96 protein-coding genes, 1 tRNA gene and 4 pseudogenes (1 of these 101 running past the window's edge) are annotated in these 113,621 nt (G+C 70.3%); 38 read left to right on the top strand and 63 right to left on the bottom strand.

The features are described from left to right. On the top strand, positions 1–801 hold the 3' portion of the coding sequence (locus ACIBW9_RS16345) for a creatininase family protein (RefSeq protein ID WP_398955441.1). The gene continues 6 nt to the left of window position 1, outside the view; the window shows 801 of its 807 coding nt (coding positions 7–807); the start codon falls outside the window, past its left edge; it ends in the stop codon at positions 799–801. 152 nt (positions 802–953) lie between these two features. Here the strand turns inward: ACIBW9_RS16345 and ACIBW9_RS16340 are convergent. From ACIBW9_RS16340 to ACIBW9_RS16320, 5 genes and pseudogenes are all read right to left on the bottom strand, one after another. Beyond that, a pseudogene (locus ACIBW9_RS16340) lies at positions 954–2,147 on the bottom strand (YbhN family protein); the annotation flags it as partial. Further along, a complete protein-coding gene (locus ACIBW9_RS16335) occupies positions 2,144–3,127 on the bottom strand; it encodes a methyltransferase domain-containing protein (protein WP_398955439.1) in 984 nt (327 codons plus the stop codon). The gene ACIBW9_RS16335 and the pseudogene ACIBW9_RS16340, both read right to left, overlap by 4 nt. After that, positions 3,124–4,335: a glycosyltransferase family 4 protein gene (locus ACIBW9_RS16330; RefSeq protein WP_398955437.1), complete on the bottom strand. Its 1,212-nt coding sequence runs from the start codon at positions 4,333–4,335 to the stop codon at positions 3,124–3,126. Before ACIBW9_RS16330 ends, ACIBW9_RS16335 begins: the two co-directional genes overlap by 4 nt. Beyond that, positions 4,332–4,730, bottom strand: a complete 399-nt coding sequence (locus ACIBW9_RS16325) for a 6-pyruvoyl trahydropterin synthase family protein (RefSeq protein WP_398955435.1) — start codon at positions 4,728–4,730, stop codon at positions 4,332–4,334. Before ACIBW9_RS16325 ends, ACIBW9_RS16330 begins: the two co-directional genes overlap by 4 nt. A gap of 116 nt (positions 4,731–4,846) precedes the next feature. Further along, positions 4,847–5,827, bottom strand: coding sequence for a dehydrogenase (locus tag ACIBW9_RS16320; protein ID WP_398955433.1), 981 nt, complete (start codon positions 5,825–5,827; stop codon positions 4,847–4,849). 108 nt (positions 5,828–5,935) lie between these two features. Here ACIBW9_RS16320 and ACIBW9_RS16315 point away from each other — a divergent pair, with 108 nt between their 5' ends. From ACIBW9_RS16315 to ACIBW9_RS16305, 3 genes are all read left to right on the top strand, one after another. Then, positions 5,936–6,718, top strand: a complete 783-nt coding sequence (locus ACIBW9_RS16315; RefSeq protein ID WP_398955431.1) for a CDP-alcohol phosphatidyltransferase family protein — start codon at positions 5,936–5,938, stop codon at positions 6,716–6,718. 405 nt (positions 6,719–7,123) lie between these two features. After that, positions 7,124–8,080 carry an AAA family ATPase gene (locus ACIBW9_RS16310; RefSeq protein WP_398955429.1) on the top strand — a complete coding sequence of 319 codons (957 nt, stop codon included), beginning with the start codon at positions 7,124–7,126 and terminating at the stop codon, positions 8,078–8,080. A gap of 50 nt (positions 8,081–8,130) precedes the next feature. Beyond that, entirely contained in the window at positions 8,131–8,523 is a 393-nt protein-coding gene (locus ACIBW9_RS16305) for an SCO5389 family protein (protein WP_398955427.1), read from the top strand. A gap of 42 nt (positions 8,524–8,565) precedes the next feature. On the opposite strand, the gene ACIBW9_RS16300 is transcribed toward ACIBW9_RS16305, so the two are convergent. From ACIBW9_RS16300 to ACIBW9_RS16280, 5 genes are all read right to left on the bottom strand, one after another. Further along, positions 8,566–10,209 carry an APC family permease gene (locus tag ACIBW9_RS16300; RefSeq protein ID WP_398955425.1) on the bottom strand — a complete coding sequence of 548 codons (1,644 nt, stop codon included), beginning with the start codon at positions 10,207–10,209 and terminating at the stop codon, positions 8,566–8,568. 166 nt (positions 10,210–10,375) lie between these two features. Beyond that, positions 10,376–11,740: a GH1 family beta-glucosidase gene (locus ACIBW9_RS16295; protein WP_398955422.1), complete on the bottom strand. Its 1,365-nt coding sequence runs from the start codon at positions 11,738–11,740 to the stop codon at positions 10,376–10,378. Between the two features lie 41 nt (positions 11,741–11,781). Next, the gene (locus tag ACIBW9_RS16290; RefSeq protein WP_398956452.1) at positions 11,782–12,621 is read right to left on the bottom strand and encodes a carbohydrate ABC transporter permease; all 840 of its coding nucleotides are present in this window, start codon (positions 12,619–12,621) and stop codon (positions 11,782–11,784) included. A 22-nt stretch (positions 12,622–12,643) separates the two neighbouring features. Beyond that, positions 12,644–13,639: a carbohydrate ABC transporter permease gene (locus ACIBW9_RS16285; RefSeq protein ID WP_398955420.1), complete on the bottom strand. Its 996-nt coding sequence runs from the start codon at positions 13,637–13,639 to the stop codon at positions 12,644–12,646. 5 nt (positions 13,640–13,644) lie between these two features. Beyond that, positions 13,645–14,961, bottom strand: coding sequence for an ABC transporter substrate-binding protein (locus ACIBW9_RS16280; protein WP_398955418.1), 1,317 nt, complete (start codon positions 14,959–14,961; stop codon positions 13,645–13,647). Between the two features lie 212 nt (positions 14,962–15,173). Between ACIBW9_RS16280 and ACIBW9_RS16275 the strand changes: the two genes are divergently transcribed. Continuing rightward, a complete protein-coding gene (locus tag ACIBW9_RS16275; protein ID WP_398955416.1) occupies positions 15,174–16,961 on the top strand; it encodes a coagulation factor 5/8 type domain-containing protein in 1,788 nt (595 codons plus the stop codon). A gap of 448 nt (positions 16,962–17,409) precedes the next feature. Here the strand turns inward: ACIBW9_RS16275 and fusA are convergent, their stop codons facing one another. Further along, positions 17,410–19,473, bottom strand: a complete 2,064-nt coding sequence (gene fusA / locus ACIBW9_RS16270) for an elongation factor G (RefSeq protein ID WP_398955414.1) — start codon at positions 19,471–19,473, stop codon at positions 17,410–17,412. A 399-nt stretch (positions 19,474–19,872) separates the two neighbouring features. Between fusA and ACIBW9_RS16265 the strand changes: the two genes are divergently transcribed. From ACIBW9_RS16265 to ACIBW9_RS16255, 3 genes are all read left to right on the top strand, one after another. After that, positions 19,873–20,328 carry a tellurite resistance TerB family protein gene (locus tag ACIBW9_RS16265; RefSeq protein WP_266962873.1) on the top strand — a complete coding sequence of 152 codons (456 nt, stop codon included), beginning with the start codon at positions 19,873–19,875 and terminating at the stop codon, positions 20,326–20,328. A gap of 78 nt (positions 20,329–20,406) precedes the next feature. Then, a complete protein-coding gene (locus ACIBW9_RS16260) occupies positions 20,407–21,540 on the top strand; it encodes an acyltransferase family protein (protein WP_398955411.1) in 1,134 nt (377 codons plus the stop codon). Positions 21,541–21,753: 213 nt separating this feature from the next. Continuing rightward, complete coding sequence (locus ACIBW9_RS16255) at positions 21,754–22,263, top strand: MarR family winged helix-turn-helix transcriptional regulator (RefSeq protein ID WP_398955409.1); 510 nt, start codon at positions 21,754–21,756, stop codon at positions 22,261–22,263. 49 nt (positions 22,264–22,312) lie between these two features. Here the strand turns inward: ACIBW9_RS16255 and ACIBW9_RS16250 are convergent, their stop codons facing one another. From ACIBW9_RS16250 to ACIBW9_RS16225, 6 genes are all read right to left on the bottom strand, one after another. After that, complete coding sequence (locus ACIBW9_RS16250) at positions 22,313–24,064, bottom strand: PP2C family protein-serine/threonine phosphatase (RefSeq protein WP_398955407.1); 1,752 nt, start codon at positions 24,062–24,064, stop codon at positions 22,313–22,315. Then, a complete protein-coding gene (locus ACIBW9_RS16245) occupies positions 24,051–25,109 on the bottom strand; it encodes a SpoIIE family protein phosphatase (RefSeq protein ID WP_398955405.1) in 1,059 nt (352 codons plus the stop codon). Before ACIBW9_RS16245 ends, ACIBW9_RS16250 begins: the two co-directional genes overlap by 14 nt. After that, complete coding sequence (locus ACIBW9_RS16240; RefSeq protein ID WP_398955403.1) at positions 25,109–25,552, bottom strand: anti-sigma regulatory factor; 444 nt, start codon at positions 25,550–25,552, stop codon at positions 25,109–25,111. The genes ACIBW9_RS16245 and ACIBW9_RS16240 overlap by 1 nt, the downstream gene beginning before the upstream one ends. Next, positions 25,552–25,917 (bottom strand): STAS domain-containing protein, encoded by a 366-nt coding sequence (locus ACIBW9_RS16235; protein WP_398956450.1) that lies wholly within the window; start codon positions 25,915–25,917, stop codon positions 25,552–25,554. The genes ACIBW9_RS16240 and ACIBW9_RS16235 overlap by 1 nt, the downstream gene beginning before the upstream one ends. Before the next feature lie 44 nt (positions 25,918–25,961). Further along, a complete protein-coding gene (locus ACIBW9_RS16230; protein WP_398955401.1) occupies positions 25,962–26,846 on the bottom strand; it encodes an STAS domain-containing protein in 885 nt (294 codons plus the stop codon). 142 nt (positions 26,847–26,988) lie between these two features. Then, positions 26,989–28,149: a PP2C family protein-serine/threonine phosphatase gene (locus tag ACIBW9_RS16225; RefSeq protein WP_398955399.1), complete on the bottom strand. Its 1,161-nt coding sequence runs from the start codon at positions 28,147–28,149 to the stop codon at positions 26,989–26,991. A gap of 146 nt (positions 28,150–28,295) precedes the next feature. Between ACIBW9_RS16225 and ACIBW9_RS16220 the strand changes: the two genes are divergently transcribed. From ACIBW9_RS16220 to ACIBW9_RS16210, 3 genes and pseudogenes are all read left to right on the top strand, one after another. Beyond that, positions 28,296–28,781, top strand: a complete 486-nt coding sequence (locus tag ACIBW9_RS16220; RefSeq protein ID WP_398955397.1) for a MarR family winged helix-turn-helix transcriptional regulator — start codon at positions 28,296–28,298, stop codon at positions 28,779–28,781. A gap of 500 nt (positions 28,782–29,281) precedes the next feature. Then, positions 29,282–29,572: pseudogene (locus tag ACIBW9_RS16215) on the top strand (FMN-binding glutamate synthase family protein); the annotation flags it as partial. Positions 29,573–29,650: 78 nt separating this feature from the next. Then, complete coding sequence (locus ACIBW9_RS16210; protein ID WP_398955395.1) at positions 29,651–30,550, top strand: YihY/virulence factor BrkB family protein; 900 nt, start codon at positions 29,651–29,653, stop codon at positions 30,548–30,550. Positions 30,551–30,686: 136 nt separating this feature from the next. Here ACIBW9_RS16210 and ACIBW9_RS16205 read toward each other — a convergent pair. Both ACIBW9_RS16205 and ACIBW9_RS16200 read right to left on the bottom strand, forming a co-directional pair. After that, positions 30,687–30,774, bottom strand: a tRNA-Leu gene (locus ACIBW9_RS16205). Positions 30,775–30,969: 195 nt separating this feature from the next. Further along, positions 30,970–31,287 (bottom strand): ANTAR domain-containing response regulator, encoded by a 318-nt coding sequence (locus ACIBW9_RS16200; protein WP_398955393.1) that lies wholly within the window; start codon positions 31,285–31,287, stop codon positions 30,970–30,972. Positions 31,288–31,725: 438 nt separating this feature from the next. On the opposite strand from ACIBW9_RS16200, the gene ACIBW9_RS16195 reads away from it, so the two are divergent. Genes ACIBW9_RS16195 through ACIBW9_RS16170 form a run of 6 tightly spaced genes read left to right on the top strand, consistent with a single transcriptional unit; the run spans position 31,726 to position 40,471 of the window. Continuing rightward, positions 31,726–34,134 (top strand): glycosyltransferase, encoded by a 2,409-nt coding sequence (locus ACIBW9_RS16195; protein WP_398955391.1) that lies wholly within the window; start codon positions 31,726–31,728, stop codon positions 34,132–34,134. Further along, positions 34,131–35,654, top strand: coding sequence for an ArnT family glycosyltransferase (locus tag ACIBW9_RS16190; protein WP_398955389.1), 1,524 nt, complete (start codon positions 34,131–34,133; stop codon positions 35,652–35,654). The genes ACIBW9_RS16195 and ACIBW9_RS16190 overlap by 4 nt, the downstream gene beginning before the upstream one ends. Then, positions 35,651–36,907: an alkaline phosphatase family protein gene (locus tag ACIBW9_RS16185; RefSeq protein WP_398955387.1), complete on the top strand. Its 1,257-nt coding sequence runs from the start codon at positions 35,651–35,653 to the stop codon at positions 36,905–36,907. Before ACIBW9_RS16190 ends, ACIBW9_RS16185 begins: the two co-directional genes overlap by 4 nt. Next, the gene (locus tag ACIBW9_RS16180) at positions 36,904–37,893 is read left to right on the top strand and encodes a hypothetical protein (protein ID WP_398955385.1); all 990 of its coding nucleotides are present in this window, start codon (positions 36,904–36,906) and stop codon (positions 37,891–37,893) included. Before ACIBW9_RS16185 ends, ACIBW9_RS16180 begins: the two co-directional genes overlap by 4 nt. Beyond that, positions 37,890–38,984, top strand: coding sequence for an endo-1,3-alpha-glucanase family glycosylhydrolase (locus tag ACIBW9_RS16175; protein WP_398955383.1), 1,095 nt, complete (start codon positions 37,890–37,892; stop codon positions 38,982–38,984). The genes ACIBW9_RS16180 and ACIBW9_RS16175 overlap by 4 nt, the downstream gene beginning before the upstream one ends. Next, a complete protein-coding gene (locus ACIBW9_RS16170; protein ID WP_398955381.1) occupies positions 38,981–40,471 on the top strand; it encodes a fibronectin type III domain-containing protein in 1,491 nt (496 codons plus the stop codon). The genes ACIBW9_RS16175 and ACIBW9_RS16170 overlap by 4 nt, the downstream gene beginning before the upstream one ends. A 70-nt stretch (positions 40,472–40,541) precedes the next feature. On the opposite strand, the pseudogene ACIBW9_RS16165 reads toward ACIBW9_RS16170, so the two are convergent. The 19 genes and pseudogenes from ACIBW9_RS16165 to ACIBW9_RS16075 form a co-directional block, all read right to left on the bottom strand. Further along, positions 40,542–41,196 (bottom strand): annotated as a pseudogene (locus tag ACIBW9_RS16165) (aldehyde dehydrogenase family protein); the annotation flags it as partial. A gap of 157 nt (positions 41,197–41,353) precedes the next feature. Continuing rightward, positions 41,354–42,385, bottom strand: a complete 1,032-nt coding sequence (locus ACIBW9_RS16160) for a sugar phosphate isomerase/epimerase family protein (protein WP_398955379.1) — start codon at positions 42,383–42,385, stop codon at positions 41,354–41,356. 60 nt (positions 42,386–42,445) lie between these two features. Then, on the bottom strand, positions 42,446–43,843 hold the full coding sequence (locus tag ACIBW9_RS16155; protein WP_398955377.1) for a nucleotide pyrophosphatase/phosphodiesterase family protein: 1,398 nt from the start codon (positions 43,841–43,843) through the stop codon (positions 42,446–42,448). Beyond that, on the bottom strand, positions 43,840–45,009 hold the full coding sequence (eboE, locus tag ACIBW9_RS16150; RefSeq protein ID WP_398955375.1) for a metabolite traffic protein EboE: 1,170 nt from the start codon (positions 45,007–45,009) through the stop codon (positions 43,840–43,842). The genes ACIBW9_RS16155 and eboE overlap by 4 nt, the downstream gene beginning before the upstream one ends. A gap of 3 nt (positions 45,010–45,012) precedes the next feature. Next, positions 45,013–45,861, bottom strand: a complete 849-nt coding sequence (locus tag ACIBW9_RS16145; protein WP_398955373.1) for a TatD family hydrolase — start codon at positions 45,859–45,861, stop codon at positions 45,013–45,015. After that, the gene (locus ACIBW9_RS16140; RefSeq protein ID WP_398955371.1) at positions 45,861–46,586 is read right to left on the bottom strand and encodes an EboA domain-containing protein; all 726 of its coding nucleotides are present in this window, start codon (positions 46,584–46,586) and stop codon (positions 45,861–45,863) included. Before ACIBW9_RS16140 ends, ACIBW9_RS16145 begins: the two co-directional genes overlap by 1 nt. Next, positions 46,583–47,527, bottom strand: a complete 945-nt coding sequence (locus ACIBW9_RS16135; protein WP_398955370.1) for a sugar phosphate isomerase/epimerase family protein — start codon at positions 47,525–47,527, stop codon at positions 46,583–46,585. The genes ACIBW9_RS16140 and ACIBW9_RS16135 overlap by 4 nt, the downstream gene beginning before the upstream one ends. After that, positions 47,524–47,700 (bottom strand): hypothetical protein, encoded by a 177-nt coding sequence (locus ACIBW9_RS16130; protein ID WP_398955368.1) that lies wholly within the window; start codon positions 47,698–47,700, stop codon positions 47,524–47,526. Before ACIBW9_RS16130 ends, ACIBW9_RS16135 begins: the two co-directional genes overlap by 4 nt. After that, positions 47,697–47,873 carry a hypothetical protein gene (locus ACIBW9_RS16125; protein WP_398955366.1) on the bottom strand — a complete coding sequence of 59 codons (177 nt, stop codon included), beginning with the start codon at positions 47,871–47,873 and terminating at the stop codon, positions 47,697–47,699. Before ACIBW9_RS16125 ends, ACIBW9_RS16130 begins: the two co-directional genes overlap by 4 nt. Beyond that, a complete protein-coding gene (locus tag ACIBW9_RS16120) occupies positions 47,870–49,240 on the bottom strand; it encodes an SCO3242 family prenyltransferase (protein ID WP_398955364.1) in 1,371 nt (456 codons plus the stop codon). The genes ACIBW9_RS16125 and ACIBW9_RS16120 overlap by 4 nt, the downstream gene beginning before the upstream one ends. Further along, a complete protein-coding gene (locus ACIBW9_RS16115) occupies positions 49,237–50,535 on the bottom strand; it encodes an inositol-3-phosphate synthase (protein ID WP_398955361.1) in 1,299 nt (432 codons plus the stop codon). The genes ACIBW9_RS16120 and ACIBW9_RS16115 overlap by 4 nt, the downstream gene beginning before the upstream one ends. 94 nt (positions 50,536–50,629) lie before the next feature. Beyond that, positions 50,630–51,976: a ThuA domain-containing protein gene (locus tag ACIBW9_RS16110; RefSeq protein ID WP_398955358.1), complete on the bottom strand. Its 1,347-nt coding sequence runs from the start codon at positions 51,974–51,976 to the stop codon at positions 50,630–50,632. A 14-nt stretch (positions 51,977–51,990) separates the two neighbouring features. Continuing rightward, the gene (locus ACIBW9_RS16105; RefSeq protein ID WP_398955356.1) at positions 51,991–54,495 is read right to left on the bottom strand and encodes a PQQ-dependent sugar dehydrogenase; all 2,505 of its coding nucleotides are present in this window, start codon (positions 54,493–54,495) and stop codon (positions 51,991–51,993) included. A 95-nt stretch (positions 54,496–54,590) separates the two neighbouring features. Continuing rightward, entirely contained in the window at positions 54,591–55,595 is a 1,005-nt protein-coding gene (locus tag ACIBW9_RS16100; RefSeq protein WP_398955354.1) for a sugar phosphate isomerase/epimerase family protein, read from the bottom strand. A 14-nt stretch (positions 55,596–55,609) separates the two neighbouring features. Continuing rightward, positions 55,610–56,818 carry a Gfo/Idh/MocA family protein gene (locus ACIBW9_RS16095; RefSeq protein WP_398955352.1) on the bottom strand — a complete coding sequence of 403 codons (1,209 nt, stop codon included), beginning with the start codon at positions 56,816–56,818 and terminating at the stop codon, positions 55,610–55,612. Between the two features lie 375 nt (positions 56,819–57,193). Beyond that, entirely contained in the window at positions 57,194–58,234 is a 1,041-nt protein-coding gene (locus ACIBW9_RS16090) for a substrate-binding domain-containing protein (protein WP_398955350.1), read from the bottom strand. Positions 58,235–58,251: 17 nt separating this feature from the next. After that, on the bottom strand, positions 58,252–59,271 hold the full coding sequence (locus ACIBW9_RS16085; protein WP_398955348.1) for an ABC transporter permease: 1,020 nt from the start codon (positions 59,269–59,271) through the stop codon (positions 58,252–58,254). After that, positions 59,268–60,785: a sugar ABC transporter ATP-binding protein gene (locus tag ACIBW9_RS16080; RefSeq protein WP_398955346.1), complete on the bottom strand. Its 1,518-nt coding sequence runs from the start codon at positions 60,783–60,785 to the stop codon at positions 59,268–59,270. Before ACIBW9_RS16080 ends, ACIBW9_RS16085 begins: the two co-directional genes overlap by 4 nt. A 109-nt stretch (positions 60,786–60,894) precedes the next feature. After that, entirely contained in the window at positions 60,895–62,076 is a 1,182-nt protein-coding gene (locus ACIBW9_RS16075) for an ROK family transcriptional regulator (protein WP_398955344.1), read from the bottom strand. A gap of 221 nt (positions 62,077–62,297) precedes the next feature. Between ACIBW9_RS16075 and ACIBW9_RS16070 the strand changes: the two genes are divergently transcribed. Continuing rightward, a complete protein-coding gene (locus ACIBW9_RS16070; protein ID WP_398955342.1) occupies positions 62,298–63,467 on the top strand; it encodes a low temperature requirement protein A in 1,170 nt (389 codons plus the stop codon). 72 nt (positions 63,468–63,539) lie between these two features. Here the strand turns inward: ACIBW9_RS16070 and ACIBW9_RS16065 are convergent, their stop codons facing one another. From ACIBW9_RS16065 to ACIBW9_RS16050, 4 genes are all read right to left on the bottom strand, one after another. Further along, positions 63,540–64,214 (bottom strand): GntR family transcriptional regulator, encoded by a 675-nt coding sequence (locus ACIBW9_RS16065; RefSeq protein ID WP_398955340.1) that lies wholly within the window; start codon positions 64,212–64,214, stop codon positions 63,540–63,542. A 138-nt stretch (positions 64,215–64,352) separates the two neighbouring features. Further along, positions 64,353–65,291, bottom strand: coding sequence for a beta-ketoacyl-ACP synthase III (locus ACIBW9_RS16060; protein WP_398955338.1), 939 nt, complete (start codon positions 65,289–65,291; stop codon positions 64,353–64,355). 150 nt (positions 65,292–65,441) lie between these two features. Continuing rightward, positions 65,442–65,576, bottom strand: coding sequence for a hypothetical protein (locus tag ACIBW9_RS16055; RefSeq protein WP_266962832.1), 135 nt, complete (start codon positions 65,574–65,576; stop codon positions 65,442–65,444). After that, complete coding sequence (locus ACIBW9_RS16050; RefSeq protein WP_398955336.1) at positions 65,545–66,879, bottom strand: OFA family MFS transporter; 1,335 nt, start codon at positions 66,877–66,879, stop codon at positions 65,545–65,547. The genes ACIBW9_RS16055 and ACIBW9_RS16050 overlap by 32 nt, the downstream gene beginning before the upstream one ends. Before the next feature lie 125 nt (positions 66,880–67,004). Between ACIBW9_RS16050 and ACIBW9_RS16045 the strand changes: the two are divergent. Further along, a pseudogene (locus ACIBW9_RS16045) lies at positions 67,005–67,560 on the top strand (Fe-S-binding domain-containing protein); the annotation flags it as partial. An 8-nt stretch (positions 67,561–67,568) separates the two neighbouring features. Continuing rightward, complete coding sequence (gene fdhD, locus ACIBW9_RS16040; RefSeq protein WP_398955334.1) at positions 67,569–68,417, top strand: formate dehydrogenase accessory sulfurtransferase FdhD; 849 nt, start codon at positions 67,569–67,571, stop codon at positions 68,415–68,417. Positions 68,418–68,708: 291 nt separating this feature from the next. On the opposite strand, the gene ACIBW9_RS16035 is transcribed toward fdhD, so the two are convergent. Next, positions 68,709–69,233 carry an isochorismatase family protein gene (locus ACIBW9_RS16035; protein ID WP_398955331.1) on the bottom strand — a complete coding sequence of 175 codons (525 nt, stop codon included), beginning with the start codon at positions 69,231–69,233 and terminating at the stop codon, positions 68,709–68,711. A 19-nt stretch (positions 69,234–69,252) separates the two neighbouring features. Continuing rightward, positions 69,253–69,690, bottom strand: coding sequence for a MarR family winged helix-turn-helix transcriptional regulator (locus ACIBW9_RS16030; protein WP_398955329.1), 438 nt, complete (start codon positions 69,688–69,690; stop codon positions 69,253–69,255). 104 nt (positions 69,691–69,794) lie between these two features. On the opposite strand from ACIBW9_RS16030, the gene ACIBW9_RS16025 reads away from it, so the two are divergent. After that, on the top strand, positions 69,795–70,712 hold the full coding sequence (locus ACIBW9_RS16025; RefSeq protein WP_398955326.1) for a zinc-binding alcohol dehydrogenase family protein: 918 nt from the start codon (positions 69,795–69,797) through the stop codon (positions 70,710–70,712). An 81-nt stretch (positions 70,713–70,793) separates the two neighbouring features. Further along, positions 70,794–72,005 carry a DUF4185 domain-containing protein gene (locus tag ACIBW9_RS16020; protein ID WP_398955324.1) on the top strand — a complete coding sequence of 404 codons (1,212 nt, stop codon included), beginning with the start codon at positions 70,794–70,796 and terminating at the stop codon, positions 72,003–72,005. Here the strand turns inward: ACIBW9_RS16020 and ACIBW9_RS16015 are convergent. Further along, a complete protein-coding gene (locus ACIBW9_RS16015) occupies positions 71,941–72,990 on the bottom strand; it encodes a bile acid:sodium symporter family protein (protein WP_398955322.1) in 1,050 nt (349 codons plus the stop codon). The genes ACIBW9_RS16020 and ACIBW9_RS16015 overlap by 65 nt on opposite strands. A 166-nt stretch (positions 72,991–73,156) precedes the next feature. Here ACIBW9_RS16015 and ACIBW9_RS16010 point away from each other — a divergent pair, with 166 nt between their 5' ends. Next, positions 73,157–74,029: a LysR substrate-binding domain-containing protein gene (locus tag ACIBW9_RS16010; protein ID WP_398955320.1), complete on the top strand. Its 873-nt coding sequence runs from the start codon at positions 73,157–73,159 to the stop codon at positions 74,027–74,029. Between the two features lie 3 nt (positions 74,030–74,032). Here ACIBW9_RS16010 and ACIBW9_RS16005 read toward each other — a convergent pair whose 3' ends face one another. Then, positions 74,033–75,013 carry an Lrp/AsnC family transcriptional regulator gene (locus ACIBW9_RS16005; protein ID WP_398955318.1) on the bottom strand — a complete coding sequence of 327 codons (981 nt, stop codon included), beginning with the start codon at positions 75,011–75,013 and terminating at the stop codon, positions 74,033–74,035. Between the two features lie 118 nt (positions 75,014–75,131). Between ACIBW9_RS16005 and ACIBW9_RS16000 the strand changes: the two genes are divergently transcribed. Both ACIBW9_RS16000 and ACIBW9_RS15995 read left to right on the top strand, forming a co-directional pair. Then, a complete protein-coding gene (locus ACIBW9_RS16000; RefSeq protein ID WP_398955316.1) occupies positions 75,132–76,640 on the top strand; it encodes an MFS transporter in 1,509 nt (502 codons plus the stop codon). Positions 76,641–76,881: 241 nt separating this feature from the next. Further along, on the top strand, positions 76,882–78,708 hold the full coding sequence (locus ACIBW9_RS15995; RefSeq protein ID WP_398955314.1) for an AMP-dependent synthetase/ligase: 1,827 nt from the start codon (positions 76,882–76,884) through the stop codon (positions 78,706–78,708). On the opposite strand, the gene ACIBW9_RS15990 is transcribed toward ACIBW9_RS15995, so the two are convergent. The 9 genes from ACIBW9_RS15990 to ACIBW9_RS15950 form a co-directional block, all read right to left on the bottom strand. Further along, positions 78,705–80,735 (bottom strand): PQQ-dependent sugar dehydrogenase, encoded by a 2,031-nt coding sequence (locus tag ACIBW9_RS15990; protein WP_398955312.1) that lies wholly within the window; start codon positions 80,733–80,735, stop codon positions 78,705–78,707. The two genes, ACIBW9_RS15995 and ACIBW9_RS15990, sit on opposite strands and share 4 nt — an antisense overlap. 11 nt (positions 80,736–80,746) lie before the next feature. After that, positions 80,747–82,996, bottom strand: coding sequence for an alpha-galactosidase (locus ACIBW9_RS15985; RefSeq protein WP_398955310.1), 2,250 nt, complete (start codon positions 82,994–82,996; stop codon positions 80,747–80,749). Next, positions 82,993–86,220, bottom strand: a complete 3,228-nt coding sequence (locus ACIBW9_RS15980; RefSeq protein WP_398955308.1) for a glycosyl hydrolase family 28 protein — start codon at positions 86,218–86,220, stop codon at positions 82,993–82,995. The genes ACIBW9_RS15985 and ACIBW9_RS15980 overlap by 4 nt, the downstream gene beginning before the upstream one ends. Positions 86,221–86,231: 11 nt before the next feature. Beyond that, on the bottom strand, positions 86,232–87,020 hold the full coding sequence (locus tag ACIBW9_RS15975; RefSeq protein ID WP_398956448.1) for a Tat pathway signal sequence domain protein: 789 nt from the start codon (positions 87,018–87,020) through the stop codon (positions 86,232–86,234). A gap of 19 nt (positions 87,021–87,039) precedes the next feature. Further along, entirely contained in the window at positions 87,040–88,227 is a 1,188-nt protein-coding gene (locus ACIBW9_RS15970) for a glycoside hydrolase family 105 protein (RefSeq protein WP_398955306.1), read from the bottom strand. Between the two features lie 257 nt (positions 88,228–88,484). Next, the gene (pqqE, locus tag ACIBW9_RS15965) at positions 88,485–89,561 is read right to left on the bottom strand and encodes a pyrroloquinoline quinone biosynthesis protein PqqE (RefSeq protein WP_398955304.1); all 1,077 of its coding nucleotides are present in this window, start codon (positions 89,559–89,561) and stop codon (positions 88,485–88,487) included. Beyond that, positions 89,558–89,812 carry a pyrroloquinoline quinone biosynthesis peptide chaperone PqqD gene (gene pqqD / locus ACIBW9_RS15960; RefSeq protein ID WP_398955302.1) on the bottom strand — a complete coding sequence of 85 codons (255 nt, stop codon included), beginning with the start codon at positions 89,810–89,812 and terminating at the stop codon, positions 89,558–89,560. The genes pqqE and pqqD overlap by 4 nt, the downstream gene beginning before the upstream one ends. After that, on the bottom strand, positions 89,809–90,525 hold the full coding sequence (gene pqqC / locus ACIBW9_RS15955; RefSeq protein ID WP_398955300.1) for a pyrroloquinoline-quinone synthase PqqC: 717 nt from the start codon (positions 90,523–90,525) through the stop codon (positions 89,809–89,811). Before pqqC ends, pqqD begins: the two co-directional genes overlap by 4 nt. Positions 90,526–90,547: 22 nt before the next feature. Then, positions 90,548–90,697, bottom strand: a complete 150-nt coding sequence (locus tag ACIBW9_RS15950; RefSeq protein WP_398955298.1) for a pyrroloquinoline quinone precursor peptide PqqA — start codon at positions 90,695–90,697, stop codon at positions 90,548–90,550. Positions 90,698–90,998: 301 nt separating this feature from the next. Between ACIBW9_RS15950 and ACIBW9_RS15945 the strand changes: the two genes are divergently transcribed. Further along, positions 90,999–91,835, top strand: a complete 837-nt coding sequence (locus ACIBW9_RS15945; RefSeq protein WP_398955296.1) for an aldo/keto reductase — start codon at positions 90,999–91,001, stop codon at positions 91,833–91,835. A 93-nt stretch (positions 91,836–91,928) separates the two neighbouring features. On the opposite strand, the gene ACIBW9_RS15940 is transcribed toward ACIBW9_RS15945, so the two are convergent. Further along, the gene (locus ACIBW9_RS15940) at positions 91,929–92,540 is read right to left on the bottom strand and encodes a hypothetical protein (protein ID WP_398955294.1); all 612 of its coding nucleotides are present in this window, start codon (positions 92,538–92,540) and stop codon (positions 91,929–91,931) included. Between the two features lie 202 nt (positions 92,541–92,742). Here ACIBW9_RS15940 and ACIBW9_RS15935 point away from each other — a divergent pair, with 202 nt between their 5' ends. Then, entirely contained in the window at positions 92,743–93,438 is a 696-nt protein-coding gene (locus ACIBW9_RS15935) for a glycoside hydrolase family 75 protein (protein WP_398955292.1), read from the top strand. A gap of 59 nt (positions 93,439–93,497) precedes the next feature. Here ACIBW9_RS15935 and ACIBW9_RS15930 read toward each other — a convergent pair whose 3' ends face one another. Then, a complete protein-coding gene (locus ACIBW9_RS15930; RefSeq protein ID WP_398956446.1) occupies positions 93,498–94,424 on the bottom strand; it encodes a class I SAM-dependent methyltransferase in 927 nt (308 codons plus the stop codon). A 136-nt stretch (positions 94,425–94,560) separates the two neighbouring features. Here ACIBW9_RS15930 and ACIBW9_RS15925 point away from each other — a divergent pair, with 136 nt between their 5' ends. Beyond that, a complete protein-coding gene (locus ACIBW9_RS15925) occupies positions 94,561–95,331 on the top strand; it encodes a phytanoyl-CoA dioxygenase family protein (protein WP_398955290.1) in 771 nt (256 codons plus the stop codon). A 72-nt stretch (positions 95,332–95,403) separates the two neighbouring features. Here ACIBW9_RS15925 and ACIBW9_RS15920 read toward each other — a convergent pair whose 3' ends face one another. Further along, positions 95,404–97,116: a glycoside hydrolase family 6 protein gene (locus ACIBW9_RS15920; protein WP_398955288.1), complete on the bottom strand. Its 1,713-nt coding sequence runs from the start codon at positions 97,114–97,116 to the stop codon at positions 95,404–95,406. A gap of 45 nt (positions 97,117–97,161) precedes the next feature. After that, the gene (locus tag ACIBW9_RS15915) at positions 97,162–98,631 is read right to left on the bottom strand and encodes a cellulase family glycosylhydrolase (RefSeq protein WP_398955286.1); all 1,470 of its coding nucleotides are present in this window, start codon (positions 98,629–98,631) and stop codon (positions 97,162–97,164) included. Between the two features lie 281 nt (positions 98,632–98,912). Here ACIBW9_RS15915 and ACIBW9_RS15910 point away from each other — a divergent pair, with 281 nt between their 5' ends. From ACIBW9_RS15910 to ACIBW9_RS15900, 3 genes are all read left to right on the top strand, one after another. Then, positions 98,913–101,831 (top strand): glycoside hydrolase family 48 protein, encoded by a 2,919-nt coding sequence (locus ACIBW9_RS15910; protein WP_398955284.1) that lies wholly within the window; start codon positions 98,913–98,915, stop codon positions 101,829–101,831. A 184-nt stretch (positions 101,832–102,015) separates the two neighbouring features. Further along, the gene (locus ACIBW9_RS15905; RefSeq protein WP_398955282.1) at positions 102,016–104,682 is read left to right on the top strand and encodes a cellulose binding domain-containing protein; all 2,667 of its coding nucleotides are present in this window, start codon (positions 102,016–102,018) and stop codon (positions 104,680–104,682) included. 117 nt (positions 104,683–104,799) lie between these two features. Next, positions 104,800–105,069, top strand: a complete 270-nt coding sequence (locus ACIBW9_RS15900) for a hypothetical protein (protein ID WP_398955280.1) — start codon at positions 104,800–104,802, stop codon at positions 105,067–105,069. A gap of 180 nt (positions 105,070–105,249) precedes the next feature. Here ACIBW9_RS15900 and ACIBW9_RS15895 read toward each other — a convergent pair whose 3' ends face one another. After that, the gene (locus ACIBW9_RS15895) at positions 105,250–106,200 is read right to left on the bottom strand and encodes a helix-turn-helix transcriptional regulator (protein WP_398955278.1); all 951 of its coding nucleotides are present in this window, start codon (positions 106,198–106,200) and stop codon (positions 105,250–105,252) included. A 40-nt stretch (positions 106,201–106,240) separates the two neighbouring features. On the opposite strand from ACIBW9_RS15895, the gene ACIBW9_RS15890 reads away from it, so the two are divergent. After that, positions 106,241–106,720, top strand: coding sequence for a hypothetical protein (locus ACIBW9_RS15890; RefSeq protein WP_398955277.1), 480 nt, complete (start codon positions 106,241–106,243; stop codon positions 106,718–106,720). After that, positions 106,717–107,184 carry a hypothetical protein gene (locus ACIBW9_RS15885; RefSeq protein ID WP_398955275.1) on the top strand — a complete coding sequence of 156 codons (468 nt, stop codon included), beginning with the start codon at positions 106,717–106,719 and terminating at the stop codon, positions 107,182–107,184. Before ACIBW9_RS15890 ends, ACIBW9_RS15885 begins: the two co-directional genes overlap by 4 nt. On the opposite strand, the gene ACIBW9_RS15880 is transcribed toward ACIBW9_RS15885, so the two are convergent. The 3 genes from ACIBW9_RS15880 to ACIBW9_RS15870 all read right to left on the bottom strand — a co-directional run bounded on the left by ACIBW9_RS15880 (position 107,162) and on the right by ACIBW9_RS15870 (position 109,430). Then, positions 107,162–107,911 (bottom strand): class I SAM-dependent methyltransferase, encoded by a 750-nt coding sequence (locus ACIBW9_RS15880; RefSeq protein WP_398955273.1) that lies wholly within the window; start codon positions 107,909–107,911, stop codon positions 107,162–107,164. The genes ACIBW9_RS15885 and ACIBW9_RS15880 overlap by 23 nt on opposite strands. A 5-nt stretch (positions 107,912–107,916) precedes the next feature. Further along, a complete protein-coding gene (locus tag ACIBW9_RS15875; RefSeq protein ID WP_398955271.1) occupies positions 107,917–108,222 on the bottom strand; it encodes a 4a-hydroxytetrahydrobiopterin dehydratase in 306 nt (101 codons plus the stop codon). A 128-nt stretch (positions 108,223–108,350) separates the two neighbouring features. Further along, entirely contained in the window at positions 108,351–109,430 is a 1,080-nt protein-coding gene (locus tag ACIBW9_RS15870) for an ADP-ribosylglycohydrolase family protein (RefSeq protein ID WP_398955269.1), read from the bottom strand. A gap of 30 nt (positions 109,431–109,460) precedes the next feature. On the opposite strand from ACIBW9_RS15870, the gene ACIBW9_RS15865 reads away from it, so the two are divergent. From ACIBW9_RS15865 to narI, 5 genes are all read left to right on the top strand, one after another. After that, positions 109,461–110,297, top strand: a complete 837-nt coding sequence (locus tag ACIBW9_RS15865) for a helix-turn-helix domain-containing protein (protein WP_398955267.1) — start codon at positions 109,461–109,463, stop codon at positions 110,295–110,297. A gap of 115 nt (positions 110,298–110,412) precedes the next feature. After that, positions 110,413–111,276: a helix-turn-helix domain-containing protein gene (locus ACIBW9_RS15860; RefSeq protein ID WP_398955265.1), complete on the top strand. Its 864-nt coding sequence runs from the start codon at positions 110,413–110,415 to the stop codon at positions 111,274–111,276. Positions 111,277–111,316: 40 nt separating this feature from the next. Next, complete coding sequence (locus tag ACIBW9_RS15855) at positions 111,317–112,114, top strand: SAM-dependent methyltransferase (protein ID WP_398955263.1); 798 nt, start codon at positions 111,317–111,319, stop codon at positions 112,112–112,114. Between the two features lie 155 nt (positions 112,115–112,269). Next, positions 112,270–112,764, top strand: a complete 495-nt coding sequence (gene narJ / locus ACIBW9_RS15850; RefSeq protein ID WP_398955261.1) for a nitrate reductase molybdenum cofactor assembly chaperone — start codon at positions 112,270–112,272, stop codon at positions 112,762–112,764. Beyond that, positions 112,761–113,483: a respiratory nitrate reductase subunit gamma gene (gene narI, locus ACIBW9_RS15845; protein WP_398955259.1), complete on the top strand. Its 723-nt coding sequence runs from the start codon at positions 112,761–112,763 to the stop codon at positions 113,481–113,483. The genes narJ and narI overlap by 4 nt, the downstream gene beginning before the upstream one ends. The last annotated feature ends 138 nt before the right edge of the window (positions 113,484–113,621 follow it).

The following is a 113,621-nucleotide window of genomic DNA, read 5'->3' as shown; positions in this document are numbered from 1 at the left end:
GGTTCGGGCGCGCGTACGGCGGCATACGGGCTGGTGCCGGCGGACACTACGGAAGAGGTACGGACCAGGGCGGCGGGTGTCTCAACGCAGGTCGCCGTCCTTCCGGTCGGGAGCTTCGAGCAGCACGGTCCGTTCCTTCCGCTGGCGACCGACACGCTCGTCGCCTGTGCCGTGGCCCGGGAGATCGCGGCGGCGTACCCGGTGCACCTCCTTCCGCCGGTGACGATCTCCTGCTCGCACGAGCACGCGGCCTGGCCCGGGACCGTCAGCATCTCCTCCGTGACCCTTCACTCGGTGGTGAGTGACATCGCACAGTCGCTGCGCCGCTCCGGCGTCGACGTCCTGGTGGTGGTCAACGGGCACGGCGGAAACTACGTACTGGGCAACGTCGTTCAGGAATCCTCCGCCCGCGGCGAGCGCATGGCGCTGTTTCCGGCCGCCGAGGACTGGGAAGCGGCGCGGCAGCGGGCGGGGGTGACCACCTCGCTGCTGACCGACATGCACGCGGGAGAAATCGAGACCTCCATCCTTCTGCACGCTCACCCGGAATTGCTCCGCCCCGGTTATGAGACCTCCGATTTCGTCGCGGACGACCGGCGTCATCTGCTCACCCTCGGGATGTCCGGCTATACCGATTCGGGCGTCATCGGACGCCCTTCGCTCGGTTCCGCGGAAAAGGGGAAGGAACTGCTCGCCGCCTTGGCGGATTCCTTCGGAGCGTATTTCTCACTCCTCACCTCGGCGGACGATTCCGGCACGGAAACCGGAAAGACGGGGGAAGCCGGCAGCGCGCGCGGGTAGTCGGGTTCGCGTGCGGGTTCCGGGGCTGCCTCAGCGGCCGTTCCGGAGCCTGCGCGCAGGCCCGTGTACCAGCGGGCGACGAGGACGGCGAGGCCGGGCAGGGCCGCCACGAAGCTGAGCACCCCGTAGACCACGGAGACGGCCACCCCGCTGCTCGCGCCGAGCCCCGCCGCTCCGAACGCCCAGGCGGCGACGCCCTCGCGGGGACCGAAGCCGCCGACGTTCAGCGGCAGGCCCATCGCGATCAGCGCGAGGACCGCCAGCGGCAGCAGCGCGGCGACCGAGGCTCCGGATCCGGCGACCCGTGCGGCCAGCACGAACATCGCGACGTGGCCGGCCAGGATCAGCACCGACGAGACGACGACACCCGGCCAGTTCCGGCGCGACAGCAGCCCCTCGCGCGCCTCGGCGAGCGTCGCGCGCAGCGCCCGACCGCGGCGGGAGGGCGTCCCGTTCATCCGCAGCGCCACCAGGACGGCGAGCGCGCCCACCGCCGCGAGCCCCACCAGCGGCGCGAAGTGCCTGGTCTGCGCCAGCACGGGCGACGGCATCGTCAGCAGCACGGCACCGCCGAGGACGGTCAGCGCGACCTGCCCGGCGACCCGTTCCAGGACCACCGAGCGCACGCCGCGGCCCATGTCACCGGCGCTCTGCCCGTGCCGTACCGCACGGTGCACATCGCCGAGGACACCGCCGGGCAGGGCCGCGTTCAGGAACAGTGCCCGGTAGTAGTCGGCGACGGCCTCCCCCAGCGGCAGCCGGATCTTCAGGCCCCGGGCCACCAGGGCCCAGCGCCAGGCGCTGAGCACGGTGGTGGCCACACCGATCAGGAGGGCCAGCACCAGCGTCGTCGTGTCGATCCGCCGCAGCCCGTCCAGGAGGACGCCGGTACCGAGGCGCCACAGCAGCGCCCCGAGGATGACGGCACCGGCGACCGTACCGAAGTGGGTCCGTACGGCACGGGAGTTGAGCCGGGACACGATGGCACGCCACCGGGGCGTCCGCGCGGCGGCCGACTCGGGCCGGGCCGCGGAGACGATCACGCCGATACGGGCCTCGGAGACGGCGGGACCCACGGGTGGGGCGGACGCGAGTACATCCACCCGCGTCCGCAGCGCCGCGTCCCGCGCGGCGAGGCAGGGCGCGCCGTCCGCCCATATCTCGACCGCGACGGAGGCGGCACCGCCGGCCGCACCCGCTGCTGCCGGGCGGACGGCGCATTCGGTTCGCGTCTCCGGGCCGACGCCGGTCGGCGCCCCGGACACGACGTCCACACCCCGCCCGGCCGCCACGACGCCGCGCAGGTCGGCTCGCACCACGTGTGCCCGTACCGTCTCGATGCTCATGCCGCGCCGCCCGTCGGCCGGGACAGTGCCAGCAGGTCGCTGTGGTGGACCACGACGTGGAGTTCGCCCGCCCCGCAGGCGGCCAGGCGGTCCTGCAGATACCGTTCTGCGCGGGCCTTCAGCTCGGGGCGTTCCTCGACGGCCGCGCCCACCCAGCCCCGCAGCCACTGGGCCGTCAGCGCGGCCTCGTCGGGGCCGAGGCGCCAGGGGCTGGGGTTGACCCGTACCGTCGCGCCCCGTTCCGAGAAGGCCTCGCAGGCCACCGTGATCGCGTCCGGGCCGAGCAGGTCGCCGCGGCGCTGGTGTGCGTTGAACGCCTCGGTGATCTCCTCGTCCATCGGGTCGGACGGGGTGAGTTCGACACGTCCGGCCACCGAGAGCGTCAGCAGGGCGGGGCAGCCGGCCCCGGTGCAGGCGGCGGCGAGGGTCTCGATCTCCTCGCGGGTGAGGACGTCGAGCAGCGCGGACGCCGTCACCAGCGAGGCACCGGCGAGCGCGTCCGGGGTGAGCCGGGCGACGTCGCCGCGGCGCGTCTCCACGCTGACCCGGCTGCCGTCGGCGGCGGACCGCGGGGAGGCGACGGCCGCGAAGTGCAGCAGGTACGGGTCGCGGTCGTGCAGGACCCAGTGCTGGGCGCCGTCCAGACGGGGTGCGAGCCAGCGGCCCATCGAGCCGGTGCCGCAGCCCAGGTCGTGGATGACCAGCCCGGCCTTGCCCGGCAGGTTGGCCAGCCGTATCCGCAGCGGGTCGAGCAGCTCGTGCGCCCGCGCGGCGGCGTCAGCGGGTTCCCGCAGCTCCAGCCACTCGGGCGCGTAACGCGGCGGTTCCTCGGGCCCGGTGTCCCGCAGCCGCACGGTGGGGCGCTCGCCGGGGCGCGGGGCGGGGCCGGCGCCGGGGATCACGGAGTCGTCCGTCTCGGAGTCGCCCCGCGGTCCGGGCTGCGCCGGGATCTTCTCGCTGATCTGTACCGTCCTGTTCATGCCGCCCTCCTGGGTTCGCTCGGCAGCCGGCCCAGTACTCCGGCAAGGCTTCGGGCCGTGGTCGCCCATCCGTCCAGGGCGGCCCGCCGGCCCCGGGCGGCGGCCTTCAGCCGGCGTCGTACGTCGGCCTCGCCGAACCAGCCGCGCAGTTCGGCGGCGAGGGCGGCGGGGTCCTCCGGCGGCACGAGGATGCCGGGAACACCGCCGTCGGGGGCGCGTCCGACCGCCTCGGGCAGACCGCCGACATCCGTGGCCAGCACGGGGATGCCGCGCGCGAGGGCCTCCGTCACCGCCATGCCGTACGTCTCCGCGTACGAGGTGAGGACCATGAGGTCGGCGGCGTTGTAGCTGGCGTCGAGCTCGGCACCGGCCTGCGGGCCGGCCAGGTGGATGCGGTCCTCCAGACCGTGCTCCTTGATCAGCAGCCGCAGGTGTGCGACGTACGCGGGGTCGTGCCCGAGCCCTCCGACGCACACACAGCTCCACGGCAGGTCGGCCGCCGCGGCCAGCGCCTGCACCAGCCGGTGCTGCCCCTTGCGCGGGGTCACCGACGCCACGCACAGCAGCCGGGAGACGCCGTCGGTGCCGGAGGCGAGCGGCGCGATGTCGGCGCCGGGGGCGGCGACGTGCACCCGCTCGGGGGCGAGGCCGTGGTGGGCGACGAGGCGGCGGACCGCCCAGTCGCTGGTGGCGATCACGGCGGGCACGGCCCGCAGCACGTCACGCTCCTTGGCGTCCAACTCGGCGGCCACGGCGGGCTCCAGGCCCCGCTCGTCGCCGAGCGGAAGGTGCACGAGGACGGCGAGGTTCAGGCGCTCCGTCTCCGGTACGACGATCTCGGGGACCCCGCAGGCGACGATCCCGTCCAGCAGGACGACCGTCCCGTCCGGCAACTCCCGCAGCGTCCGTGCGAGTTCCGCACGGGCCGCCGCCCCCGGCCGGGGCCACTCGCCTGCCACGGCGTGCTTGTGCACCTGCCAGCCGAAGCCGGGCAGGTCCAGGCTGATGCGCCGGTCATAGGCGTTGCCGCCGCTCGGCGCGGCCGGGTCGTCGACGCCGCCCGGCATGACGAAGTGCACGGAGCGCAGGGACATGGGGATGATCTCGGCGTTCTTCAGGGCGGAGTGCTGCACGGGCACATAGCTGAGCGACGTGGTCTCCGCCTCCCCCGGGGCGTTCTCCACCTTCTCCAAGGTCACGTCGGTCACAGGGCACGCTCGTAACTGGCCCAGGCGATGTGCGACTCGTGCAGGGTCACCGAGATGCCCACGATGCCCTTGGCGCCCTCGCCCAGCGCGCCCTTCTCGATCCGCTCGGCGAGCCGGTCGGCGATGACCTTCGCCAGGAACTCCGTGGAGGTGTTGACGCCGGCGAACTCGGGCTCGTTGTCGAGGTTGCGGTAGTTCAGCTCGCTGACGACGGCACCGAGTTCCTGGGTGGCGAGTCCGATGTCGACGACGATGTTGTCGTCGTCCAGCTGCTCGCGCCGGAACGTGGCGTCCACCAGGAACGTCGCTCCGTGCAGGCGCTGCGCGGGTCCGAAGACCTCGCCGCGGAAGCTGTGGGCGATCATGATGTGATCGCGGACGGTGACACTGAACAACGGACGACCCTCCAGGTGCGGCGCGTCTGGTCCTCCGGCCATTGGCCACCGGAGGATGCCGTGTAGTACGGCTCTTCGCTTCCCCCCGTTCAGCCGACTCTCACTCTTTTCTCAGGTCAGACCGTTTCGGGGTACCTCACACGGTGACACAGCGCGGGAATCTCGCCGTTGGCCAGCCGGGGCATCACCTCCGGCAGCTCCTCGAACGCGCTTTCCCCTGTGATGAGTGCGTCGAGTGCCGGGTCGGCGAGCAGGTCGAGGGCCAGGGCGAGCCGGTCGGCGTAGCTGCGGTTCGCGCGGGCCGGGGAGACGGTGCCGACCTGGCTGCTGCGGATCGTCAGCCGCCGGGAGTGGAAGGCCTCGCCGAGCGGGAGGCTCACCTTCCGGTCGCCGTACCAGCTCAGTTCGACGACGGTGCCTTCGGCGGCCAGGAGTTCCAGGGCCCGGGCGAGACCCTGTTCGGTGGCGCTGGCGTGCACGACGAGGTCCCGTTCCCCGAGCGCGTCCTCGGGCAGCGCGAAGTCGACTCCGAGGGCCTCGGCGGTCTTGGCGCGGGCCGGGTCGGCGTCGACGAGTTGCACCCGTACGCCCGGGAAGCGGGCCAGCAGGGCCGCCACCGAGCAGCCGACCATGCCGCCGCCGACCACCGCGATCCGGTCGCCGACCAGCGGGGCCGCGTCCCACAGGGCGTTCACGGCGGTCTCCACGGTCCCGGCGAGGACGGCCCGCTCGGCAGGAATGGTGTCCGATACGACCGTAACGGCCGAAACCGGCACCACATACCGCGTCTGGTGCGGATACAGACAGAAGACCGTACGCCCGACCAGCTCCTCGGGCCCCTCCTCCACCCTCCCGACACTGAGGTAGCCATACTTCACGGGTGCGGGGAACTCGCCCTCCTGGAAAGGCGCTCGCATGGCCGCGTGCTGACTCTCCGGAACGCCGCCGCGGAAGACGAGCGTCTCCGTGCCGCGGCTGACCCCGGAGAAGAGCGAGCGCACCAGCACCTCGCCCTCGGCGGGTTCGGGCAGGTCGACGGTCCGGATCTCGCCGAGACCCGGACGACTCAGCCAGAACGCGCGTGCGATGCGGGTCATCCGGCCTCCTCCTGAACGATCGGGAAGTTGTTCACGTACCGAGGTGTGCACAGGCCGCGCACAGTACGCGGCGTTGATCGACTTTGTCATTCGGCCGGAGGGTGTGCGGTGGCCCTGAACAACACTTACGACGCAAGGCTGGTCCAGCAGGAGACCGCTGTGGGAGCGGGCGTTCAGATCCTGTTGCTGGCCCTGCTCGGCACGGCGATCGGCATGGGGCCGGCGGGCTGGCTGACCGGCCTCGTCTTCGCCGTCGCCATGTGGGCGGTGCTCTCACGGGCACTGCACCGCACCCGGCCGCGCTCGTTCGGCCCGGCCAACCGCGTGACGCTCGGCCGGGCGACCCTGGTGGGCGGTGTCACGGCCCTGGTCGCGGACTCCTTCGAGAGCTCCCCGCCGGTCACCGCCCTCGTCGGCCTCACGGCGGTCGCCCTCATCCTGGACGGCGTCGACGGCAAGGTCGCCCGCGCCACCGGCACCTCCACCCCTCTGGGCGCCCGCTTCGACATGGAGGTCGACGCGTTCCTCATCCTGGTGCTCAGCGTCTACGTCTCCATGCAACTCGGTCCGTGGGTCCTGCTCATCGGCGGCATGCGCTACGCCTTCGTCGCCGCGGCCCGCGTCTGGCCGTGGCTGAACGCCTCCCTGCCGCCGAGCACGGCCCGCAAGACGGTCGCCGCGATGCAGGGCGTCTGCCTTCTCCTGGCCGCCTCGGGCTACCTCCCCTCCATGGCTTCCCTCGCGGTCGTCGTACTGGCCCTGGCCTCCCTGATCTGGTCCTTCGGCCGGGACGTCCTGTGGCTGCGGCGCACGTCCCGGGTCCGGGACGGCGAGGTGGAGGAGATGCTGGACCTGGAGTCGGAGCGCGAGCCGGTGACGTCGACGTCCTGAACAACGCCGGTTCGCGGCCTCATGGGCGGGCCGCGGCGCACATGTCAGGAAGCAGCCCGGCAGCGCCCCCGCAAGGGGCGCGGGGAACTGCGCGACCAGCCACAACGGGCCGGCAGACAACCGACAACGCATCCCGGCTCTCACGGCAGAGCGCTGACACGCTCGGCAACAACCAGCCCCACCGCAGCCGCGCTGACGGCACGGTGTGCAGGTAGACGACGCGGCAGCCGCCGCCCGCGGCAGCGAACGCGAGCAACTCGGCGAGGTTGCATTGAGCACGCCTTCTTGATCACCGCCCGATCGCCGCCCGATCACCATCCGGCCCCCGTCGATTTGACAGACCGTCGGGAGCTGCCTAAAACCTAGCCACATGACATTCATTTTCAAAATGAGGTCGGCCCGGTAATGCGGGTCGCGTTCGTCGGCAAGGGCGGCAGCGGCAAGACCACCCTCTCAGCGCTCTTCGCCCGTCATCTGGCCCGCTCCGGCGCCCCGGTACTCGCCATCGACGGCGACATCAACCAGCACCTGGCCGAGGCGCTGGGACACGACCAGGACCCTCTGGACACCCCGCCCCTGGGCGCCCATCTGCCCGAGATCAAGGACTGGCTGCGGGGCTCCAACCCGCGCATCGCCTCCCGCGAGGCGATGATCAAGACGACCCCGCCCGGCCGCGGCTCCCGCCTCCTGCGCCTACTCGGCGACGACGAACTCCACGCGCGCCACGTCCGGCGCGTGGGCGACGTGCCGCTGATGGTGACGGGCGAGTTCGACGAGAGCGACCTCGGGGTGGCCTGCTACCACTCCAAGCTCGGCGGCGTCGAGCTCTATCTCAACCACCTGGTCGACGGACCAGGCGAGTACGTGGTGGTCGACATGACGGCGGGCGCGGACGCCTTCGCCTCCGGCCTGTTCACCCGGTTCGACATCACGTTCCTGGTGGCGGAACCGACCCGCAAGGGCGTCTCGGTCTACCGCCAGTACCGCGATCACGCCCGCGAGTTCGGGATCCGTGTCGCCGTGATCGGCAACAAGGTGACGGGCGAGGACGACCTGCTGTTCCTCAAGGAGCAGGTGGGCGACGACCTCCTCACCCACCTGGTCCACTCCCCCTGGGTACGGGCGGCCGAACAGGGCCGCGCGGAGGGCGGTCTGGACACCCTGGAGCCGCACAACCGCCACGCCCTGACCATCCTGCGCGAGACCGTCGACGCCCACCCCAGGGACTGGCCCGCCCTCCACCGCCACGCCGTCGAGTTCCACCTGCGCAATGCCCGCGCATGGGCGAACGAGGCGACCGGCCTGGACCTGGCCGCCCAGGTGGACCCGGAGTTCGTACCGGGCCCGTCGGCGCTCACCTGACCGCTCCCCCCCAGACCATCCACCAACTCATAGAACGGACGCCTGTTTCCATGTCTCTCGACGTCTCCCCGAAGCTCCTCGCCGAAGCCGAGTCCGGTGACATCCGCGAGGAGGACTTCGTGGACACGGTCCGCACGTCCCTCCCGTACGCCTACGACCTGATCGCTTCCCTCGCCGGCGAACTCAAGGGCGGAACGGCCGAGTTCACCGACAACCAGACCCCTCCCCCCTCCGAGCAGGAGCGCGGCCAGCTTCTGCGCGCCCTCGCCAGCGACGCCATCCGCGGCAGCCTGGAACGCCACTTCGGCGTGGAACTGGCCTTCCAGAACTGCCACCGGGTGGCGGCGTTCCGGCCGGGGGCACGGCACGGCGAGACGTACGGGCGCTTCACGTCGCTGCGGTCGCAGGTGCTGAACCAGTCGCCGGAGTTCCGGGACTGCTGACGCGCCTCGCGCCCTGCCGGCCGGCTCGGCCCGAGGCCCCGGTCAGAGGACCTCTTCCTCCTCGGGGACGACGACCTGGTCGATCATGTACTGGATCTTCTCGGCCGGCAGGGCGACCGCCATGGCCCAGTAGTAGATGACGAGGCTGAAGACAGCCGTGGCGAGCATGTCCCACCACAGCGGGAACCACGGGTGCTTCAGGGGCCCGAAGTCGCTGAGGTAGACGATCAGGCCCATGCCGATCAGGTAGGCGGGCAGCCACTGCGCGGCCCGCAGGTCCAGCTGTGGGGTGATCGGGTTCATCTTGAACACCCGGTTGGCGATCAGGATGACGTAACCGATGAGGATGGCGACGCCGAGCTTCCAGTCGGTCGTCCAGCCCGACCAGAGGATCAGCAGGTTGGCGACGATGAAGGCGAGCGGCGACATCCAGCTGCCGCCGGGCAGCCGGTAGGGGCGGTGGGCGTCGGGCAGCCGGTTGCGGAACACGCCGAAGGACAGCGGGGCGCCCGCGTACATCAGCACGCTCGCACTGGTGATCAGTCCGACCAGGGAACGCCAGCTCGGGAAGGGCAGGAAGCAGATGCAGCCGATCACGAAGGCGGTGATCAGACCGACCCAGGGGACACCGCGCTCGTTGGTCTTCTCGAATGCCGAGGGCACGTAGCCGTTGCGGCTCAGGCCGTACGAGACCCGGGAGGAGCCGGTGATGTAGATCAGGCCGGTGCCGGCGGGGGAGACCACCGCGTCGAGATAGAGGATCGTGGCCAGCCAGCCGAGGCTGATGAGCGTGGCCACCTGGGCGAACGGTCCGCTCAGGGCGTTGAACGCGGAGTCGGCCCAGGTGTGGCCGATCTGGTTCGCGGGGAGCGCGGCGAGGAAGGCGACCTGCAGGAGGACGTAGATGATGATGCCCAGGATGATCGATCCGATGACCGCCCGCGGGATGTCCCGCTTGGGATGCGCGCTTTCACCGGCCAGCTGGTCGGCCTGCTCGAAGCCCAGCAGGGCGAAGATGATGCCGCTGGTCGAGACGGCGGACAGGATGCCCTTGGCGCCGTAGGGGTTGAATCCGTCGGCCGCGGTGAAGTTGCCCGTGTGGAACGTGGCGATGGCGAAGACGAAGATCGTCAGCAGGGGGACGCCGACCTTCCACCAGGTCGCCGCGCTGTTGGTGCGGGCCAGCAAGCGGATACTGAGGAAGTTGATCGCCGTGATGACCGCCATCAGTCCGACCGCGACGGCGATGCCGGACCCGGTCAGGACGTGCTCCCCGCCCTTGATCTTCTCCCAGCCGTGCGCCCAGGAGTAGTGCTGGCCGTAGGTGATCATGGCCAGGACCTCGATGGGGGCCACCGTGGCCGCCTGCAGCCAGGAGAACCAGCCGAAGGAGGCGCCGGCGGCGCCGCCGTAGGCGTAGTGCGGGAAGCGGGCGGTCCCGCCGGAGACCGGATACATTCCGCCGAGCTCCGCGTGCACCAGGGCCAGGATGAGGATCGCCAGGCCGCCGATGGCCCAGGAGATGATCGCCGCCGGGCCGGCCGCGGCCAGGGCGCCCTGGGCGCCGAACAGCCATCCGGATCCGATGATCGATCCCTCCGAGGCCCAGATGAGGCCGACGAAGCCGATCTCGCGCTTCAGTCCCGGTTTGGTTCCCGCGCCGGGCGCCTTCTCCGATACGGCCATGACGCACACCACCTCACAGGGTGATCCTCGTCACATTATCGTGCCACGTCGGCGCGCCCACGACAGCGGCTCATGCGTACATGACTCGGCAAAATGCCCATGATCGGGCAATCCGCACCTGTGCCGGACCCGGCTCCCGCGCCCGGTCCGGCACAGGGGTCCCGCCTCAGGCCGCTCTGCGGTGACGGCCCCGGTGGGCGCGGACGATCTCGGCGTAGCGGTGTCCGCTCCCCTTGATCGTCCGTAGCTGCGTCCGGTAGTCCACATGCACCAGCCCGAACCGCTTGTCATAGCCGTACGCCCATTCGAAGTTGTCCAGCAGCGACCAGGCGAAGTAACCGGCCACCGGGGCGCCCTTGCGCACCGCGGATGCGCAGGCCGCGAGGTGGCGTTCCAGGTAGTCCTGGCGCTCGGGGTCCTCGACGGTCCCGTCCGGGCGTACGACGTCCGGGTAGGCGGAGCCGTTCTCGGTGACGTACAGGCGCCGGGCGCCGTACTCCTCGGTGAGCCGGAGCAGCAGCGTCTCGATGCCGTTCGCGTCGATCTCCCAGTCCATGCCGGTGCGCGGGACGCCGAGCCGGCGGACCGTACGCACATGGGGTGCCGGGGCCGAGGGGTCGTCGGCGACGGTCGCCGGCATGTAGTAGTTCAGGCCGTGCCAGTCGAGCGGGGCTGCGATCGTCGCCAAGTCGCCCTCCCGCTCCGGGAGTTCGACGCCGTACACCTCGCGCATGTCGGCCGGGAACCCGCGGCCGTACACCGGGTCCAGCCACCAGCGGTTGACGTGGCCGTCCTGCCGGCGGGCGGCCCGCACGTCCTCCTCGCGGTCGGTGGCGGCGTGCACCGTGGAGAGGTTGGTGACGAGGCCGACCTGCGCGGACGGGGCCGCCGCGCGGATCGCTTCGGTGGCGAGGCCGTGGCCCAGGAGCAGGTGGTAGGAGGCACGGACGGCGGCCGTCAGATCGGTCAGGCCGGGGGCCATCCGGCCTTCCAGGTGGCCGATCCAGGCCGAGCACAGCGGTTCGTTGAGCGTGGCCCAGTGCGACACGCGGTCGCCGAGGCGTCCCGCCACGACCGAGGCGTACGAGGCGAAGGCCTGCGCGGTGTCCCGCTCGGGCCAGCCGCCGCGGTCCTGGAGGGTCTGCGGCAGGTCCCAGTGGTAGAGGGTGACGAACGGCGTGATGCCCACCGCCAGCAGCCCGTCGATCAACCTGTCGTAGAAGGCCAGGCCCTTGGGGTTCACCGGTCCGTCCCCGCCCGGCAGCACCCTCGGCCATGCGATCGACAACCGGTAGGCGTTCGTGCCCAGTCGGCGCATCAGACCGATGTCCTCGCGCCAGCGGTGGTAGTGGTCGCACGCTACGTCGCCGTTGTCGTTGCCCGCGACCTTGCCGGGGGTGTGGGAGAAGGTGTCCCAGATCGACGGGGAGCGGCCGTCCTCCGCGACGGCGCCCTCGATCTGGTACGCCGCTGTGGCCGTGCCCCACAGGAAGTCGGGCGGGAAGGCGGCGAGGTCGATGCGGTCGGACACGGAAGTCCCTTCGGAATCGGTGGAGTTGGCTTGCGGACGGTTCACTTGACGGCTCCCGCCGTGAGACCGGCGACGAGATAGCGCTGCAGCAGCAGGAACCCGGCCACCACGGGCACGCTGACGACCAGCGAGGCGGCCATGATCTGGTTCCAGTAGACGTCGTTGAGGGTGGAGTAGCCCTGGAGGCCGACGGCGAGCGTGCGGGTGGTGTCGTTGGTCATGACGGAGGCGAAGAGCACCTCGCCCCAGGCGGTCATGAAGGCGTAGACGGCGACGGCGACGATCCCGGGGATCGCGGCCGGAACGACGATCCGCAGCAGCGAGCCGAGCGGCCCGCAGCCGTCCACCAGCGCCGCCTCGTCCAGGTCGCGCGGCACCGAGTCGAAGTATCCGATCAGCATCCAGATGGAGAACGGGAGGGAGAAGGTGAGGTACGTGAGGATCAGACCGCCGCGGGAACCGAACAGGGCGATGCCGGTGGCGTTGCCGATGTTGACGTAGAGGAGGAACAGCGGAAGCAGGAAGAGGATGCCGGGGAACATCTGCGTGGACAGGACGGTGACCGTGAAGACGCGTTTGCCGCGGAAGTCGTAGCGGCTGACGGCGTAGGCGGCGAACACCGCGATCACCACCGAGCAGACGGTCGCCGTGCCCGCCACGATCAGCGAGTTCACGAAGTAGCGCGCCAGCGGGACCGTCGACCAGATGTCGATGTACGGGCGGATCGTCAGACCGCTGGGGAGCCAGCGGAACGCGCCCGTGACATCGGCGAGGGGCTTCAGCGAGCTGGAGACCATGACGTACACCGGCACCAGGACGAAGCCGGTGAGCAGGATGAGGAAGATCCGCCGGGACCAGAGGAAGGAACTCGGTGGTGCCATCGGGGACTTGATCCTCTGGGCGTCAGACATCGGCCGTCCTCCGTCCGCGTGAGGTGAGTGCCAGATACACGCCCGTCACCACCAGCAGGAAGAGCAGCAGCAGTACGGACATCGCGGAGCCGGTGCCGAAGTTCCAGGTGACGAAGGACGCCTGGTAGATGTGGACCGAGATGAGGTCCGCGGCCTCCGGCGCGGCCTTCCCGAACAGGACGTACGGCGTGTTGAAGTCGTTGAAGGTCCACAGGAAGAGCACCAGGACCAGAACCTGGTTCACGGGCCGCAGGGACGGCAGCGTGATGCGGCGGAGCTGCTGCCACATCCCGGCACCGTCCAGCGCGGCCGCCTCGTAGAGCTCGCGTGGGATGTTCTGCAGGCCGGCCATGACGATCAGGAAGGCGAACGGCCAGCCCTTCCACACCGACACGGTCAGCAGCGCGTAGAAGCTGTTGTCGCCGATCAGCCAGAAGGACGGCTTGTCGGTGAGGTGCAGCTGGTCGTGCAGGACGTGGTTCACCAGGCCGTTGTCGTGCTGGAACATGAACACCCAGGTGATCACGGCCGCGTACACCGGCAGGGCGTACGGCACCAGGAACAGCGCCCGCAGCAGACCGCGGCCGCGGAAGGTGTCCTGCATGAACACCGCGGCCGCCGTGCCGGTCAGCCAGCACAGGCCGACCGACAGCAGGGTGAAGCCGACCGTCACGAAGAAGGAGTGCAGCAGTGCCTCGCCGACGGGGGCGTCGAAGTCCACCGACACCCTGTAGTTGCCGAGGCCGGACCAGGGCGCGGTGCCCCAGTCGCGGATGTAGAACTGCGTGAGTTCCTTGAAGCTCATCACGATGCCGATGACCATCGGCACGAGGTGGACGAGGAGTTCGAGGATCAGCGCGGGCAGCAGGAGCAGGTACGGGAGGCCGGTGCGGCGGATCCGGCCGGGACGGCGGCCACGCTGTTCGCGTGCCGCCGTCCCGGCGGAACTCCCGCTCACCGAGGGCTCCTTGAGGGCGGTGGTCGTCATCGGGCTCACTTCGCCGGCATCTGCTGCTGGGCCTTTTCGAGCGCCGCCTTCACCGAGTCGGCGGTCACCGCGCGCCCGGCCGCCGCGTCCGCGAACAGGTCCTTGACGGCCGTACCGACCGCCGTCTCGAACTGCGACTCGTCGGCGACCTGCGGCAGCGCGACGGCACTCGTCGCGAGCGTCTGCTTCAGCACGGAATTGGACGCGCTGTTGAACGCGGCATCCGACTGGGCGGTCTTCACGGGCGGGATCGAGCTGTACGCCGTGTTGAGGATCTTCTGCTCGGCGTCGCTCGTCATGAACTTCACGAACTTCGTGGCGCCGTCGAGGTTGTCGGTGTTCTTGAAGACGGCGAGGTTGATGCCCGCGACCATCGAGTTGACCCGGGTGCCGGTGCCGGGGGTGCCGGACTGCACGGGCACGGGCGCGATGCCGTACGCACTCTCGCTCATGCCCTGGGACTTGAGGTTGGCGGCGGCGGACTGCCACAGCAGCATGGCCTGCTTGCCCTTGGCGAAGTCGCTCACGGACTGGTTCTGCGCGTACTCGGCGTCGCCGGTCGGGATGACCTTGTCCTTGGCCATCAGGTCGACGTACTGCTTGACCGCGGTGACCACGCCGTCGCTGGTGAAGTCGGGTTTGCCGTCCACGGTGAAGAAGTCGGCGCCGTGCTGCTTGGCGAAGACGAACACGTGGTGGATGTTCTCCGAGAGGTTCGCCCCCTCGGCACCGAGCGGCGACTTGCCCTTCGCCTTGATCTTCTTGCCGTCGGCGACGAGTTCGTCCCAGGTGGCCGGGGGCTTGGAGATGCCGGCGTCGGCGAAGATCTGCTTGTTGTAGTAGAGGGCGTAGGCCATCGAGTAGAGCGGTACGGCCGCCGGGTCCTTGCCCTGCGCGCCGGTCGAGCCGAGCGCCGAGTCGACGAAGCGGTCCTTGCCGCCGATCTTCGCGAAGTTCCCGGCGTCCCAGGGCAGCAGGGCGCCGGTGGCCTGCAGGGAGGCGCTCCAGGTGTTGCCGATGTTGAGGACGTCGGGGCCCTGGCCGGAGGTGGTCGCGGTGAGGATCCGGTTCAGCAGATCCGACCAGGGGACGACCTCCAGCTCCACCTTGATGCCCGTCTGCTTCTCGAACTTGTCGAGCTCGGGCTGCAGGACCTTCTTGTCCACGGCGATGCTCGCGCCCTGGTTGGAGGCCCAGTACGTGAGCGTCTTCGGCGAGTCGTTGGACCCTCCGCCCGTCGACGAACCGCCTCCGCAGGCCGAGGCGGCAAGGGCGAGTGACATGGTGACGGCGCCTACGGCCGCGGCTCGGATGCTGCGCATGGCTCCCGGTGTCCCTTCGGGGGATTGCACTCATGGCTTAATTTAGGACGTGAGTTAAACCGCGGAGGATGGCCGCGTCAAGGGGTGCGGCAACCCTTGTGGAACTCCCGTCGCACCTCTTGACGCACCCGTTCGGGTAGTTGAAGCATTCACCGGCGAGAGAGCGCTCCCAAACCCCACCTCGTTCACTTCCTGAACAGGAGAGCCGCCCCATGCCCCTGCCTGACTCCGGCCTGCCCGCCGTGGGCCGCAGAACCGTCCTCGGCGCGGCCGCCGCATCCGCCCCGGCGGTGCTCGGTCTGTCCGCCCGCGCGTCCGCCGCCCCGTCGCCGCCGGGGAAGCCGAAGCTCCTCCCCGGCGGCGGCGACCTCGGCCAGAACGTCCTGGTCTTCGACCCGTCCGCCCCGGGCATCCAGGCCAAGCTGGACGAGGTGTTCGCACAGCAGGAGTCGGCCCAGTTCGGCACCGGCCGCTATGCGCTGCTGTTCAAGCCGGGCACCTACAACGGCCTCAACGCCCAACTCGGCTTCTACACCTCGATCATGGGGTTGGGCCTCTCCCCCGACGACACCACGATCAACGGGGACGTCACGGTCGACGCGGGCTGGTTCAACGGCAACGCGACGCAGAACTTCTGGCGTTCGGCGGAGAACCTGGCCCTCGTTCCGGCGAACGGCACCAACCGGTGGGCGGTCGCGCAGGCGGCCCCCTTCCGCCGTATGCACGTGCGCGGCGGCCTCAACCTCTCACCCACGGGCTACGGCTGGGCGAGCGGCGGCTACATCGCGGACAGCCGTGTCGACGGCCAGGTCGGACCGTACTCGCAACAGCAGTGGTACACCCGGGACAGCGCGATCGGCAGCTGGCTCAACGGCGTCTGGAACATGGTGTTCTCCGGCGTCGAGGGCGCCCCCGCGCAGAGCTTCCCGAACCCGCCGTACACCACGCTGGACACCACCCCGGTCTCCCGTGAGAAGCCCTTCCTGTACGTCGACGGCGCCGCCGGCCTCCGGGTGTTCCTGCCGGAGAAGCGGACGAACGCCCGTGGTGTGACCTGGGGCAACGGCACCCCGCGAGGCACCTCGCTCCCGCTGACGCAGTTCTACGTCGCCAAGCCGGGCGTCTTGGCGGCCACCCTCAACCAGGCGCTGAGGCAGGGGCTTCACCTGCTCCTCACACCGGGCATCTACCACCTCGACCAGCCGATCCAGGTGGACCGCGCCAACACGGTCGTGCTGGGTCTGGGCTACGCAACTCTCGTACCCACCAACGGAGTCACCGCCCTGCGGGTGGCCGACGTGGACGGCGTGCGCCTGGCGGGCTTCCTGATCGACGCGGGACCGGTCAACTCCCCCACGCTGCTGGAGATCGGGCCCCGCGGCGCCTGGCGGGACCACTCCGCCAACCCGACCACCGTGCAGGACGTGTTCGTCCGCATCGGCGGCGCGGGCGCCGGTAGGGCCACCACCAGCATGGTCATCAACAGCCGGCACACCATCGTCGACCACACCTGGATCTGGCGCGCCGACCACGGCGACGGGGTCGGCTGGGACACCAACCGCGCCGACTACGGGATCGTCGTGAACGGCGACGACGTGCTGTGCACGGGCCTGTTCGTCGAGCACTTCAACAAGTACGACGTGCAGTGGTACGGCCAGCGGGGCCGCACGATCTTCTTCCAGAACGAGAAGGCCTACGACGCCCCGAACCAGGCCGCGATCCAGAACGGCTCGGTGAAGGGCTACGCGGCCTACAAGGTCGGCGACCGCGTCACCACGCACGAGGGCTGGGGCCTGGGCAGCTACTGCTACTACAACGTCGACCCGACGATCGTGCAGCACAACGGCTTCACCGCCCCGAACCGGCCCGGAGTGCGCTTCCACGACCTGCTGGTGGTCTCCCTGGGCGGAAAGGGCCAGTACGAACACGTCATCAACGAAACGGGCACCCCTACGTCGGGAACCTCGACGGTGCCGTCCACGGTGGTGTCCTATCCGTGAACGAGGACCGGCTCCGCCCACCCACGGGGGCCGCCGCGCTCGCCGCGGCATCGACGCATGGCCCACGGGACCCGGCACGACAACGACCGTAGGGACTCACCGCTGACACGATCGGTGCCCTGACGTTGGCGTCGGCATCCGCCGGGGCACGCCGGGCGTCGACCATCCACGGGCGGCACCCCATCCCGGAGCCGGGGCGCCCCCCACCCGCGCACGCCAGAGCCCGTCGGACAGGCCGTAAGTCTGTCCCTGCCCGAGCCTGCGGGCAGTCGTGCCGCCTGGAGCGGCACGGGTGGGCACAGGCGGCACCCGTAACGCCGAGCACGCGGCCCACGCAGCCCCGCGAACGGCGCCCGATGTCAGGGCGTCGACCGCACCGGCCACGGCTGTGCCGTATCCCGGAGCCGGGGCGGCTCCCGCCAACGTACGGCAGGGGCCGCCTTCTCGGTTACCGGGCCGGTGCCGGTGCGTAGCCCGTGGGGCGGGTCGTGAAGGTGCCGCGGCCCTGGGTTCGGCTGCGCAAGCGGGTTGCGTAGCCGAAGAGTTCGGCCAGGGGCACGGTGGCCGTGACGACCGCCGCGCCGCCGCGTGCGGTCGAGCCCGAGACGCGGCCGCGGCGGGCGGCCAGGTCGCCGAGTACGCCGCCGACGGCGTCCTCGGGGACGGTGACCGTGACCTCGACGACCGGTTCGAGGAGAACCAGCGTGCAGGCCCGCAGGGCCTCCCGCAGACCGAGCCTGCCCGCCGTGCGGAAGGCGGTCTCCGAGGAGTCCTTCACATGGGTCGCCCCGTCGGTGAGGGTCACCCGCAGACCGGTCACCGGGTGACCGCCGAGCGGTCCCTCGGCGAGGGCGTCCCGGCAGCCGGCCTCGACCGCACGGACGTACTCCTGCGGCACCCGCCCGCCGACCACGGCCGAGCGGAACTCGAACCCGGCTTCCAGGGGCTCGACGCCGAGGACCACGTGCGCGAACTGGCCCGCTCCGCCGTCCTGTTTGACGTGCCGGAAGACCAACCCGGACACCCCGTGCCCGACCGTCTCGCGGTAACTCACCCTCGGACGGCCGACGTTGACCTCCACCCCGTGGGCGCGCCGGAGTTTCTCCGCCGCGACCTCCAGGTGCAGCTCGCCCATCCCGGACAGCACCGTCTGGCCGGTCTCGGGGACCGTCCGCACGACCAGCGAGGGGTCCTCCTCGGCCAGCCGTGCCAGCGCCGCTGCCAGCTTGTCGGCGTCGGCGGAACTGCGGGCCTCGACGGCCACGGAGACCACCGGCTCGGCGACACCCGGCGGTTCGAGCACGATCGGCGCGCCGGGGGCGCACAGGGTCGAGCCGGCGCGGGCCGACTTCAGCCCGACCACGGCGACGATGTCCCCGGCGACCGCACGGTCCACCTGCGCATGCCGGTCGGCCTGCACCCGCAGGATCCGCCCGATCCGCTCGGTGCGGCGCGCGCCCGCGTCCCACACGGCGTCTCCCTTCTCGATCGTTCCCGAATACACGCGTACGTACGTCAGCCGCCCCGTCGGGGTGGCATTCACCTTGAACGCCAGCGCCGCGAACGGCGCCGCCGGATCCGCCACCCGCTCCTGCTCCGTACCGTCGAACGTGCCTTGTACGGCGGGCACGTCGAGCGGCGAGGGCAGATACGAGACCACGGCGTCGAGCAGCGGTTCGATGCCGCGGTTGCGGTACGCCGAGCCGCACAGGACGACGACGCCCTCGCCGCTGCGGGTCAGGTCGCGCAGGGCGGCGGCGAGGGTCTCCGGCGCGAGGGCCCCGTCCAGACAGAACTCCTCCAGCGCACCGGCGTGCAACTCGGCCACCGCCTCCTCCAGCAGCCGCCGACGCCGCGCCGCCTCGGCCAGCAGTTCCTCCGGCACCGGACCTTCTACGGCCGTGTCGGCGCCGTCGGCCCAGACCAGCGCCCGCATGCGGACGAGGTCCACGACACCGCGGAACCCGTCCTCCGCACCGATCGGCAACTGCACGCCCAGCGGTGCCGGATGCAGCCGCTCGCGGATCGACGCGACGGCCGCGTCGAGGTCGGCGCCCGCACGGTCCAGCTTGTTGACGAACGCGATCCTCGGCACACCGTGCCGGTCGGCCTGCCGCCACACGGACTCGCTCTGCGGCTCGACCCCGGCGACGGCGTCGAACACCGCGATCGCCCCGTCGAGCACCCGCAGCGAGCGCTCCACCTCGTCGGCGAAGTCCACATGCCCGGGGGTGTCCATGAGGTTGACCCGATGGCCGTCCCAGGCGCAGCTGACCGCCGCGGCGAAGATGGTGATCCCGCGGTCGCGCTCCTGCGGATCGAAGTCGGTGACGGTGGTCCCGTCGTGGACCTCACCGCGCCGGTGCGTGGTTCCGCTGGCGTACAGGATCCGCTCGGTGACGGTGGTCTTGCCCGCGTCGACGTGGGCGAGGATGCCGAGGTTGCGGACGACGGCGAGGGAGTCGAGGTTGGTGCGCACGGCCCGTTGGCCTTTCTGGTGATCGCTGATCATCGGCGATGATCGGAACAGGGCAGCGCAATTCCCGGGCGAACGGTCCCGACCACGGGCGCCGGTGAATACGGCAGGCCGCGTCAGACGTTCGTCACGGGCATCCGGTACCGGCCGCGCAGCGGGCACCGGACGGACGAGGACACGAGGATCACCTCGAACTGCGAGCAGGGGACGACGACATCGGTGCGGTAGCGCACGGCCGTCCTCCTCACTCGTTCCGCGCGTCACGGCGACGCACGGTGCCTGGCGAGTGTAGGGAACGCGAAGCGGGCGGGGCACCGGATTTTTCCGGTGACACTCAGCAGGTGAACTCTCCTGGAACGGATGGAACTTATCCTCCGCACCACGAGTTTCCACGGTGCTGTAGATCTCTTACGACACCGAACACATGGAGTTCTCATGGCCCTGTGGGACCGCATCAAGGAATCCGCGTCGACGATGCAGACCCAGCTCGTGGCGAAGAAGAACGACCTGAAGAGCGGAGCGTTCCGCGACGCCAGCATGGCGATGTGCGCCCTGGTCGCCGCCGCCGACGGCACCATCGACCCGGCCGAGCGGCAGCGCGTGGCCCAGTTGATCGCCACCAACGAGGTCCTGCAGAACTTCCCCGCCGACGATCTGCGCCGCCGCTTCGAGGAGAACCTGAACAAGCTGACCACGGACTTCGCCTTCGGCAAGGTCAGCGTGCTGCAGGAGATCGCCAAGGCGAAGAAGAAGCCCGCCGAGGCCCGCGCCGTCATCCAGATCGGCATCGTCATCGGGGGCGCCGACGGCGACTTCGACAAGACGGAGCAGGCCGTGGTGCGGGAGGCCTGCTTCACGCTCGACCTGCCGCCGCACGAGTTCGACCTCTGAGCCGGTGTCTGTCTGAGCTGTGACGCCCGCCTCTCCCGGTGGGGGTTTACCTCGCGCAGAACCGGTGAGGCGCGTGGGATGTCCCACCCCCAGACCACAGCCGTAACTCAGGCAAGACACGCATCAGAAGGCGCAGGTTCCCCACGCGGTGTGCAGCAAGGGCGGCTGAAGCAGCGTGATGCCTACTTCGACAACGCGAAGTATCTGGCGATCGTGCTGGTGGCGATGGGCCACGCGTGGGAGCCGCTGCGGGACGGCAGCCGGACCGTCACCGCGCTGTATGACTTCGTCTACGCCTTTCACATGCCGGCCTTCATCGTGATCTCCGGCTACTTCTCCCGCGGTTTCGACGCAAGCCCGGCGAAGATCAGACGACTCGTGACCGGAGTCGCCGTTCCGTATGTCGTCTTCGAGACGGCATACACCCTTTTCACCCGCTGGACCGACGGCGTCCCGGACCGGCCGATCACCCTCCTGGACCCCCTGTATCTGACGTGGTTCCTGGTGGCCCTATTCATCTGGCGGCTGACGACTCCGATCTGGCAGAGGGTGCGCCGGCCGCTGCCGTTGGCACTCGTCGTCGCGATGCTGGCGACCGTCTCGCCGTCCATCGGCAACGACCTCGATCTCCAGCGGGTGCTGCAGTTCCTGCCGTACTTCGTGGTCGGTCTGTGCCTGCGCCCGGAGCACTTCCGGCTGGTACGCCGCTGGAAGGTGCGCGTCCTGGCCGTGCCGGTGTTCCTCTGTGCGCTCGCCGCGGCGTACTGGGCGGTGCCGCGGATGACCGGCGCCTGGTTCTTCCACCGCGACAGCGCCCAGGAGCTCGGCGCGCCCGCCTGGTACGGGCCGGTGATGACACTGGCCACGTTCGGCTGCTCGATGGTCCTGGTCGGCTGCTTCCTCGCCTGGGTGCCGGGTCGCCGCCTGTGGTTCACCGCACTGGGCGCGGGCACGCTGTACGGCTACCTGCTGCACGGCTTCATCGCCCAGGGGTCGAAGTTCTGGGGCTGGTACTCCCCTGCCTGGATCCACGGTCCGCTCGGCGAGATCACCGTCACGCTCGCCGCTGCCGCGATCGTGACCGTGCTGTGCACACCGCCCGTCCGGCGGATCTTCCGCTTCGCGGTGGAGCCGACCATGCAGTGGGCGTTCCGACGGGACCCGGCCGGGGTCGTGCCGGCCTGGCCTGCAGAGCCGAGGAGGACGGAATGAGTCCGGCGACGAGCAGGAAGATCCCGTTCGCTGATGCCTGACAGGTCGTCAGAGGTGTCCTGGCTACCGAAATCCTGATTCAGGCCGATTCCCGACGCTGTCCGGGCGACGTCCGTCCGGCCCCGGAGCGGCTTGCCCCCCTTGCCTTCGGGTACAGCGGTTGAATGAGGTTTGTGTCTGCAGCGTCCGGAACCCAGTGAAAGCGATGTGTTCGTGACCCGTCTCGACGGCCCAGGCGACGACCGTGTGGAGAGGCCGGGCGACGACCCGGACGCCGTCGCGTCGGAGATCGCCGACGCCGTGGAGACTCTCACGAACCTGTGGTCGCTGGCTGCTCAGGAGGCGGCCGTGCGCCTGTCCCTGCACCAACTGCGGGCGCTGCGGACGCTGGAGACGTCACCTGGCCTGAACCTCACCACGCTGGCGGAGCGCCTTGACATAGGGGTTCCCACGGCCAGCCGGCTGTGCGACCGGCTGGAGGCGGCGGGGATGCTGGAACGGACTCTGCACCCGCAGAAGCGCCGCGAGGTCCGGCTGAGCCTCACCATGCAGGGACGCCGGGTGCTGGACGACGTGGCGTCGCGCCGGGCAGACGTACTGACGTTCACTTTGGCGGCCATGGAACCGGCGGAGCGGTCGGCTCTGAGCCGCGGGATGAGGGCCTTCCTCGCCGCTCGGAGCGAGATGCCGCCCGCTCCGCAGGAGCGACCTGGGGAGCGGTGACAAGACCGAGCGCGGCGGGACGCAGGACCGCTGCCGCCGGGAAGCGGCCTCAATCCATGTCTGTCGCTGCCGACCCCCCGGAACTCACGAACGGAGCGGTACGGCACAGCAGCAGGCAGACGTCGTCGTCGCGTTCGGACTCGTGAACCAGGGGCTTGAGGAGGGACTCGGAGCACGCGTCCAGGTCTTCGAGGTCGGGTTCGTGCAGTGCTGCCAGGGTCTCGGAGAGCAACTCGATCCCGGCGTCTATGCCCTGCGCACGCCGCTCGATCAGACCATCGGTGTAGAGGACCAGAGTCGAACCCGGTTCGATCTCGGTCGTGTGGTCCATGTACTCGAACGGGATCGGTACACCCAGCATGACCCCTGGCCTCTCGTCCAGCACACGCACGGCGCCGCCGGGAGCACGCAGCACGGCCGGCGGGTGGCCGGCGGCGGCCCAGGTCACCTGGAGGTCGTCGGGTCTGAAGCGCGCGATCATGGCGGTGGCGTACAGGTTGGGCTGCTGGTGGCAGAGCATGCGGTGCAGCCGTGTGAGGATCTGGGCGGGGCTGGTCTCCTCGATCGCGTACGCGCGCAGTGCCGTGCGCAGCTGGCCCATGATGACGGCGGCGCGCAGTCCGTGTCCGGTGACGTCTCCTATGACGGTCAGCAGGCTGCCGTCGGGTTGGAAGAAGGCGTCGTACCAGTCGCCGCCGATGTTGAGGCCGCGGGTGGCGGGCAGGTACCGGGCGGCCAGGTGCAGGCCGTCGGCGGCGGGGAGGTCGGTGAGCTGGGCGCGCTGCAGTTCCTCGGCGGTGTCCCGGTGCTGTTCGTAGCGCAGGGCGTTGTCCAGGCCGATGGCGACACGACGAGCCAGTTCGAACAGCATGAGGCTGGTGTCCGCGTCGAAACGGTCCCCGGGTGCCGCGAGCGTCAGGACGCCGAGGGATCGCCGCACGGTGAGGGGGATGCACAGCAGAGGACGATCCGGCGACAGAGCAGAGGGCGGGAGGTCGTCGGTGCCGGGCAGGTCACCGGGGTGCGGTCCGGCGTGCTGCGGGCGGTCGGTGCGGGCGGCGGCCACTGCGGCGGCGGAGTGGCGGCCCTTTCCGGCTGCCTGCTCCTCCTTGTCGAAGAGCCAGACGTCGACCTCGCTCGCGTACTCCGGAACGAGCAGTTCGGGCAGCCGGCGCACGATGGTTTCGTGATCGAGCGACGCGGTGACGACCGCGCTGGCGTTGGCGAGGAAGGTCAGCAGGCGTCGCGCCTTCTCGGCCTCGCCCCGCGCGGCCCGTTCCGCGTCGAGCAGTTTCTGCTGGGTCAGTGCGGCGGCGTCCAGTTCGGCGTGCAGGGCCAGCACGCCCTGGTTGGTCTGGTGCAGTTCCTCACGGTGGAGACGGAGCAGGTTCTCCGACTCGTCCAGCCGCTGCAGGACCTCCGCCGTCTCCTCGTCCGCCGCCAGCAGGGCTTCGGCCAACGCGGTGTCGTCCCGCTGATCAGGCAGAGACCGGCTCAGTGCCCTCGGGTCGGGGCAGGACAGGGCGAGCTGCCACGACGAGGCAGGTTCCGGGGACAGCGTGGCCGGCTGTACGACAGCCCGTACCTGAACGCCCCCGTCCGGGCCTGGTTCCTGGACGGTGAGGGTGAGTTCTGCGCCGCCTTGCCCGAGAGACTGCCGCAACTGTGCGGTGAGCGCGGTGAGGAACCGCGCCCGCTCGAGCTCGGACGCGCCCAGGGAGGTTGCGAGGTCCGCCACGAAGGCCCGGGCTCGGGCGGCCTCCGTGGCTGTGGTGATCTTCCGGACGTCAGGCGAGTTCATGGTGTCGGTCCACGGGGTCGGAGGCCAGGACGGCCACGCTGGTGTCGTCGCGCACCGGGCTGGCAGCGCTGCTGGCATCACGCAGGAAGGTCGCCGCGATCACCGCCGGATCATGGGTGAAGAGGTCGGCGTCGTCGGACGGCACCCATCGACTGGGCAACCCGTCACTGTGCATGACGAGCAGGTTCCCGGGCCGCCAGGGCAGGCGGCGTACGGGCACGGTCGCCGGGAACTGGGCGCCGACGATTCCCGGGTGGGAGATCAAGTGCTCCCAGGAGGCGCCGACATGCAGGCGGGCACCGATGTTGCCGACACCGGCGAACGCCAGTTCTCCGCTGTCGGTGTCGATTTGTGCCACGGCGACCGCGGCACCTCGGGTGGGCCGGAGCGCCGGGTGCATGTGGCGCAGGATCTGCTCCGGTGGCAGGTGTGCCGAGCGGTGCAGCTCGGCAACGGCGGCGCCGGACGCGTGCGCCGCCCTGGCGCCGTGGCCGAGGCCGTCGGCGAGCATCAGGGTCAGCCGGCTGCCCGACCGGGCGAAGCTCCAGGCGTCTCCCGAGTGCTCGGCCCGGTCGAGCGGTACGTTGATCCCTCCCGCCCTCGGGCCCTGTTCCCGCCGTTCCCCACGCCTTGCGGGCTCCTGGTGGAAACGGGCGACCGCGACGGTGCCGCGGGGGGTGCTGTGCAAGTCGAATTCGCTGGATATGCGCAGACAGGTACCCAGGCCGGCACCCAATGACGCCTCGCTGGTGGTGTACCCGTCACGCATGGCCGCGGTGATGTCCCGGATGCCCGGACCGTAGTCGATGGCCGTCACCTGCACCCCGGAGGTGCCGGTGACGCCGGGCTGGTCGACGAGGTCGACCAGGAAGCGACCGCCGTTGGCGTGCTTGACCAGGTTGGTGGCCAGCTCGGTGGCGACCAGGGCAGCGACCGCGGTGCGGTGAGGGCCGAGACGTACGTGGGTGCTGGCCGCCTCGACGGCCACCCGGACGTCCCGTACTCGGGTGGAGTCGTGCACCGGGATGTCCCAGACCCGCGCCATCACGCCCCCGGCCGTGCCGCGGGTACGCCCGTGGTCCAGGAGATGACGGTGACGGTCGTGCCGCGACCGGGTTCGGTGTCGATCTCGAACTCGTCGACGAGGCGTTTGGCACCGCTGAGACCGAGTCCCAGACCACCACCACTGGTGTATCCGTCGGTCATGGCCAGCTCGACGTCGCGGATGCCGGGACCTCGGTCGACGAAGGACAGCCGCAGCCCCTTGGCCACACCTGGAGCCAAGGGCACGATCTCCACGTGCCCGCCGCCTCCGTGGACCAGGGTGTTGCGGGCGAGCTCGCTGGCGGCGGTGACCAGCTTCGTCTGCTGCACCAGCCCGAATCCGAGTTCGGCCGCGCTCTGGCGTACCTGCTGACGGACCCACGCGAGGTCCACGTCCGAGCGGATCGGCAGACTGGTTCGGACGGTGGGGTCGGAGGCCGGCATCACGTCGCCCCCTCGTGTCCGTCAGGGGCGCTCGGTGTGGACGTCCGGGCGAGGAGTTCCAGTGCGCGGTCGATGTCGAGCGCGGTGGTCAGCCCGGGCAGGGTGAGACCCAGCTCGACCAGAGTGATCGCCACAGCCGGCCGCATGCCGACGACGACCGTGCGGGCCGCCAGCAAGGCGGCGCTCGCCGCGATCTCGGCAAGGATCCGTCCCAGGAAGGAGTCGACGGTCTCCACACCGGAGATGTCGATGATCACACCGTTCGCCCCGCTGCCGGCGATTCGGTGGCTGATGTCCTGCTGGAGTTGCTCGGCCGTGCCGTCGTGCAGTTCCCCCTGAAGGGTGACCAGCAGAGTCTCCCCCATCACCAGGACCGGCACCACGGTCGCGTGGCCCGGGAAGGGAGCGGTCACCGCATGCTCGCACGGGGAGACACCTCGATGCCCAGTCGGCTGAGGGCGTAGGCCAGGGCGTCGGCGAGTGAGGCGCGGGTGAGGACCGAGCCGAGATCGATGCCGAGTTGGACGATGGTCTGTGCGATGGCGGGACGGATGCCGGAGACGATGCACTCGGCGCCCATCAGTCGTGCCGCGGCCACCGTCTTCATCAGGTGCTGAGCGACGAGCGAGTCGACCGTGGGTACACCGGTGATGTCGAGGATCGCGTACCGGGCACGCTGTTCCACGATCCCCTCCAGCAGGGACTCCATCACGACCTGGCTGCGGGCGCTGTCCAACGTACCGATGAGCGGTACGGCGACGACGCCCTCCCACAGGCTGATGACCGGCGTGGCGACTTCGAGCAGTTGCTGCCGCTGCCGTGCGATCAGCTCCTCGCCCGAGCTCAGCGCCGCCTGCATCACCACCAGCCGCAGCGTCCCCATCAGGACGGTCAGCGCCAGCAGGCCCTCGGCCGCCTCTGGCGAGGAGGGGTCGGAGAACTCGGCCCTCAGCAACTCGGCGACCGGCTCCCGCAGGGCGGCCACCTCGTCCGCGATCCGAGCGGGGCTCGAACCCGCCCGGGTCCGTGTACCGGACATGCCTCCCAGCTGGTCGCGCACGCTGTCGAAGCCGGGCGAGGCGATGTCCTCCAGGCGTCCGGACGAGGCGACGTCGGACAGCGCGTCCACGACGGCCTTACACGCGTCGACCGCCTCCTCCCGCGATACGGTGAACACAGTCCGGAAGAGCGGCGCATCGGCCCAGCGCTGAGCGATCTGCTCTCGGCGGCGCTCCAGGAAAGCTCCCAGTCGGCGCGCCGTCGACCCGACCGCCTCTTGCTCCGACACCTTCATCGTCTCCTCCGTACAGGGTCATCGATCGACCGTATCCGAGACGCAATTATTGCCTCATGGCAAACGTTAGCGTCGCCGGTCCGGCGCAAACAACACGGAATCGCCACACCGATGCGAACGCCCCGGCGATTCCGGATTTCGGTCAGTTTCCGTGCCAGTCGAGGCAGACGACGAGTGCGTCGTCGTCGGCGACCGAACGACCGCGGTGACCGGTCAATTCCCGGAGAATTGCGCGCGGGACCTCGGCAGCCGGCAGCAACCGGGTGGACTGGATGGCCCGGGCGAGCGCGGCATCGCCGTACGCCTCACCCTTGGGGTCGGCGACCGCGTACACCCCGTCGCTGACGAAGACGAGCCGGTCACCGGCCTCCACCCGGAACTCCTGGACCACGTAGTCGGTCTCTTCGAACATGCCCAGCGGGAGCTGCGCCTCGAAGGTGACGCGTTCCACAGCGCCGCCACGCAGCCGCAGCAGGCGCGGTGAGCCCGCGTCCACGACCTTGGCGCGTCCCGTGGCGAGGTCGAAGTCGAACATCAGCACCGACAGATAGCAGCGGCCCCGGTAGTGGGCGTACACCGCCTGGTCGGCCAGGGCGGCCTGGTCGTCGATGGCGAGCCCGGCGCGCCGGGCGTTGCGCAGGGCGTTGATGGCCAGGTTCGTCAGCAGGGAGGCCTCTATCCCCTCACCCATGCCGTTGGTGACGTACAGCATCAGATGGTCGGCCGTGGCGGACCAGTCGAAGTTGTCGCCGAAGATCCCGTACGCCGGCTCCAGCTGCGCGGCCAGATCGTATTCCGGGCGGGAGCAGGAGCGCCCCGGAAGCAGTTGCCACTGCATCTCGGCGGCCAGCGTGAGCCGGTCCTTGCGCCGGGCCTGGAGGTAGATGTCGGTGTCCCGCTCCGCGACGACCACCTCGTGGCCGAGCACCTCCGCGATGTCGGAGAGCTCACCGAGCAGGTCCTGGACCCCGCTGTCGGGCGGCAGGGTCACGGACAGCACACCCAGCCGGTCCCCGCGCACACTGACCGGAAGGTGCACCCGCGCACGGCCGTCGCCCTCTGCTTCGACGACCGGCTCCTGGGCACCGAAAGCACGGCCCGGCACGCTGTTGTGCACGGACACCGGCTTCGCGGTCTGCGGCAGCACCGCCACCGGTTGAAGCACCGTAAGACCGTAGTCGGCCATCAGGAGGTCGACCGACTCCGCCGCGTACTGCTCGACCAGCACACGACGGACGGCGTCGAGCAACTCGTGGGGTGCCGCTGCACGCAAAGCCCGCTCAGCGATCACATATCTGTTCACGGTGGTAAACACACCAATCCTTCGGCAGCACTTACGGGCCTCGCCTCGCGACGAGGCCGCTCGATAGCCGCGTCAAGCCGTCCGAACCATCTGTTGCCCCTACGGGCGCCTAGTACGCTGGCGACCGTCCCAGTGCCTGCGAGAGTGTGACAGTGGCCGCCTTCCGCCCCCGCCAGAAACCCGTCGAGGTCGCCCGAGTGACCGCGACGGCTGGAGAATTGCTGGAAGTCCTGTGGGGCCGAGCGTCCACCGCGCCGGCGTCGGCGTCGCAGATGCGGGTGCTGCTGACCCTGGAGCACCAGGACGGCATCAACCTGCGCACGCTCTGCGACGCACTCGCCTCCACGCCCCCCGCCACCAGCCGGCTCTGCGACCGGCTGGTCGCAGCCGGCTTCGTCGAGCGCGTGATCAGCCAGGCCGACCGGCGCGAGGTCCGGTTGCACCTCAGCAACCGGGGTCGCACCTTCCTCGACGAGCTGCGCGCGCGCAGGGAACACGAACTGCAGGCGGTGCTGCAGCTCATGCCCGTCGCCAAACGAGCGGCGCTACTGGAGGGGTTGGAGGCGTTCTGCGACGCGGCGGCACTGCAGATACACGTGAACGGGGCACAGCCCGGAGACCGCACGGCCTGAACGCCGGGTGGTGCAACCGAACTCCCCGACACCGCGGGGCTTCGGTGGCCAGCACGCGGAGCGGTCTCCGCCCACCGGAACATTCCACATCCTTCCCCCTGCGGTACGACACGGCTACTTTGTTGTCCTAGGGTCATTGTTGTCAAATGGCAATGAACGTCTTGAGGGCTTGCTTTCATCACTCCGGATACCCGCGGACCGCCTCGGTCGACTGTGGGCCTTACCTCGACGTAGAACGCGTCTGATCTCGGCGCTTCCGGGTAAGCGGCCAAGAGTGCCCCTCGAGATCGGAGATGAGTGATCGTGCCCCCGCCGGGCTCATCAAGGGGCCTGCGCTCCGCCGGAGGAGTTCGAGTTCTGCGTGGTTGATGTGAGGCGTGTTCCCGGGATGCGCGGTGTGGGCCGCGTAGGAGAGTGAAGAGTGCGGGCGTTGTTCTCGGGCTTGGCCCGGTTGCTGTTCTTCGCGGTGGTGACTTGCGGCGCCAGCGTCTTCGTGGTTGACGCAGGATCCCCGCCGGGCCTGCGCCCTGGACGTCGCCGACAAGGCCGAGCGGGTGCGCCGCTTCCAGGAGGCGACCGTGCGCAGCGCGCTGCAGATCATGGCCTCCATGGGCGTCACCGACCCCACCGAGCTCCGCCCGAACATGCTGCGACGGCGCGTGAACCCGACCACCGTCGTGCCCGGTGAGCAGCTGTACGGCCTGCTCGAGCCGGGGCAGTTGCTCGCCGAACCGCCGCCGGACTGGGCGGCGGACTGGGCCGCGGCCGACCCCGACCACTTCGCCGTCTAGCCCGTCCGAGGACGGGGCTTCGCCCTCGCAAGGAGCGCGGGCCGAGGAGGACCGATTCGATGCACAGGGCGGACGATCATGGATGACACCGACGGTCGTAAGCAAGGGTGGCGGGCGGCGCTGTGCCGCACACCCGTGGCGATCTGGAACGATGACGTCACCGACTGGGCCGCCGCTCTGACCTACTACGCCGTCCTCGCCCTGTTCCCCGTCCTGTTGGTGATTCTCTCGGTTCTGGGGCTGACCATGCCCGCGACGACGCCTGACGTGATCGACCGGGTGACGGAGGTCGTCCCGCTCACCTCCCGCGGTCTGCTGCGCGATGCTCTTCTGCAGATGGCCGGACAGTCGTCCGCGGCGTGGATGCTGGTCTTCTTCGGCCTCGCGGGTGCCTTGTGGTCGGGCTGCAGCTATCTGAGTGTCTTCCGCAGGGCCCTGCACGCGATCCACCACGCCGACGCACACCGGCCGGCATGGCGCACCGCCCCGCGTATCGTCAGCACTGCGATCGTGCTGATCAGCCTCCTGCTCACCACGACTCTCGCGCTGTTGGTGAGCGGGAGCCTGGCCAGGCGCCTGGGCCGGGCCTTCGACCTGGGCACCGTGCCCCAGACCGCGTGGGACGCGCTGCGCTGGCCCGCTCTGGCCGCGGTGGCGGTCGCCCTGGTCCTGGTGCTCTACCGGTCAGGTCCCGCTCCCTCGCGACAGGTGCGGAAGATGGCGCCGGGTGGTGGGCTGGCGATCGCGCTGCTGCTGACCATCTCTTACGGCTTCACCCTCTACGCCTCGCAGGTAAGCACCTACCACCGTCTGTACGGTTCGCTGGCGGGCGTGGTGGTCTTTCTCATCTGGCTATGGCTGTCCAATCTGGCCCTCTTGATCGGCGCCCAGTTCAACGCAGAGCTGGCCAAAGCCGCCCCGCATCGGTCGGCGGCGATTACTGCCTCAGCGTCGCCGAGCCCACAATCTCCCGGCTGATCATCTACTTCTGACTCCGGGCGCGGCGCGGAGCCCTACCACTGGAGAAGGCCCCAGAAACGACGAAATACCGGTGAGTCACATGACTCGACCGGTAATTCGTGAACGCTTCGGGACGATCTCGTGAACGTCCCACTGGTGTCCGAGGGGGGACTTGAACCCCCACGCCCGATAAAGGGCACTAGCACCTCAAGCTAGCGCGTCTGCCATTCCGCCACCCGGACCAGGTGTCTGCCGCCTGGCCGGGGGGTTCCCCGCGGCGACATGGACAACAATACCAAGCTTTCGGAGTGCCCTTCACCTGCATATCCGCCCCTCAGGCAGCGGCTGCACAGGGCCCGTCGCGGGCAGCGGGACGCGTCACCGGATGTGACGGCACGACTACGGCCGTCGGCCCGGGTCGCGCCACCTCGCGCGCTTCACGTGAGTGGCTGGATCCCGTCGCTGGCCGCGAAGTCCGCCGCCACCGCCCGCACCTTGCGGCGCTGCTCACGGGAGAGGGTCACGAGCATCTCGAAGGCGGTGGCCTCGTCGCAGCCGCGGCGGGCCATGAGCATGCCCTTGGCGCGCTCGATCAGGGCGCGCCCCTCCAGGGCCTCTCTGAGCTGGCGGTTTTCGACTCTGAGCGCCTCCACGTCGTCGATCAGGGCGAGCGCCGCGCGCATGGCGTCCATGAGGGTGGCCGCATGGTCCCGGTCCTCTCGGGGCGAGGGACCCGGTGGTCCGTCGTAAGACATGCGGGTCATGCTTGTCGCGGAATCACAGGTTCAGCAGGGGGTCTGTGAAGAATGCGACGACTTTCACCTCCGCGTAATCAAGGGGTGGGTCTGACTGCGTTTGACCGTGACGGGCGGGGCCGCAGTGCACGTCTGAGACGCAATGCGATCGAACCAAGTAAACAGCAGGATAATTACCGGCGGATACAGGCCAAACGCCCGGCCAACGCGTCAACTCCGCTGCTAGCCTCTGGCATCCGCTCCTGACCGTGGAGCCCGGTGCGCGTTCGCCGTTGCACTGCGCACCTCCGGTACGTCCCGCACCTCCCCGCGCCGCGTCGAGACCGTACGCCCGCGAGGGTCACCGCTCATTCCTCCGCCCGTGTTCACGGGCGGTCGTCGGTGTCCGTCGCGCCGCTCGGCCGGCGGCACGCGTTCTGGGGGGACTCCATGGCGCACATGATCGATTCCCTTTCGGCTGCCCATGACGGGGTGCCGGCAGGTGTCCGGGAACTCGGCGGCGGAGGCGACGGCGACGCTGCCACGCCCCGGCTGACCGTCCTGATACCCACCCGCAACGAGCAGGAGAGCGTTCCGCTGCTGCTCGACCGGCTCGGGCCGGCGCTCGCCCCGCTCGGGGCCGAGATCCTCTTCGTGGACGACAGTGATGACGCGACCGTCCAGGAGATCGCCGCCCTCGCGCCGGACTGTCCTGTCCCGGTCCGCGCCCTGCACCGGCCCTCCGGCCTGCGCACCGGCGGTCTGTCGGGGGCCGTGGTGGCCGGGATCCGGGCCGCGCGCGGCGCCTGGGTGCTGGTCATGGACGCGGATCTGCAGCATCCGCCGCAGGCCGCCGCGCTGCTGGCCAGGACCGCGATGCGGGAGGGCGTCGACATCGCCGTCGGCACCCGGTACGCCGGGACCGGCCAGTCCGACGGGCTCGCGGGCGCGGGCCGGCAGGCCACCTCGTCCTCCGCGACCCGCCTGGTCAAGGCGGCCTTCCCGCGCCGACTGGCCACTGTCAGCGATCCGCTCAGCGGGCTGTTCGCGTTCCGCCGGGACGCGATCGACACCGAGCGGCTGCGGCCGGTCGGCTTCAAGATCCTGCTGGAGATCCTGGTTCGGCATCCGGCCGCCCGGGTCGCCGAGGTGGCGTACACCTTCGCGCCCCGCGAGGCGGGCCGGTCCAAGGCGTCCTTCAGGGAGGGCCTGGCCTTCGTACGGCATGTGGTGCGGCTGCGCCGCGGAGTGGCCGGCGGGCAGCGGCAGCTGATGCGGATGCTCGCGTTCGGACTGGTGGGCCTGTCCGGGGTCGCGGTCAACACGGCCGCCCTGTGGCTGTTCTTCGACGTCCTCGGGGTGCACCACCTGGTGGGGGCGGCGCTCGCGACCCAGTTCTCCACGGCCTGGAACTTCCTCCTCACCGACGCCGCCGTCTACCGGAACGGGCAGCGCAAGGGCAGCTGGCCCGGGCGGGCCGGCCGCTTCTTCGCGATGAACAACCTGCTTCTGATCGCCCGGCTCCCGCTGCTGCAGTGGCTCGTCGTCGCCGGGGTGGGTGTCCTCACGGCCAACGCCCTCACCCTCGTCCTGCTCTTCGTCCTGCGGTTCCTGATCAGCGACCGCATGATCTACAGCGGCGGCGAGAAGAAGGTCACGCGGCGCGATCCCGTGAAGATGCTCGTCGACGCCGATGCTCCGGCCGCGCCGGTGAGCAGGAAGCGGTCCGTGTACCTGCCCTACCGCTACGACGTCGCAGGGACCGTCACCATCGGCTCCCAGATACGGCTGCCCGAGCTGGAGTTCTTCCGGGCGCAGTGGATCCCGGACGCGGACGTCGACATCGCCGTGCGCGTCGGGGACGTCGGGCGGCGCAGGCCACGCGGACGGGCGGCACTGACCGAGGACCACAGCGACACGGCGGCACTGCGCTACGAGGAGCACCTGGGCCGCTTCGGCGCGAACTTCCGGGTGCGGCTGGGTCCGCCGATCACGGTGGAGGTGGGCCCGTTGCTGGCCCGTTCACCGCACGTCGTCTACACGAACGTCGTCGAGGCGCTGCTGCGTTTCGTGCTGATCTCCCGTGGCCGCATGCTGCTGCACTCCGCCTGCGTGGAGCTCGACGGGCGCGGCGTGATGCTGTCAGCGCTGACCGACACCGGCAAGACCGCGACCGTTCTCAGGCTGCTGCGCGAGCACGGCGGGCGGTTCCTGTCGGACGACATGACCGTCGTGGACGCCACCGGGCAGGCCGTGTGCTTCCCGAAGCCGCTCACCATCAGCGCGCACACGCTGCGGGCCGTGCAGGCCGAGGACCTGACGAAGAAGGAGTGGCGCCGGCTGAATCTGCAGTCGCGGCTGCACTCCAAGGGCGGTCGCTCGATCGCGCTGATGCTGTCCCGCTTCAACCTGCCGATCATGGGCATCAACGCGGTCACGCAGATCCTGGTGCCGCCGCCGAAGTACAGCGTCGACCGGCTGGTGCCCTGCCGGCTGGGGTCGAGCACCGAGGTGCGGGACCTGTTCGTCATCGAGCGCGGTGCGCCCGACCTGTACGACCTCGACGGGGACGTGGCGCTGGAGCGGATGCTGGTCAACACCGAGGACGCGTACGGCTTCCCGCCCTACCGTTATCTCGCGCCGGCGCTGCGCATCGACGGCCTCGACCATGCCGAACTGCGTGCCCGGGAGCGGGAGATCCTCGCCGGGTTCCTGTCGGGTGTCCGTACCCGGGTGCTCGCCTCGGACTGCTTCGGCTGGGCGGACGAGATACCGCGGCTGCTGGCGGGCGAGGAGCATCGTCCGGCAGCGCGTACCGCCGCCGAGGCCTGGCCACGGTGGGAACTGCAGGCCGGCTCGGCCGCATGACCGACCGGTTCGTGCTCCCCAGGGGAGCACCCCGCACCGCCCCGGCGCCGGCCCCCTCCGGCGCCGGGGTGCGGGCTGCCGCGCCCCTGACCGCCGTACTGCTGCTGGCGGCCTTCCTGCGCATGTGGCAGCTCACCGCGGCCGGGTTCAACAGCGACGAGGCGGTGTACACGGGTACGGCGGCCTCGCTCGCGGGGGACGATCGACTCGGTTCGCTCTTCCCGGTGTTCCGGGCGCATCCGGTGCTGTTCCAGTCGCTGGTGTCGCTGGCGCTGCGCGTCCACGAGAGCGACTGGGCGGCGCGCGCGGTGCCGGCGCTGCTGGGTGTGGCGACGGTGGCGGTGACGTACGGGCTGGGGCGGCGGCTGTACGGGCGGAGGGCCGCGCTGGTCGGGGCGCTGCTGCTGGCGGTGATGCCGTACCACGTGGTGGTCAGCCGCCAGGTGCTGCTGGACGCGCCGATGACGCTGTGCGCGACCGGTGCCCTGTACTGCGTGGTGCGGTACGCCGAATCGCCGTCCCCGCGCTGGCTGCTGGCCGCCGGCGGGATGCTCGGGTTCACGGTGCTGGCGAAGGAGACGTCGGTCGTCTTCCTGGGCTCGCTGTACGCGTTCTTCGCGCTGACCCCGGCCGTGCGCACCCGCTGGCGGCATCTGCTGCCCGCGCTGGGCGTGATCGGGGTGGTGGCGGTGGCCCATCCGCTGTCCCAGCTGCTGGCCGGGCATGCGCGGGCGGGCGGCAACTACCTGCTGTGGCAGATGTTCCGCCGCGCCAATCACCCCTATTCCTTCTACGGCCTTGAAGTGCCCTGGGCGCTCGGCCCGTTGGTGGTCGTGGCGGCCCTGGCGGGGCTGGTGTGGCTGCGGCGCGAGAACACCTGGCGGGAGCGGCTGCTGGTGTGCTGGGTCGTGGTGCCCGCGCTGTTCTTCACGGTGTGGCCGGTGAAGGGCTTCCAGTATCTGCTGCCCGTGGCACCGGTGTTCGCGGTGCTGGCGGGGAGGACGCTCACCTCGTTCCCGCGGGTGGTGCGGAGCCGGCGCTTCGCGGCGGCCGCGGCCATCTGGCTGGTCGTGGCCTCCGTGGCGGTGCCGTGCTGGATGCGGATCCAGCCGCAGACGAGCACCCGCTTCCTGGCCGGGACGGGCGGGCTGCCGGGAGGCCGGGAGGCGGGACTGTGGGTACGCGAGCATGCCCCGGAAGGCTCGCGGCTGCTGGCCATCGGCCCGTCCATGGCCAACGTGGTGCAGTACTACGGCTTCTGTCCGGTCTCCGCACTCTCCGTCTCGCCCGACCCGGCCCGCCGCAACCCCAGCTACCGGGCGGTCCCGAACCCGGACCGGGCGCTCAGGGACGGCGACTTCCAGTACCTGGTGTGGGACGCGTACACGGCCCGCCGTACGCGGTTCTTCACCGCCAAGTTGCAGGGGCTGGTGGGGCGTCACCACGGGACGGCGGTGTTCACGGCGCGCAACGGAGCCGGGGTGAAGGTGGTCGTGATCTACCGGGTGAGGGTGTCATGAGGGTGCTGCTGATGGCACTGGTCCTGCTGCTGACCGGCAGCGGCACGGCGGCGGCATCAACTTCCCGCCCGCACACGCCCGTTCAGCACTTCGTCTATCTCATGCAGGGTGACCGCACCTTCGACCACTACTTCGGCACCTACCCGGGAGCCGACGGCCTGACCGCGGGCACCGGTCAGCCGCGCGACCCCGCGCATCCGCGCGCGGGCACGGTGGCGCCGTACCCGCTGCACGGCTCGCCGCCCCTGTCCCCCGGCGCCGGGCCTCGCCTGGTGCGGCAGCAGTACGACGGCGGGCGAATGGACGGCTTCGTCGGCGCCTTCGAGCGGCAGGGCCGGGACGGACGCGTGGCCATGGGCCACTACGACCGCCGTGACCTGCCCTTCTACTGGAACGCAGCCGACCGCTACGAGCTCTTCGACCACTTCTTCGCATCCTCGCTCGACGGCACCCGCGCCAACCGCGCCCACTGGGTTGCGGGCACGCCGGACCTGACCGGACCCACCGTCTTCGACCGGCTCGAAGAGGCAGGCGTGAGCTGGAAGTTCTACGTCCAGAACTACGACCCGAAGCAGACCTACCGCTCCCGCGACGACCTGACCACCCAGACCGTCCGCGTCCCGCTCCTGGACATCCCGCGCTTCGTCGACAGCAGGCGGCTGAGCGCGCACATCGTCGATCTCGGCGAGTACTACCGGGACCTGGACCGCGGGACACTGCCCGCGGTGGCGTTCGTCGCGTCGTCGGGTGCGGGCGAGCGTTCGGCGCGCTCCGTGCCGGCCGGACAGCGGCTCGTGCGGGAGCTCACCTCGCAACTGATGGTCAGTCAGTACTGGACCTCTTCAGCGCTGTTGTGGTCCTACGACGGCTCCGGGGGCTGGTACGACCATGTGAAGCCGCCGGCCGGGCGAGGGCTGCGGGTGCCGGCACTGCTGGTCAGCCCGTATGTGACGCGGGGGAAGGTGCAGCACGGGCAGTTCGAGGCCGCGAGTGCGCTGCGGTTCGTGGTGGACAACTGGCGGCTGCGGCCGCTGGGCGGCCGCACCACGCAGGCGCGGAGTCTCGCCGCCGCCTTCGACTTCTCGGCGGCGCCGCGGCGGGCCGAGCTGATTCCGGCGGGGTTGCGGGAGGCGGCGCTTCCGGTGGCGCGGCCGCCCTCGCCGGTGCCCGTGTACGCGGTGTACGGCGCCGCGTCGTTGCTGGTGGCGGGGTTGCTGTGGGGGGCGGTGCGGCCGAAGTGGCGTATGTCATGAGGTGGTTGGTGCTGGTCGGGGTGGTGCTGGTGGGGCTGGCGCCGAGTTCTGCGGTGGCCGTCACGATGGTCACCGTCACCGTGCGGACGACCCCACAGCTCGCCGGCGTGCCGTTCGCCTTCGACGGACAGACGGCGGTCACCGGGCCGGACGGGGCGGTGCGCTTCACCGGTGCGCACGACTTCGCGGGGCACAGGCTGGCCGTCGATGACCATGGACTGGCCTCGGAGGGACGGCAGTTCACGTTCTCCCGGTGGGCCGGGCAGCGCGATCCCGACCAGGCGTTCCGGCGCACGGTGCAGGGGCTGCCGCTGCGCCGGGACTACACGGTGACAGCGGCGTTCACGGCCCGGTTCCGGGTGACGGTGCGCTGCGTCGACCAGGAGGGTCGCGCCGTACCCCGCGGGCGGGTGCCGTATGTGACCGTGCGCAGCGACACCGGGCACACCCAGCGGCTGCCGGTGGGGCAATCGGTCTGGCTGGACGGGCTGTTGCCCGTGTACCGCAAGAGCGTGCTCACCTCGCGGAAGGTCGGATACGCACTGCTGTCCGCAGACGCGTACGGAACGAACACGGTGGACGCCGGGCGGCAGCGGTTCCGACCGGCGTCGCATCAGGAGGTCGTCTTCACCACGCCGTTCCACGATCTGACGGTCTCGGCGCGGGACGCCGTCTTCGGGTCGTCGGCCGGGCGGGCGGCGCGGGTCACGCTGCCGGACGGGTCGGTGCGCGAGGTGACATTCGGTGCAGGCCGGCAGGCGACGCTGCGGGATCTGCCGCACGGGCAGTACGAGGTGGAGGTGACCGGCGGCCAGGGGCTGCGGGCCGTGCAGCAGGTCCGGCTGTCGCGCACGCAGAGCATGCAGCTGAGGGTGGTCAGCCGGGCCGATCTGGCGCTGGCGGCGGGCACGGTGGGTGTGCTGGCGGCCGGACTGCTGCTGGTCGGGCGGTGGATGCGGCGACGCCGGGGTGGTGAGCACGGATGAGAAGACCGGAGCTCATGGCCGTGCTGGTACTGGTTCTGGCCGGGCTTTTCCCGGCGTCCGCGAGCTCGGCCGAGGGGCGTCGGGTGCCGCTGCTGGCGTACTACTACCAGTGGTTCGAGCCGTCGTCGTGGCAGCGCGCGAAGACCGACTACCCGCGTCTGGGCCACTACTCCAGCGACGACGCCTCCGTGATCCGCACGCATGTCGACTGGGCGAAGTCCGCGGGCGTCGACGGTTTCGTGGTGAGCTGGAAGTCCTCGGCCGTCAACGACCGACGGCTGCGGCTGTTGCTGGACGTGGCGCGGGCGCGTGACTTCAAGGTGGCCGTCATCTATCAGGGGCTCGACTTCCGCCGCCGGCCGCTCGCAACGGACCGGGTCGCCGCCGACTTCCGTCTGCTGTACGGGCGTTACGCCCGCGACCCGGCCTTCTTCCGTCTCGACGGCAAGCCGCTGACGGTGCTCAGCGGCACCTGGCAGTACTCGACAGCGGACATCGCGCGCATCACCGGGCCGGTGCGGAAGGGGATGCTGGTGCTCGGCACCGAGAAGAGCCCGCAGGGCATCCGCAGGCTGGCGCATGTCACCGACGGGGACGCCTACTACTGGTCGTCGGTCAACCCGGACACGAACGACCGGCACGCGACCAAGTTGCGCGAGATGGCCGCCGTCGCACACGCGGCGCACGGCTACTGGATGGCGCCGTTCGCCCCCGGCTTCGACGCCCGCCTGGTGGGTGGCACGAAGTCGGTGCCACGGGACGGCGGCCGGACGCTGCGCACCGAGTACGCGGCCGCCATGGCCTCGGGTCCGGATCTGCTCGGGTTGATCAGCTGGAACGAGTTCAGCGAGAACTCGCACGTGGAGCCGTCGGTCCGGCACGGCACACAATCACTGGACGTGCTGCGCGAGTTGCGCGACGTTCCCGTGTCGGCCTCGCCGCCGGCGCCCTCCTCAGCCGCCCGTCGCGACCCGCTCGGCTACTGGCCGGGCGTGCTGCGGATCACCGGCTGCGCGGTACTGCTGGCGGGCGCCGTCGCGGCACTGGCACGGCTGCGCGGGACCAGAATGAGAAAAGAAGAAAGAACATGACCAGAAGACTCTCTTCCCAGCACCGCAGACTCTCCTTGAGGCACGCTCGCAGCGCCGTGTTCGCCCTCGTCCTGGGGGCGGGCACGGCGCTGTCGTTCACCCCGGCGGCGCACGCCGACCTTCCGGGCGCCGACGCGCAGTTGACACGCGCCCCCTATCTCTCCGACGCCACGACGACGTCCGTCCAGGTGAGCTGGGCGACCACCACACAGAGCCGCGGCTCGGTCCGCTACGGCCCGCTGGGCAACTGCGCGGCGAACACGGCCACTTCGTCCGCCCTGGGCAGCCCGATCACCATCGGCTCGACCCGGGAGTTCGCCAACTCGGTGACGCTTACGGGCCTGACGGCGAGCACCACCTACTGCTACCGCGTCTACACCGCCTCCGGCACCGACCTGCTGGGCATTCTGCCGGCCCCCAGCTTCACGACCCCCGACTCCGCGGGCTCCACGACGTCGTTCACCTTCGATGTCCTCGGCGACACCGGTGAGACCACGAACTCCGGCGTCGACGACGGCTCGCTGAATGTGAACCAGGCGAACGTGATGAGCCAGATCGCCGCGAGCGGCGCCCGGTTCGTCGTCCAGACCGGCGACAACACGCATCCGGGCACCTCGCAGACCCAGTACGGCGACCTCAACCAGACGGGTGTGGAGGTCAGTTCCTGGTTCGGTCCGTCGTACTGGGCACAGCCCGGCATGCGCATCCCGCTCCTGGGCACCGTCGGCAACCACAGCATGACCAGCACCTATCTGCAGGTGTGGAAGCAGTCGGCGTTGGCGGCGGCCTCCGGCGGGGTGTGGGCGCCGGTCGACTATCCGTCGTACCTGGGCTCGAATCCGGTCAGCTATCCGACGACGTACTACGCCTTCACCACCGGCGGGGTCCGCTTCTATCTGCTCGACACCGCGTGGGGGAACTCCAACACAGGTGACGCCACGGGTGGTTCGTGCGGCGAGCACTGCGCGATCTACGAGCAGGACGCGCACGCCCACTGGCAGGACGGATCCGCCGAGTACGCATGGCTGAAGGCCGACCTCACCGCCCATCCAGGCGTGCCGAAGTTCGCCTTCTTCCACTTCCCGCTGCGCTCCGACAGTGCGAGCGAGCCGAGCGACACCTTCCTCACGGGTGTCGAGCAGACCCTGCTGGACGGCGGCGTGGACCTGGTCTTCAACGGCCACTCTCACCTCTATCAGCGCAACACCGCGGGAGCGGGCCGGATCGCGTCGTATGTCACCGGTGGCGGCGGGGCCGATGTGCACTCCGTCGGGGAGAACGGCTGCTCGGCCACCGACGCCTACGGCATCGGCTGGTCCTACGGCCGCAACCGGGGTTCGGCCTGCGGAGCCGCGTCGGTGCCCACGGACGACGCGCAGGTGTACCACTTCCTGAAGGTGACCGTGAACGGCACCTCGGTGACGGTGGCGCCGACGAACTCGCTCGGTCAGACCTTCGACGTGCAGACGTACACGGTCACTCCCTGACGCTTTCGTGCGTCGGCGGGAGCTGATCCCCGGATGGCGCTTCGGAGCGAGGACGCCACCCGGCCCGCTGTCACGGCACGAGGTGGTAGTCCGGGAAGTTCCCCGGCAGTCGCTCTCCCGCCGGGCCCTGGGTCATGGCGCGCACCAGCAGTTCGCCGCCGAACGAAAACGCCGCGCCAGGACGCGCCGAAGCCGCCGAACAGTTCGGCGCGGTCACCGCGGGAGCGCGGCTTGCCGTGGCCGACCTTGAAGGCCCGGATCTGCGGGGCGAGCCGGTCGAAGGTCGCCCTGCCGTCCGTGGACGAGGTGGCCACCAGCGCGCCGTTGGACGCGTTCATCGCTGCCGGCAGCTCCGCCTCCGTGTCGACCAGGACGATGCCGTCGACCGGACCGAACGGTTCCGCATGGTGCAGGGGTGAGGACGGCGGCGGGTTGAGGAGCGTCACCGGATGGACGTACGCCGAGGTCTCCTGGCCGGGCAGGAACCGGCCGCCGGCCTCGTTGCCGCGGTGCAGCGGGACCGCTCCCCGGTCGATGGCCTCGGCGACCTGGTCGCGCAGTTCCTTGGCCTTGGCCGCCTTGATGACCGGTCCGAAGTCCAGCTGCGGATACGGGTCGTCATCGTGCTCGACCGCCAGCGGGTATCCCACCTTGAGCATGCGCACCGCCGGGAGGTACGCCGTCAGGAACTCGTCGAACAGCTGCCGCTGGACGACGAAGCTGGCGCTCGCGCTGCTGCTGCGGCAGCCTGGGCGCAGCAGCTCGGATGCGCTGACTCCGCAACCGCAGCCCGCAGGCTGACGGTTGACGGCACGCGCGCGTGAGGCGGCCCTCCCCGGGATTGCGGGGAGGGCCGCCTCACGCCCGTGCCGATTGTCTGCGTCAGCACTTCTCGCGTAGTGAGTGCAGATACGCGCTGGAGCGGCGCGCGAAGGTGAACGACTCGGTCGGCTGGTCGTGTTCGGTCTGCCAGTGGTGGGCGAGGCGCTCGCCGCGCAGCCGGGTCACGGCAGCGATGAAGCGCTGGTAGTCGATGTCGCCGTCACCGACGTCGACCATCCGGTAGCCGAACTGGTTGGAGGGGTCGCTCACGCCGTCCTTGACGTGGAAGAGCGGGTAGCGGTGGGGCTGCTTGAGAACGTAGTCGAGGGGTTCGAAGGGGGCGGGGCTGCCGTCGGGCCGCTTCGAGAAGCGGAACTGGCCCGCGTAGGCCCAGAAGATGTCCATCTCCAGGAACACCAGGTCGGGGTCGGTCTCGGCGAGCAGCACATCGTAGAGACGGACCTTGGGGTTGTCGGTGGCGAAACCGAACTCGTCGGAGTGGTTGTGCTGGTAGAACTTCATGCCGCGCGCCCTGGCCGCCGCGCCGTACGTGTTGAACTCCGCGGCGGCACGCTTCCAGGCGTCGACCGTGTTGCCGTAGCGGCCCGGGCCCGATGCGGTGCCGATGTGCTTGAGGCCGAGGGCCTGGGCGTCGTCGAGGACCTTGGTGAGGTTCTGGGCGAAGGTGTAGGCGCTCGGGTCGCTGGAGTAGTAGCCGACGTGGCTGCCGATCGGGTTCAGGCCGTGGTCCTTCGCCAGCCGCCTGAGCTGCGCGAGGGTGATGGGACCTGCGGAGCCCTGGGTGTATCCGGCGAACTCGACCTCGTCGTACCCGTACTTCTCCAGTTCGGCGAAGACGGGCGCGAAGCCCAGCGCGGAGACCTTGTCGCGCAGGCTGTACAGCTGGATGCCGAGCCGCCCGGGCGGCAGGACCGGACGTCCACCGGCGGCGGCAGATGTTCCGGCGGCGGTGGCGGGGGCCGTGGCGGCGCCCAGCAACGCGGCGGCGGTGGCGCCCGCGGCCACGCCGAGCATGCCTCGTCTACTGAGGCGGTGGGTGAGTTCGGGATCGGTCTGCGAGATGCGGCTCATGCCTGGAACTCCTCGGTGTCGGAGGGCGTTGTCAGAGGTGAGTGCTTCACTTGTGACCAGTCAGAAAAGACCGGCCAGTCGGAGCAGGAGTGACTTCACGTCGGTGGCCGCGAGGCGGTCACCGACAGCGCGGGGGGTGGAGCAGATGAGGAGCGGACCGTCGTCGTCGCTCGCAGGAAGGCGGCCGTGGCTGCCGCGAATAGGTGACGGATCCAGGGGCACGACCGCCATGCGGTAGCGCATGCCGAGTTTCTTGCGCGCCAGGGCGGCGGCCGCCTTGACCTTGACGTAGGGGTCGAGCGGATCCATGAACAGCTCTACCGGGTCGTAGCCGGGTTTGCGGTGGATCTCGACGAGCTGCGCGAAGTCGGGTGCGCGTTCGTCGTCGAGCCAGTAGTAGTACGTGAACCAGGCGTCCGGCTCCGCGACGGCGACCAGCTCGCCCGCGCGCGGATGGTCCAGATGGTGGGTCTTCTTGCCCTCGTCGTCGAGAAGTCGGTCCACGCCGGGCAGGTCGGCCAGGGCCGCCCGGGTGGCCTCGAGGTCCTCGGGCCGACGCACATAGACATGGGCGATCTGATGGTCGGCGACCGCGAACGCGCGGGAGGCCATCGGGTCGAGGTACTCCATGCCGTCCTGCGTGTGCACTTCGAGGAGGCCGGCGCGGCGCAGGACCCGGTTGATGTCGACGGGGCGGTCGGCGCGGGTGATGCCGTACTCGGACAGCGCGACGACGGTACGGCCCTCGGCGCGCGCCTCGTCCAGGAGCGGGGCCGTGGCGGCGTCCAGGTCGGCGGCCGCTTTCAGGGAGCGCGGGTCGTCGGGGCCGAAGCGCTGCAGGTCGTAGTCCAGATGGGGGAGGTAGCAGAGCGTCAGGTCGGGGTGGCGGGTGCGCAGGATGTGCCGGGTGGCGTCGATGATCCACCGGCTGGAGACCAGGTTCGCGCCGGGACCCCAGAAGTGGAAGAGGGGGAAGGTGCCGAATTTGTCGGTGAGTTCGTCGTGCAGGGCCGGGGGCCGGGTGTAGCAGTCGGGTTCCTTGCGGCCGTCGGCGTAGTAGACGGGACGGGGGGTGACGGTGATGTCCGTGTCGGCGCCCATGGCGTACCACCAGCAGATATTGGCGACCGTGTAGCCGGGGTGAGCGCGGCGGGCGGCGTCCCAGAGTTTGTCTCCGGCGACGAGTCCGTTGTGCTGCCGCCACAGGAGTACGTCGCCGAGCTCGCGGAAGTACCAGCCGTTGCCGACGATGCCGTGCTCGGACGGGTGGGTGCCGGTGAGGAAGGTGGACTGGGCGGCGCAGGTGACGGCGGGCAGGACGGTGCCGAGCGCGGCCCGGGAGCCGGACTGGGCGAGCGCTTTGAGGTGGGGCATGTGGTCGAGGAGACGGGGGGTGAGACCGACGACATCGAGGACGAGGAGGGGTGTCGGGTCCGGGCCGGGCCGGTGGGTGCTCATGGGAGTTCCTTCAGGCCGAGGTCCGTCAATAGATCGCGGGCAAGGGTGAGTTCGGCGGCGATGCCGTCGGCGAGCTGGGTACGGCCGCGGGGTCGCAGGTCGGGCGGCAGGGCCTGCCAGGTGTAGGTCTCCACTTCGAGGTGGCGGGTGAGCGGGTGCGGGCCGCCCACGAGCCGGGTCAGTGCGGTCTTGAGCACGGGGAGCGTGGAGGTGAGGGGCGCGGCGGGGGCCGCGTGCAGCGGGACGTGGAAGTGGGCGCGCCAGGGTGCCGCGTCGGGCAGGGCGCCGGCTTCGAGAGCCTCGCCCAGGTCGTCGGTTCCGCGCAGGCCGGCGGCGGTGGCGGTGCGGGTCTGGTGCAGGAAACGGGGTTCGTCGAAGGCGGCGAGGGCTGCGCGGACCTCGGAGAGACGGGGGTGCTGGGCATGCAGGGCGGCTGAGAGCTGGGACTTGACGATGGGGACGCGAGCCGTGGTGAGCGCGTCCAGGGCGGTGTGCGGGTCTTCGAAAGAGGTGGCGAGGTGGCAGGTGTCGACGCAGATGCCGATGCGGTGGTGGGCGATCACGGTGAGCGGTGCGAGGGCGTCGCCGGTGGTTTCGATGACGCAGCCCGGTTCGGGTTCGAGGCCGACGCGGACGGAACGGCCGGTCAGTTCGGCGAGGGCGTCGAGGCGTTCGCCGAGCGTGCGGAGGGCTGCTTGGGCCTTCGCTGCGCGGGTGTCGTCATAGGCGGTGCGCCAGGCGAGCGGCAGGGTCGAGATGGTGCCCTCGGTGATGTCGTCGGGGAGGAGTCCGGCGAGGACCCGGGCCAGGGCGGTGGTGTGGTCGAGTCGTTCCGGATCGGCCCAGTCGGGCCGGTAGACGCGGTACTTGACCTCCTCGGCGCCGAAGCCCTCATAGGGGAAGCCGTTGAGGGTGACGACTTCGAGGCCCCGCCGGTCGAGTTCGGTGCGCAGGCCGCGCAGCGCGGACGGATCACTGACCAGGGCGTGCGCGGCGTCCTTGGCGAGCCACAGGCCGATGCCGAGCCGGTCGCGGCCGACGCGGCGGCGCACCGGTTCGCAGTGCTCACGAAGCTGCGCGAGGACGCCGTCGAGGGTTTCGGCGGGGTGGACGTTGGTGCAGTAGGCGAGGTGGACGGTAGAGCCGTCGGGATGGCGGAAGCGCATGGCTCACGCACCGCCACGCAGGATCGAGTTGCCTTCGTGGGTGGCTTCCGTGGCCGTGATGTCGAGGTTCAGGCGGCCACTGAGTCCGTAGAAGGCGACGGGGTTGCGCCACAGCACCCGGTCGACCTCGTCCTCGGTGAACCCCTCGGCCAGCATCAGGTCGCCGACTCTGCGGGTCTTGAGGGGGTCGCTGCGGCCCCAGTCGGCGGCGGAGTTCACGAGCACCTGCTCGGTCCCGTACGCCCGCAGGATCGCGACCATCCGCTCCTCGTCCATCTTGGTGTCGGGATAGACGGAGAAGCCGAGCCAACTCCCGCTGTCCTTGGCGGCCTTGACGGTGGTCTCGTTGAGGTGGTCGACCAGGACGCGGTCCGGGGCCAGTGCGGACTCCCGTACGACGTCGAGGGTGCGGCGCAGGCCGGCCGGCTTGTCGCGGTGCGGGGTGTGGACGAGCGCGGGCAGTTCGTGGTCGGCGGCGAGCTGGAGCTGGGCTGCGAGGGCGGTGTCCTCGGCGGGGGTCATCGAGTCGTAGCCGATCTCACCGACGGCCACCACCTGGTCCTTGACGAGATAGCGGGGCAGTTCGTCGAGGACGGGCACACAGCGCGGGTCGTTCGCCTCCTTGGGGTTGAGGGCGAGCGTGCAGTGGTGGGCGATGCCGTACTGGGCGGCGCGGAAGGGCTCCCAGCCCAGCAGGGAGTCGAAGTAGTCGACGAAGGAGGCGGGTGAGGTGCGGGGCTGGCCGAGCCAGAAGGCGGGTTCGACGACGGCGCGGACGCCGGCGGCGTGCATGGCCTGGTAGTCGTCGGTGGTCCGTGACGTCATGTGGATGTGGGGGTCGAAGATGCGCATCAGGATTCCTTGCCGTCGCTGCCGCGGGCGCCCGGTGGGGCGGAGTGCGCTGGTGGGGTGGCGGTGGGGTCGGTCAGGGTCAGGACGCGGTACAGGTCTTCGGGCACGGGACGGCCCGCGGCGGTGCGTTCGGCGGCGTAGTCAGCGAGCATGCGAGCGAGTTCCGAGTCGGCGTGGGCGCGCCGGTCCAGGTCGGTGACCTCGTCCACGGGCACGCCGGTGAACAGGCACTTCAGTACGGCGTGACGCCAGGGGTGGGGGGCGAGGTGCCGGGCTGCGTAGGGGCCGACTGCGGCGGCGAGGAGCCTGGTGTCGTTGGTGCGCAGGGCGTCCTCGACGAGCGGCAGGGCGTCCGGGCCTGTGACGCGGTGGGGCAAGGCGTACAGGACGGCGCGGCGTTCGGCGGCGGTGCCCTGGAAGTACACGCGGGTGAGGGCGTCCGTGCCGGCACGGGCGGTGTGCAGGATCAGCACACGGGCGGCGTCGGCGTGTTCGGGACCGCATCGTCGCCCCGCTTCGGCAAGGCGCAACTCCCATACGGAGATGGGCCCATGGATGCCCGGCCGGCCGGCGGCCTCGTCGAGGGCCTGGTCCAGCCAGGCGCGTGCGGCTCCGCCGAGGTGGGCCGTGAGGTGGCCGTGCAGGTCGGCCGGCGAGGCGAGGGCGAGGGCGGTGCCCCTGAGGTCTGTCGCGGGGGTGTCCCAGGCGGTGTGCGGGTGCGTCATGCGGTGGTGCTCCCTTCGGGGGTGGCGGAGGCCGTTTCGGCCGCGCGGTGGAGGAAGGGGAGGGAGTGCTCGGCGAAGTGAGGGCCCGCGTGGGAGTGGCGGGGCAGTTCGACGACGGTCAGCCCCTGGTAGCCGGTGGCGGCCAGGGCCGCGAGGACGGGCGGGAAGTCGATCTCCCCGTCTCCGAGAGGGAGGTGTTCATGGATGCCGCGGCGCATGTCCTCGATCTGGACGTGCCGCAGCCAGGGGGCGGCTGCGCGTACGCAGTCGGCGGGAGAGAGGGGTTCGAGGCACTGGCAGTGACCGATGTCGAGGGTCAGACCGAGGTTCTCCGGGTCACCGAGGACGCGGCGCAGCCGGTGGAAGTCGGCCAGGGTCGCCAGCAGATGGCCCGGTTCGGGCTCGACGGCGAGGGGCACGCCGGCGACGGCGGCGGCGTCGAGGACGGGGGCGAGCGCCTCGGCCAGGCGTTTCCACGCCGTGTCGGTGTCCGTCTCCTCCGGGAGGAGTCCGCTGAAGCAGTGCACGGCGTGTGCGCCGAGATCGGCGGCGACCTGGACCGCGCGGATCAGCAGGCCGACGCGCCGGGCCCGGTCGTCCGGATCGGGGTCCAGCAGCGAAGGGCCGTGCTTGTGCCGCGGGTCGAGCACATAGCGGGCACCCGTCTCCACGGTGACGTCCAGCCCGAGCGCGTCCAGTCTCCGGGCGAGCCGCTGGGTGCGGGCGGCGAGGTCGGGCGCCAGCGGGTCGAGGTGCATGTGGTCGAGGGTCAGCCCGACGCCGTCGTAGCCGAGGTCGGCGAGCAGGGCGAGGGCGTCGTCGAGACGGAGGTCGGCGAGCCCGTTGGTGCCGTAGCCGAAACGGAGGGAGGGGGCGGGGTGGTGACGCGGGGGGCGGTCGGCCGCCTCGCCGGCACCCGGGCGCCAGGATCCGGGGCTCATGTGAGGCTCACCTTCCTCCCCAACCTCCTGCCGAGCAGGGCGAGGGCGTCGTCGAGACGGAGGTCGGCGAGCCCGTTGGTGCCGTAGCCGAAACGGAGGGAGGCGGCGGGGCGGGGCCGCCGTGGGCGGTCGGTCGCCTCGCCGGCACCCGGGCGCCAGGATCCGGGGCTCATGTGAGGCTCACCTTCCTCCCGAACCTCCTGCCGAGCAGGGCGAGGGCGTCGTCGAGACGGAGGTCGGCGAGCCCGTTGGTGCCGTAGCCGAAACGGAGGGAGGGGGCGGGGCGGGGCCGCCGTGGGCGGTCGGTCGCCTCGCCGGGACCCTGGCGCCAGGACCCGGGGCTCATGTGAGGCTCACCTTCCTCCCGAACCTCCCGCCCAGCGGGGCGAGGGCAGCGACGAGCAGGGCGGTGGTGCCGGCGCCGGAGCGGGCGGTGAGCGCGGCCTGGAGGGGGATCGTGGCGCGGATGCCGCCGGTGACGGCTCGTTGGGTGAGTGGGGGTGACGGGTTGAGAGCGGCGTGGAAGTAGGGGCGGGCGGCGGTGGCTGCGTAGGCGGCGGCGAGAGCCAGGCGCAGGGCTACAGCAGTCGGTTGCTGCGCGGAGCCGTACGCTGACCGGCTCCGTGGGCCGACACCGGATGCGAGGCCGCTTGCGCGGCGCACGGCCGGGGCCCCGGGCAGAGTCGAGGCGACTTCGCATGCGCCGACGACGACCTGCGCCGCCAGCCGGCGCCAAGCGGGCACGGTCGCCGGAGCGTCGGTGATGCCTGGCACCGCCGGAATACCCGGCACAGGCTGCTCAGTTGCCGGCGACGCTGCGGGCACCCGATCGGCGCCGCCCGGCACGGCCAGAGCGCCCAGCACCCCACGCACCGCCGCATCCGACTCCACGGAGCCGCGCCCGCTCCTCCGGTGTCGCACCGTCGCGGTCGCGAAGCCGTCCGCGTGGGTGCCCGGCAGGACGCGGGCGGCTGTTTCCCGTCCGTCTCTCGAGGGGTGGAGAGGTCGGCGTGTGAGCAGCCGGGTCAGCAGTCCGGTGACCGCGAGGGCTGCCACCGGTGCCAGGGGTGAGCCGCCTCTCGTCTCCTGGCGGGACACGGTTGTCACGGCGAGGGTGTGTGTGGCGAGCAGTGCTGCGGGACCCAGCGCGTCACGGGTGCGGCCCGCGGTGGCGGCGGCGCCGAGGAGCAGGTCCAGTCCGCGGGCCGCGGCCATGGCGAGCGGTCCGGCCGGGGTGTGCTTCAGGGCGAGGTCGTACGCCCAGACCGTGGCCGCGAGGGGTGCGGCGACCGCGAGGGCGGGGCGGCCTGCGCGGGCGGCGAGGGTCAGGCCGACCCCCGTGAGGGCGCAGGCCGTGGTCAGGGCGGCGGCCGGGTGGATGCGGCCGGAGGGAAGGGGGCGGTGGGGGCGTTCGGCGGCATCCTCCTCACGGTCGGCCCAGTCGTTGAGGGCCATGCCGGCCTCGTACAGACAGAGGGAGGAACCGATGGCGAGCAGGGTGCGGGGGTCCGGGGCGGAGGCGGTCGCTGCCGCCCCCGCGAGGGCATCACCCGGAACGGTGAACAGCGCGGGGAGGCGCAACAGTTCGGCCCAGGCGAGCCTGCGGTTCGGGTGGTCGGCGCCGGTCCGCTCCCGGCGCGGTGCCGCTCCCCCCTCAGTGGCCCCGTCGTCGGCCTCGGAGCCCCGCCGTGTCATCACGGTGCCCCCGCTCACCGCGACTCCCCCAGTCGACCGGAGGATTCGTCAGCACCGGAACGGCCCGGACCGCCGCCCCGCGCACCCGCGCTCCGGCCCCTCGGCCCCTGGCCCTGACCACCCCGGTCAACCCAGGCACCCAGGTCACCCACGTCACCCAGGTCACGCCCTGTTTCCTCGCCCCCCGCTGCCCCCAACCGCCCCGCAAACCCCGTCAGCGCCGCATACTGCTCCGCCAGCGAAGAAGGCCCGTCCCCCACCGGGTCCTTGAAGTAGAAGCCGAGTTCACCGAGTGGGCCGGACAGACCCGCCTCCTGCGCCCGGGGGACCAGGCGAGCCAGGTCGAGGATCAGCGGGGCCGCCAGGGCCGAGTCGCAGCCCTGCCAGATGGTCTGGAGGATCATGCGGGTGCCGAGGAAGCCGTCGAAGGCGATGTGGTCCCAGGCGGTCTTCCAGTCGCCGAGGGCGGGGACGTCGTCGATGTGGACCTCCCCCTCGGGGGTCCTGCCGAGGGTGTCGGCGAGGACACGCTCCTTGCCGGCGTTCTTCGCCGCGGCGGCGGCCGGGTCGGCGAGGGCGGCGCCGTCGCCACCGCCGAGCAGGTTGGTGCCGGACCAGGCGCGTACCGCCAGGGCACGCTGCGTGAACATCGGGCCGAGGACGGAGCGCAGCAGGGTCTGGCCCGTCTTGCCGTCGCGGCCCGCGTACGGCAGGCCGCTGGAGGCCGCCGCGGTGACCAGCGCCGGGTGGTGCAGTCCGGTCGAGGGGGTGAAGTTGACGTACGGACAGCCCGCGCGCAGGGCCGCCGCCGCGTAGAGGGAGCTGGGCGGGAGAGCGCGGCCGGTGGCCGGGGGCTCGGTGGAGGCCACGTTCACCACCACGGCACGGGCCAGCCCGTACCTCCGTACAAAGTCGGTGATGTCCTCGGCGAAGGCGGTGATCAGTTCGTCCTCGGTGCGGGTGTCGCCGGGGAGCGGGCCGCCGGGTCTGATCTCCCGGTCGGCGGCGGCCAGTTCGGCCTGGACCGCTGCGGGAAGGCCCGGTGGGAGGACGCCCCCGGCCGCCAGTGCTTCCGCACGCTTGGGCAGCGGGCAGTCGAGTGTGTCGTGGCCGCCGAAGACGAGGGAGGACACGGGCGGCAGGCCGCTGCCCGCGAACGCGGCGGTCTCGGTGACCATGCCAGTCGGCGGGTGCAGGCCCGCGGTCACGGCGGCGCAGCCCGCGACCACCGTCGTGGCGACGGATCCGCGCGCCCCGATCAGCCATACACCCACGCGTTGCGGGAAGACGGGAAGGGATTCGGACGCGGACATGGGCAGCCTCCTTGTCGAACGCGTCGTGAGTGAGCCCCGCGAAGAGAGGGGAAAGACGGCGGGCGGAGGTCCGGCGTCCCCCGCCCGCCGCCGCTCAGTCGCCCTTGGCGGGCAGTTCCTTGATCCGGATGTCGCGGAAGGACACCTGGTCCTCGGCTCCGTGGTTCTGGATGCCGAGGTGTCCGTCGACGAGGCTCCGGGCCGGATCGGTGTTGGTGAAATCGTTGATCTTCACGCCGTTGAGCCAGACGCGGAGGCGTTCGCCCTCCACGCGGATCTCGTACGTGTTCCACTCCCCCGGCGGGTTCAGCGCACGGTCGCGCTTCTTCAGGTCGGCGGAGCGGAAGCCGTAGACGGCCCCGGTCGTCTTCTCGGGGACGTCGGTGGCGTCGATCTGGATCTCGTAGCCGTTGTCCACGGCCGACCACGGGTCGTCCGAGGGCGGGAAGCCCACGAACACGCCGGAGTTGTCGTCGCCGTCCGCGCCGGCCATCTTCCACTCGAGCTTCAGTGAGTACGAGGAGAAGCCCGAGGTGGCGTACCAGAGCAGGCCCATGCCGCCCGACGATGTCAGCGTGCCGTCGTCGGCCAGGGTGAAGGAGCCCGGGCCCGCCTGTTTCCAGCCGTTCAGCGAGGCGGCCGTGCCGTCGAAGAGCGGCCGGTAGCCGTTCTCCGCGCGGCAGTCCGCCTGGGCGTCACCGGTCGCCCAGCGCAGCCCGCCCAGCAGGTGTTGCCGGAAGGCGGGGTCGGTGTACGACTCCTTGGTGTGGCCGCCGCCCGTGTAGAAGGCGCGGCCGCCCTGGTAGTTCTGGCACCAGGCGATCGGATGGTCGCCGTTCATGGTGCCGCCGGTGTAGGAGGACTCGTCGAGCGAGGCCAGGACATGGACCCGGTCGCGGGGATTGGAGCGGTAGTTGTACCACTCGTCCGTACGGTTCCAGGTCCGTTCAAGGCCCGAGGTCGCAGGGTGGGCGCGGTCCTCGACGTTCACCGTCGCGGGCTGGATCGCCGGGTGCCCCTGGAAGTAGGCGCCGACCAGGCCGCCGTAGAACGCCCAGTCGTACTCGGTGTCGGCGGCGGCGTGGATGCCGACATAGCCGCCGCCGTGCCGGATGTAGTCCTCGAAGGCGCTCTGCTGGGCGTCTGCGAGGACGTCTCCGGTCGTCGACAGGAACACGACCGCGTCGTAGCGCCGCAGGTTCTTCGCGGTGAAGGCACCCGCGTCCTCGGTCGCGTCCACCGTGAGGCCGGCGTCGGCGCCGAGCTGTTTCACCGCCTCCACGCCCGTGGGGATCGAGTCGTGCCGGAAGCCGGCCGTCTTGGAGAAGACCAGCACCCGCTTCCCGTCCTTCCCGGAGTGCGCGGCGGCGGGCCCCGAGACACAGCCGAGGAGCAGTGCGGCACCCACAACGGCGGTTGTCAGTCGGCCTGTTGAGCGCATCACGTTCCCTTCTCTCAGCCGGTCGTGAGGGTGAAGTCGTCCACGTCGAACAGAGCACCCGTGCCGCCCTTGAAGACCAGGTAGAGCGTGGTGGTGCCCCTCGGGGCGCGGGACAGGTCGGCGCTGACGTCCTGGAAGGTCTCCCAGCCGCCGGTCACCGGGACGGTCGCGTTGCCGAGCAGCGTGCCGGTCGAGGAACCCGCGCGGACCTCCAGCGTCCCGCCGGCGCCTCCTGACGCGATCCGCGCCGTGATCTTCTTGGCGTTGCTCAGCACATACGGGGTGAAGGAGATCCAGTCGCCGTTGTCGATGTCGCCGACCGTCTTGCCGCCGTGCGCCGTGGCCTTGGTGATGACGGAGACTCCGGAGGCGTTGGTGAAGTGCTCGGCCTGGCGGTGCCTGGGCTGCAGGACGCTCTGGTCGTGCGAGGTGAGCGGGGCCTGGCCGCCGCCTCCGCCGTCGGTGTACTCGGCGTCGAGGACCCCGAAGATGTTGGCGTCCTCGTCGTGTCCGCCGTCCGCGCTGGTCTGGATGGTGCCGGTGCAGCCGCTCGCGGAGGTCTGCGGGTGGCCGTGGGTGTCATGGCCCAGGATGAAGTTGACCTTGACCTTCGAGCAGTCGACGGCCGTCCCGTCCTCCGGGTCGGTGACCCTCACCTTGAACGGGATCGCGTCACCGAAGCTGAACAGCTGCCCGTCCCGCGGGAGTTCGAGTGTCACCTTGGGCGCGGTGTTGCCCACGACGATCTGCACGCTCGCACTGCCTGTGCGGCCGCTCGGGTCCTTCGCGGTCAGGGTCGCGGTGTAGGTGCCGTTCTTCTTGTACTTGTACGTCGGGTTCGCCGCAGTCGACCTGCCGCCGTCGCCGAAGTCCCAGCTGTACGTCAGGGCGTCACCGTCCTGGTCGGCCGTGCCCGCGGAGGAGAACCGCACCTTCAGCGGTGCCTGCCCGGAGGTCCTGCTCGCCGCCGCCTGCGGAACCGGTGAGTGGCCGTCGGTGGCGTTCTCGATGCGGTACAGGGCCGAATGCTCGTCGCCGCCGAACCAGGCGGTGCCGTAGTCGAGGACGTACAGGGCGCCGTCCGGGCCGAAGGCCATGTCCATCACCTGGGTGCCGGTCCACGGGAAGGCGTTGATCGACTGGACGGTTCCGCTGCCGTCGCTGACGATCCGCTTGATCCAGCGGCGGCCGAACTCCCCGGCGAAGAAGTTCCCGTCGTACGCCTGGGGGAACTTCACGGGCGAGTCGAGCGTGGCGTCGTAGTGGTAGACCGGGCCGCCCATCGGGGACTCGGAGCCGTCGCCGAACTCCGGTACGGACGGGCCGTTGTACGGGATCCAGGCGGGCTGGGCCGGGGGCAGGTCCGTGAGTCCGGTGTTGTGCGGGGAGTTGTTCTTCGGTGCGTTGCAGTCGAAGGACGCGCCGGAGGTCTTGGTCGCGAAGTCGTGGTCGACGTAGGCGTCGTTGGCGCCGGTGCAGTACGGCCAGCCGAAGTTGCCGGGGCCGGTCACCCGGGCGAACTCGACCTGGCCGGCGGGGCCTCGACCCGGATCGGCTGCGCCCGCGTCGGGGCCGTAGTCGCCGACGTAGAGGATGCCGGTCTTCTTGTCGACGCTGAAGCGGAACGGGTTGCGGAAGCCCATGGCGTAGATCTCGGGGCGCGTCTTGTCGGTGCCGGGCGCGAAGAGGTTGCCGTCGGGGACGGTGTACGAGCCGTCGGCGTTCACCTTGATGCGCAGGATCTTGCCGCGCAGGTCGTTGGTGTTGCCGGCCGAGCGCTGGGCGTCGAAGGCCGGGTTGCGGTCGGCGCGCTCGTCGATCGGGGTGTAGCCGTCGGACTGGAAGGGGTTGGTGTCGTCGCCCGTCGACAGGTACAGGTTGCCGGCCGCGTCGAAGTCGATGTCGCCGCCGACATGGCAGCACAGGCCGCGGGAGGCCGGGATGTCGATGACCTTCTTCTCGCTGGCCGTGTCGAGGGTGCCGTCGGACTTCAGGACGAAGCGGGAGAGGCGGTTGACGCCGTCGAAGGGTGCGAAGTCGGCCGCGGTTCCGGTCTCCGGGGCATCGCCCGCGGGGGTGTTCAGCGGCGGTGCGTAGTAGAGGTAGATGGCCCGGTTGGTCGCGAAGTCCGGGTCCACGCCGACGCCTTGGAGGCCTTCCTCGTCGTGGGAGTAGACGTTCAGCCTGCCGATGAGCCGGGTGTTTCCGGCCGCGTCCGTGAGCCGGAGTTCGCCGTCGCGCGAGGTGTGCAGGACCGAGCGGTCCGGGAGGACGGCGAGGGACATGGGTTCGCCGACCTCCGCCTCGCCCTTGGCGAGGGTGACCTGCTGGAAGTCCTCCGCCGCCGCGGGCGCGGCTCCCGGGTCGGCGACGGCTGCGCCGGCCTGGGGAGCGGTGAGGGTCAGCGACGCGCCCGCCAGCAGCACGCCACTGAGCAGGGCGGCTGCCTTACGGAAGGACGGGCGTGATCTGTGGGTCTCGATTCTGTCGGTGCTGGTGGTGCGGTCGTTCCCGTGCACGAATGCCTCCAGTGAGGGGCCGGTTGTACGGGCGGGTGCGGTGCGCCGGGATGCGCCGTCATCCCGGAACTCACGGAAGAAAGAACGGAGTTGGGCTACTCGTTGCCGCCGAACGCCGCGTCGAAGGAGGCCGACGGCGGTTCGAAGTCGTAGGCCTTCAGACGGGTGAGGGCTTCTGGTGCGCCCTGGAGCCGGTCCATGCCGGCGTCCTCCCACTCCACGGAGATGGGACCCTGGTAGTCGATGGAGCGCAGCATCCGGAAGACGTCCTCCCAGGGGACGTCGCCGTGGCCGGCCGACACGAAGTCCCAGCCGCGGCGCGGGTCACCCCAGGGCAGGTGGGAGCCGAGGCGGCCGTTGCGGCCGTCGAGGCGTTTGCGGGCCTCCTTGCAGTCGACGTGGTAGATCCGGTCACGGAAGTCCCACAGGAAGCCGACCGGGTCGAGGTCCTGCCACACGAAGTGCGAGGGGTCGAAGTTCAGGCCGAAGGCCGGGCGTCCGCCAACCGCCTCCAGGGCGCGCCGGGTCGTCCAGTAGTCGTAGGCGATCTCGCTCGGGTGGACCTCGTGCGCGAACCGCACGCCCTCCTCGTCGAAGACGTCGAGGATCGGGTTCCAGCGCTCGGCGAAGTCCTCGTAGCCGCGCTCGATCATCGACTCCGGGGCGGGCGGGAACATGGCGACCAGGTGCCAGATGGCGGAGCCGGTGAAGCCGATGACGGTGTCGACGCCGAAGGCGGCCGCGGCGCGCGCGGTGTCCTTCAGGCGGTCGGCCGCGCGCCGCCGTACCCCTTCCGGGTCGCCGTCGCCCCACACCTCGGCCGGCAGGATGGCCCGGTGGCGTTCGTCGATGATGGCGTCGCAGACGGCCTGGCCGGCCAGATGGTTGGAGACGGCCCAGCACTTGAGGCCGTACTTGTCGAGCAGTTGCTTCCTGGACTCGATGTACGTCGAGTCCGCGAGTGCCTTGTCGACCTCGAAGTGGTCGCCCCAGCAGGCGAGTTCGAGGCCGTCGTAGCCGAAGTCGCGGGCGAGACGGCAGACCTCCTCGATCGGGAGGTCGGCCCATTGTCCGGTGAAGAGCGTGAACTGTCGCGGCATGCGCGGGGGCCTCCTCAGACCGCTATGGGTGTGTAGACGGAGTTCTTCTCGGCGCTCTCCTCCACCGCGGCCAGTACGCGCTGCACCTGCAGCCCGTCGGCGAAGGAGGGTTCGGGCCGGCGGCCCTCGGCGATCGCATGGACGAGGTCGCGGGCCTGGTGGACGAAGGTGTGCTCGTAGCCGAGGCCGTGGCCCGGCGGCCACCAGGCGTCCAGGTAGGGATGGTCGGGTTCGGTGACGAGGATGCGGCGGAAGCCGGCGTGCACGCCGGGTTCCGTGGCGTCGTGGTACGACAGCTCGTTGAGGCGCTCCAGATCGAAGGCCAACGAACCGCGCTCGCCGTTGAGTTCGATGCGCAGGGCGTTCTTGCGGCCGGTGGCATAGCGTGTCGCCTCGAAGGAGGCGAGGGCCCCGGAGGTGAAGCGGCCGGTGAACAGGGCGGCGTCGTCGACGGTGACCTGGCCCGTGCCGGCGGAGGCGACCGAGGACAGGCCACTGCTGGCGCCGACGGGCAGCGGCCGCTCCCGTACGAAGGTCTCCGTCAGGGCGGAGACCCCGGCCAGTTGCTCCCCCGCCAGATACTGCGCGAGGTCGACGATGTGCGCACCCAGGTCGCCGAGCGCGCCGGAGCCGGCCTGGTCCTTGCGCAGCCGCCAGGTGAGCGGGAACTGCGGGTCCACGAGCCAGTCCTGGAGGTAGGTCACCCGAAGGTGCCGCAGGGCGCCGAGCCTGCCCTCGGCGACCATCTTCCGGGCGAGCGCGGTGGCGGGCACCCGGCGGTAGTTGAAGCCGACCATCGCCAACTGGCCGCGGCCGTACGCCGCTTCGGCCGCCTCGGTCATCGCCGAGGCCTCCTCCACCGTGTTGGCGAGGGGCTTCTCGCACAGCACGTGCTTGCCGGCGGCGAGGGCGGCCAGGGCGATCTCGGCATGACTGTCGCCGGGGGTGCAGATGTCCACGAGGTCGATGTCGTCCCGGGCGATCAGGGCCCGCCAGTCGGTCTCGGCCGACGCCCAGCCGTGCCGGTCGGCCGCCGCGCGCACGGCCTCGGGGTCGCGTCCGCAGATCGCGGCCAGGACCGGGCGGCGGGGCAGCTCGAAGACGTGGCACGCGGTGCGCCAGCCCTGGGAGTGGGCGGCGCCCATGAACGCGTAGCCGACCATGCCTACGCGCAGCGGCGGCTTCGCGGCCTCCGGTCCGTCCGACTGCTGGGGCTGTCCCATACGGATGTCCTCCTCGTCCTCGTCGTGAATGCGCCGTGGGGGGTGCGGGGCGGGATCCGGCCCAGGTCCTGTCGGTTTGGATCAGCTCGGCGTCGCGAGGTCTGGCACGCACTCCTCCACAGCCTCAAGGGCGTGGGGGGACCTCCAGCGGCGTTGTCGTCACTCTCCCCCACTCTCGGCTTCGCTCGAGCGGGAGGGGCCCCATCGCTCCGCGTCGCCCGCCGCGGCCGCGGCTGATGTCACAACCTCCTCCGCCTTGCAGCTGCACGCTCCCCCACTCTCGGCTTCGCCCGAGCGGGGGGACCCCTCATGACCCTGCTCGAGGCGGCTGCAAGGCGCAGTTCCCAACGGCCGACCTGATCCAAACGACAGGGCCTAGCGGAAGCCGGTGGGCATGTACTGGTCGACGTTGTCCTTGTCGACGACGGCCGAGTACAGCGTCAGCGAGGCCGGGATCTCGAACTCGGCGAGACCGCTTATGCCCTTGCCCTGGCCGAGCGCGCGGGCCAGGTCGATCGCGGAGGCGGCCATCGTCGGCGGGTACAGGACGGTCGCCTTCAGCACGCCGTTGTCCTGCTTGATGGCCTGGAAGGCGGAGAGCGCGCCCGCGCCGCCGACCATCAGGAAGTCCTCGCGTCCGGCCTGCTCGATGGCGCGCAGCGCGCCCACACCCTGGTCGTCGTCGTGGTTCCACAGGGCGTCGAACTTGGGCTGCGCCTGCAGGAGTTGGGCCATCTTGGCCTGCCCGGACTCGACCGTGAACTCGGCGGCCTGACGGGCCACCTTCTTGATGTTGGGGTAGTTCTTCAGGGCGTCGTCGAAGCCCTGGGTGCGCTGCTTGGTCAGCTCCAGGTTGTCGAGGCCGGCCAGCTCGATGACCTTGGCGTTCGACTTGCCCTTGAGCTTCTCGCCGATGTAGGTGCCTGCATTGAGGCCCATGCCGTAGTTGTCGCCGCCGATCCAACAGCGGTACGCCTGCGGGGAGTTGAATATCCGGTCGAGGTTGACGACCGGGATGCCGGCGCGCATCGCCTTCAGGCCGACCTGGGTGAGGGCCTTGCCGTCGGCGGGCAGCACGACCAGGACGTCGACCTTCTTGTTGATCAGGGTCTCGATCTGGCCGATCTGGGCCGCGGTGTCGTTGGAGCCCTCGGTGATCTCCAGGGTGACGTCGGAGTACTTCTTGGCGCGGCTCTTGGCGTTGTCGTTGATGGCGTTGAGCCAGCCGTGGTCGGCCTGCGGTCCGGCGAACCCGATGGTGACGTGCTTGCCGGGCTTGTCGTCGGCGGCCGGCCGGTCGTCCGCGGCCGGGCTCTCGTCCTTGGACTCGTTACTCGTGCAACCTACGAGGAGGGCACCCGTGGACACGGCCGCGGCCCCGAACAACAGCCCTCTGCGACTGGTGAGTTGAGACATGTCAGTGAACCCTTTCCTCAGGTCGTGCTCGCGGTACGGCGCTGGACCAGCACGGCGGCGACGATGATCGCGCCCTTGGCGATCTGCTGGACGTCGCTCTGCAGGTTGTTCAGGGCGAAGATGTTGGTGATCGTGGTGAAGATCAGGACGCCGAGCACGGAGCCGGTGATGGTGCCCCGCCCTCCGCTGAGCAGCGTGCCGCCGATGATCGCGGCGGCGATCGCGTCCAGCTCGTACAGATTCCCGTTGGTGTTCTGGCCCGAGCCGGACAGGATGATCAGCAGGAAGGCGGCGATGCCGCAGCACAGCCCGGACAGCAGGTACAGATAGAGCCGTTGCCGCCGTACGTCGATGCCCGCGAGCCGGGCGGCCTCCGCGTTGCCGCCGACGGCGACCGTGCGCCGGCCGAAGGTGGTGCGGTTGAGGATCAGCCAGCCGATGATCGTCACGATCGCGAAGACGATGACGAGCGGGGGGACGCCGAGCACATAGGAGTCCCGCTCACCCAGGTCGAGGATGCCGGTGACGGTGACGATCTGCGTCTTGCCGTCGGTGATCTGCAGCGCCAGCCCGCGCGCCGAGGCCAGCATGGCGAGCGTGGCGATGAACGGGACCATTCCGCCGTACGCGACGAGCAGGCCGTTGACCAGGCCGCAGCCGAGGCCGACGAGCACCGCGGTGAAGAGGATGCCCGCGAAGCCGTACTCCTGGGTGGCCACCGTCGTCGCCCACACGGAGGACAGGGCGACGATCGCGCCGACCGAGAGGTCGATGCCGCCGGAGGTGATGACGAAGGTCATGCCGACGGTGACGACCCCGATCACCGAGGCCTGGGTGAGCACGAGTTGGAGGTTGCGGGTGTCGAGGAACTCGTCGGGCTTGGTGATCCCGCCGATCAGGACCAGCGCGGCGAGGACGCCCAGGAGGGAGAGGGTGCGGACGTCGGCTCGGGCCAACAGGCCACGCCAGCTGGACGCTTGGGCGACCGAGGGCACCTTGTCGGTGTTGTCCCGTGGCGGGGAGGCATGCTGCGTCATGACGCCGGGCTTCCTTCCATGACCAGGTCGAGTACGCGGTGTTCGTCGAGCTCGGGGGCGGGCGCCGTGTGGACGACGCGGCCCTCACGGAGCACCAGGACGCGGTCGGCGAGGCCGAGCACCTCGGGCACCTCGCTGGAGACCAGGAGGACGGCGAGGCCCTCGTCGGCCAGACGGCGGATCACCGCGTACAGCTCGGCGCGGGCGCCGACGTCGACGCCGCGGGTCGGTTCGTCGAGGAGCAGGACGCGACAGCCGCGCAGCAGCCAGCGCGCCAGTACGGCCTTCTGCTGGTTGCCGCCGGAGAGGGTGCGCACCGGCACGGCGGGGTTGTCGGGGCGCAGCGACAGTTCACGGGTGGCCGCCCGTGCCGCGCCCGCTTCCGCACGCCGGTCGATCCAGCCCGCGCGTGAGAAACGGGACATGGAGGAGACCGAGACGTTACGGGTGACGGACTCCAGCATCAGCAATGCCTGAGCCTTGCGTTCCTCGGGTGCGAGCCCGAGCCCGGCGCGCACGGCGGCCCGCACGCTGCCGGGCCGCAACGCCCTTCCGTCGACGCGGACTTGACCGGAGGTGGCCTTGCGGGCGCCGTAGATCGTCTCCAGGATCTCCGAGCGGCCCGAGCCGACCAGTCCGGCGAGACCGACGATCTCGCCCGGCCGCACCTCCAGGTCGAACGGCGCGAACTCCCCGTCCCGGGCGAGGCCCCGGACCTCCAGCACAGGCGTGCCGTCCGCGCCGGAGGCGGGCCGCTCGGGAAAGACGTACTCGACATTGCGCCCGGTCATCAACGCGACCACCTCGCGGGGCGGCGTCGACTTCGCCGGCAGTCCGCCCGCCACCGCACGCCCGTCCTTCAGCACGGTCACGCGATCGCCGATGCGCCGGATCTCCTCCAGACGGTGGGAGATGTAGACGACGGCGACGCCCTCGGCGGTCAGGTCGCCGACGATACGGAAGAGGTTGTCGACCTCGTCCGGGTCAAGGGCGGCGGACGGTTCGTCCATCACGATGAGCCGTACGTCGTGGGAGAGCGCCCTGGCCATCGACACGATCTGCTGCTGGGCCGCCGACAGCTCACCCACGAGCCGCGCCGGGTCGATCTCCGAGTGCCCAAGTCGCTTGAGCAGCCCGGCAGTTGATGCCCTGGCGGTCTTTCCGCGCACGACGAAACCGGCGGCCGTGGGTTCATGGCCGAGGTGGACGTTCTCAGCCACCGACAGATGCTCCACCAGGTCGAGTTCCTGGTAGATGGTGGCGATACCGAGGCGCATGGCGGCGATCGGCGAGCGGAGGGTGACCTCCTCACCGCGCCAGCGGATGGTGCCGCTGTCGGGCTGGTGGGCACCGGCCAGCACCTTGATCAGGGTGGACTTCCCGGCCCCGTTCTGGCCGAGCAGGCAGTGCACTTCACCGGCCTGGACGTCCAGGTCGACGCCGTCGAGGGCCCGGACTCCGGGGAACGACTTGGTGATGCCGGACATGCTGAGCAGCGGTGGTTCTGGTGCCATGAGGTCCCCTTGGCGGGCGTGCGGGCCGGTTTCAGGGCGTTTTCGGGCAGGCGCGTTCAGGGCAGGGCGAAGCAGGACGCCGTACTGGTGATCTTCTTGAGCGGGTTGGTTACGCAGGCGAGAAGAGGTGGTCGCTGATGAGCCCCGCCGCGCCGATGACGCCGGCGGTCGGGCCCAACTCGCCGAGGACGATGGGCAGGTTGCCCGTCGCGAGGGGCAGCGACTGACGGTAGACCTGGGTGCGGATGGCGGCGAGCAGCGTGTGGCCGAGGCCGGTCACCCCGCCGCCGATCACCACCAGACCGGGGTTGAAGAAGGAGACCAGGCCGGCGATGACCTGGCCGGTGCGGTTGCCGCCCTCGCGGATCAGATCGAGGGCGGTGGCGTCGCCCGCGGCGGCCGCGGCGGCGACGTCGATCGCGGTGAGCGTGCCGTTCGCCGCCAGCCGCGAGGCGAGTGCCTCGGACAGCCCCTGCTCGGCCGCCGCCGTGGCGTCCCGGGCGAGGGCCGCCCCGCTGAAGTGGGCTTCCAGACAGCCGCGGTTGCCGCAGGCGCACGGGCGGCCGTCGGGCACGGCCTGGATGTGCCCGATGTCGCCCGCGCTGCCCGTCACGCCGCGGTGGACCTCGCCGCCGGCGACGATGCCGCAGCCGATGCCGGTGCCGATCTTGACGCACAGGAAGTCGCCCACGGAGCGTGCGACGCCCGCGTGCTGCTCCCCCATCGCCATGAGGTTCACGTCGTTGTCGACCATGACCGGGCAGCCGAGTTCCTGGCTGAGCGCCTCCCGTACGGGGAAGCCGTCCCAGCCCGGCATGATCGGCGGAGCCACGGGCACGCCCTCTGGGAAGCGGACGGGTCCCGGGACGCCGATGCCGGCGCCGTCGAAACCCTCCGCGAGCCCCGAAGCCCTCAACTTCGCCGCCATGGACAGGACTTGCTCGAAGACCGCGACGGGGCCCTCGCGTACGTCCATGGGCTGGTTGAGGTGTCCGAGGATCTCCAGCTCGGCGTTGGTGACGGCGACGTCGACCGAGGTCGCGCCGATGTCGACGCCGAGGAAACGCAGGCCGGGTGCGAGCCTGATGTTGTGGGAGCGGCGGCCGCCGCGCGAGGCGGCGAGTCCGTCGGCCACGACCAGGCCCGTCTCCAGCAGCCGGTCCACCTCCACGGCCAGTTTGGACCGTGACAGATCGACCTGGTCACCGAGCTGCGCACGGGAGTTGGGTCCTCCGTCGCGCAACAGCTTGAGCAGCTTGGCCTGATGGGCGTTCGCGGGTCGTGCCGTCATGCGTCTCACGAGCCCCTCCCCGCCTCAATCGGCCACCAGTGTCCGGGCTTTCGAGGGGAACGTAGCAGCGCCTGCCGAACCTGGGAAGAAGCTGTGCACGGATTACTGCCGACTTTCTCCACTGACAGGACAAAGGAAAGTCGCGCGCCGCAGCCATGTCGGGCCCATACCATCTGGTCAACGCGCTCCAGGGGGAACGTGTGATCGATCCAGGGGGAGTCATGAACAGCGCAGTGGAGCAGGAGCCGGGTCGAAGAGTCACCACTCTCGAACTCTTCTTCGATCTGGTCTTCGTCTTCACCCTCACCCAGCTCACCGTGCTGCTCGCCGGCGACCTCACCTTCGCCACGGCGGGCCGGGTCGCACTGGTCTTCGTGGTGCTGTTCTGGATGTACGGCGCCTACGCGTACCTCACCAACCAGGTCCCGCCGGACCGCCCCTCCCGCCGGCTGCTGCTGATCCTGGGCATGGGCGCGTTCCTGGTGTGCGCCCTCGCCATCCCGCGCGTCTTCGACGACACCGGCGTGGTGTTCGGACTCGGCTTCCTCACGGTCGTGATCGTGCACACCGCGCTCTACACCCGCAGCCACGGGCGGGACTCGATCTGGTACGGAGTCCCGAACTCGGTGGCCGCGCTCGCCGTGACCGCGGCCGGATTCCTCGACGGCCTGGCGGCGGACGGCCTGTGGCTGCTCGTCCTCGTCCTGCAGTTCGTGACGCCGTTCTTCGCCGAGCACGGGCCGGGCAGGGCCGACGGACAGCGGTCGGCCGCCGAGATGCGCGCCCAGCTGGGCAGTCTGGACCCGGCGCACTTCGTGGAGCGCCACGGCCTGCTGCTGATCGTCGCGTTCGGTGAGTCCGTCATCGCGATCGGCACCGGAATCGGCCGACTGCCGCTCACTCCTGGCCTGGTGGGTGGCGCGTTCCTCTCGCTGGCCCTCGCGGTCGCGCTGTGGTGGACGTACTTCGTGCGGGACGAGGAGGCGGCCGAGGCGGCGTTCCGGGCCACGCCGGCACCGAGCCGGTGGCGGCTGGCGATGAACGCGTACTACTACTGCTTCCTGCCGATGCTGCTCGGCATCGCCTACCTGGCCGCGGGCCTGAAGAAGACGCTCGGCCATCTCACGGAACACCTGCACACGGGCCCGGCGCTGGCTCTCGCGGGTGGTGTGGCGCTCTTCCTCGCCGGGGACGTGGCGTTCCGCGCGGTCCTGCGCATGCACCCCTTGCGCTTCCGCGCCACGGCCGCACCCGTCGCCCTGGCGGCCACGCTCCTCGGCGTCCACGTCTCGGCGGTCGCCGAACTCTTCGCCCTGGTCGCGGTGTTGGTGACCATGCTGGCGGTCGAGGCACGGGAAGCCCGGCGCCCGACGGCCGCCGCCGTGTCCTGACCGGCGTACGTCCGTCCGCCTCGCGTTGGCCGAACTCCCCGCCGGGAACGCACCCGCTGCCCGGCCCGGCGGTCACTTCCCCCGGTCGTGGTACGACCGCCGGGTGTGCTCGGTGTGCTCACGCATCAGCTGGGTGGCCCGCTGTTCGTCGCGGCCTGCGATCGCGGCGATCAGTTCGCGGTGCTCGATCCAGGGCTGCTGTCCGCGCTGCCGGGCGACGGGTGTGTAGTACCAGCGCACGCGGCGGTCGACCTGGGCGGCGAGTTCGGCGAGGACCGCGTTGCCCGCGAGTTCCATGATCTTCGCGTGGAAGCGGGCGTTCATCGTGACGGCGCCGTCCAAGTCGTCCGCGGCGACGGCCTTCTCGCCCTCCGTGCACAGCTCCTCGAGCACCGAGATGCCGGCGCTGCCCGCGTTGGCGGCGGCGAGGCGGGCCGCCTCGGCCTCCAGCAGCGTGCGGACGGTGAGGAGCTGGTCGGCCTCCTCCTCCGTGGGCTCGTGCACGAACGCGCCCTGGGCGGGCCGCAGATCGACCCAGCCCTCGGTGTTCAGCCGCTGCAGCGCCTCCCGCACCGGCTGCCGGGACACGCCGAGGTGGCCTGCGAGTTCGCTCTCGACGAGGTGCTGGCCGGGTTGGAGCGCGCGCGTGGTGATCAGTTCGAGGAGCGCCTCGTACACGCGGTCGCGCAGCGGGCCGGGCCGTTCGAGCTTGGGTACCGCGCCCTGCGGCAGTCCTGTCGACAACATCGGTCGGTCCCCTCCTGAGCAGCGCGGAGCAACTGCAGCCGGAAAGCCACTATGGATTGTCTTTCGTCTACAGTCCACGGCGCACAGTGGCCAGGGGTACGGCGGGTCGAATGCGTCGCATCGGGCCGTACGCGCAGGTCACGGGCAGCGGACGACCTGACCGGCGTACGACAGGTTTCCGCCGAAGCCGAACAGCAGCACCGGGTCACCGGTGGAGAGGGCACCCTGCTCGACGAGCTTGGAGAAGGCGAGCGGAATGCTCGCCGCCGAGGTGTTCCCGGACTCGGCGACGTCCCGCGCGACGACCGCGTTGACCGCGCCGATCTTCTCGGCGAGGGGCTCGATGATCCGCAGGTTCGCCTGGTGCAGTACGACTCCGGCGAGGTCCTCGGGGGCGAGCCCGGCGCGCTCGCAGGCCTTGCGGGCGATGGGCGGCAGCTGGGTGGTGGCCCAGCGGTAGACGCTCTGCCCCTCCTGCGCGAAGCGCGCGGGCGTGCCCTCGATGCGTACCGCATGCCCCATTTCGGGCACGGAGCCCCAGAGCACGGGCCCGATGCCGGGCTCGTCGGCGGCTTCCACGACGGCGGCCCCCGCGCCGTCGCCGACGAGGACGCAGGTGGTGCGGTCGCTCCAGTCGGTCACGTCGGACATCTTGTCGGCACCGATGACCAGCGCACGCGTCGACGCACCCGCCCGGACCGCGTGGTCGGCGGTGGCGAGGGCGTGGGTGAACCCGGCGCACACCACGTTGACGTCCATCGCGGCGGGCGAGGGGATGCCGAGCCGGGCGGCGACCCGGGCGGCCATGTTGGGCGAACGGTCCACGGCGGTGGACGTGGCGACCAGGACCAGGTCGATGTCACCGGGCGCGAGACCGGCCGCCGCGAGCGCCTTGGCGGCGGCGTGGGCGGCCAGCTCGTCGACCGGCTCGTCGGGTCCGGCGATATGGCGTGTGCGGATGCCCACCCGGGACGTGATCCACTCGTCACTGGTGTCGACCAGGCCCGCCAGGTCCTCGTTGGTGAGCACCTTGGCGGGCTGGTAGTGGCCGACGGCGGCGATGCGCGAGCCGTTCATTGAGGTGGTCCCCCTCGTTGCCTCGGGTAGCGGGATCCACCAGTCTGATCAGTGACTCACGGGTACGACGGCAGCCAAGACGACAGGATTCGGGCGCCAGGGTTGTCGGCTTCCGTCAGGCCTTCGGACATCCGAACACCTACCGAACAGTCACCCGGTGAACAGCTTCGTCGCCTTCTGTACGAGCTCGTACACCCCGTAGGCGAGCGGTGCCCCCACCCACAGCCAGGCGAAGGCGATCAGCGGACGCCGGTCAGGCGGACTCTGACTGCTGTCGTTCGACATCGACGGTCTCCTCCCTCGGTGCGGGAATGTGGTGACGGGCGTTGACGGGCCGGACGAGTTCGTTGGCGGCGAAGCCGACGACGAGCAGCCCGATCATGATGATGAAGGAGAGGCTGTAGAGGGACGCGCCGCTCTTGCCGTCGGCCTTCTGGTGGTCGGCGATCCAGTTCACGATCAGCGGTCCGAGGACGCCGGCCGTGGACCAGGCGGTGAGCAGCCGTCCGTGGATGGCCCCGACCTGGTACGTGCCGAACAGGTCCTTCAGATAGGCCGGGATGGTCGCGAAGCCACCGCCGTAGAAGGACAGGATCACCATCGCGCACAGCACGAACAGCGGCTTGGAGGAGTCGCCGAACAGGGCGATCAGCGCGTACATCACCGCACCGAAGCCCAGATAGACGCGGTAGATGTTCTTGCGTCCGATCAGGTCGGAGGTGGACGACCAGCCGATGCGACCCGCCATGTTGGCGGCGGAGAGCAGCGCGACGAAGCCGGCCGAGGCCGAGACGGACACCGGGGTCGAGGTGTTCTTGAAGAAGTCCTGGATCATCGGGGCGGCCTTCTCCAGGATGCCGATGCCGGCGGTCACGTTCATGCAGAGCACGACCCACAGACACCAGAACTGCGGGGTGCGGATGGCCGTGCGCGCCGAGACCTGCGGCCCCTGGAAGGCACTCGGCGCGCCCTCGACCGGCCGCTCGCTGCGCGGCACCCGCACCAGCAGGACACCGAGCGACATGAAGACGGCGTACGACAGCCCGTGCACGAGGAACGCGAGCGCGATCCCGGAGCTGTCGGTGCCGAACGACTCCAGCATCTGCGTGGACCACGGCGAGGCGATCAGCGCGCCGCCGCCGAAGCCCATGATCGCGATGCCGGTGGCCATACCGGGCCGATCCGGGAACCACTTGATCAGGGTGGAGACGGGCGAGATGTAACCGATGCCGAGGCCGATGCCGCCGACGAAGCCGTAGCCGAGGACGATCAGCCAGTACTGCTCGGTCGCCGCGCCCAGCGCGGAGATCAGGAAGCCGGACGAGAAGCAGACCAGGGCGACGGTCATCGCCCAGCGCGGCCCGTTGCGCTCCACCAGCGTGCCACCGAACGCGGCCGACAGACCGAGCATGACGATGGCGAGCTGGAAGGGCAGCGCGCTCTGCGTTCCGCTGAGGCCGAGCGAGGACTCCAAGGGCGGCTTGAAGACGCTCCAGGCGTAGGCCTGGCCGATGGAGAGATGGACGGAGAGAGCGGCGGGGGGAACCAGCCAGCGGCTCCAGCCGGCCGGTGCGACAGGGGGACTCATGATCCCGAACGTAGGGGAGCGGCAAGCGAGTTGAGAAGGCGGCGCGTCGACCGTATGCGATGAGCGGTATCCCGCGAGCGCCGAACGGTCGGGCCGCCCGGCTTCCCCGTCCGTGCGCGAACCCGGTCCCGGCCTGCTCCCGCAGGGCCGAGCGCGGGATGGAGGTCCGCACCGAGACGGAACGGGCCCGCCACAGCCGCAGGATCGTTCTCGAACTCCTCGCCTCCTCGGTCCAGGGTCGACGACGATCTGTACGTAGGCGACTACGACAAGTACATCCTCTGCTACGAGTGCGTGGACGCCTGCGGCGAGCAGTGGCAGAACACCTCCGCGATCTCGGTCTCCGGCCGCGGCTTCGACGCCCGGATCGCCGTCGAGCACGACGCGCCGCTCACCGACTCGGCGTGCGTGTACTGCGGGAACGGCATCGAGGTGTGCCCGACGGGGGCCCTGTCGTTCACGTCCGAGTTCGACATGCGCGCGGCGGGTACCTGGAACGAATCGGCACAGACTCAGACGACGACGGTGTGCGCGTACTGCGGAGTGGGCTGCAACCTCACTCTCCACGTGCAGGACAATGACATCGTGAAGGTCACCGCACCGCACGACAACCCGGTGACCCACGGCAACCTCTGCATCAAGGGCCGCTTCGGCTACCAGCACGTACAGAACCGGGACTGAGACACGACATGGGACGAGTCACGGAACGACGCAAGGTGATCCGCATCCGCGACGGGGCGGTCTCCTCCCGCCCGGACACGCTCGTCGCCGAGGAACCGCTGGAGATCCGGCTGAACGGCAAGCCGCTCGCGATCACCATGCGCACCCCGGGCGACGACTTCGCGCTGGCGGCGGGCTTCCTGGTCAGCGAGGGCGTGCTGGCGGAACAGGCTGACCTGCAGAACATCGTGTACTGCGCGGGGGCCACGGTCGACGGCTCGAACACCTACAACGTGGTGGACGTGCGCACGGCACCAGGTGTGCAGATCCCCGACATCACACTCGAGCGGAACGTCTACACCACCTCGTCCTGCGGGCTGTGCGGCAAGGCGAGCCTCGACGCGGTCCGTACGACGGCCCGCTGGCCGATCGCCGACACTCCCCCGGTCCGCGTCGAGCCCGAGCTGCTCGCGAGCCTCCCCGACCGGCTGCGCGCGGCCCAGCGGGTCTTCGACCGGACCGGGGGTCTGCACGCGGCGGCCCTGTTCACGGAGGCCGGCGAGCTGCTGGACATACGGGAGGACGTGGGCCGGCACAACGCGGTCGACAAGCTGGTGGGCCGCGCCCTGCAGAGCGGCGAGCTGCCGCTGTCCCGCACGATCCTGCTGGTCTCGGGCCGTGCCTCCTTCGAGCTGGCGCAGAAGGCGGTCATGGCGGGGATCCCGGTCCTGGCGGCGGTCTCGGCGCCCTCGTCGCTCGCCGTCGACCTCGCGGCGGAGACGGGCCTGACCCTGGTGGGCTTTCTGCGAGGCAGCTCCATGAACGTGTACGCGGGCGAGGACCGCATCGCTCTGCGGACCGCGGCCGCCCAGGGATGACCGACTCTCCCTGAATTGCTTCGCTCGCCTCCAGGGCGCCTCAGTCGGCGTCGAGATCCCGACCGCACTCAGCGCCTCGCGGCACCGCTGAATTGCTTCGCTCACCTCCGGGGCACCTCAGTCGGCGTCGAGCTCCCGACCGCACTCAGCGCCTCGCGGCACCGCGCGTTCGGGTCTCGACACCGACGCGTCCCTACGGCTCTCTTCGCGGCCGGTGTCCGGCGGTGCGGTGGCCGTTGGAGGGCTCTCACCGGACGGTGATGTGAGCAGGTGCGCTTTGCGTCCCGGTGGTCAGGGAGCCAACCGGACCTCGGCCGCCGTCACCACGGTTCCCAGCCGCGGGAAGTCCAGCCGCACCGACGCGTCGTGCTCGGCGGCCGTGAGTGCGGCCATGGCGTCCTCGACGAAGACCAGGTCGTAGCCGAGGTCTCCGGCCGCCCGGGCGGTGGACTCGACACCGAGGTTGGTGGCGATCCCACCGAAGACGAGCGTGTTCACGCCCCGGTCACGCAGCAGGTCGTCGAGGCCCGTGCCCTGGAAGCCGCCGATGGTCCGCTTCACGACCTCAAGGTCGCCGTCCCGGGCCAGCCCGGCCACCAGGCCGCTGCCGGGCGGCTGTTCGGTGACACCGGGGCGTTCGACCCGGACGAGCACGACGGTCGCGCCCGCCGAGCGGAACGCGGTCGCCAACTCCTCGGCGGCGGACAGGACTTCGGTGCCCTTGCGGGGCTCCAGGGGCAGCGCGACGATCCGGTCCATCAGATCGACGAGGACGAGGGCGCTGCGCGCGGGATCGAGAGCGAGGGATACGGCCATGACGGAACGTTATCCGTCGTCAGCTCTCCGTACCGGAAATCCGGATCAACAGACCCATGAACTGGTCGCGTTCGACCGCGGAGAACGGCGCGAGCAGCTCGTCGTTGGCCGTACGCGCCGCCCGCTCGCAGCGCTTGAGCAGCCGCGCGCCGTCCCCGGTGAGTGACACCGCGTTCTTGCGCTTGTCCTTGGGATCCGGTTCGCGTACGACGAGACCGGCCGACTGCAGGTCATTGAGGACGCCGACCAGGTCCTTCGGATCGAGCTGCACGCTGCGCCCGAGGTCGGCCTGGGCGACGGGGCCGAGGTCGCGCACGGCGGAGAGCACCACGTGGTGCCAAAGCTTCAGGCCCTCCGCGGCCAGCGCCTCGGCCACCAGCGCGCGGCCGCGCGCTGCGGCACGGCCCAGCAGCCAGCTGGGGAGGGAGCGGATCGCGGCGAGGGGCGCTTCGGACATGCGGACAGCCTAGCGAAAAGCCATTGGGCTTCCCAATGAAGTTCGGCTTATCGTTGGGACTCCCAATGAATTCGTCGGAAGTCACGACGGCCCCTGGAGGTGTGATGCGCCGCGTCCGCTACGAGTCCACCGGCGACCCGTTGCTCCTGGAGGAAGCCCCGGTCCCCGACCCCGGCCCCGGCGAACTCCTCGTCCGCTGCGAGGCCGTGGGCGTCACGCTCCCCGTCGTCCGCAAGGTCACCGAGGCCGCCGAGCCGATCCCGCTGGGCGGTGAGATCGCGGGCGAGGTGGTGGCCGTCGGCGAGGGTGTCGCCCGCTTCCGCACCGGCGACCGCGTGACCGGGCTGTGCTTCGGGCACGGTTACGCCGATTTCGCCCTCCTGAACGAGGCCATGGCCTCCCCCATACCGGACGGCGCCTCGGCGGTCGACGCGGTCGCCCTGGTCCGCAGCGGCCTCGTCGCCCTCGGCGCCCTGGAGACCGCCCGCCCGGAGCCGGGCGAGACGGCGCTGGTCACGGCCGCCGCCAGCGGAGTCGGGCAGCTGGCCGTGCAGTTGGCGAAGGTGCGGGGCGCGGCCCGGGTGGTGGGCGCCGTGTCGGATACCGGGAAGGCGGACTTCGTGCGCTCCCTGGGCGCCGACGACGTCGTCGCGTACGGCGACGACAGCTGGGGCGATCCCGTCGACTACGTATTGGATGCCGTCGGCGGCGAACTGCTCACCCCGGCCGTCGCCGCGCTCGCTCCGGGCGGACGGCTGGTGGCGTACAGCTCGGGCGGCGGGACGATCCAGGCGTACGACCTGCTCGTCGGCGCCAAGTCCGTGATCGGCTTCCAGATGGCGCGGATCGCCCGTGGCAAGCCGGAGCTGTACGAGCGCTGGCGTCAGGAGCTGTGGCAACTGTTCGGGGCGGGCGCGCTGAAGCCCGCCGTGCACAGGGAGTTCGCACTGGAGGACGCGGCGAAGGCGCACGCGGTGATCGAGTCGCGGAGCAATCTCGGCAAGGTGGTGCTGCGCCCCTGAGATCTGCATCGGACGGATCCCGGGACATGGCGCTGTGGCTGCCCATGGACCAGGCGAGCAACAGCCACTAACGTCCCGTGGGTGCCCGACGACGTACGAGCACGACAGCGGACGGGAACCGGCCTCGGCCTGCTGCTGGCCCTGGTTCTGGGGGCCGTGCTGCTCACCGCCCTCCCGGAGCACGGTCGGCAGGAGGGCGGCGTGTGTACACCGCACGCGGTCTCCTCGTGGTCGGCCGACGACCGTCTGACGGGTGAGTTCGCGCGCTACGGCGACGACGCGACCCGTACCGACGACTGGACCGGCGGCGACGGCACCCATTCGGTGCGGCTGCCGGACGGGCGGGTGCTGTGGCTGTTCTCGGACACCTATCTCGGCCAGGTGCACCGCCCGCCCAACGCGGTCGGCGAGTCGTACGCCTGGCGGGACACGACGGCCCCGCTGGTGCGCAACTCGGCCGTGGTGATGGACGGCAGGGGCCGCCTGGAGAGCACGCTCCCCGCACCGCTCTTCCCCGACGCCGCCCAGAACCAGTGGCGCTGGCCGGTCGCGGCCCGGGTCGAACCGCGCTCCCCCGGATCCTCCGAGAAGGTCGTCCGGGTGCTGCTGTGGGTGCGGGCGGCCGGGCAGTCCCCGTGGATCTACGGGGTGCCCACCGCCACCGAGGTCGCCACGCTCTCCCTGCCGCAGCTGCGGGTCGAGTCGGTGGTGAAGGTGCTCGACCAGAGCCTGGTGCCCGATCCCTCGCGTCGGATCCTGTTCGGTACGACCCTGGTGGAGCAGGGCGGTTGGACGTACGTCTTCGGCGGTGACGACGGGCAGGCCGCGTCCCGGCCGGCCTCGTCGGCGTATGTGGCGCGGGTGCCGCGGGGGCGGCTCGGGGACGCGGCCACCTGGCGGTACTGGGACGGTTCGGGGTGGGGGCTTCGGCCGCGGCCGGTGAGCGGGGCGAAGGTGGGCAGCGCGTTCTCGGTGGTGCGGGTGGGCCGGACGTATGTGCTGTTCACGATGGCGGCGGGGACGGCGGGGCTGACCACCGTGACCTCGTACTGGGCGTGCTCGCCCGTCGGGCCGTGGCACGGCCCGACGAGGAGCTTCAGCCCCTCGCTGCCGTCGGCGGGCGTCGCCGCGTACAACCCGCAGGTGCACCCCGAGCTGAGCGGCGACGGGCGGCTGGTGCTGAGCTACGACGTCAACTGGCTGGAGACGGGCGGCGCTTCCGCGAGCATCAACGCGAACGTGACCCTGTACCGACCTCGGTTCGTGACGCTGCGGGTGACGCGGTCGCCGTGACCTCGGCGGCTTGCTCCACCGGGTCGTGCGAGCGGCGCTTGGCGAGCACCGCGCAGACCATCAGCTGCATCTGGTGGAAGAGCATCAGCGGCAGCACGGCCAGCGAGGCGTGGGCGCCGAACAGGACGCTCGCCATGGGCAGTCCGGAGGCGAGGGACTTCTTGGAGCCGGCGAACTGGATCGCGATCCGGTCCGCGCGGTCGAAGCGCAGCGCCTTGCCGCCGTACCAGGTCAGGACGAGCATCACGGCGAGCAGGACGGCCTCCACGACCAGCAGGCCGCCCAGCCGCAGCGGGCTCACCTGGTGCCAGATGCCCTGGACCATGCCCTCGCTGAACGCGGTGTAGACGACCAGGAGGATGGAGCCGCGGTCGACCAGCCCCAGGACCTTCTTGTGGCGGGCGACGAAGCCGCCGATCCAGCGGCGCAGCAACTGCCCGGCGAGGAAGGGCACGAGCAGTTGGAGCACGATCTGGACGAGCGAGTCGGCCGAGAAGCCCCCGGCGCTGCTGCCCAGCAGGGCCGCCGCGAGGAGCGGGGTGATCACGATGCCGACGAGGGAGGAGAAGGAGCCCGCGCAGATCGCCGCCGGAACGTTTCCCCGGGCGATCGACGTGAACGCGATCGACGACTGGATGGTCGAGGGGACGAGCGTGAGGAAGAGCAGGCCCTGGTAGAGCGGGTGGGTCAGCAGGACCGGGACGAGACCGCGGGCGGCGAGGCCCAGCAGCGGGAAGATCACGAACGTACAGGCCAGGACCGTGCCGTGCAGCCGCCAGTGCTTGAGTCCGTCCAGCGCCTCGCGGGTGGAGAGCCGGGCGCCGTACAGGAAGAACAGGAAGGCGATCGCAGCCGTGGAGGCGCCCGAGGCCACATGGGCCCCCGCCCCGCGCGCCGGGACCAGAGCCGCGAGGCCCACCGTCCCGAGCAGCAGCAGGATGTAGGGGTCGATCGGTATCCAGCTCGGCCATTGCAGGCGTTTCACGGTGCTCCACTTGCTTGTCGCGGTCGGTGGGTCCGGGTCGGGTGCCCGGTGGCTGTCCGGGGCCGGAGGGCCCCCGTTCATCGTCCTCCTCCGGAAGCCGATCGGGAATCCGTCATACCGCTCTGACTGTCATCGCGTTTCGTGATGAGCAGCTACCGTTGTTCCCATGTACGACCCCTCCCACCTGCGGACGTTCCTTGCGGTGGCCCAGACGTTGAGCTTCACCCAGGCCGCCCGGCGGCTGGGGCTGCGGCAGTCCACCGTCAGCCAGCACGTGCGTCGCCTGGAGGACGCCACCGGGCGGCAGCTGTTCTCCCGGGACACCCACTCCGTGGAGCTGACGGAGGACGGTGAGGCGATGCTCGGGTTCGCGCGCCGGATCCTGGAGGTGCAGGAGCAGGCCTCGGCGTTCTTCACGGGCACGCGGCTGCGCGGCCGGCTGCGCTTCGGCGCCTCGGAGGACTTCGTGCTGACCCGGCTGCCGGAGATCCTGGAGGGCTTCCGGCACGACCATCCGGAGGTCGATCTGGAGCTGACGGTCGAGCTGTCGGGCATCCTGCACGAGCAGCTGGCCGCCGGGAAACTGGACCTGGTGCTGGCCAAGCGGCGCCCGGAGGACCCACGGGGCGAGCTGGTCTGGCATGACGAGCTGGTGTGGATCGGCGCGGAGCGGCTGCGCCTGGACGCGGACCGGCCGGTGCCGCTGATCGTCTTCCCGCCGCCGGGGATCACGCGGGCGCTCGCCTTCGAGTCACTGGAGCGGCAGGGCCGGCCATGGCGCATCGCGTGCACCAGCGGCAGCCTGAGCGCCCTGATCGCGGCGGCCCGGGCCGGCCTCGGCGTCATGGCGCACTCCCGCGGCCTGATCCCGCCGGGCCTGGTCCGGGTCCCCGAGCGCTTCGGCCTGCCCGAACTCGGCCGCGTCGACTTCGTCCTGGACCACGGCACCCGCCGCACCTCCGCCCAGGGCGCGGCGGACGCCCTGGCCTCGACGATCCTGGCGGGCGGGGTCCGGCTGCAGCGCAGGCGCGGTGGCTAGCACCTAGCGCGGCCTCGGCCGGTACGTCAGCTGCTTGACGTTGCGCAGGTACGGCGTCACCTCCACATGCTGGACGCCCTCCAGATGGCCGAGGGGGCCGCTGATGTAGTCGTACAGATCGGAGGTGTTCCTGACCACCGCCGTCGCCGTGACGTTGGTGGGGCCCGCGGTCGCGGAGACATGGGCGATCGGGGTGTGCTCGGCGAGCGCTCGGCCGACGCGGTGGAGGGCCGTGGGGGCGACGGTGAGCCAGAGGGCGGCCATCAACGGGTGGCCGACGGTCTCGGGGTCGAACTCGCTGTCGATGTAGATCGCCCCGGAGGCGATCAGAGTGGCCAGGCGTCGTTTGACCGCGGACTCCGAACGGCCGGTGGCGCGCTGGAGCTCGGGGTAGGTGGCGCGCCCGTCGCGTTCCAGGACGGCGAGCAGCGGCTCGTCCTCCGGGTCGATCCGGGCGGGGCCCGGCTCGGGGACGGGATCGGGGGTGAGGGCCTGGATCTGGTCCGGGGCGAGCGCCGAGAACTTCTGCAGCCAGCCCTGCGGGCCGCCGAAGTAGCGGTGCAGCTTCTGGTACGCGCGGATCTCCAGCAGCCTCGGAGTGCGCGGGAGCTTGCCCAGCAGGAGGTCGTCGCGGTCGCCGGCGTTGCGCGGCCGGGTGCCGAGGACGATCTCGGTGCCGCCGGAGGCAAGCCCGATCCAGCTGGTGTCGGGCCGCTTGGCGAGCGCCTCCGCGATGGTCTGGGCGCTGTCGGGGACGCAGCGCAGCCGAAGCGTCCAGTGGTCCAGGCCGAGCGCATCGCTGTCCAGGACCGCGACGACGCGCAGGCCGCCCTCGGCGCACAGCCGCCGGTAGCGGCGTGCGACGGTCTGGTCGGAGACCCCGAGCACGGCGCCGATCCGGCTGAAGGAGGCCCTGCCGTTGATCTCCAGCGCGCTCAGCAGTTGCAGGTCCAGCTTGTCGAAGACATCGGATTCCATCTCCATCCGGGCCGCTCCTGTCGGATTCCGTCGCCAGGTGCCTGGCTTCCGTTGCTATCTGCCGCTCAGCGTCCATCGTACGGAGAGATGCATTCGACGTACACGAAGCACTGGAGTTGAGGACATGCGTACATGGGGGCCGCTCACGGCCGTGTGCCTGAGCACGTTCATGTTGTTGCTGGACGTGACCATCGCGGTGGTCGCGCTGCCGGACATGGCGGGTTCACTGCATGCGTCGCTGAGCGATCTGCAGTGGGTGATGGACGGGTATGCGCTGGCACTGGCCGCGCTGCTGCTCGGGACGGGCGCCGCGGCCGACATCCTGGGCCGGCGGCGGGTGCACGTGGTGGGCGTGGTGGTGTTCGCGACGGCCTCGCTGCTGTGCGGCCTTGCGGGCGGCCCGTGGATGCTGATCGCCTCGCGAGCGCTGCAGGGTCTCGGCGGGGCGGCGATGCTCGCGACCACACTGCCGCTGCTGGGCTCGGTCTACCAGGGCAAACAGCGGTCGGTGGCGCTCGGCGTGTGGGGTGCGGTCAGCGGGGCGGCGGCCGCGGTGGGGCCTGTGCTCGGCGGGGTACTGACGGACGGGCCGGGCTGGCGGTGGATCTTCTACGTCAACCTGCCGGTGAGCGTGGCCGCGGTGTGGCTGACGCTGAAGGTCGTCCCGGAGTCGCACGGCTCGCGCGAGCGGCGCGTCGACTGGGCGGGCACGGTGACCTTCGCGGCCTTCGCGGGCGGGCTGACGTACGGGGCGGTGCGGGCCGGGGAGCACGGCTGGGGCGACACGGGCACCCTCGTGACGTTCGCGGCGGCCGTGGTGGCGCTGGTGCTGTTCGTCGTGATGGAGCGGCGCGGCGCCGACCCGCTGCTGGATCCGCGGCTGTTCCTGAACCCCCGGTTCTCGGTCGTGATGGTGGGCGCGCTCGCCTTCAACGCGGGGGCGTTCGGCCTCATGGCGTACGACTCGATATGGATGCAGTCGCTGCTCGGGATGAGCCCGGTGCGCGGCGGCTTGGTGTTCCTTTGGATGTCACTGTCGGCGTTCGTGGTGGCGGCGGCCGGCGGGCGGCTGCTGCACGGGGTGCCGGCGCGCATCACGGTCGGCGGCGGGCTGTTGCTGGTCGGCTCGGGGCAGTTCTGCATGACGGTGCTGGACGCGGCGTCGACGGCGACCGCGCTGGCGCCGGGCATGGTGCTGATCGGTGTCGGCACGGGGCTGGTGGCGCCCGGGATCGCCGGCGCGGCGCTGGCGGCCGTACCGCCGGAGCGGTCCGGGATGGCGGGCGGCGCGGTCAACACCTTCCGGCAGCTCGGCCTCGCGCTCGGCATCGCCGTCTATGGCACCCTGCTCACGTCGCGCATGCAAAGCACGCTGCCGCACGACGCGGCCCATGCGCTGGCGGGAGGGGCGGCCGGGGCCCTGCGCGGGAGCTTCTCCGAGCATGCGCTGCGGTCGGCGTTCGCGTCGGGTCTGAACACGGCGGCGGTGGCGGCGGGGCTGACCGCGTCGGTCGCCGGAGCACTGGTGATCGTCCTGGTCAGGACGGCGCGCCCCACCGGGGCGGAAGTAACGGAATCCTCCGCTCTGACGCTGACAGAAGAGGGGACGGCACCCCTCGGACAGGCCCGCTGACGGGCGCCGGGGGTGGTTACCAGGTCGTACAGATTCGGTGGAGATTACGGGACCGAAACTTACTCAACCGTCAGTTTTCTGCCCGACCCTTCCGGATGTGAGCGCATTTTCCGGCCGTGACCAGCGTGTACCTGAGCACTGCTCGGATTCGGCCCCCCTCCCGCCCTGTCGCCGTCTGGGGTAGCTTTCACGCCCTGTGCGGAGTAGCACTAAATCGGGCACTGAGGAGCGGGGAGCGGGTTTGCGCGAGTTCACCAACCCTCCGTTGACGTTGTCACCGCCGGTGGGCGGTCTGGCCGACGTCGTCTTCGGGCGCGCCCAGGAAGACCCGCTGCACATCAGCCTGGGCCGCAAGGACGACCAGGGGCAGTGGCGCGATGTGACGGCGGCGGAGTTCCGGGACGAGGTGCTGGCCCTGGCCAAGGGGCTGCTGGCCCGCGGCATTCGCTTCGGCGACCGCGTCGCGATCATGTCCCGTACCCGCTACGAGTGGACGCTGTTCGATTTCGCGCTGTGGACGATCGGCGCCCAGGTGGTGCCGATCTACCCCACGTCCTCGGCCGAGCAGTGCTTCTGGATGCTCTACGACGCCGAGTGTTCGGCGGCGATCGTGGAGCACGAGGACCACGCGATGACGATCGCCACCGTCATCGACCGGCTGCCGCAGCTGCACCAGCTGTGGCAGCTCGACAACAACGCCGTGCAGGAGCTGTACGACGCGGGCGCCTACATCGACGACGAGGTGGTGCACCGCCACCGCCAGGCCGTCACCCCCGAATCGACCGCGACGATCATCTACACCTCCGGCACCACGGGCCGCCCCAAGGGCTGTGTGATCACCCACGGCAGCTTCATGTGGGAGGCGGACACCGTCGCGGACCGCTGGGAGTCGGTCTTCCACTCCAAGAAGGGCGACGAGGCGGCGACGCTGCTGTTCCTGCCGCTCGCGCATGTCTTCGGGCGGATGGTGGAGGTCGCGGCGATCCGCCGGGGAGTGCGCTTCGGCCATCAGCCGCAGCTGAACGCGGCCGCGCTGCTGCCGGACCTGCAGGCGTTCAAGCCGACGTTCATCCTCGCGGTGCCGTACATCTTCGAGAAGGTCTTCAACGCCTCCCGCCGCAAGGCCGAGAAGGAGGGCAAGGCCGGGCCGTTCGAGAAGGCCGTCGAGATCGCCGTGAAGTACGCGGACGCCGTCGAGGCGAAGGCCTGGGGCATCGGGCCGGGCCCCTCGGCCGGACTGCGCGTGCAGCACCAGCTGTTCGACAAGCTCGTCTACTCCAAGGTGCGGGCCGCGATGGGCGGCCGTATCCGCAACGCCATGTCGGGCGGCTCGGCGATGGACCGCCGGCTCGGCCTGTTCTTCGCGGGCGCCGGCGTGCAGATCTACGAGGGCTACGGCCTCACCGAGTCCACGGCGGCCGCGACCGCCAACCCGCCCGAGCGCACCCGCTACGGCACCGTCGGGCAGCCCATCCCGGGCGTCACCGTGCACATCGCGGACGACGGCGAGATCTGGCTGCACGGCCCGAACATCTTCCAGGGCTACCTCAACAACCAGAAGGCCACCGACGAGACCCTGCACGACGGCTGGCTCGCCACCGGCGACCTGGGCTCCCTCGACGAGGACGGCTACCTCACGATCACCGGGCGCAAGAAGGAGATCCTGGTGACCTCCGGCGGCAAGAGCGTCTCCCCCGGTCTGCTGGAGGAGCGGGTGCGCGACCACCCGCTGGTCAACCAGTGCATCGTCGTCGGCAACGACCGTCCCTACATCGCCGCCCTGGTCACCCTTGACCAGGAGGCCGTCGAGCACTGGCTGACCATGCGCGGCAAGCCGCAGATGTCACCGGCCCAGCTGGTGCGGGACCCCGACCTGGAGACGGAGGTGCGGCGCTCGGTCGTCGCCGCCAACACCCTCGTCTCACAGGCCGAGTCGATCCGCACCTTCCGGATCCTGGCCCAGCCGTTCACCGAGGAACACGGTCTGCTGACCCCGTCCCTGAAGCTGAAGCGCAAGGCCATCGAGAACGCCTACGCCAACGAGGTCGAGGCGCTCTACCGGGCCTAACCGATCGTCACACGGAAGAGCTTGTCCGATCCGTCCGGCTGGTTCCCGTTGTTGTCGCAGTTGGTGGTGGACAGCCACAGCTGGTCGGCGCCCGGCACCTTGGTCACGGTCCGCAGACGGCCGTACGTTCCCACGTAGTACGCGGTCGGCGCGCCCACGCTGTCGTTGTCCCCGTTGATCGGGATCCGCCACAGCCGCTCGCCGCGCAGGGACGCCATGTAGACGACGTTGCGGACGATCGCGATACCGCTGGGCGAGGCCTCGGAGACGTTCCAGGTGGCCTTGGGATTGGTCATCCCGGCGGTGCTGCAGGTGCCCTCGCAGATCGGCCAGCCGTAGTTGGCGCCCGGCTTGATCAGGTTGAGTTCGTCCTTGGAGCTGTTGCCGAACTCCGCTTCCCACAGGCGCCCGTTGCGGTCGAAGGCGAGGCCCTGCGGATTGCGGTGGCCGAGGCTGTAGACGTAGTTGCCGAACGGGTTGCCGGGGGCCGGCTTCCCGTCCGTCGTCATCCGCAGGATCTTTCCGTTCAGGGAGTTCTTGTCCTGCGCCAGGTCGGGTGTCTGGGCCTCGCCGGTGGAGACGTAGAGGTAGCCGTCGGGGCCGAAGAGGAGCCGTCCGCCGTTGTGGTAGCGGTTCTTCTTGATGCCCTGGAGCAGGATCTTGTAGTCGCTGAGCCTGGTGCCGTCGTACGTCATGCGCACGACCCGGTTGCCCTCGGAGGCGGTGTGCATGAAGTAGACGTAGTGGTTGGTGTCCCACTTGGGGTCGACGGCGACGCCGAGCAGTCCGCCCTCGCCGTTGGTGGTGACGGCGTTCGGGACGGTGCCGACCTGGGTCTTCGTGCCGTCCTTGGTGACCTTGAAGACCTTGAAGTCGTCCCGCTCGGTGACCAGGGCGGTCTTGCCGTCGGGCATCCAGTAGGTGCCCCAGGGGATGGTCCAGCCGCTGGAGAGCGTCGCGATGGAGGACGGGACCCCGCCGTCGGTCGCGCACGCCTTCGTGGTGAAAGTGACGGTGTTGCCGGCCTCGGAGACATTGCCGGCCGCGTCCCGGGCGACGACGTTCAGGCTGTAGGGGCTGTTGCAGGCGAGCCCGGTGAGCGTGGTCGACGTGCCGCTGGTGACCGTGTCGTAGACGGTGGTGTCGCTGCGCACGTCGTAGGCGACGACCCCCTTGTCATCGGTCGAGGCGCCCCACTTGAGGTCGGCGCTGTTGGCGGTGACGTTGCTCGCGGACAGCGTGCCCGGCTTGCTCGGCGGGGTGGTGTCGGAACTGGCCTTGGTGGTGCAGTCGACGACCGGGCTGGCGGACGAGGTGTTGCCGGCCGCGTCGCGGGCGATCACCGTGAGGTTGTAGTCGGTGTTGGGGGTGAGCCCGGTCAGCGCCTTGGAGGTCGAACTCCCCGGCGCCTCACTGATCTTGTTGCCGTGCTCGTAGATGTCGTACGCGCTCACCCCCACGTTGTCCGTGGACGCCCCCCAGGCCAGGGTGAGGGAGTCCTCGCCGATGTCCGAGCAGCTGGGCTGTCCGGGACGGGTCGGGGCCTGGGTGTCGGCGGCCGCGTCGAGGCTGATCCGGTCGAGGTTGGGGCCACCGTTGGCGGTGGTGGCGGTGGCCCGGATCTTGTCGGTGCCCGCGGTCAGCGGGACGTTGACGGTCTTGGTGACCCAGGTGTTCCAGTCGGCGGTGGCCGGGAAGGACACCCCGGAGGCGACGACCGTGCCGCCCACGGAGATGTCCATCGGCCGGTCGGTGGAGGTCCCGTTGGCGTAGCGCAGGGTGAGGGCGGAGGTGCCGGCGGAGGCCGCGCTCACCGTGAACTCCACATAGGAGCCCTTGACGTTGGTGTAGTCGACGAAGCCGGTGCCGGTGTACCCGGTGTGGTTGGTGGCCACGGTGCCCTGCGAGATCAGGGCGTCCTCGGCCTGGTAGTCGGTGGCGGCCAGCGCGGTGCCCTGGCCGAGTCCGGCGAGCGGCAGCGCCAGGGCCGCCGCGACGCCGTACGGCAGAACTCTTCTGATGTTCACGGATGTTCCCCTCAGCCCGTGTACTGGGTGAAGACCTTGAGGTAGTCGTACGGCTGCTGTGCCACGCCGCTGCAGGCGTCGCCGTCGGTGCCCGAGCCGCAGGCCCGGTCGCGGTTGACCGCCCAGTAGGTGAGCCGTCCGATGTGGTGCTGCTGGGCGTAGGCGAGCATGGTCTTGAAGTCGGCCACCCGCACCCGCTCACCGGAGTCGTCGGTCTTGCCGTTCATCGACGACAGCCCGATGTGGGTGTAGGCGGTGGCGTCGCTGTAGCCGTACGCCGACTTCACCTGGGCCTTGAGTCCTTCCATGGCCTTGGTGGTGAGACTGCCCATGTTGGTGGTGCCGCCGCCGAAGTCGAACGGCATGATGCACCAGACGTCGTTCGCCAGACCGGAGTTGGCGGCCCGCTTGATCATGTCGACGCCGGTGGAGTCGGGGCCGCTGGCGGTGGTGCCGAAGGTGACGACGGTCTTCAGGCCCGGGTTGTTCGCCTTCACCGTCTTCAGCGCGTCGACCACCCGCTGGCGCACGGTCGCGTTGGACCACTCGGTGTTCTCGATGTCGATGTCGAGCGCCTTCAGCTTGCAGGCGTTGATCACCTTCTGGTAGGCGCCGGCGAGCGCGGAGGCGCTGGAACACTTCTCGCCGAGCTTGTTCCCGCTCCAGCCGCCGACGGAGACGACGACGTCACCGCCCGCGCCTCTGATCGCGTTGATCGTGGACTGGTCGCTGCCCCCGGTCAGCGGGCGGGAGCCGTCCCACTTCGGGTTGCAGGTGCCGTCGGAGAGGATGAAGGCGAGCGTGAACCACTTGACGCCGGTCGCGGACATCACCGAGGTCGGGTTCTGGGGGCTGCCCCAGCCGAGGTACTCGTAGGGGGCCACGGCGAACCCGGGTGAAGCCGCCGCCGCCTTGAGGGAGTTGACGGGCTTGACCCGGATGAGCCGGGTCTCGCCCGGACGCAGGGTCGCGCTGTAGGAGTCCGCGATCACGCCCTTGTGGGATCCGGACCAGAGGTCGGTCACGTCACCCGAGCCGCTGAAGCCGACCTGCGACCAGTTCACGCTCACCGTCGCGTTGCCCGAGCTCCCGGTGTTGAACAGGGCCACGACGTACTGCCCGTCGCTCTCCTTCTTGCTCCAGACCTGTCTGACACCGCTGCTCACGATCCGCTTGGCCGCGACCCCGTCCTGGTCGACGCCGATCAGCCGGTCGTTGGTCAGCATCGCCTTGTCGACGGAGTCGAGTTGGGTGAGGTCGGTGCCGAGCAGCAGCGGGGCCGCCGCCATCGACCACAGCGTGACGTGCGAGCGGCGCTGGTCGGCCGTCAGGCCCACCTGGTCGCCGTTGCCGATCTCCAGCGAGTCCAGGTCGTTCCAGCCGCCGGGGCCGGCGTACGGCTGCCAGGAGGCGGCCGAGTCGAAGCGCTTGGAGACGTGGGACCAGTCGGTCAGCGGATAGCCGCTGCCGTTGCTGCCCGGACCGCAGTAGCACTCGACGTCACCCTGGGTGCGCCAGCTGTTGGCCAGTTTCCGCCAGGTGGACGCATCCGCGATCGGCAGGTTGTTGGACAGGGCGAAGCTGATGGGCCGTCCGCTGGCCCGCAGCGCCTTGTCCCAGGCCTGGACGTCGGGGATGTCGGCGCTGCCCACCCCGTCGATCTTCAGGTAGTCGACACCCCAGGACGCGAACTGCCTGGCCCAGGAGTTGACGAACTCCTGCGCGCCCGGCTTGGAGTAGTCGATGTAGTACATGTTCTTGCAGTTGTAGTTCTTCTCGGTCCTGGACGTGTCCGCGATGTCCTTGGCGTGGTACGAGGTCCCCTCGATCGGCGTGTTCTTGGTGACGGCGTTCTTCGCGATGCCGGGTGTGACGTAGAAGCCGAACTTCAGGCCCTTGGAGTGGACGTAGTCGGCCACTCCCTTGATGCCGTCCGGGAACTTGGCGGTGTCGACGGCCCAGCGACCGTAGCCGTCCACGGTGAAGCCGTTGCTGTCGCACTTCTGCCAGAAGTCGTCGAGGTTGACGTAGACGAAGCCGTGGTCCTTCAGACCACTGGAGACCAGCGCGTCGGCCTGGGCCTTGATCTTCGCCTCGGTCGGCGTGCGGCGCACGAAGCTCCAGCTGGACCAGCCCATGGCGGGACGGACGGACTGGCCGTTGTCGGAGGCGGCCGCCGGGTGGGCGGTGCCCACGAGCGGCACCGCCGCGGCGAGCAGCAGGCCCGCCGCCGCGGCCTTGAGCGATCTGAGACGGATCATGGCTGTCCCCCGTTCGCGGGTGTGGCGTACGACGTGCCGATCCACGCCTCGTCGACCCGCAGTCGCTGGTAGCGGGTGGTGTCGCTGGAGGCGGCCCAGGTGGTGTCGACCTCGAGCCGGACGTAGCGGGCGCTCGCGGCGGTCAGGTCGATGCCCTGGATGCCGCGGCGGCTCGGCAGTTGGCCGGACTTGACCGCGCTGCCCCAGGTCGAGCCGTCGTTGCTCAGGAACACCTTGTAGTCCTTGATCCGCGCGGACTGCTCGGTGTCAGAGCGGGCGTAGGCCACGGAGTCCTCGCGCTGGTTGATCCCGATGTACTGCACCTTCTTGGCCGAGCCGAGGTCGAAGGTGAGGTTCACGGGGAGCGTCTTGTTGTTGTCCCAGTAGGTGAGGTAGTCGCCGTCGCCGGCCGCCGTCGCGGCGTGCCCGCTCGCTGAGGTGCTCGCGCCGACCTTGACGCCGGTGAGGAGGCCCTGGCGGCCGGCCGTCGTGACCTTGAAGACCGTGTCGTACGGGTCCCAGTCGCCGAGCCCGCTCAGGGTGAGCACGCCGCCGGACTGCGACCACGAAACCGCCTTTCCGGTACGGAGGTTGGTGACGGAGGCGATGCGGTAGCCGTTGTCCCGCACACGCAGGGTGCTGGTGCTGGGCGGGGTCAGGACGTGGATGTACTGCCGGTTCTGGTCGTCCTTGGCGATGGTCGTCACCCCGTATGCGCCGTCGTTCCAGGCGCCGGGCTTGAGCCCGCCGTACATGTAGCCGCCGCCCTCGGTGCCGTGCAGGGACTCCCAGATGGGGTCGAGGTAGGAGTCGGCGAAGGTGTTGAAGGATGCCTGGTTCGACGGGAACTTGCCGTTGACCTGGGCCGTCTCGGCCATCAGCGCCTTCACCGAGGAGCCGGCGTTGGTGATGAGGCGGCCGAGGGTGAGCGCACGGTCGACGGAGGGGTTGGAGCCGTCGTACCACCACGCACCGGTCGAGGGCAGCTTGAAGTCGGCCTCGGTCAGGCGGGGTTGGGCGGTGTAGACGGCCTGCGGGTAGTCGTAGGCCGGGGTCATGCCCGTCTTCTGCTCATTGCTGATCATGTCCATGATCGGCGTGTCTTCGTTGTTGTTGCTGAGCGTGTAGTTCGGACGCTTGTCGTAGATCTGCTGGTAGAGGTTGTGGCTCTCCCAGTAGGAGTTGTCGTTGTCGATCCAGAAGCCGCCGAGCTCGGGGTAGCGGTCCATGACCTCGAAGAAGTTGTCGTAGCTGAACTGCCCGAAGCCGTCGCGGGTGGTCAGGTCGACGTTCTTGCCCTTGTAGGCGGAGTAGGCGGCCGAGTCGAGCCACTCGTGGCCGCCCTCGTCGTGCCACTTCGGGTCGTCGGTCATGTAGAGGATGACCTTCAGGCCCTTGGCCTTGGCGGCGGTGATCAGCTCACCGAGGAAGTCCCGCCTGGTGGAGCAGGATCCGGGGATCTTCGACGGCCAGGGGCGGGCGTAACCGAGGCGGCTGTGGAAGGTGGCGACGACGAGGTACTGGGTGTGCAGTTTCTGCGCCTCCTTCACCCAGTACTCCGGTGTCCAGCCGCCGCTCGTGACGTCGTTCTCCCAGGCGGTGCAGCTGGTGTGGGCGGGTGCGGTGCGCAGGCCCCAGTGCAGGAAGAGACCACCGACGGAGTTGCGCAGGAAGTCCTGGCGGGGGTTCTCCAGGTCGAGAGGCCGTACGGTGCGCGCGCAGTTCTCGGTGGACCCGCTGCTGGACACCCGCAGGGTCACGCCGCTCAGGCAGTACCCGTCGACGTCCTGGAAGCCCAGGTCGTACGGGGAGGCGGAGCCGCGCCCGGCGGTGAAGCCGGTGAAGCGGATGTCGCTCGCCGCGTTGGCGATGACCGCGGGGCGGCCGTCGTCCGCCGCGAACTTGACCGAGCTGTCGGTGAATTGGACGTTGTCGGCGTTGTGCAGGTACCAGCCGTACGCCGGGCGTGTGCCGATGGCCTTCGGGTTGTAGTCGCCCGGGTCGTTGCCCGGCACCGAGGTGGACATGGGGGCGTGGCCGCCGGGCACGGTGATGCGGACGTTGTGGAAGGTCACGCCGTTGATGCGGTGGCCGGTCTCGCCCCACAGGGTCGGGCTGAAGGACGGGCTGTTGCCGGTGGCCGTGACGTTGTCGTAGGTGATGTCGCTGATCGATCCGATGCCCGGGCTGTTCCCGCATCGTTTCCGGGTGCCGATCTTCTCCATGATCGGTGAGTGGACGTTCGTCATCGTGATGTCGCGGTAGTGGACGTCGGAGATCTTCGCGCCGTCCATCGACACCATCCCGAGGCCGGACTTGTCCGCGCCGTCGATGCGGATGTTCTCGAACTGGTAGTCCGAGAAGTCTCCGCAGGTCTCGGAGCCGAACATGAGGGCGTTGCAGCACTTGGCGCCGAGCGTCGAATCGCTCACCCGTACATGGCCGTTGGGCAGCTTGGCGCCGAGGGCGTAGTCGCTCTTGAAGACCAGGGCGTCGTCGTTGGCGTGGATGGTCGCGTTGGTGATCGTGGCGTCGGTCGTCGAGATGACGTTCCAGCCGTCGCGGTCGCTCGCGGTGTCGATGGTCAGACGGTCCGAGGTGACGTTGTTGCAGCCGTTGATGAGCGCGGCGAAGTGGCCGCCGCGGCGCAGGGTGAGTCCGTCGCCGATACGGAGTCCGTCGCAGCGCGTCAGCGAGATGATCTTGTCGGCCTCGCCGGACTTCGGGTTGCCGGTGATCAGGTTGCCCATGCCGTCGATGACGCCCTGTCCGACGAAGCCGATGTCGGTCAGCCGGTCGCCGTAGATCATCGCGTCGTGGAAGTGGCTGTGCCCGTAGTCCTGGTAGGCGTCGTACGGGTTGGCCTCGGCCTTGTCGTAGGTGTCCGCGCCGGAGCCCTGGATCGTGGCCCCCTTGTCGAGCTGGAGCGTCACATGGCTCTTCATGTGGATGGTGTTCTTGGACTTGTAGGCGCCGGCGGGGAAGCGGACGATTCCGCCGCCGGCGGCCGAACTCGCCGCCGTGATGGCCTTGTTGATGGCCGGGGTGTCGTTGGCGGAGCCGTCCGCCTTGGCTCCGTAGTCACGGACGTCGTAGACGACGGCGGTGTGCGGGGTGCGGTGCGGGGCCGCGAGCGCGGCGGGGTGGGCGAGTCCGAGGACGACGGCGATGACGAAGAACACGATCGCCGCCGGCCCCGTCCGCCGGGCGATGGGGGGTCTCATATGACGGCCTCTCAGACGAGTTGGTAGCCGCGGAGGTTGGTGAGCAGCAGATAGGTGTCCTGCAGGGACCCGGAGGTGTCGCCGAGGGAGCGGTAGATGCCCCACTTCGGGCGCACCCGGTCGGCCAGGAAGGTGTCGACGCCGGTCTTCGACGCGTCGACGACGGTGGAGCCGCCGGACTTGAGGATCCAGCGGACCGAGCCCGCCGAACCGTTGCCGACCTTGATCTGGAAGTCGACGTCGGTCCATTTGTCGTGCAGCGGGTCCAGATCGGTGCGGCCGACCAGGATGTCGTCGATGGCGAGCTTCAACTCGATGGTCTGCCTGCCGTTCACCCGGCGCAGGGACTGGACCACGATCGGCGAGGTGCCGTTGCCAGGCTGCTTCATCTGCATGATGTGCGTGAAGGTCGTCGTGGCCTTCAGCGAGCTGGGGATGTACATCGAGTACGTGACCCGCCAGGTCTGGCCCTCGGTCCACTTGAGGTAGGTGCCGCCGCTGCCGTTGCGCAGGCCGGTGACCTCCTGGCGCTGGCGGTCCGTCGAGGTGTCGCGGTCGACGGTGTGCATGGTGAAGCGCCAGTTGTTGCAGGTGGCGAAGATGTGCGGATGGCCGGCGGGGTGCGAGTCGGCGCGGTCGTCCTCGACCGTCTCGAAGGCACCGAGGCCGTCACGGCTCGCGGACGGCGCCCACTTCTGCTGCCAGGTGGCGGCGTGGGCGGTGGTGGCCGGCAGACCGACCGTTGCCGTGGCCGCGCCACCGAGAGCGGCGCCCAGCAGCAGCCTTCTCGATGCCCCCATTCTGGATGTGTTCATGACATTAATCACCTCGCAGTTGCTCGTTCATGATCAGAAAGGCGCCCAGGCCGTGGAAGTCGTTGGTGGCCCGGGTGCGGGCGATGTAGTACGCGTAGTCGCCGACGTTCGTGCCGACGGAGATGTCGGCGAGGTCGGTACGGCCGTCCGGGCCGGTCGAGAGCTTGGCGAGCACCCCTTGGTAGCCCCGGCGGGCGACGTCCGCGTAGTGCGGGTCGAGGTAGCGCTGCTGTGCCCCGCGCGACAGGGCGTAGGTGAACATGCTGGAGCAGGACGTCTCGGTCCAGTTGCCGCTCCGGCCGCCCTTGTCGATCACCTGGAACCAGCGTCCGGTCGCCGGGTCCTGGTACTTCTCCAGACCGGCGGCCAGCTTCCGGAAGATGCCGAGGAGTTGAGCCCGGCGCGGATGGTTCGCGGGGAGCGCGTCCAGCACATTGACGACCGCCATGGAGTACCAGCCGACCGCGCGGCACCAGTGCTCGGGGGCGAGCCCGGTCTGCGGGTCGGCCCAGCTCGCGCTCTTCGACTCGTCGTAGGCGTGCCTGAGCAGACCGTTCGCCACCTGCAGATGGCTGCCGTACACATACAGCTGCCTGGCCGCCTCGTCGTCGGTGTACGTGCTGTCGCCGAACTCCTTGCCGTACTCGACGAGGAACGGGTTCACCATGTAGACGCCGTCCGACCAGAGCTGGTGGGCGCGGGCGGCGGAGTCCGCGTGCCAGAAGCCGCCGTCGGTGGTGCGCGGGTAGGTGCTCAGGCGGTCGACGATCTTCTTGGCCGCCTTGCGGTAGCGGTCCTGGCCGGTCTCATGGTGCAGGATCACCAGCAGCCGCCCGGCCTGCATGCTGTCCAGGCTGTTGAAGGACTGGCTGATGGAGCCGTCGCTCTTCACGAAACGGTCGACGTAGTCCTTGATGTAGGCCAGAGAACGGGCGTCGTGGGTGCGCCGGTACGTGAGGTACTGGCCGTAGAGGTAGAGGCCGACCGGGTAGGACCAGCCGCCGATGGTGCTCGGGGTGTAGCGGGCCATGGTGGTGTCGACGACGGCCGCGGACCAGTCGGGGGCGGCGGCCCGGAGGTGTGCGGACGCGGGGGCGGCGGGCGGAGCCGGTGTCGCCGCCGGCAGGGTGACGAGGCCGGCGGTGACGAGGGCGAGGGTCGTCAGTGCCGTCCGCAGACGTCTGGGGCTCATCGGGGCCTTCCTTCGTGGAGACCCCGGCCTTCAGGCCGGGGTGGGGGCACCTCCCGCTTGCGGGGGAGAAACGAAGCTCCTGCGGAGCAGGGCAGGAAGAGCCGGTTCGCCGCGACGGCGGACCGGCGTCCACCGGCCACCGGCCACCATGCTTTACTCACATGGGAGCTGACAGAATGTGAAGTATGACGCGTCGGTGAAGCAGGAAACCCAGCGGGCGACCGCTGGAATCCCCCGCCTTGAGGCCGAGGAGGATGTCAAGTTCCTCCCTTTCGGTAGGCGTACGCGAGGTCGCCGCGCGGCCCCTCGACGAGATCGCGTACGAGGTGGTGGTCGGGGGCGTGCCGGCAGGCGGGGTCGGTGCGGCCGGCGTCGCCGGTGAGGGCGTGGGCCTGGCAGCGGCAGCCGCCGTGGTCGGTGGAGCGCAGGGCGCAGCCGCGGCAGGGCTCGGGCATCCAGGACTGGCCGCGGTAGGCGTTGAAGGCCTTCGACTCCCGCCAGATCCACGCCAGTCGGTGCTCGCGCACGTTCGGCGGGTCGAGGTCCGGCAGGGCGGCCGCGGCCGGGCAGGGCAGGACCGTGCCGTCCGGGGCGACGGTGAGCGAGACCGCGCCCCAGCCGCCCATGCAGGGTTTCGCGGTGGCGTCCACCCAGTCCGGGGCGACCCACACCAACTCCACTGCTGGTCCCAGGAGTTGGCGCCAGCGGGAGACCGAGGCGCGGGCTCGCTCGACCTGTTCCCGGGTGGGCAGCAGGGCCGCGCGGTTGCGCAGGGCCCAGCCGTGGAACTGCGTGTGGGCGAGTTCGATGCGGTCGGCGCCCCACGCGAGGCCCAGGGCGATCAGGTCGTCGAGGGCGTCGAGATTGGCGCGGTGGAGCACGATGTTGAGGCCGAAGGGGAGACCGGAGGCGCGGATCAGCCGGGCGGCACGCTCCTTCGCCGCGAAAGAGCGGGCGCCCGCGATGCGCTCCGAGGCCCCCGGATCGGCGTGCTGCACCGAGAGCTGGACGCTGCGCAGCCCGGCCTCGGCCAGCTGCGCCGTGCGTCGCTCGTTCAGGCCCACCCCGCTGGTGACCAGCTGGGTGTAGAGGCCCGCGGTGTCGGCGGCCGCGACGATACGGGGCAGATCGCGTCGGAGCAGGGGCTCGCCGCCGGACAGATGTGTCTGCACGACGCCGAGGTCGGCGGCCTGGCGGAACACGTCGGACCACTGCCCGGCGTCCAGCTCCCTTGACCGACCGATCAGTTCGACGGGGTTGGAGCAGTACCCGCAGCGCAGCGGACAGCCGTGGGTGAGTTCGGCGAGCAGCGCCCAGGGGGCGTCCACGGTCATGAGAGCCAGCCCTCCTTTCGCAACGCGGCGAGGAAGCCGGGGACTTCGGCGGCGACCTGTGCGGTGGGGTACCGCTCGCCGAGTCCGACCACGATCTCGTCCACCGCGCGCGTGCCGTCGCAAAGGCGCAGGACGGGGGCCGCGCTGCCGCGCAGTACGACCACCCGCTCGGGGAGCAGCAGCAGATCGGTGTCCCGCACGCGGTCGTGGTGCAGGACGACACCGCGGGAGAGCGCCGGACGCCAGGTCATGGGCCGACTCCGTCCACCGCGTCCAGCAGCGACCACAGCACCTCGCACTTGAACTCCAGGGCGGCCAGGGCGCGTTGCTGCTGCTCGCGGGTGCGGGCGAGATCGAGGACCAGGGCGAGGGCCTCGGCTCCGTCGCGGCCGCCCTGGTCGATGCGGGTCCGGAAGTAGGCGAGGCCTTCGGGGTCGATCCAGGGGTAGTGGCGCTCGAAGGCGGCTGTGCGGGTGCGCATGAGGTCGGGTGCGGCGAGTTCCGTGAGCGAGGCGGCGATCGCGTCCAGGACCGGATGCAGACGGCAGAAGTTGACGTATCCGTCGACCGCGAGGCGGACGCCGGGCAGTACCCGGGAGCCGTCCCACAGTTCGTCGCGGTGCAGGCCGGCCGCCTCGCCGAGGCGCAGCCAGCGTTCGATCCCGCCCTCCCCCTCGGCCGTGCCGTCGTGGTCCTGGATGCGGCGCAGCCAGGCCCTGCGCAGCTCGGGCCGGTCCAGCCCGGCGAGGATCAGGGCGTCCTTGACGGGGATGTGGCGCTGGTAGTGGAAGCGGTTGGCGATCCAGCGGCGCAGCTCCGCCGGGGTCAGTTCACCGCGGTGCATCCGCAGGTTGAAGGGGTGGCGGTCGTGGTAGCGCTCCGCGGCGACGGCGCGCAGCCGCTCGGTGAACTCGGCGGTTCCCCAGGCGGTGGCGCCGTCGGCACGGACGGTCGTCGCGGTCACGGTGCGGTCGCCGTACGGCCGGTCAGCGGTCGCCGAGGGCGTAGGCGGTCACTTCGAGAGCGGTTTCCACCACCGCATAACCAGGGCTTTGCCAGACGTTTTCATCCGATGTCTCCCGTTCTTCCGGGAGCGTCTGTTCCGTACGGAGGACGTATCGAAGCGTCTCGTTCATGTGGCCGTACCTGCTTTCCTGAGGGGTGGGGGGCTGGGGAGGCCCAGACAGGTGCGAGGTGTTCACATGCATGCACCGAGTTCATGAACTCGTTCGGTGGCGCGATCCAGAGTTACGGGAGGAAGAGCCCGCGTCAATGGTCCGGACCGAAGACGTCGGATGCATTTCCGGACAATCCCCGGATCCGTCAACTGACTCATCGGTCAGTTCGGGTGGATTCTCCCGTCAGGAATGCATGACCGCCCGTGATCGTTGACGATGGGAGTACCACCCTGACGACAACCGTAAGGATCAAGAGCTCGTGAGCAGCAAGGTCCCCCCGATCATCCTCAACAACGGCGTCGAGATGCCCCAGCTGGGCTTCGGCGTCTGGCAGGTGCCGGACGACGAGGCGGAGCAGGCGGTCGCCGCCGCGCTGGAGGCCGGGTACCGCAGCATCGACACAGCGGCGATCTACGGCAACGAAGAGGGCACCGGCAAGGCGATCGCCGCCTCCGGCGTCCCCCGCGAGGACATCTTCCTCACCACCAAGCTCTGGAACAGCGACCAGGGGTACGACGCCACGCTGCGCGCCTTCGACGCCTCGCTGGACAAGCTCGGCGTGGAGTACGTGGACCTGTACCTGATCCACTGGCCGACCCCGGCGCGGGACAAGTACGTCGACACGTACAAGGCGTTCGAGAAGCTGCATGCCGACGGCCGCATCCGGGCGATCGGCGTCTCCAACTTCGAGCCCGACCACCTTCAGCGGCTGATCGCCGAGACGTCGGTCATCCCGGCGGTCGACCAGATCGAGCTGCACCCGCACCTGCAGCAGCACGCCGCCCGCGAATACCACGCGGAGCAGGGCATCGCCACCGAGGCCTGGTCGCCGCTCGGCCAGGGCAAGGGCCTGCTGGAGGTCCCGGCGATCGTCGCCATCGCACGGAAGCACGGCCGCACCCCGGCCCAGGTCGTGCTGCGCTGGCACCTGCAGCTCGGCAACATCGTGATCCCCAAGTCCGTGACCCCGTCCCGGATCAAGGAGAACATCGAGGTCTTCGACTTCAGCCTGGACACCGAGGACCTCGCGGCGATCAGCGCGCTCAACGAGGACCGGCGCCTCGGCCCGGACCCGTCGACGTTCAACATGGCCTGACGGCTGCCGCGGTACACGGGTCGGCCCCCGCCCTGCGGCGGGGGCCGACCCGTGCCCGGAGCCGGTCTCCGGCCGACTCCCGGACGGGAACGCTCAGTTGCCGCGCACATCCGCGTAGACGACCTCGAACTCCTCCAGTCCGACCACGGTCACATGCGCCTTGGCCGCACCCTCGTGCCGGGCCGCCGCCTGGGGCCCGCGGGACGCGACCAGGGAGCCGCGGTCCGTGAACAGGGCGCCGACCAGGCCGCGTCCGCGCTCCCGGTCGATGAGCAGAGACGCCCTGGCCAGCCCGGACAGGCTGTCGAGCCTGGGGACCACCGACGCGCGGAAGGTCTCGATGAGCAGATCCGCGTCCATGGGGTCGAACTCCGACCTGGTGATCCGCAGTCCACCGCCCGCCTCCGGCTGCCGCACCTGGTGGACGACCACCGCCTCGTAGTTCTCGACCGCGGTCGTTGCCGCGAACGGCTCCAGCAGCGCGCCGCGCCGCTCACGCATGACCTCGTCGCTGTTGCGCCGGGCCTCCTCGGACTCCCACCAACTCGCCGCGAACAGCTTGCCGAGCTCCCGGTCCACGAAGATGCCGGCCCCGCGATACCCCGGACGCTCCTCCAGCAGATCCCGCCCCTGCGAGTTCAAGGCCCTGATGGCCGTGTCGACCTTCGCGGGATCCCCTGTCGCATACACCGTGCGAACGAACATGACGCCTCGCCTCCCAGAAGTCGGGCGCATATCTGGATATTCCCTCTCCAGTCTTCTCTTTGGGGCAAACCGTTTCAATAAGGACCGGATACGGCGTCGCCGCACGGAAGTCCAGACCAAGGGGTTGACGAGGACACGCAAACAGGGCCACCTTGTACGGCACCCAAGTAAGGAAACTTTCCTAACAGAAGGGTCCCCCACAGTGCGCATACGAACACTGACCCTCGCCGCGGCCTCCGGGGCCGCCCTGCTCGCCGCCGGAGTGCTCCCCGCGAACGCCTCCGGGACTGCAGGACCGGCGTCCGCCCAGGAGGGCTCGGTCAGCGCGGCCGACCTGCTCGCCAAGGTGACGTCGTGTCAGCAGATCTCCAACGGCAAGTACAAGACGGACGACGAGACCTCGGCCACGATCCCCGTCTGCGGCAAGAACGGCGCGGTCTTCTGGAAGGCCGACATGGACATCGACTGCGACGGACAGCGCACCTCGAAGTGCAACGAGAACACCGACCCCTGGTACCAGGACGACACGGCGTTCCACCAGTCCAACGGCAAGCCCCTCAAGGCCGATTCACTGCCGTATGTGGTCGTGCCCAGCTCCAGCAGCATCTGGAACTACTCCAGCTCCGGCATCAAGGGCGGCGGCGTGGTCGCCGTGATCTACAACAACAAGGTCGAGTACGCCGTCGTCGGCGACACCGGCCCCACGAAGATCATCGGTGAGGCCTCGTACGCCACCGCCCAGGCCCTCGGCATAGACAGCAACCCCGAGACCGGCGGCGCCGACTCCGGCGTGACCTACATCCTCTTCAAGAACTCGCAGGTGTCCCCCATCGAGAGCCACAGCGCGGCGGTCTCGCTGGGGGATCAGCTGGCGAAGAAGTTCCTGCAGAACAACTGAGGTCACTGGACCCCGCACGAAGCCCAACTGGCTGGTGGCGCAAGGCCAGTTGGGCTGCCTCACATGGCATGGGCCGCCGTGTGCACCGTGTGTGCCGCCAGGACGAAGACGTCCGGGCGGTGGTGGACGCTCGCCTTGTCGTCGGGGTCGAGGAGCTGGTCGAGGGTGGCGCGGTCGGTGGCGTCGAGGTGGTCGCCGAGGCCGTCGCGGAGGCGGGAGAGGGAGGCGGCGACATAGGCGCGGGCGCGGTCCTTGGCCGGGGCGGGCAGGTCCAGCAGGAAGGTCCGGGTGCCGGTGGGCCTGAGGCCCGCGGCGGCCATCAGGGCCGGCCAGTCCTCGGTCTCGGCGACCGCGCCGGGCAGGCTCGACCGCATCTCGGCGAACCACTCCTCCTCCAGCACGTCGAGGCGGGCCTGCAGACCGGGGCGGCCGATCCCGATGTCGCGCGGCAGGAACCGCGCGGGCAGTCCGCCCTCCATGAGCGCGAGGGTGCCACCGGGCGCGAGCCGCGCGGCGAAGGCGGCCAGGGCGGCCCGCTGGTCGCCGATGTGGTGCAGGCTGCGGCTGGCCCACAGCAGATCGGCGGGGTAGTCCAACTCGTCCAGTACGCCGGGCAGTTCACCGGTGAGCGTACCGAAGCGATCGCCCAGCCCCAGCCGGTCGGCCCGGGCACGGGCCCGCTCCAGGAGCGGCGCCGAGCCGTCGACCGCGACGACCCGGGCCCCCGGGAAGGCCTCGGCGAGCAGACAGGCGACGACACCGGGCCCGCTGCCCGCGTCGACGATCAGCCCGGGTTCGGTCTGCTTGTCGGTCAGCCAGGCCATGGCCCGCTCGTAGAGCGACGTGAACAGCTCCGCCTGCGACTCCAGCATCGGGGCCATCTCGGCCCAGTCGATGTCCGTGTGGTCGTGGTGGCCGTGACTGTGCATGCCGGTGCCGTGCGTGCCGTGGTCGTGATCGCCGTGCTGGTGGTGTCCGTGCGCCATGGTGGTCAGCCTCTCTCCGGGTGCCGCCCAGAGTGCGCCGACGCACCGCGTGAGGGCCAGCGCTGTTGCCGTCATGGCAAAAGGCGGCGGCAAAAATCAGATGCGTACGGCCGACCGAGTCACCCACGATGGCCCGATGGACGACGCACTGGTGGAGAGGTTCCTCACGGACGGGTTCGTGAAGATCGGGGGGGCGTTTCCGCCACGGGTCGCCGAGGACTGCGCGCGGCTGCTGTGGAAGGAGACGGGGTACGACCCCGAGGATCCCGGGACCTGGAAGGACCCGGTCGTCTGGGTGGGCGGCATGGCCCAGGGACCGTTCGCCGCAGCGGTCAACTCCCCTGTCCTGCATGAGGCGTTCGACCTGCTGGTCGGCGAGCGGCGCTGGATGCCGCGCTACTCCCTCGGCAGCTTCCCCCTCCGGTTTCCGCACGAGGAGGAACCCGACGACGCCGGCTGGCACATCGAGGGCAGCTATCTCCCGGAAGGCGCCACCCTGTGGCACACCAACCTCCGCTCACGGGAGCGCGCCCTGCTGATGCTGTTCCTGTTCAGTGAGGTCACCGAGGCCGACGCCCCGACCCGCATCAGGGTCGGCTCGCACCTCGACGTACCCTTGGTGCTGGAGCCGTACGGCGACGAGGGCGCCTCCTTCATGGAGCTCGGCCCGAAGGTCGCGGCGGCCTCCGCCGACCGCCCCCTCGCCTACGCAACCGGCCGCCCCGGCGACGTCTATCTCTGCCACCCGTTCCTGGTACACGCGGCCCAGCCACACCACGGCACCCGCCCCCGCTTTATGGCACAGCCGCCGCTGATGCCGGCCGTTCCCTACGAGCTGGAACGGCCGGACGGGGACCACTCGGCGGTGGAGCTGGCAATCCGCCGGGGCCTGGCCGACAGGGGCTGACCCCGCTCCCATAGGGGCGGGGGGAACCGCGCGATCAGCCACGAACGACGGCAGCGTCAAACGCACCGCAACCTACAACGGCGGGTACGCATTCTGCATGAGCTGCTGGAACTGCGCCGAGAACCAGTGCCCCGACAGCGGAGCGTTGGGCAGTGCCCCCGACATGTTGTTGTTGTTGCGCGGGTTGCCCGTGTAGGTCGGGTCGCACATCCGGTCGAAGCCCTTGCCCTCGTCGTTCGGGACGGCCGAGCTGGCACCGTCGGACTCGCCCGGGGGCTTCATCCACACGTACGCGTCGATCCCGGCCGCGGGGCTGGCCTTGGGCCGTTCGCCGAGGCCGGCACCGGCCTGGTTGCACCAGTTGCCGGTGTTGAAGCGCCGGTCGATACGGCCGCCGTCGACGTAGGTGTTCACATCGGTCTGGGCGCCGGGACCGGTCGGCCGGGCGCTGCCGCCCCAGCCGTTGCGGGAGGTGTCGATGAGCATGCCGACGCCCGAGGGGAAGCCCTGGCTCACGGCCTCCTGGCGGAAGGCCTGGGCGTAGGAGAGCTCGTCGACGTACCGGTTCCAGTCGACCCACTTCGACTGGCGCACGGACGTGCCGTTCACCGAGTCGTTGATGGTGTAGTACGGCTCCTTCAACGCGCTGTAGTTGGCGGTGTTGGTGATGAAGCCGTGGACGTCGTTCAGCGTGGCGCCCTCGGCGGTCGCCGCCTGCTTGATCGTCTGGACCGTCGCCGAGAAGTTGTCGTCCCAGCCGAGCCAGCCGTGGTGCCCGGCGTCCACGTAGTTGTAGACGTTGGGGACGTCACCGAGCTTGTTCAGCGCGTAGCCGACGCCCTTGATGTAGTTGCCGTTCGCCTTCATCGTGTCGCAGTTGGGGGTGGCGGTGTTCCGCGGCGAGACGTTGGTGACGAGGTTCGGCAGGGAGTCGAGTTCGACCGTGGTGACGATCCGCAGCGAGGCGTACTTGGGATCGGCAAGGATCGCGGCGATCGGGTCGATGTACTGCGTCTTGTACTTGTCGATGTCCGTCGGCCCGAACTCACCGTTGGAGGCGAGCGCGGCACAGTCGCGGCCCGGCAGGTCGTAGATCACCAGCTGGACGACGAGCTCTCCGCTGCCCTTCTGCTTCAGGGCCTCGTCGAGGTGCGCCCGCAGGCCCATCTTCCCGCCGGCGCCGTTGATCGCGGCGACCCGGTCCAGCCAGACACCGGTGGGCTGGTTGGCGACGCGGCTGCCGCCCGGCTCGGCGGCGGCGTTGGCGGACCACTCCGGGTTCACATACACCTTGGCGCCGGCGTAGGGGTTGTCGGCCTTCGGGCCGGTCGGACCGGGGTCGGTCGGGCCCGGGTCGGTCGGGCCGCCGTCGACGTTGCAGGTCACACCGTCGAGGCTGAAGGTGGCCGGGACGGCGTTGCTGCCGCTGTAGGTGCCCTGGAAGCCGAAGCTGACCGAGCCGCCGGTGGCGAGGGTTCCGTTGTAGCTCTCGTTGGCGGCGGTGACGGCCGTCCCGCTCTGGGTGATCTTCGAGTTCCAGAAGTTGGTGATCTTCTGATTGCCTGCGTACGACCACTTCACCGCCCAACTGCTTTTGGCGGCGCTGTTGTTGGTGACGGTGACGGCGGCGGTGAAGCCGGAGCCCCAGTCGTTCTGCACCTTGTAGTCGACGGTGCAGGGGACGGAGGCCGTCGAGACGCCGCCGGGGACGACGGCCGTCGCGGTCCCGGCGGCCCCGGCGACCAGCGCCAGGGCGGCGAGCAACGCTGTTCTGGTACGACTCATGAGTGCGGGTTCCTTCTCCGATGCGGGAATTGCGGGATACGGGACTTACGGGTTGAGGGCGCGCAGGTGATCACGCAGCCCGGTGCCGTACGACGTGGGGGTTCCGTCGTAGTTGGAGATCAGGGAGGGACCGGAGGAGCAGTCCCAGGTGTTCCAGGTCCAGCCGAGATAGGACAGGTCCCGGTCGTCGAACCACTTCATGACCTGGTCGACGAAGGAGTGCGAGCAGGTGTTCTCGCCGATCTCCCCGGCCATCAGCGGCACCTGGGCCGCGACCGGGGCGAGGGTGGAGTTCCAGCAGCTCGCGTCGGCGCAGGAGTTGAAGTTGTAGACGTGGTAGGCGGCGACCAGATTGCCCGTCGGGTCGGTGGGCCTGTACGTCAGCCACTGGCCGAGGTCGTTCGAGTACGCCAGACCGCCGGCCATGACGACGTTCCTGGCGCCGGTGGAGCGCACGGTGTCGACGAGGTCCTGCATCCCGGCGACCTGGTAGCCGATGCCGGGGCAGGTGCCTCCGTCCTTCCAGCACTGCCACGCCTGGGCGGTCGTGGAGGCCGCCCGATCCGGATACGGCTCGTTGAACAGGTCGAACACGACGGCCTGGTCGGCCTTGAAGGTGCTGGCCACCGACGACCAGAACGACGGTGTGTACTGCAGGTCGGGCATCGGCTTCTGGCAGGTGGCGTGTACGTCGGAGCAGCCCGCCGAGTTGCCGGTGTACTGGCCGTAGGTCCAGTGCAGATCGAGGATCGGTGTCAGGCCGTGCGCCTCCGCCTTGGCCACCAAATCCTTGACGGCGGCGATGTAGTTGGCGCCCGCGTACTCGGGCTTGATGCCGGAAAGCCCCAGCCAGCACTCCTCGTTGAGCGGGATGCGGAGGGCGTTCGCCTTCCAGTCGGCGATCGCCTTGATCGCGGCGTCGTCGACCGGGCCGTCCCACAGGCCCCGGCCCTGCACGCACATGAACTCGCCGCCGGAACGGTTGACGCCGAGCAGCCGGCGGCTCCTGCCGTCGGCGTCGACGAGCTTGTTCCCGGAGACATGCAGAGCGGGTGCGGTACCACTGGCAGGCGGCTCGGTCGGCGGCGGGGACGGCTCCGTATCGACGTTGCACGTCGTCCCGTTGAGCTTGAACGACGTCGGTACGGCGTTCGTCCCCGACCAGGAGGCGAGGAACCCGGCGCTGACGCTCGCGCCGGTGGCCAGCGAGCCGTTGTAGCTCTCGTTGGCCGCGGTCACCGTCGTACCGGACTGGGACCATTTGGCGTTCCAGCCCTGGTTGACCTTCTGGCCGTTTCCGAAGTCGAAGCTGACGCTCCAACTGCTCACGGGCGCAGTGTTGTTGGTGATCTTCAGGGCACCCTGGAAGCCGTTGCCCCACTGGCTGGTGACGGAGTACTCCACCGAGCAGGCGGGGGTGGCTCCCTGTGCCGTGACGACCGGTGCGACCGCGCTGCCCACCAGGGCAACGGCGGCGGCAACGGCCAAAAGACCTGAACGCGGAGGGTGTCGCATGAGCGAGTCCTTGCAGTTCGGGCGCGTCGTGACGGACGCGTCGACTGATGGAATCGCTCCCACTGGTGTCCATGAAGCTAGCGCCAAGTGACGGCAAAGGACAGGGGAGTCGCAGACTTTCCTGACTTTCCCTCAGCTAAGACGCGTCGAATCTTTTCGACTCTTCAAGCATCTTGACCACCCTCACCCCCGTCCCCACTATGGGAGCGCTCCCACTGGTTCAAGGCTTGTTGCTCCTCCCCTCCCCCACTCTTTTCCGAGCCGCAAGGAGGAACCAGCACATGCAGCCCAGAAGGAGACACAGAACTGCACGGCGGTTGTGGACCGCCGTGGTGGCGGCCCTCGCTCTGCCGCTCACCATGCTCGGCACCGGCACAACTCCCGCTCATGCGGCGGCACTTCAGTGCAGCGTCGACTACAAGACCAACGACTGGGGCTCCGGCTTCACCGCCGATCTGACCATCACCAACCGCGGCACGGACGTCATCGACGGCTGGACCCTGACGTACGCGTACGGCGGCAACCAGAAGCTCAGCAACGGGTGGAACGGCACCTGGTCCCAGTCGGGCCAGTCGGTCACCGTGAAGGACGCCGGGTACAACGCGAAGATCGCGGCGGGCGCCGCGGTCTCCACCGGCGCGCAGTTCAGCTACAGCGGCACCAACACCGCCCCCACCAGCTTCGCGGTCAACGGCACCACCTGCGCCGGCGCGCACCAGCCGCCGGTCACCGTGCTGACCAGCCCCACGGCGGGCGCGGTCTACACACAGGGCGATCCGGTCCCGCTCGCGGCGACCGCGGCGGCGGCCGACAACGCGACGATCAGCAAGGTCGAGTTCTACGACGACACGACCCTGCTGGGCACGGACACCAGCGCGCCCTTCACGCTCTCCGCCTCTGGTTTGACCGTGGGCAGTCATTCACTGGTGGCGAAGGCGTACGACAGCCTGGGCGCGTCCGCGGAGTCCACGCCTGTGGGCATCACGGTCGCCTCGGGCCCCGCCGTGGTGGCGTCGACGAACCAGCTGGGCGTCCAGCAGGGCAGGTCGGGCACATACGCGGTGAAGCTGTCGACCCAGCCGAGCGCCAATGTCACCGTGACGACGGCCCGGGCGAGCGGCAACTCCGGTCTGTCGGTGACCGGCGGCGCGACGCTCACCTTCACGCCCGCCAACTGGAGCACCGCCCAGAACGTGACCATCACCGCCGACTCCTCCGGCACCGGCTCGGCGTCCTTCGAGTCGACCGCGACGGGTTACACGAAGGCAGCGGTCACGGTCACCGAGCTGGCGGCCACGAAGGCGTACGACGCCCGCTTCCTGGACCTCTACGGGAAGATCACCAACCCGGCGAACGGCTACTTCTCCCCCGACGGCATCCCGTACCACTCGGTGGAGACGCTGATCGTCGAGGCGCCGGACCAGGGCCACGAGACCACCTCTGAGGCCTACAGCTATCTGCTGTGGCTGCAGGCGATGTACGGCAAGGTCACCGGCGACTGGTCCAAGTTCAACGGCGCGTGGGCCCTCATGGAGAAGTACATGATCCCCACCCACGCCGACCAGCCCACCAACTCCTTCTACAACGCCTCCAAGCCGGCCACCTACGCGCCCGAACTGGACGCCCCGAACGAGTACCCGGCGAAGCTGGACACGTCGGTCTCGGTCGGCTCCGATCCGATCGCGGGCGAGCTGAAGAGCACGTACGGCACGGACGACGTGTACGGCATGCACTGGTTGCAGGACGTCGACAACGTCTACGGCTACGGCAACACGCCGGGCGGCACCTGCGAGGGCGGTCCGACGGCGAAGGGCCCGTCGTACATCAACACCTTCCAGCGCGGACCGCAGGAGTCGGTGTGGGAGACGGTGCCGCAGCCGACCTGCGACGCCTTCAAGTACGGCGGCAAGAACGGCTACCTGGACCTGTTCACCGGCGACTCGTCCTACGCCAAGCAGTGGAAGTTCACCGACGCCCCGGACGCCGACGCGCGTGCCGTGCAGGCCGCGTACTGGGCCGACGTGTGGGCCAAGCAGCAGGGCAAGGGCGCGGACGTCTCCACGACCGTCGGCAAGGCCGCCAAGATGGGCGACTACCTGCGCTACGCCATGTACGACAAGTACTTCAAGAAGATCGGCAACTGCGTCGGTCCGTCCACCTGCCCGGCCGGCACCGGCAAGGACGCCTCCGACTATCTGCTGTCCTGGTACTACGCCTGGGGCGGCGCCACGGACACCAACGCGGGCTGGGCCTGGCGCATCGGCTCCAGTCATGTGCACGGCGGCTACCAGAATCCGCTCGCCGCGTACGCGCTGAGCTCCTACGCGGACCTGAAGCCGAAGTCGGCGACGGGCGCGGCCGACTGGTCCAAGTCGCTGCAACGGCAGCTGGAGTTCTACCAGTGGCTGCAGTCGTCCGAGGGTGCCATCGCGGGCGGTGCGACCAACAGCTGGGCGGGACGTTACGCCACCCCGCCGGCCGGTACCTCGACCTTCTACGGCATGTACTACGACTGGCAGCCCGTCTACCACGACCCGCCGTCCAACCAGTGGTTCGGCTTCCAGGCGTGGTCGATGGAGCGGGTCGCCGAGCTCTACCAGCAGACGGGGAACGCGCAGGCCAAGGCGGTCCTCGACAAGTGGGTGAAGTGGGCGCTGTCCAAGACCACGATCAACCCGGACGGCACCTATCGGATCCCGGCGACGCTGCAGTGGTCGGGGCAGCCCGACACCTGGAACGCCTCGAGTCCCGGGTCCAACAGCGGGCTTCACGTGACGGTCGCCGACTACACCGATGACGTGGGTGTGGCGGCCGCGTACGCCAAGGTCCTGACGTACTACGGCGCCAAGTCCGGTGACGCGACGGCCAAGTCCACGGCGAAGGCGCTGCTGGACGGCATGTGGAACAACTACCAGGACGCCCTGGGCATCGCCGTGCCGGAGACCCGCACCGACTACAGCCGGTTCAACGACAGCGTGTACGTGCCGAGCGGCTGGAGCGGCAAGATGCCGAACGGGGACGTGATCAACTCGTCGTCGACGTTCTCCTCGCTGCGGTCGTTCTACAAGAACGATCCTGCCTGGTCGAAGATCCAGGCGTATCTGGCGGGTGGAGCGGCGCCGTCGTTCACGTATCACCGGTTCTGGGCCCAGGCGGACATCGCCCTGGCCATGGGCTCGTACGCGGAGCTTCTGGAATAGGTGCCCCGCGGGTTGGGCGGACTTTGACTGCGGGGCCGTTGTGGCTGGTCGCGCCCACGCCGGTAGCCGCAAATCCAGCACAGCCCCGCGCCCCTATCGGGGCGCGTACCGCACGGCCGGGCGGCCCCCACCCGCACGGGGGCCGCCCGGCACTCGCACGTTCCCCTCATGGAAGGACCCCACCGTGCGAAGAACCCGTATCCTCACGGCCGTGCTGGCTCTCGCGGCCGGTCTGCTCGCGGGCAGTCCGCCCGTCCTCGCCGCGAGTGGCCCGAAGGTCGCGCTCGCCGCGGACACGTACACCTGGAAGAACGCGCGGATCGACGGCGGCGGCTTCGTCCCCGGCATCGTGTTCAACCGGAGTGAGAAGAACCTGGCCTACGCCCGCACCGACATCGGTGGCGCCTACCGCTGGCAGGAGGCGACCAAGACCTGGACGCCGTTGCTGGACTCGGTCGGCTGGGACCAGTGGGGGCACACCGGGGTCGTGAGCCTGGCCTCCGACTCCGTCGATCCGAACAAGGTGTACGCGGCCGTCGGGACGTACACGAACAGCTGGGACGCGACGAACGGTGCCGTGCTGCGGTCCGCCGACCGCGGCGCGAGCTGGCAGAAGACGGATCTCCCCTTCAAGCTCGGCGGCAACATGCCCGGCCGGGGCATGGGCGAGCGGCTCGCGATCGACCCCCACAAGGACAACGTGCTGTATCTGGGCGCGCCCAGCGGCAAGGGGCTGTGGCGGTCCACGGACTCCGGTGTGACCTGGTCGCAGGTGACCGGCTTCCCCAACGTCGGCAACTACGTGCAGGATCCGAGCGACACCAGCGGATACGCCTCCGACAACCAGGGGATCGTCTGGGTCACCTTCGACGAGTCGACCGGTACGGCCGGTACGCCGACGAAGACCATCTACGTCGGGGTCGCCGACAAGGACAACGCGGTGTACCGCTCGACGGACGCGGGCGCCAGCTGGACCCGGCTGGCCGGGCAGCCGACGGGATATCTCGCGCACAAGGGCGTGCTCGACGCGAAGAACGGCTATCTGTATCTCGCCTACAGCGACAAGGGCGGCCCCTACGACGGCGGCAAGGGCCGGCTGTGGCGGTACGCGACCGCGACCGGCACCTGGACCGACATCAGCCCGGTCGCCGAGGCCGACACGTCCTACGGCTTCAGCGGCCTGACCGTCGACCGACAGCATCCCGGAACCGTCATGACGACCGCCTACAGCTCCTGGTGGCCGGACACCCAGATCTTCCGCTCCACCGACAGCGGCGGCACCTGGACGAAGGCGTGGGACTACACGTCGTACCCCAACCGCTCGAACCGCTACACCATCGACGTCTCCTCGTCGCCCTGGCTGACCTTCAACGCGAACCCCTCACCCCCCGAACAGTCCCCGAAACTGGGCTGGATGACGGAGTCGCTGGAGATCGACCCGTTCAACTCGGACCGCATGATGTACGGCACGGGGGCGACGCTGTACGGCACCGAGAACCTCACCAGGTGGGACAGCGGGGGGCAGTTCACCGTGAAGCCCATGGTGCAGGGGCTGGAGGAGACGGCCGTCAACGACCTCGCCTCTCCCCCGTCGGGCGGCGCCCAGTTGTTCAGCGCACTCGGTGACATCGGCGGCTTCCGGCACACGGACCTGGCCAAGGTCCCCTCGATGATGTTCACCTCGCCCACCTTCACCACGACGACCGGCCTCGACTTCGCGGAGACCAACCCGAACACGGTGGTGCGCGTCGGCGACCTCGACTCCGGTCCGCACATCGCGTTCTCCACGGACAACGGGGCCAACTGGTTCGCGGGGACGGACCCGTCGGGTGTGTCGGGCGGCGGTACGGTGGCCGCGGCCTCGGACGGCAGCCGGTTCGTGTGGAGCCCGGCGGGCACCGCCGTGCAGTACACGACCGGCTTCGGGACGTCCTGGGCCGCGTCGAGCGGCATCCCGGCCGGTGCGACCGTCGAGGCCGACCGGGTCGACGCGAAGACCTTCTACGGCTTCAAGTCGGGGAAGTTCTACGTGAGTTCGGACGGCGGCGCGACCTTCACCGCGTCCTCGGCCACCGGTCTCCCCGGCGGCGACAGCGTGCGCTTCAAGGCGCTGCCCGGCGCGAAGGGGGACGTCTGGCTCGCGGGCGGCGCCTCCGACGGCGCGTACGGGCTGTGGCACTCCACGGACGGCGGCGCGAGCTTCACCAAGCTGTCGAACGTCGAGCAGGCCGACACGATCGGCTTCGGCAAGGCGGCGACGGGGGCCTCGTACCAGACCCTCTACACCAGCGCGAAGATCGGCGGCGTGCGCGGCATCTTCCGCTCGACCGACAAGGGCGCGAGCTGGACCCGTATCAACGACGACGCCCACCAGTGGGGCTGGACGGGCGGGGCGATCACCGGTGACCCGCGGGTCTACGGACGGGTGTACGTCTCCACCAACGGCCGGGGTGTCATCTACGGCGACACCTCCGACACGGGCGGAGGGGGCGACAACGGCGGCGGTGGCGGCACGGACCCGACGCCGACCGGTGCCTGCACGGTCACCTACAAGATCACCAATCAGTGGTCGGGCGGCTTCCAGGCCGACGTCCGGCTCACCAACACGGGTTCGAGTGCCTGGAGCGGCTGGTCACTCGGCTGGACCTTCGCGGACGGCCAGAAGATCACCCAGCTGTGGAACGCCGACCACACCCAGTCGGGCGCGGCGGTGACGGTGAAGAACCTGAGCTGGAACGCCGCGGTGGCGGCCGGTTCGTCCGTGGGCTTCGGGTTCACGGGGAGCTGGTCGGGGGCGAACACGAAACCGACCTCGTTCAGGCTGGGCGACCAGACCTGCGCGGTCGGCTGACTGGGCCGAACGGTTGCCGGGAGTGATCCTCGAGTTGCGGAGCGCAGAGGGCCACCTGAATCTGATTGAACCTGATCAAGGAAGGTCCGGTCCCACATGCTCGTCGAAAGGACAGTGATGTCGCAGCGCACACGCAAATCGACCCGCTCCCGTGTCGCGGCGGTCCTCGCCGCTCCCGTAATCGCCCTGACCCTCATGGCGCCGAGCGCCTCTGCGGCTCCGGCGCCCTCCAAGTGCGAAGGAACGATCCACATCTCTCTCCTCGGCCACCAGACATGCGTCTCGGCCAAGGGCGACAACGACGAACACCATGACGGGCTCTCGGGCCTGCTGGGGGGCCTGCTGGGCGTCGTGACCGGCCTCCTTGGCGGCGTCCTGGGTGGCTGAAGCCGGCCCGGTGAGGTGAGGCGGTCGCCCGCGATCGGTGGGCGACCGCCTCCGTGTCACGATGTGCGGCTCGGCGCCCGCACTTCCCGCCCGGATGGTCCCCCGCCGTCCGGGGACGCCGTGCGCGCGAGGAAGAGCACATGACGGACCTCCGGGTGAGGACGGACGGGTTCAGTCCCCTCAGTCGCCGCCGCTTTCCGTCAAGTTGCCGTATCTTTCTGCCAGTTGGGCCGCTGTGCGGGCGATGCGTGCGCGCAGTTCGGGCGGCTGGAGCACCTCGATGTCGGTGCCCAGGCGGAGGAACTCGCCGTGGGCGTGCTCGACGGACTCGATGGGGACCGTGGCGAGGGTCCAGCCGTCGTCGTCCGTACGGCTGACGGCCGCCCTCGGCAGCCGTACGCCCGGCGCCAGCCGGACCAGTGCCTCGCCGCGGTACAGCCGGTCGTGGAAGTCGCGCTGGTACGCCCTCCAGTAGGCGGCCAGGTCGAAGTCGTCCGGGCGGGTGAAATTCTCATCGCAGTCGGCGAGTTGGAGGATCTGGTCGACGCGGAAGGTGCGGGGGCCCGGGCCCGCGACGACGTACCAGCGGCCTGCCTTCAGGACCAGTCCGTACGGCTCAAGGCGGCGCCGCACTTCGGTGGGTTCGGCCCAGCGGCGGTACAGGACGTTCAGGACGCGGCAGTTCCACACCGCGTCGGCCACCGCCGGCAGATACGGCGCCTCCTCGGCGTCCGCGTACCAGCCGGGGGCGTCGAGGTGGAAGCGGCCGCTGATCCGGTCGGCGTGCGCGCGCAGCTCCGGCGGCAGCGCGGCGCGGACCTTGAGCTGGGCGGCGGCGAGCACCGAGCCGAGACCCAGCTCCGCGGCCGGGCCGGGCGCGCCGGCGAGGAAGAGGGCCTCGGCCTCGTCGGCGGTGAGGCCGGTCAGCCGGGTGCGGTAGCCGTCGAGCAGACGGTAACCGCCGGTGTGGCCCGCGTCCCCGTACAGCGGAACGCCCGCCGCGCCCAGCGCCTCGACGTCCCGGTAGACCGTACGGACCGAGACCTCCAGCTCCTCGGCGAGCTGGGCGGCGGTCATTCGGCCCCGGGTCTGGAGGAGGAGCAGGATCGAGACGAGCCGACTGGACTTCACTGACACAGGATGTCAGTGAAGTCGGCCTAGCGTCCTGTCCATGCCCTTCGAGGAGAAGTTCCTGACCGTGCCGCCGCCCGTCGAGGTGGCGGGACGGCGCATCAAGCGCTACCACGTGACCGCCGACCCGGCGGGCATCGCACCCGACGTGGAGAAGGCGGCGTACGCCATCCTGCCGGAGCTGCTGCCGGAGCCGGACGGCACTCCTCCGGCGACGTTCGTCGTCGTTCACCGGGGAAACGACGACGGCGCCTACATCAACGCCTACAGCTGGGTGTGGGACAACGTCCTGCACTACGCGAACGCGGCCGCAGGTCAGCCCGTCGTCGGCTGCCCCGACCACGATCCCACTCATTTCGTCCGCCCCGAACTGCCCTGGATCGGCTGCGTCTTCGAGCTGCCGCCGATCCAGCACGAACGGGACGCCTGGGTACGGCACATGCTCGTGCCCGAAGTCCCGGACCTGGACGCCTACCTGTCCGACTCCCTGCCCTCGGGAACCACTGGAGAGCGCTCATGAGCAGCCCGCACGACTTCGACTTCTTCACCGGCGAGTGGCAGGTCGCGAACCGTCGTCGCACCGACTTCCTCGACCCGGACAGCGACTGGGTGGAGTTCCCGGCCACCCACTGGTGCCGGCCACTGTTCGACGGGGCCGCGAACATCGACGAGATCGACATGCCGTATCTCTGCGCGAAGGGGCTGACCCTGCGCCTGTTCGACGTGGAGCGCGAGGAATGGTCGCTGAACTGGTCCTCCAGCCGCAGCGGCAAGCTCTTCCCGCCCGTGATCGGTCGCTTCGAAGGCGATCGCGGCGAGTTCTACGGCGACGACACACACGACGGCAAGGACGTGCGGGTGCGGTTCATCTGGGCGGACATGTCCACCAGCTCCGCCCACTGGGAGCAGGCGTTCTCCCTCGACGGCGGTCAGACGTGGGTGACCAACTGGACGATGGACTTCAGTCGGCCGTCGGCTTCCTGAACGCCCGGAGGCCGAACTCCGGGTCGGCGCGCGGTCGTTCCTGGTCGGGCAGCGCCTGGATCCGGGCGACGAAGCGTTCGGTGAGCGGGTCACCGGGCGGCAGCTGGGTGAACCAGCCGCGCCGCAGGTCGGCGGCCGTGCGGCGAGGGCTGCGGCCCTGGCCTCGGCCGGGGAAACGGGCCTGCCCCGCCGGGTGCAGACGGTGCGCGGCGGCGTACGACTCCACGAGCGGGGCGGCGTCCGGGGCCGGGCGGCGCGGGCGCGGGGCAAGGACAGCGTCGATGTCGCTGCCGACGTCGTGCGCGGCGGCCTTGTCGACGGTGGTGACGTACACACCGCCGGGCTTCAGGACGCGGGCGCACTCGGCGACGACGGCGCGGACGTCCTCGGGTTCGTCGAACAGATGCAGCAGCCAGACGCTGGTGACGGCGTCGAACGTTCCGTCGCGGAAGGGCAGTCGGCGGCTGTCGGCCAGCAGGACGGAGCCGGGCAGGCGCCGGGCGGCCATGCGGGCCATGCCGTAGGTCAGGTCGACGCCCGTCACCCGGGTGGCGGGCCGCGCGGCCGCGAGGCGCCGGGTGACGATCCCGGTGCCGCAGCCCACGTCGAGCAGCCGGTCGGTCGCTTCCGGGATCAGGCCGAGCACGGCGTCGGCGGCGGCCGCGGCCCTCGGCTCGCCGCCGCGGGTGGCGTCGTAGGCGTCGGCTTCCTTGTCGTAGTCGAGCACGCGGGTCAGTGCGCCCCGTGCGCCGGTGCGAGTTCCTCGACCCTCTGCGCGAGGGCGAAGTCGAGTTCGGTGACCTTGCCGCCCGCGCTGTGCGTGTTCACCGACAGGGAGACGGTGTTGTAGCCGAGGGTGAGGTCGGAATGGTGGTCGAGCTCGTCCTGGACCTGGGCGATGTGGATGACCATCGCGGTGGCGGCGAAGTGCGAGCCGAGCCGGTAGGAGCGGGTGAGCCGGTCGTCCTCGACCGCCCAGCCCGGCAGCTCGGCCAGTCGGTCCTCGATCTCCTTCAGCGACAGGGGTTCGACGGGCATGGGCTCGCTCCTTCCTCGGCACCGGGTGCTTCTTCAGCGTGCCACAACGACTGACTGCGGTCCTGGTCAGAAGGGTTCCCGGGGGCGGGTCGGGGAACCCTCCGGACGGTTGGGGAACGGCTGCCCCCTCACCGCTCGTGCGGTCGCTCCGCCGCCAGGTCGTCCGCGATCGCGGCGATGGTGCGCCTGCCCTCGACCTGCTCGACCCACTCGTGCGGCAGCCCGACGTCTCCGTGTACGGCGCCGAGGAGGTTGCCGCAGATGGAGCCGGTGGAGTCGCTGTCACCCGAGTGGTTGACGGACAGCAGCAGGGCCTCCTTGACGTCCAGCTCGACGAGCGCGCAGTAGACGCCCATCGCGAGGGCCTGCTCGGCGACCCAGCCCGCGCCGAGGGTCTGGAGCTTCTCCGCGGTCGGCCGCCCCTGGGCGGCGAGGTCGAGGGCTCCCTCCAGGGCGGCCGTCGTCTCCTCGTGGCCGGGGTGGCGGACCAGCAGCCGAAGCGTGCGCAGCACCGCGCCCTCCAGGGAGTCCCCCTCCACGACGTGTGCCACGATGGCGGCCAGCGCGCCCGCCGCGTAGTAGCCGGTGGGGTGGCCGTGGGTGATCTGGGCGCCGCGGGCGGCCATGGCGAAGGCCCCGTCGGCGGAGTTGATCAGGCCGAAGGGGGCCGAGCGCATCACAGTGCCGCAGCCCTTGGAGTCGGGATTGACCTGGCCCGGCTTGCCGTCCAGCTTGAGCATCGGGTCGGGGTGGTATTTCTGGGCGATCCCGGAGAGGCAGGCGTTGCCCGGTGCGCGGCGGGAGTACAGCCAGGGCTCGTCGATCAGGCCGCCCGTGGGGGCGGCGCCCTGCTCGGGGCCCGGCTTCGACTGGGTCTCCAGCCAGCGCTCGTACGCCTGACGCAGCATGTGTGCCCAGGCGCCGCCGATGCCCCGCTCCCGCTCCCTGGCGTGCGCCTGGATCAGGGCCTCGACGGTGAACAGGGTCATCTGTGTGTCGTCGCTGACCAGACCCAGCGCGCCGTACGCACCGGGCACGAACCCGGTCACCCCGTTTTCGCCGTGGAGGGCGCGGATACGGTCCAGGGAGTTGAACTCGATGGGGTAGCCGAGGGCGTCACCGATCGCACCGCCCAGCAGACAGCCCCGCACTCTGGCGCGGTACACCGCGGCGGTCTCCAGGGTCGGCTTCAAGGGCGGCCAGGTCATCAGGTGCGCTCCTCGACTACGGTCGTACGCATGACCATTGTCGCGACGGGAACCAGCACTTCGGCCACCGCCCCCACCGACAAGAGCATCGGCCCCCTGCTGAGGTCCTGGCGCGAGCGCCGCCGGGTCAGTCAGCTGGAGCTGGCGCTGCGGGCCGACTCCTCGGCGCGGCACATCAGCTTCATCGAGACGGGCCGTTCGCGGCCGAGCGAGGAGATGGTGCTCAGGCTCGCCGAGCATCTGGACGTCCCGGTGCGGGAGCGCAACTCCCTGCTGCTGGCGGCCGGTTATGCCCCGCACTACCCGGAGACCCCGCTCGACTCGCCCGGGCTGGACGCCCTGCGCCAGGGCATGGAACGTCTCATCCGGTGCTATGAGCCCTACCCGGCGTTCGTGGTCGACTCGGTGTACGACGTGGTCGCGGCCAACCGGGGCATGACGATGTTCCTGGAGGGCGTCGCACAGGAGCTGCTCGAACCCCCGTTGAACGCCATGCGGTTGACGCTGCACCCCGAGGGCCTCGCGCCGCGCATCCGCAACCTCCCGGAGTGGCGGGGGCATCTGCTCGCGCAGATGGAACGGGAGATCGCCCTGCACCGCTCCGCACCCCTGCGGGCGCTGTACGAGGAGGTGGCCGCCTACCCGGTGCCCCGGCAGGAGCACGGCCACGACCACGAACCCGAGGAGCCCGTCCCCTACTTCGCGCTTCCGATGCAGATCGAGCACGAGGGCCGGACGCTGTCCTTCGTCTCGTCCATCTCCACCTTCAACACCCCCATGGACGTGACGGTCGCGGAGCTGGCCATCGAGACGCTCCTTCCGGCCGACCCGGCGACGGTCAAGTACCTCCAGTCGCTGATGCCCTGACGGACGTCCACTGGACGGCCCACGTGGCGAGCGCCTCACCGCGGAACCCGTGAGACTGGCGGCGGAACATGACACACTGCTGCGCGGTTACTTCGGCCCGTAGGGGAGGCGTGGCGTGAGTGAGCGGCGTCCCGCGCCCACCGTGGGCCAGGTGGTGCTCGGCAGGCGCCTGCAGGAACTGCGGGAGGCGGCCGGGCTCAAACGGGAGGAGGCCGCGCGCGTCCTGCGGGTGGCCCCCGCGACCGTACGGCGGATGGAGATGGCCGAGGTCGCGCTCAAGATCCCGTACGTCCAGGTGCTGCTGGAGACGTACGGCGTCCCGGACGACGAGGCGGCCGCGTTCGTCGCCCTGGCCGAGGAGGCCAACCGGCCGGGCTGGTGGCAGCGCTTCCACGACGTGCTGCCGGACTGGTTCAGCCTGTATGTGAGCCTCGAGGGCGCCGCCGACATCATCCGCTCCTACGAGCCGCACTTCGTGCCCGGCCTGCTGCAGACCGAGGACTACGCACGTGCGGTGATGGAGGCGGGCACGGTCGGGCAGACCGGTCCGGAGACCATCGAGCGGCATGTGTCGCTGCGGATGGCACGGCAGCGGCTGCTGGACCGTCCGGACCCGCCCCATCTGTGGGTGATCATGGACGAAACGGTTCTGCGGCGCCCGGTGAGCCACCGCGGCGAGGTGATGCGCCGGCAGATGGACAAGCTGCTGGAGTTCGCCGAGCGGGACCGGGTCACGCTGCAGATCGCCGAGTTCAAGGACGGCCCGCACCCGGGGACGTACGCGCCCTTCACGCTGTTCCGCTTCGACGAGCCCGAGCTGCCCGACATGGTCTTCACCGAGTATCTGACCGGCGCTCTGTACCTCGACTCGCGCAAGGAGGTCTCCGCGCATCTGGAGGTCCTCGACCACATGACGGCGCGGGCCGCGTCGGCCCAGCGCACGAAGAAGATCCTGCGGGAGCACCGCGAGGGCTTCTGAGCCACCCACCGCACCCGTCCGACCGGAGGAGAAGCCCCGCATGACCGGATCCGAAGCCGCACCGCAGATCGACACCAGCCGGCCGCACCCCGCCCGCGTGTACGACTGGTGGCTGGGCGGCAAGGACAACTACCCGGTGGACGAGGCGCTGGCCCGGAAGATCCTCGCCGTGGACGACAGCGCGGTGCGCGGGGCGCGGGCCAACCGGCGGTTCATGCACCGGGCCGTCCGCACGGTCGCCGAGGCCGGGATCCGCCAGTTCCTTGACATCGGCACGGGCATCCCCACCGAGCCGAATCTGCACCAGGTGGCGCAGGCCGTGGCGCCGGCGTCCCGGGTGGTGTACGCGGACAACGACCCGATCGTGCTGCGGCACGCCCAGGCGCTGCTGCGCGGCTCCGAGGAGGGCCGCACGGAGTATGTGCACGCGGACGTGCGGGACATCGATACCCTGCTGCGGCAGGCCGCCGAGACCCTGGACTTCGCACGGCCGGTCGCGCTGTCGCTGGTGGCTCTGACCCACTACCTGGACGACGGCGTCCACGACCTCCTGGCGAAGTACGTCGCGGCGCTCGCCCCGGGCAGCCATCTGATCCTTTCGCAGGTCACCCCCGACCTCAATCCGGAGGCCATCGCGAAGGCGGCGGGCGCCTTCCGCGCGAGCGGCACCCCGTTCTTCCCCCGCTCGATCACGGACTTCCAGCGCTTCTTCGAGGGCCTGGAGCTGCTCGGACCCGGCGTGATCCCGGTGACCGGGTGGCGGCCGGAGGCCGAGGACGTGGCGGCGCAGACGGAGGGCGTCGTTCCGGTGTACGCGGGGGTCGCCCGCAAGCCCTGACCTCGTGGCCGAGCACCCGTACGGGCGCCGTGAACAGGTGCGTTCCCCCGCCCGCCCCTAGCGTCGAAGCAGAGGGTGAGCAAGGGAGCGACGCAGGTGGACGACACGCGCATACCGCCCACCGCCGCGGGCTCCTGCACACCGAAGGAGACCTGATGCCCTCGGACGCCGTGCTGTACCAGGCGGCAGCGCTCTGCCTGACCTATCCCGACGCCGACTTCCGCGCCCGGCTGCCCCTGCTGCGCGAGGCGGCCCCGCAGCTGCGGGGGTTCACCGACCATGCGGCCCTCACCCCGCCCGGGGAACTGGCCGCCCACTACGTCCAGGTCTTCGACCTCAAGGACCGGCACAGCCTCTATCTGAGCCGGTGGCGGGACGGGGGCACCCGGCAGCGCGGTCTGTCGCTGGTCCGCTTCGAGGACGTCTACCGCGCCGCCGGCCTGGAGTTCACCGGCGAGGAACTGCCGGACTTCCTGCCCGCGGTGCTGGAGTTCGCGGCCCGCACCGGCGACACGGCCCTCCTCAGGGAACACCGCCAGGGCCTCGGGCGGCTCCGGGCCCGGCTCACCGACTTCGGTACCCCGTACGCGTCCGTCCTGGATGCCGTATGCGCCACCCTGCCGATCCCCCACACGGAGGTTCGCTCATGACCACGCTCCTGTGGGGCGTTCTGCCGTATGGCGCCTTCGCCCTGCTCGTCGCCGGTCTGATCTGGCGCTACCGCTACGACAAGTACGGCTGGACCACGCGTTCCTCGCAGGTGGACGAGTCGAAGCTGCTGAACATCGCCTCCCCGGCCTTCCACTACGGGATCCTCTTCGTGCTGGCGGGCCACCTGGTGGGGCTGTTCGTCCCACGCTCGTGGACCGACTCGATCGGCGCCCGCGAGCACACGTACCACCTGCTCTCGCTCTACGGCGGCACGGTGGCCGCCGCGCTCGCCGTCGCCGGGATCATGCTGCTCATCCACCACCGCCGCACGCACGCCCCGGTGTTCCGGGCGACCACCGTCAACGACCAGCTCATGTACGTCGTCCTGATCGCCGCCATCTGGATGGGCATGGCCGCCAAGCTCACCCATGTGTCCGGCGACGGCTACAACTACCGTGCGTCCATCGCCCCTTGGGCCCGCAGCCTGTTCACGCTCCAGCCGCGGACGGCCCTGATGGAGGGCGTACCGGTGCTGTACCGGGCCCACGCGACGATCGGCATGGCACTGATCGCCCTGTTGCCGTACACCCGCCTGGTCCACGTGTTCAGCACACCGGTGCAGTACCTGCTCCGCCCGTATGCGGTCTACCGCAGCCGCGACCCCGGGCAACCGGGGCCGCGGCCGGAACGGCGGGACCGGGAGCGGACCGGCGTGTGACGGCTAGGCCCTGTCGTTTGGATCAGGTCGGCCGTAGGGAACTGCGCCTTGCAGCCGCCCCGAGCGGGGTCATGAGGGGTCCCCCCGCTCGGGCGAAGCCGAGAGTGGGGGAGCGTGCAGCTGCAAGGCGGAGGAGGC

The sequence above is a fragment of the Streptomyces sp. NPDC049541 genome, from assembly GCF_044465725.1.
Classification (GTDB): Bacteria; Actinomycetota; Actinomycetes; order Streptomycetales; family Streptomycetaceae; genus Streptomyces.
This window is presented reverse-complemented; position numbering and strand designations above follow the sequence as displayed.

Bases quoted from the DNA above. Each gene is read 5' to 3' on its own strand.
- ACIBW9_RS16055 (WP_266962832.1), bottom strand. From the start codon at position 65,576: ATGTCGAACGACAGCAGTCAGAGTCCGCCTGACCGGCGTCCGCTGATC.
- ACIBW9_RS16160 (WP_398955379.1), bottom strand. From the start codon at position 42,385: ATGAGCCGCATCTCGCAGACCGATCCCGAACTCACCCACCGCCTCAGT.
- ACIBW9_RS16130 (WP_398955368.1), bottom strand. From the start codon at position 47,700: ATGAGCCCCGGATCCTGGCGCCCGGGTGCCGGCGAGGCGACCGACCGC.
- ACIBW9_RS15950 (WP_398955298.1), bottom strand. From the start codon at position 90,697: ATGAACGAGACGCTTCGATACGTCCTCCGTACGGAACAGACGCTCCCG.
- ACIBW9_RS16000 (WP_398955316.1), top strand. From the start codon at position 75,132: ATGCGTACATGGGGGCCGCTCACGGCCGTGTGCCTGAGCACGTTCATG.
- ACIBW9_RS16070 (WP_398955342.1), top strand. From the start codon at position 62,298: ATGAACAGCGCAGTGGAGCAGGAGCCGGGTCGAAGAGTCACCACTCTC.
- ACIBW9_RS16110 (WP_398955358.1), bottom strand. From the start codon at position 51,976: ATGCGCTCAACAGGCCGACTGACAACCGCCGTTGTGGGTGCCGCACTG.
- ACIBW9_RS16170 (WP_398955381.1), top strand. From the start codon at position 38,981: ATGACCAGAAGACTCTCTTCCCAGCACCGCAGACTCTCCTTGAGGCAC.
- ACIBW9_RS15910 (WP_398955284.1), top strand. From the start codon at position 98,913: ATGCAGCCCAGAAGGAGACACAGAACTGCACGGCGGTTGTGGACCGCC.
- ACIBW9_RS15870 (WP_398955269.1), bottom strand. From the start codon at position 109,430: ATGACCTGGCCGCCCTTGAAGCCGACCCTGGAGACCGCCGCGGTGTAC.
- ACIBW9_RS16140 (WP_398955371.1), bottom strand. From the start codon at position 46,586: ATGACGCACCCGCACACCGCCTGGGACACCCCCGCGACAGACCTCAGG.
- ACIBW9_RS15970 (WP_398955306.1), bottom strand. From the start codon at position 88,227: ATGAGCCCCAGACGTCTGCGGACGGCACTGACGACCCTCGCCCTCGTC.
- ACIBW9_RS15975 (WP_398956448.1), bottom strand. From the start codon at position 87,020: ATGGGGGCATCGAGAAGGCTGCTGCTGGGCGCCGCTCTCGGTGGCGCG.
- ACIBW9_RS15920 (WP_398955288.1), bottom strand. From the start codon at position 97,116: ATGAGTCGTACCAGAACAGCGTTGCTCGCCGCCCTGGCGCTGGTCGCC.
- fusA (WP_398955414.1), bottom strand. From the start codon at position 19,473: ATGATCAGCGATCACCAGAAAGGCCAACGGGCCGTGCGCACCAACCTC.
- ACIBW9_RS16005 (WP_398955318.1), bottom strand. From the start codon at position 75,013: ATGGAGATGGAATCCGATGTCTTCGACAAGCTGGACCTGCAACTGCTG.
- pqqD (WP_398955302.1), bottom strand. From the start codon at position 89,812: ATGACCTGGCGTCCGGCGCTCTCCCGCGGTGTCGTCCTGCACCACGAC.
- ACIBW9_RS16195 (WP_398955391.1), top strand. From the start codon at position 31,726: ATGATCGATTCCCTTTCGGCTGCCCATGACGGGGTGCCGGCAGGTGTC.
- ACIBW9_RS16305 (WP_398955427.1), top strand. From the start codon at position 8,131: ATGTCTCTCGACGTCTCCCCGAAGCTCCTCGCCGAAGCCGAGTCCGGT.
- ACIBW9_RS16155 (WP_398955377.1), bottom strand. From the start codon at position 43,843: ATGAGCACCCACCGGCCCGGCCCGGACCCGACACCCCTCCTCGTCCTC.
- ACIBW9_RS16230 (WP_398955401.1), bottom strand. From the start codon at position 26,846: ATGAAGGTGTCGGAGCAAGAGGCGGTCGGGTCGACGGCGCGCCGACTG.
- ACIBW9_RS16025 (WP_398955326.1), top strand. From the start codon at position 69,795: ATGCGCCGCGTCCGCTACGAGTCCACCGGCGACCCGTTGCTCCTGGAG.
- ACIBW9_RS15940 (WP_398955294.1), bottom strand. From the start codon at position 92,540: ATGTTCGTTCGCACGGTGTATGCGACAGGGGATCCCGCGAAGGTCGAC.
- ACIBW9_RS16320 (WP_398955433.1), bottom strand. From the start codon at position 5,827: ATGACCCGCATCGCACGCGCGTTCTGGCTGAGTCGTCCGGGTCTCGGC.
- ACIBW9_RS16265 (WP_266962873.1), top strand. From the start codon at position 19,873: ATGGCCCTGTGGGACCGCATCAAGGAATCCGCGTCGACGATGCAGACC.
- ACIBW9_RS15900 (WP_398955280.1), top strand. From the start codon at position 104,800: ATGTCGCAGCGCACACGCAAATCGACCCGCTCCCGTGTCGCGGCGGTC.
- ACIBW9_RS16050 (WP_398955336.1), bottom strand. From the start codon at position 66,879: ATGAGTCCCCCTGTCGCACCGGCCGGCTGGAGCCGCTGGCTGGTTCCC.
- ACIBW9_RS15925 (WP_398955290.1), top strand. From the start codon at position 94,561: ATGGACGACGCACTGGTGGAGAGGTTCCTCACGGACGGGTTCGTGAAG.
- ACIBW9_RS16280 (WP_398955418.1), bottom strand. From the start codon at position 14,961: ATGCGCAGCATCCGAGCCGCGGCCGTAGGCGCCGTCACCATGTCACTC.
- ACIBW9_RS16010 (WP_398955320.1), top strand. From the start codon at position 73,157: ATGTACGACCCCTCCCACCTGCGGACGTTCCTTGCGGTGGCCCAGACG.
- ACIBW9_RS15890 (WP_398955277.1), top strand. From the start codon at position 106,241: ATGCCCTTCGAGGAGAAGTTCCTGACCGTGCCGCCGCCCGTCGAGGTG.
- fdhD (WP_398955334.1), top strand. From the start codon at position 67,569: ATGGGACGAGTCACGGAACGACGCAAGGTGATCCGCATCCGCGACGGG.
- ACIBW9_RS15985 (WP_398955310.1), bottom strand. From the start codon at position 82,996: ATGATCCGTCTCAGATCGCTCAAGGCCGCGGCGGCGGGCCTGCTGCTC.
- ACIBW9_RS16175 (WP_398955383.1), top strand. From the start codon at position 37,890: ATGAGAAGACCGGAGCTCATGGCCGTGCTGGTACTGGTTCTGGCCGGG.
- ACIBW9_RS16100 (WP_398955354.1), bottom strand. From the start codon at position 55,595: ATGCCGCGACAGTTCACGCTCTTCACCGGACAATGGGCCGACCTCCCG.
- ACIBW9_RS16095 (WP_398955352.1), bottom strand. From the start codon at position 56,818: ATGGGACAGCCCCAGCAGTCGGACGGACCGGAGGCCGCGAAGCCGCCG.
- ACIBW9_RS16085 (WP_398955348.1), bottom strand. From the start codon at position 59,271: ATGACGCAGCATGCCTCCCCGCCACGGGACAACACCGACAAGGTGCCC.
- ACIBW9_RS16260 (WP_398955411.1), top strand. From the start codon at position 20,407: ATGTCCCACCCCCAGACCACAGCCGTAACTCAGGCAAGACACGCATCA.
- ACIBW9_RS16185 (WP_398955387.1), top strand. From the start codon at position 35,651: ATGAGGGTGCTGCTGATGGCACTGGTCCTGCTGCTGACCGGCAGCGGC.
- pqqE (WP_398955304.1), bottom strand. From the start codon at position 89,561: ATGACCGTGGACGCCCCCTGGGCGCTGCTCGCCGAACTCACCCACGGC.
- ACIBW9_RS16275 (WP_398955416.1), top strand. From the start codon at position 15,174: ATGCCCCTGCCTGACTCCGGCCTGCCCGCCGTGGGCCGCAGAACCGTC.
- ACIBW9_RS16240 (WP_398955403.1), bottom strand. From the start codon at position 25,552: ATGCCGGCCTCCGACCCCACCGTCCGAACCAGTCTGCCGATCCGCTCG.
- ACIBW9_RS16080 (WP_398955346.1), bottom strand. From the start codon at position 60,785: ATGGCACCAGAACCACCGCTGCTCAGCATGTCCGGCATCACCAAGTCG.
- ACIBW9_RS16065 (WP_398955340.1), bottom strand. From the start codon at position 64,214: ATGTTGTCGACAGGACTGCCGCAGGGCGCGGTACCCAAGCTCGAACGG.
- ACIBW9_RS16310 (WP_398955429.1), top strand. From the start codon at position 7,124: ATGCGGGTCGCGTTCGTCGGCAAGGGCGGCAGCGGCAAGACCACCCTC.
- ACIBW9_RS16135 (WP_398955370.1), bottom strand. From the start codon at position 47,527: ATGAGCCCCGGATCCTGGCGCCCGGGTGCCGGCGAGGCGGCCGACCGC.
- ACIBW9_RS15885 (WP_398955275.1), top strand. From the start codon at position 106,717: ATGAGCAGCCCGCACGACTTCGACTTCTTCACCGGCGAGTGGCAGGTC.
- ACIBW9_RS15875 (WP_398955271.1), bottom strand. From the start codon at position 108,222: ATGCCCGTCGAACCCCTGTCGCTGAAGGAGATCGAGGACCGACTGGCC.
- ACIBW9_RS16335 (WP_398955439.1), bottom strand. From the start codon at position 3,127: ATGAACAGGACGGTACAGATCAGCGAGAAGATCCCGGCGCAGCCCGGA.
- ACIBW9_RS16210 (WP_398955395.1), top strand. From the start codon at position 29,651: ATGGATGACACCGACGGTCGTAAGCAAGGGTGGCGGGCGGCGCTGTGC.
- ACIBW9_RS15915 (WP_398955286.1), bottom strand. From the start codon at position 98,631: ATGCGACACCCTCCGCGTTCAGGTCTTTTGGCCGTTGCCGCCGCCGTT.
- ACIBW9_RS16245 (WP_398955405.1), bottom strand. From the start codon at position 25,109: ATGGCGCGGGTCTGGGACATCCCGGTGCACGACTCCACCCGAGTACGG.
- ACIBW9_RS16145 (WP_398955373.1), bottom strand. From the start codon at position 45,861: ATGCGCATCTTCGACCCCCACATCCACATGACGTCACGGACCACCGAC.
- narJ (WP_398955261.1), top strand. From the start codon at position 112,270: ATGCCCTCGGACGCCGTGCTGTACCAGGCGGCAGCGCTCTGCCTGACC.
- ACIBW9_RS16180 (WP_398955385.1), top strand. From the start codon at position 36,904: ATGAGGTGGTTGGTGCTGGTCGGGGTGGTGCTGGTGGGGCTGGCGCCG.
- ACIBW9_RS16285 (WP_398955420.1), bottom strand. From the start codon at position 13,639: ATGACGACCACCGCCCTCAAGGAGCCCTCGGTGAGCGGGAGTTCCGCC.
- ACIBW9_RS16300 (WP_398955425.1), bottom strand. From the start codon at position 10,209: ATGGCCGTATCGGAGAAGGCGCCCGGCGCGGGAACCAAACCGGGACTG.
- ACIBW9_RS16290 (WP_398956452.1), bottom strand. From the start codon at position 12,621: ATGGCACCACCGAGTTCCTTCCTCTGGTCCCGGCGGATCTTCCTCATC.
- ACIBW9_RS15930 (WP_398956446.1), bottom strand. From the start codon at position 94,424: ATGGCGCACGGACACCACCAGCACGGCGATCACGACCACGGCACGCAC.
- ACIBW9_RS16075 (WP_398955344.1), bottom strand. From the start codon at position 62,076: ATGACGGCACGACCCGCGAACGCCCATCAGGCCAAGCTGCTCAAGCTG.
- ACIBW9_RS16125 (WP_398955366.1), bottom strand. From the start codon at position 47,873: ATGAGCCCCGGGTCCTGGCGCCAGGGTCCCGGCGAGGCGACCGACCGC.
- ACIBW9_RS16115 (WP_398955361.1), bottom strand. From the start codon at position 50,535: ATGTCCGCGTCCGAATCCCTTCCCGTCTTCCCGCAACGCGTGGGTGTA.
- eboE (WP_398955375.1), bottom strand. From the start codon at position 45,009: ATGCGCTTCCGCCATCCCGACGGCTCTACCGTCCACCTCGCCTACTGC.
- ACIBW9_RS16035 (WP_398955331.1), bottom strand. From the start codon at position 69,233: ATGGCCGTATCCCTCGCTCTCGATCCCGCGCGCAGCGCCCTCGTCCTC.
- ACIBW9_RS15855 (WP_398955263.1), top strand. From the start codon at position 111,317: ATGACCGGATCCGAAGCCGCACCGCAGATCGACACCAGCCGGCCGCAC.
- ACIBW9_RS16235 (WP_398956450.1), bottom strand. From the start codon at position 25,917: ATGGGGGAGACTCTGCTGGTCACCCTTCAGGGGGAACTGCACGACGGC.
- ACIBW9_RS15980 (WP_398955308.1), bottom strand. From the start codon at position 86,220: ATGAGACCCCCCATCGCCCGGCGGACGGGGCCGGCGGCGATCGTGTTC.
- narI (WP_398955259.1), top strand. From the start codon at position 112,761: ATGACCACGCTCCTGTGGGGCGTTCTGCCGTATGGCGCCTTCGCCCTG.
- ACIBW9_RS16190 (WP_398955389.1), top strand. From the start codon at position 34,131: ATGACCGACCGGTTCGTGCTCCCCAGGGGAGCACCCCGCACCGCCCCG.
- ACIBW9_RS15865 (WP_398955267.1), top strand. From the start codon at position 109,461: ATGACCATTGTCGCGACGGGAACCAGCACTTCGGCCACCGCCCCCACC.
- ACIBW9_RS16060 (WP_398955338.1), bottom strand. From the start codon at position 65,291: ATGAACGGCTCGCGCATCGCCGCCGTCGGCCACTACCAGCCCGCCAAG.
- ACIBW9_RS16090 (WP_398955350.1), bottom strand. From the start codon at position 58,234: ATGTCTCAACTCACCAGTCGCAGAGGGCTGTTGTTCGGGGCCGCGGCC.
- ACIBW9_RS16250 (WP_398955407.1), bottom strand. From the start codon at position 24,064: ATGAACTCGCCTGACGTCCGGAAGATCACCACAGCCACGGAGGCCGCC.
- ACIBW9_RS16200 (WP_398955393.1), bottom strand. From the start codon at position 31,287: ATGTCTTACGACGGACCACCGGGTCCCTCGCCCCGAGAGGACCGGGAC.
- ACIBW9_RS16030 (WP_398955329.1), bottom strand. From the start codon at position 69,690: ATGTCCGAAGCGCCCCTCGCCGCGATCCGCTCCCTCCCCAGCTGGCTG.